Source organism: Bradyrhizobium sp. AZCC 1719, assembly GCF_036924525.1.
Lineage (GTDB): Bacteria > Pseudomonadota > Alphaproteobacteria > Rhizobiales > Xanthobacteraceae > Bradyrhizobium.
On the sequence record NZ_JAZHRU010000001.1, the window covers coordinates 5899491 to 6011615 of the forward strand.

General features: G+C 62.5%; 117 protein-coding genes and 1 pseudogene (2 of these 118 running past the window's edge). 56 read left to right on the forward strand and 62 right to left on the reverse strand.

What is annotated here, in order from left to right; genetic code table 11:
* Positions 1-322 carry the 3' portion of an alcohol dehydrogenase gene (locus V1292_RS27935; protein WP_334375809.1) on the forward strand. The gene continues 737 nt to the left of window position 1, outside the view, so only the last 322 of its 1059 coding nucleotides appear in the window; its start codon lies beyond the left edge, outside the window; it ends in the stop codon at positions 320-322.
* A 63-nt stretch (positions 323-385) separates the two neighbouring features.
* Here V1292_RS27935 and V1292_RS27940 read toward each other — a convergent pair whose 3' ends face one another.
* From V1292_RS27940 to V1292_RS27950, 3 genes are all read right to left on the reverse strand, one after another.
* A complete protein-coding gene (locus V1292_RS27940; RefSeq protein ID WP_334375810.1) occupies positions 386-565 on the reverse strand; it encodes a hypothetical protein in 180 nt (59 codons plus the stop codon).
* Positions 566-909: 344 nt separating this feature from the next.
* On the reverse strand, positions 910-1938 hold the full coding sequence (locus V1292_RS27945) for a fatty acid desaturase (protein WP_334377189.1): 1029 nt from the start codon (positions 1936-1938) through the stop codon (positions 910-912).
* A gap of 369 nt (positions 1939-2307) precedes the next feature.
* On the reverse strand, positions 2308-4104 hold the full coding sequence (locus tag V1292_RS27950) for a vanadium-dependent haloperoxidase (RefSeq protein ID WP_334375811.1): 1797 nt from the start codon (positions 4102-4104) through the stop codon (positions 2308-2310).
* Positions 4105-4543: 439 nt separating this feature from the next.
* Here V1292_RS27950 and V1292_RS27955 point away from each other — a divergent pair, with 439 nt between their 5' ends.
* On the forward strand, positions 4544-5482 hold the full coding sequence (locus tag V1292_RS27955; protein ID WP_334375812.1) for an AEC family transporter: 939 nt from the start codon (positions 4544-4546) through the stop codon (positions 5480-5482).
* 35 nt (positions 5483-5517) lie between these two features.
* On the opposite strand, the gene V1292_RS27960 is transcribed toward V1292_RS27955, so the two are convergent.
* Complete coding sequence (locus tag V1292_RS27960) at positions 5518-5721, reverse strand: hypothetical protein (protein WP_334375813.1); 204 nt, start codon at positions 5719-5721, stop codon at positions 5518-5520.
* 172 nt (positions 5722-5893) lie between these two features.
* On the opposite strand from V1292_RS27960, the gene V1292_RS27965 reads away from it, so the two are divergent.
* A complete protein-coding gene (locus tag V1292_RS27965; protein ID WP_213286105.1) occupies positions 5894-6115 on the forward strand; it encodes a hypothetical protein in 222 nt (73 codons plus the stop codon).
* Between the two features lie 382 nt (positions 6116-6497).
* Here the strand turns inward: V1292_RS27965 and V1292_RS27970 are convergent, their stop codons facing one another.
* Both V1292_RS27970 and V1292_RS27975 read right to left on the reverse strand, forming a co-directional pair.
* The gene (locus V1292_RS27970) at positions 6498-6644 is read right to left on the reverse strand and encodes a hypothetical protein (RefSeq protein ID WP_334375814.1); all 147 of its coding nucleotides are present in this window, start codon (positions 6642-6644) and stop codon (positions 6498-6500) included.
* Positions 6645-6934: 290 nt separating this feature from the next.
* A complete protein-coding gene (locus V1292_RS27975; RefSeq protein WP_334377190.1) occupies positions 6935-7426 on the reverse strand; it encodes a peptidoglycan-binding domain-containing protein in 492 nt (163 codons plus the stop codon).
* Between the two features lie 409 nt (positions 7427-7835).
* Here V1292_RS27975 and V1292_RS27980 point away from each other — a divergent pair, with 409 nt between their 5' ends.
* A complete protein-coding gene (locus tag V1292_RS27980) occupies positions 7836-8390 on the forward strand; it encodes a thioredoxin family protein (RefSeq protein ID WP_334375815.1) in 555 nt (184 codons plus the stop codon).
* 296 nt (positions 8391-8686) lie between these two features.
* Here V1292_RS27980 and V1292_RS27985 read toward each other — a convergent pair whose 3' ends face one another.
* A complete protein-coding gene (locus V1292_RS27985; RefSeq protein ID WP_334375816.1) occupies positions 8687-9232 on the reverse strand; it encodes a hypothetical protein in 546 nt (181 codons plus the stop codon).
* A 52-nt stretch (positions 9233-9284) separates the two neighbouring features.
* Positions 9285-11051 carry a caspase family protein gene (locus V1292_RS27990; RefSeq protein WP_334375817.1) on the reverse strand — a complete coding sequence of 589 codons (1767 nt, stop codon included), beginning with the start codon at positions 11049-11051 and terminating at the stop codon, positions 9285-9287.
* 253 nt (positions 11052-11304) lie between these two features.
* On the opposite strand from V1292_RS27990, the gene V1292_RS27995 reads away from it, so the two are divergent.
* Positions 11305-11658: a hypothetical protein gene (locus tag V1292_RS27995; RefSeq protein ID WP_334375819.1), complete on the forward strand. Its 354-nt coding sequence runs from the start codon at positions 11305-11307 to the stop codon at positions 11656-11658.
* A gap of 137 nt (positions 11659-11795) precedes the next feature.
* Here the strand turns inward: V1292_RS27995 and V1292_RS28000 are convergent, their stop codons facing one another.
* A complete protein-coding gene (locus V1292_RS28000; protein WP_334375820.1) occupies positions 11796-12539 on the reverse strand; it encodes a class I SAM-dependent methyltransferase in 744 nt (247 codons plus the stop codon).
* A 473-nt stretch (positions 12540-13012) separates the two neighbouring features.
* Here V1292_RS28000 and V1292_RS28005 point away from each other — a divergent pair, with 473 nt between their 5' ends.
* The 4 genes and pseudogenes from V1292_RS28005 (at position 13013) to V1292_RS28020 (ending at position 18132) form a co-directional block, all read left to right on the forward strand.
* Positions 13013-14809: an adenylate/guanylate cyclase domain-containing protein gene (locus tag V1292_RS28005; protein WP_334375821.1), complete on the forward strand. Its 1797-nt coding sequence runs from the start codon at positions 13013-13015 to the stop codon at positions 14807-14809.
* Between the two features lie 141 nt (positions 14810-14950).
* A pseudogene (locus V1292_RS28010) lies at positions 14951-15058 on the forward strand (IS5/IS1182 family transposase); the annotation flags it as partial.
* A gap of 1183 nt (positions 15059-16241) precedes the next feature.
* Complete coding sequence (locus V1292_RS28015) at positions 16242-17594, forward strand: caspase family protein (RefSeq protein WP_442895634.1); 1353 nt, start codon at positions 16242-16244, stop codon at positions 17592-17594.
* On the forward strand, positions 17521-18132 hold the full coding sequence (locus tag V1292_RS28020) for a hypothetical protein (protein WP_334375822.1): 612 nt from the start codon (positions 17521-17523) through the stop codon (positions 18130-18132). Before V1292_RS28015 ends, V1292_RS28020 begins: the two co-directional genes overlap by 74 nt.
* 126 nt (positions 18133-18258) lie before the next feature.
* Here the strand turns inward: V1292_RS28020 and V1292_RS28025 are convergent, their stop codons facing one another.
* The gene (locus V1292_RS28025; protein ID WP_334375823.1) at positions 18259-18717 is read right to left on the reverse strand and encodes a hypothetical protein; all 459 of its coding nucleotides are present in this window, start codon (positions 18715-18717) and stop codon (positions 18259-18261) included.
* 154 nt (positions 18718-18871) lie between these two features.
* On the opposite strand from V1292_RS28025, the gene V1292_RS28030 reads away from it, so the two are divergent.
* Positions 18872-20005: a hypothetical protein gene (locus V1292_RS28030; RefSeq protein ID WP_334375824.1), complete on the forward strand. Its 1134-nt coding sequence runs from the start codon at positions 18872-18874 to the stop codon at positions 20003-20005.
* Positions 20006-20023: 18 nt separating this feature from the next.
* On the opposite strand, the gene gmk is transcribed toward V1292_RS28030, so the two are convergent.
* The 10 genes from gmk to V1292_RS28080 all read right to left on the reverse strand — a co-directional run bounded on the left by gmk (position 20024) and on the right by V1292_RS28080 (position 29245).
* The gene (gene gmk / locus V1292_RS28035) at positions 20024-20677 is read right to left on the reverse strand and encodes a guanylate kinase (protein WP_028346493.1); all 654 of its coding nucleotides are present in this window, start codon (positions 20675-20677) and stop codon (positions 20024-20026) included.
* A gap of 3 nt (positions 20678-20680) precedes the next feature.
* Entirely contained in the window at positions 20681-21568 is an 888-nt protein-coding gene (locus V1292_RS28040) for a YicC/YloC family endoribonuclease (protein WP_334375825.1), read from the reverse strand.
* 127 nt (positions 21569-21695) lie between these two features.
* A complete protein-coding gene (gene mltG / locus V1292_RS28045; RefSeq protein WP_334375826.1) occupies positions 21696-22979 on the reverse strand; it encodes an endolytic transglycosylase MltG in 1284 nt (427 codons plus the stop codon).
* Between the two features lie 126 nt (positions 22980-23105).
* Complete coding sequence (fabF, locus tag V1292_RS28050) at positions 23106-24371, reverse strand: beta-ketoacyl-ACP synthase II (RefSeq protein ID WP_334375827.1); 1266 nt, start codon at positions 24369-24371, stop codon at positions 23106-23108.
* Between the two features lie 96 nt (positions 24372-24467).
* Entirely contained in the window at positions 24468-24707 is a 240-nt protein-coding gene (locus V1292_RS28055; protein ID WP_008969609.1) for an acyl carrier protein, read from the reverse strand.
* A gap of 303 nt (positions 24708-25010) precedes the next feature.
* The gene (fabG, locus tag V1292_RS28060) at positions 25011-25748 is read right to left on the reverse strand and encodes a 3-oxoacyl-[acyl-carrier-protein] reductase (RefSeq protein WP_334375828.1); all 738 of its coding nucleotides are present in this window, start codon (positions 25746-25748) and stop codon (positions 25011-25013) included.
* A 22-nt stretch (positions 25749-25770) separates the two neighbouring features.
* Complete coding sequence (gene fabD / locus V1292_RS28065; protein ID WP_334375829.1) at positions 25771-26724, reverse strand: ACP S-malonyltransferase; 954 nt, start codon at positions 26722-26724, stop codon at positions 25771-25773.
* A 111-nt stretch (positions 26725-26835) separates the two neighbouring features.
* A complete protein-coding gene (locus V1292_RS28070; protein WP_334375830.1) occupies positions 26836-27462 on the reverse strand; it encodes a LysE family translocator in 627 nt (208 codons plus the stop codon).
* Between the two features lie 53 nt (positions 27463-27515).
* The gene (locus V1292_RS28075; protein ID WP_334375831.1) at positions 27516-28541 is read right to left on the reverse strand and encodes a fatty acid desaturase family protein; all 1026 of its coding nucleotides are present in this window, start codon (positions 28539-28541) and stop codon (positions 27516-27518) included.
* Entirely contained in the window at positions 28538-29245 is a 708-nt protein-coding gene (locus V1292_RS28080; protein WP_334375832.1) for a TetR/AcrR family transcriptional regulator C-terminal domain-containing protein, read from the reverse strand. The genes V1292_RS28075 and V1292_RS28080 overlap by 4 nt, the downstream gene beginning before the upstream one ends.
* A 339-nt stretch (positions 29246-29584) precedes the next feature.
* On the opposite strand from V1292_RS28080, the gene rpsF reads away from it, so the two are divergent.
* The 6 genes from rpsF (at position 29585) to rplI (ending at position 35609) form a co-directional block, all read left to right on the forward strand.
* Positions 29585-30055, forward strand: a complete 471-nt coding sequence (rpsF, locus tag V1292_RS28085) for a 30S ribosomal protein S6 (protein WP_028346501.1) — start codon at positions 29585-29587, stop codon at positions 30053-30055.
* Positions 30056-30060: 5 nt separating this feature from the next.
* Complete coding sequence (gene rpsR, locus V1292_RS28090) at positions 30061-30300, forward strand: 30S ribosomal protein S18 (RefSeq protein WP_002711478.1); 240 nt, start codon at positions 30061-30063, stop codon at positions 30298-30300.
* 445 nt (positions 30301-30745) lie between these two features.
* Positions 30746-31732: a TAXI family TRAP transporter solute-binding subunit gene (locus V1292_RS28095; RefSeq protein ID WP_334375833.1), complete on the forward strand. Its 987-nt coding sequence runs from the start codon at positions 30746-30748 to the stop codon at positions 31730-31732.
* Between the two features lie 10 nt (positions 31733-31742).
* On the forward strand, positions 31743-33629 hold the full coding sequence (locus V1292_RS28100) for a TRAP transporter permease (protein ID WP_334375834.1): 1887 nt from the start codon (positions 31743-31745) through the stop codon (positions 33627-33629).
* A 354-nt stretch (positions 33630-33983) separates the two neighbouring features.
* Entirely contained in the window at positions 33984-34955 is a 972-nt protein-coding gene (locus V1292_RS28105) for a hypothetical protein (protein WP_334375835.1), read from the forward strand.
* Positions 34956-35009: 54 nt separating this feature from the next.
* The gene (gene rplI / locus V1292_RS28110; protein WP_334375836.1) at positions 35010-35609 is read left to right on the forward strand and encodes a 50S ribosomal protein L9; all 600 of its coding nucleotides are present in this window, start codon (positions 35010-35012) and stop codon (positions 35607-35609) included.
* A gap of 91 nt (positions 35610-35700) precedes the next feature.
* On the opposite strand, the gene V1292_RS28115 is transcribed toward rplI, so the two are convergent.
* The 3 genes from V1292_RS28115 to V1292_RS28125 all read right to left on the reverse strand — a co-directional run bounded on the left by V1292_RS28115 (position 35701) and on the right by V1292_RS28125 (position 38055).
* Positions 35701-36222 carry a PaaI family thioesterase gene (locus V1292_RS28115; RefSeq protein ID WP_334375837.1) on the reverse strand — a complete coding sequence of 174 codons (522 nt, stop codon included), beginning with the start codon at positions 36220-36222 and terminating at the stop codon, positions 35701-35703.
* Positions 36219-36824 (reverse strand): TetR/AcrR family transcriptional regulator, encoded by a 606-nt coding sequence (locus V1292_RS28120; RefSeq protein ID WP_334375838.1) that lies wholly within the window; start codon positions 36822-36824, stop codon positions 36219-36221. Before V1292_RS28120 ends, V1292_RS28115 begins: the two co-directional genes overlap by 4 nt.
* 94 nt (positions 36825-36918) lie before the next feature.
* Positions 36919-38055, reverse strand: a complete 1137-nt coding sequence (locus V1292_RS28125) for a hypothetical protein (RefSeq protein ID WP_334375839.1) — start codon at positions 38053-38055, stop codon at positions 36919-36921.
* Positions 38056-38310: 255 nt separating this feature from the next.
* Here V1292_RS28125 and V1292_RS28130 point away from each other — a divergent pair, with 255 nt between their 5' ends.
* Positions 38311-39561 (forward strand): cyclopropane-fatty-acyl-phospholipid synthase family protein, encoded by a 1251-nt coding sequence (locus V1292_RS28130; RefSeq protein ID WP_334375840.1) that lies wholly within the window; start codon positions 38311-38313, stop codon positions 39559-39561.
* A gap of 18 nt (positions 39562-39579) precedes the next feature.
* Here V1292_RS28130 and V1292_RS28135 read toward each other — a convergent pair whose 3' ends face one another.
* A complete protein-coding gene (locus V1292_RS28135) occupies positions 39580-39786 on the reverse strand; it encodes a transcriptional regulator (protein ID WP_334375841.1) in 207 nt (68 codons plus the stop codon).
* A 577-nt stretch (positions 39787-40363) separates the two neighbouring features.
* On the opposite strand from V1292_RS28135, the gene V1292_RS28140 reads away from it, so the two are divergent.
* The gene (locus tag V1292_RS28140) at positions 40364-41866 is read left to right on the forward strand and encodes a replicative DNA helicase (RefSeq protein WP_334375843.1); all 1503 of its coding nucleotides are present in this window, start codon (positions 40364-40366) and stop codon (positions 41864-41866) included.
* A 53-nt stretch (positions 41867-41919) separates the two neighbouring features.
* A complete protein-coding gene (gene alr, locus V1292_RS28145) occupies positions 41920-43155 on the forward strand; it encodes an alanine racemase (protein ID WP_334375844.1) in 1236 nt (411 codons plus the stop codon).
* A 94-nt stretch (positions 43156-43249) separates the two neighbouring features.
* On the opposite strand, the gene V1292_RS28150 is transcribed toward alr, so the two are convergent.
* The gene (locus tag V1292_RS28150; RefSeq protein ID WP_334375845.1) at positions 43250-43471 is read right to left on the reverse strand and encodes a cysteine rich repeat-containing protein; all 222 of its coding nucleotides are present in this window, start codon (positions 43469-43471) and stop codon (positions 43250-43252) included.
* A gap of 45 nt (positions 43472-43516) precedes the next feature.
* On the opposite strand from V1292_RS28150, the gene V1292_RS28155 reads away from it, so the two are divergent.
* Positions 43517-44284: an exodeoxyribonuclease III gene (locus tag V1292_RS28155; protein ID WP_334375846.1), complete on the forward strand. Its 768-nt coding sequence runs from the start codon at positions 43517-43519 to the stop codon at positions 44282-44284.
* Between the two features lie 16 nt (positions 44285-44300).
* Here V1292_RS28155 and V1292_RS28160 read toward each other — a convergent pair whose 3' ends face one another.
* Both V1292_RS28160 and V1292_RS28165 read right to left on the reverse strand, forming a co-directional pair.
* Positions 44301-46565 carry a spermidine synthase gene (locus V1292_RS28160; RefSeq protein WP_334375847.1) on the reverse strand — a complete coding sequence of 755 codons (2265 nt, stop codon included), beginning with the start codon at positions 46563-46565 and terminating at the stop codon, positions 44301-44303.
* Positions 46566-46690: 125 nt separating this feature from the next.
* Positions 46691-47140: a cupin domain-containing protein gene (locus tag V1292_RS28165; RefSeq protein WP_334375848.1), complete on the reverse strand. Its 450-nt coding sequence runs from the start codon at positions 47138-47140 to the stop codon at positions 46691-46693.
* A gap of 346 nt (positions 47141-47486) precedes the next feature.
* Here V1292_RS28165 and V1292_RS28170 point away from each other — a divergent pair, with 346 nt between their 5' ends.
* From V1292_RS28170 to V1292_RS28235, 14 genes are all read left to right on the forward strand, one after another.
* Entirely contained in the window at positions 47487-48221 is a 735-nt protein-coding gene (locus V1292_RS28170; RefSeq protein ID WP_334375849.1) for a sulfite exporter TauE/SafE family protein, read from the forward strand.
* Positions 48222-48313: 92 nt separating this feature from the next.
* Positions 48314-49708 (forward strand): adenylate/guanylate cyclase domain-containing protein, encoded by a 1395-nt coding sequence (locus V1292_RS28175; RefSeq protein WP_334377192.1) that lies wholly within the window; start codon positions 48314-48316, stop codon positions 49706-49708.
* A gap of 210 nt (positions 49709-49918) precedes the next feature.
* Positions 49919-50050 carry a hypothetical protein gene (locus tag V1292_RS28180; RefSeq protein ID WP_334375850.1) on the forward strand — a complete coding sequence of 44 codons (132 nt, stop codon included), beginning with the start codon at positions 49919-49921 and terminating at the stop codon, positions 50048-50050.
* A gap of 678 nt (positions 50051-50728) precedes the next feature.
* A complete protein-coding gene (locus V1292_RS28185) occupies positions 50729-52132 on the forward strand; it encodes an efflux RND transporter periplasmic adaptor subunit (protein ID WP_334375851.1) in 1404 nt (467 codons plus the stop codon).
* A 10-nt stretch (positions 52133-52142) separates the two neighbouring features.
* On the forward strand, positions 52143-52898 hold the full coding sequence (locus tag V1292_RS28190) for an ABC transporter ATP-binding protein (RefSeq protein ID WP_334375852.1): 756 nt from the start codon (positions 52143-52145) through the stop codon (positions 52896-52898).
* Complete coding sequence (locus tag V1292_RS28195) at positions 52895-54127, forward strand: ABC transporter permease (protein ID WP_334375853.1); 1233 nt, start codon at positions 52895-52897, stop codon at positions 54125-54127. The genes V1292_RS28190 and V1292_RS28195 overlap by 4 nt, the downstream gene beginning before the upstream one ends.
* A 318-nt stretch (positions 54128-54445) precedes the next feature.
* A complete protein-coding gene (locus tag V1292_RS28200; RefSeq protein ID WP_334375854.1) occupies positions 54446-55075 on the forward strand; it encodes an RNA polymerase sigma factor in 630 nt (209 codons plus the stop codon).
* Positions 55072-55875 carry an anti-sigma factor gene (locus V1292_RS28205; protein ID WP_334375855.1) on the forward strand — a complete coding sequence of 268 codons (804 nt, stop codon included), beginning with the start codon at positions 55072-55074 and terminating at the stop codon, positions 55873-55875. The genes V1292_RS28200 and V1292_RS28205 overlap by 4 nt, the downstream gene beginning before the upstream one ends.
* A gap of 123 nt (positions 55876-55998) precedes the next feature.
* Positions 55999-57474 carry a DNA repair protein RadA gene (radA, locus tag V1292_RS28210; RefSeq protein WP_334375856.1) on the forward strand — a complete coding sequence of 492 codons (1476 nt, stop codon included), beginning with the start codon at positions 55999-56001 and terminating at the stop codon, positions 57472-57474.
* Between the two features lie 166 nt (positions 57475-57640).
* Complete coding sequence (locus V1292_RS28215) at positions 57641-58270, forward strand: CvpA family protein (RefSeq protein WP_057846388.1); 630 nt, start codon at positions 57641-57643, stop codon at positions 58268-58270.
* Between the two features lie 31 nt (positions 58271-58301).
* Entirely contained in the window at positions 58302-59807 is a 1506-nt protein-coding gene (gene purF / locus V1292_RS28220) for an amidophosphoribosyltransferase (RefSeq protein ID WP_334377193.1), read from the forward strand.
* Between the two features lie 157 nt (positions 59808-59964).
* Positions 59965-60705: an SDR family NAD(P)-dependent oxidoreductase gene (locus V1292_RS28225; protein ID WP_334375857.1), complete on the forward strand. Its 741-nt coding sequence runs from the start codon at positions 59965-59967 to the stop codon at positions 60703-60705.
* A gap of 36 nt (positions 60706-60741) precedes the next feature.
* Positions 60742-60999, forward strand: a complete 258-nt coding sequence (locus tag V1292_RS28230; protein WP_334377244.1) for a hypothetical protein — start codon at positions 60742-60744, stop codon at positions 60997-60999.
* Positions 61000-61092: 93 nt separating this feature from the next.
* Positions 61093-62319: an ABC transporter substrate-binding protein gene (locus tag V1292_RS28235; protein ID WP_334375858.1), complete on the forward strand. Its 1227-nt coding sequence runs from the start codon at positions 61093-61095 to the stop codon at positions 62317-62319.
* Between the two features lie 112 nt (positions 62320-62431).
* Here V1292_RS28235 and V1292_RS28240 read toward each other — a convergent pair whose 3' ends face one another.
* The 4 genes from V1292_RS28240 to V1292_RS28255 are packed head-to-tail and all read right to left on the reverse strand — an operon-like array spanning position 62432 to position 66318.
* Positions 62432-63682, reverse strand: a complete 1251-nt coding sequence (locus tag V1292_RS28240) for a TCR/Tet family MFS transporter (protein ID WP_334375859.1) — start codon at positions 63680-63682, stop codon at positions 62432-62434.
* Positions 63679-65061 (reverse strand): ribosome biogenesis GTPase Der, encoded by a 1383-nt coding sequence (gene der / locus V1292_RS28245; RefSeq protein ID WP_334375860.1) that lies wholly within the window; start codon positions 65059-65061, stop codon positions 63679-63681. Before der ends, V1292_RS28240 begins: the two co-directional genes overlap by 4 nt.
* A 55-nt stretch (positions 65062-65116) precedes the next feature.
* Positions 65117-65635: a hypothetical protein gene (locus V1292_RS28250; RefSeq protein ID WP_334375861.1), complete on the reverse strand. Its 519-nt coding sequence runs from the start codon at positions 65633-65635 to the stop codon at positions 65117-65119.
* 29 nt (positions 65636-65664) lie between these two features.
* The gene (locus V1292_RS28255; protein ID WP_334375862.1) at positions 65665-66318 is read right to left on the reverse strand and encodes a tetratricopeptide repeat protein; all 654 of its coding nucleotides are present in this window, start codon (positions 66316-66318) and stop codon (positions 65665-65667) included.
* Positions 66319-66561: 243 nt separating this feature from the next.
* Here V1292_RS28255 and V1292_RS28260 point away from each other — a divergent pair, with 243 nt between their 5' ends.
* Together V1292_RS28260 and V1292_RS28265 are read left to right on the forward strand one after the other, a co-directional pair.
* The gene (locus tag V1292_RS28260) at positions 66562-67419 is read left to right on the forward strand and encodes a hypothetical protein (protein WP_334375863.1); all 858 of its coding nucleotides are present in this window, start codon (positions 66562-66564) and stop codon (positions 67417-67419) included.
* A 144-nt stretch (positions 67420-67563) separates the two neighbouring features.
* Entirely contained in the window at positions 67564-67863 is a 300-nt protein-coding gene (locus V1292_RS28265; RefSeq protein ID WP_334375864.1) for a hypothetical protein, read from the forward strand.
* Here the strand turns inward: V1292_RS28265 and V1292_RS28270 are convergent, their stop codons facing one another.
* From V1292_RS28270 to V1292_RS28300, 7 genes are all read right to left on the reverse strand, one after another.
* Positions 67864-69489, reverse strand: a complete 1626-nt coding sequence (locus tag V1292_RS28270) for a class I adenylate-forming enzyme family protein (protein WP_334375865.1) — start codon at positions 69487-69489, stop codon at positions 67864-67866.
* A 15-nt stretch (positions 69490-69504) separates the two neighbouring features.
* Positions 69505-70326 (reverse strand): 3-methyl-2-oxobutanoate hydroxymethyltransferase, encoded by an 822-nt coding sequence (panB, locus tag V1292_RS28275; RefSeq protein WP_334375866.1) that lies wholly within the window; start codon positions 70324-70326, stop codon positions 69505-69507.
* A gap of 1 nt (position 70327) precedes the next feature.
* The gene (locus V1292_RS28280) at positions 70328-70912 is read right to left on the reverse strand and encodes an NnrU family protein (protein WP_334375867.1); all 585 of its coding nucleotides are present in this window, start codon (positions 70910-70912) and stop codon (positions 70328-70330) included.
* A 172-nt stretch (positions 70913-71084) separates the two neighbouring features.
* Positions 71085-71687 (reverse strand): hypothetical protein, encoded by a 603-nt coding sequence (locus V1292_RS28285; RefSeq protein ID WP_334375868.1) that lies wholly within the window; start codon positions 71685-71687, stop codon positions 71085-71087.
* 72 nt (positions 71688-71759) lie between these two features.
* Entirely contained in the window at positions 71760-72317 is a 558-nt protein-coding gene (locus V1292_RS28290) for a TetR/AcrR family transcriptional regulator (protein ID WP_197427482.1), read from the reverse strand.
* A gap of 59 nt (positions 72318-72376) precedes the next feature.
* The gene (locus tag V1292_RS28295; RefSeq protein ID WP_334375869.1) at positions 72377-73102 is read right to left on the reverse strand and encodes a crotonase/enoyl-CoA hydratase family protein; all 726 of its coding nucleotides are present in this window, start codon (positions 73100-73102) and stop codon (positions 72377-72379) included.
* A 267-nt stretch (positions 73103-73369) separates the two neighbouring features.
* Positions 73370-74989 carry a peptide chain release factor 3 gene (locus V1292_RS28300; protein WP_334375870.1) on the reverse strand — a complete coding sequence of 540 codons (1620 nt, stop codon included), beginning with the start codon at positions 74987-74989 and terminating at the stop codon, positions 73370-73372.
* 157 nt (positions 74990-75146) lie between these two features.
* On the opposite strand from V1292_RS28300, the gene sugE reads away from it, so the two are divergent.
* Positions 75147-75461, forward strand: coding sequence for a quaternary ammonium compound efflux SMR transporter SugE (gene sugE / locus V1292_RS28305; protein WP_334375871.1), 315 nt, complete (start codon positions 75147-75149; stop codon positions 75459-75461).
* Here sugE and V1292_RS28310 read toward each other — a convergent pair whose 3' ends face one another.
* From V1292_RS28310 to V1292_RS28340, 7 genes are all read right to left on the reverse strand, one after another.
* The gene (locus V1292_RS28310) at positions 75462-76466 is read right to left on the reverse strand and encodes an inorganic phosphate transporter (protein WP_334375872.1); all 1005 of its coding nucleotides are present in this window, start codon (positions 76464-76466) and stop codon (positions 75462-75464) included.
* Between the two features lie 15 nt (positions 76467-76481).
* Positions 76482-77126, reverse strand: coding sequence for a DUF47 domain-containing protein (locus V1292_RS28315; protein WP_065745101.1), 645 nt, complete (start codon positions 77124-77126; stop codon positions 76482-76484).
* 152 nt (positions 77127-77278) lie between these two features.
* Positions 77279-78247, reverse strand: a complete 969-nt coding sequence (locus tag V1292_RS28320) for a branched-chain amino acid ABC transporter permease (protein ID WP_334375873.1) — start codon at positions 78245-78247, stop codon at positions 77279-77281.
* A 1-nt stretch (position 78248) separates the two neighbouring features.
* Positions 78249-79136 (reverse strand): branched-chain amino acid ABC transporter permease, encoded by an 888-nt coding sequence (locus V1292_RS28325; RefSeq protein ID WP_028346539.1) that lies wholly within the window; start codon positions 79134-79136, stop codon positions 78249-78251.
* A gap of 87 nt (positions 79137-79223) precedes the next feature.
* Positions 79224-80441: an ABC transporter substrate-binding protein gene (locus tag V1292_RS28330; RefSeq protein ID WP_334375874.1), complete on the reverse strand. Its 1218-nt coding sequence runs from the start codon at positions 80439-80441 to the stop codon at positions 79224-79226.
* Positions 80442-80478: 37 nt separating this feature from the next.
* Positions 80479-81222: an ABC transporter ATP-binding protein gene (locus tag V1292_RS28335; protein ID WP_334375875.1), complete on the reverse strand. Its 744-nt coding sequence runs from the start codon at positions 81220-81222 to the stop codon at positions 80479-80481.
* Positions 81215-81970 carry an ABC transporter ATP-binding protein gene (locus V1292_RS28340; RefSeq protein WP_213286054.1) on the reverse strand — a complete coding sequence of 252 codons (756 nt, stop codon included), beginning with the start codon at positions 81968-81970 and terminating at the stop codon, positions 81215-81217. Before V1292_RS28340 ends, V1292_RS28335 begins: the two co-directional genes overlap by 8 nt.
* A 372-nt stretch (positions 81971-82342) precedes the next feature.
* On the opposite strand from V1292_RS28340, the gene V1292_RS28345 reads away from it, so the two are divergent.
* Complete coding sequence (locus V1292_RS28345; protein ID WP_334375876.1) at positions 82343-82945, forward strand: PAS domain-containing protein; 603 nt, start codon at positions 82343-82345, stop codon at positions 82943-82945.
* Here the strand turns inward: V1292_RS28345 and V1292_RS28350 are convergent.
* Positions 82942-83313, reverse strand: coding sequence for an ArsC family reductase (locus V1292_RS28350; protein WP_334375877.1), 372 nt, complete (start codon positions 83311-83313; stop codon positions 82942-82944). The genes V1292_RS28345 and V1292_RS28350 overlap by 4 nt on opposite strands.
* Before the next feature lie 110 nt (positions 83314-83423).
* Here V1292_RS28350 and V1292_RS28355 point away from each other — a divergent pair, with 110 nt between their 5' ends.
* A complete protein-coding gene (locus V1292_RS28355; RefSeq protein WP_334375878.1) occupies positions 83424-83582 on the forward strand; it encodes a DUF5993 family protein in 159 nt (52 codons plus the stop codon).
* 7 nt (positions 83583-83589) lie between these two features.
* Positions 83590-84147: a disulfide bond formation protein B gene (locus tag V1292_RS28360; protein WP_334375879.1), complete on the forward strand. Its 558-nt coding sequence runs from the start codon at positions 83590-83592 to the stop codon at positions 84145-84147.
* On the opposite strand, the gene V1292_RS28365 is transcribed toward V1292_RS28360, so the two are convergent.
* Positions 84144-84848: a glutathione S-transferase family protein gene (locus V1292_RS28365; protein ID WP_334375880.1), complete on the reverse strand. Its 705-nt coding sequence runs from the start codon at positions 84846-84848 to the stop codon at positions 84144-84146. The genes V1292_RS28360 and V1292_RS28365 overlap by 4 nt on opposite strands.
* Positions 84849-84925: 77 nt before the next feature.
* Here V1292_RS28365 and V1292_RS28370 point away from each other — a divergent pair, with 77 nt between their 5' ends.
* A complete protein-coding gene (locus tag V1292_RS28370; protein ID WP_334375881.1) occupies positions 84926-85798 on the forward strand; it encodes an SDR family oxidoreductase in 873 nt (290 codons plus the stop codon).
* 21 nt (positions 85799-85819) lie between these two features.
* Entirely contained in the window at positions 85820-86455 is a 636-nt protein-coding gene (locus V1292_RS28375; protein WP_334375882.1) for an HAD-IA family hydrolase, read from the forward strand.
* Positions 86456-86496: 41 nt separating this feature from the next.
* Here the strand turns inward: V1292_RS28375 and V1292_RS28380 are convergent, their stop codons facing one another.
* The 3 genes from V1292_RS28380 to V1292_RS28390 form a co-directional block, all read right to left on the reverse strand.
* Positions 86497-87039 (reverse strand): 2'-5' RNA ligase family protein, encoded by a 543-nt coding sequence (locus tag V1292_RS28380; RefSeq protein WP_334375883.1) that lies wholly within the window; start codon positions 87037-87039, stop codon positions 86497-86499.
* A 77-nt stretch (positions 87040-87116) separates the two neighbouring features.
* The gene (locus V1292_RS28385) at positions 87117-88838 is read right to left on the reverse strand and encodes a dihydroxy-acid dehydratase domain-containing protein (protein WP_334375884.1); all 1722 of its coding nucleotides are present in this window, start codon (positions 88836-88838) and stop codon (positions 87117-87119) included.
* 70 nt (positions 88839-88908) lie between these two features.
* Positions 88909-89259, reverse strand: coding sequence for a Lin0512 family protein (locus tag V1292_RS28390; protein ID WP_334375885.1), 351 nt, complete (start codon positions 89257-89259; stop codon positions 88909-88911).
* Positions 89260-90095: 836 nt separating this feature from the next.
* Here V1292_RS28390 and V1292_RS28395 point away from each other — a divergent pair.
* From V1292_RS28395 to V1292_RS28405, 3 genes are all read left to right on the forward strand, one after another.
* Positions 90096-90677: a putative glycolipid-binding domain-containing protein gene (locus V1292_RS28395; protein WP_334375886.1), complete on the forward strand. Its 582-nt coding sequence runs from the start codon at positions 90096-90098 to the stop codon at positions 90675-90677.
* A gap of 221 nt (positions 90678-90898) precedes the next feature.
* Positions 90899-91552 carry a glycerophosphodiester phosphodiesterase gene (locus V1292_RS28400; RefSeq protein ID WP_334375887.1) on the forward strand — a complete coding sequence of 218 codons (654 nt, stop codon included), beginning with the start codon at positions 90899-90901 and terminating at the stop codon, positions 91550-91552.
* A 455-nt stretch (positions 91553-92007) separates the two neighbouring features.
* Positions 92008-92913 (forward strand): alpha/beta fold hydrolase, encoded by a 906-nt coding sequence (locus tag V1292_RS28405; protein ID WP_334375888.1) that lies wholly within the window; start codon positions 92008-92010, stop codon positions 92911-92913.
* Between the two features lie 165 nt (positions 92914-93078).
* On the opposite strand, the gene V1292_RS28410 is transcribed toward V1292_RS28405, so the two are convergent.
* From V1292_RS28410 to V1292_RS28430, 5 genes are all read right to left on the reverse strand, one after another.
* Complete coding sequence (locus V1292_RS28410; RefSeq protein ID WP_334375889.1) at positions 93079-93345, reverse strand: hypothetical protein; 267 nt, start codon at positions 93343-93345, stop codon at positions 93079-93081.
* The gene (locus V1292_RS28415; protein ID WP_334375890.1) at positions 93342-94091 is read right to left on the reverse strand and encodes a DUF899 domain-containing protein; all 750 of its coding nucleotides are present in this window, start codon (positions 94089-94091) and stop codon (positions 93342-93344) included. Before V1292_RS28415 ends, V1292_RS28410 begins: the two co-directional genes overlap by 4 nt.
* Positions 94092-94144: 53 nt before the next feature.
* Positions 94145-94678 (reverse strand): SRPBCC family protein, encoded by a 534-nt coding sequence (locus tag V1292_RS28420; protein WP_065745122.1) that lies wholly within the window; start codon positions 94676-94678, stop codon positions 94145-94147.
* Positions 94679-94682: 4 nt separating this feature from the next.
* Positions 94683-95048 (reverse strand): ArsR/SmtB family transcription factor, encoded by a 366-nt coding sequence (locus V1292_RS28425; protein WP_334375891.1) that lies wholly within the window; start codon positions 95046-95048, stop codon positions 94683-94685.
* Between the two features lie 71 nt (positions 95049-95119).
* Positions 95120-96208 (reverse strand): adenylate/guanylate cyclase domain-containing protein, encoded by a 1089-nt coding sequence (locus V1292_RS28430; RefSeq protein WP_334375892.1) that lies wholly within the window; start codon positions 96206-96208, stop codon positions 95120-95122.
* Positions 96209-96313: 105 nt separating this feature from the next.
* Between V1292_RS28430 and V1292_RS28435 the strand changes: the two genes are divergently transcribed.
* Positions 96314-96769 carry an SRPBCC family protein gene (locus V1292_RS28435; RefSeq protein ID WP_334375893.1) on the forward strand — a complete coding sequence of 152 codons (456 nt, stop codon included), beginning with the start codon at positions 96314-96316 and terminating at the stop codon, positions 96767-96769.
* A gap of 35 nt (positions 96770-96804) precedes the next feature.
* Here the strand turns inward: V1292_RS28435 and V1292_RS28440 are convergent, their stop codons facing one another.
* The 3 genes from V1292_RS28440 to V1292_RS28450 form a co-directional block, all read right to left on the reverse strand.
* Positions 96805-97503, reverse strand: coding sequence for a GNAT family N-acetyltransferase (locus tag V1292_RS28440; protein ID WP_334375894.1), 699 nt, complete (start codon positions 97501-97503; stop codon positions 96805-96807).
* 37 nt (positions 97504-97540) lie between these two features.
* Complete coding sequence (locus V1292_RS28445) at positions 97541-98512, reverse strand: SDR family oxidoreductase (protein ID WP_334375895.1); 972 nt, start codon at positions 98510-98512, stop codon at positions 97541-97543.
* Positions 98513-98575: 63 nt separating this feature from the next.
* Positions 98576-99100 (reverse strand): MarR family winged helix-turn-helix transcriptional regulator, encoded by a 525-nt coding sequence (locus tag V1292_RS28450; RefSeq protein ID WP_334375896.1) that lies wholly within the window; start codon positions 99098-99100, stop codon positions 98576-98578.
* 183 nt (positions 99101-99283) lie between these two features.
* On the opposite strand from V1292_RS28450, the gene V1292_RS28455 reads away from it, so the two are divergent.
* From V1292_RS28455 to V1292_RS28475, 5 genes are all read left to right on the forward strand, one after another.
* A complete protein-coding gene (locus V1292_RS28455) occupies positions 99284-99973 on the forward strand; it encodes a VOC family protein (protein ID WP_334375897.1) in 690 nt (229 codons plus the stop codon).
* A gap of 78 nt (positions 99974-100051) precedes the next feature.
* Positions 100052-100453: a cupin domain-containing protein gene (locus V1292_RS28460; protein WP_334377194.1), complete on the forward strand. Its 402-nt coding sequence runs from the start codon at positions 100052-100054 to the stop codon at positions 100451-100453.
* Positions 100454-100511: 58 nt separating this feature from the next.
* Entirely contained in the window at positions 100512-100976 is a 465-nt protein-coding gene (locus V1292_RS28465) for an Rrf2 family transcriptional regulator (RefSeq protein WP_334375898.1), read from the forward strand.
* Positions 100966-101667: a class I SAM-dependent methyltransferase gene (locus V1292_RS28470; protein WP_334375899.1), complete on the forward strand. Its 702-nt coding sequence runs from the start codon at positions 100966-100968 to the stop codon at positions 101665-101667. The genes V1292_RS28465 and V1292_RS28470 overlap by 11 nt, the downstream gene beginning before the upstream one ends.
* 44 nt (positions 101668-101711) lie before the next feature.
* Positions 101712-102209 carry a peptide deformylase gene (locus V1292_RS28475; RefSeq protein WP_334375900.1) on the forward strand — a complete coding sequence of 166 codons (498 nt, stop codon included), beginning with the start codon at positions 101712-101714 and terminating at the stop codon, positions 102207-102209.
* A gap of 127 nt (positions 102210-102336) precedes the next feature.
* On the opposite strand, the gene V1292_RS28480 is transcribed toward V1292_RS28475, so the two are convergent.
* Together V1292_RS28480 and V1292_RS28485 are read right to left on the reverse strand one after the other, a co-directional pair.
* Entirely contained in the window at positions 102337-103548 is a 1212-nt protein-coding gene (locus V1292_RS28480) for an MFS transporter (protein WP_334375901.1), read from the reverse strand.
* A 182-nt stretch (positions 103549-103730) separates the two neighbouring features.
* Entirely contained in the window at positions 103731-105179 is a 1449-nt protein-coding gene (locus V1292_RS28485) for a carotenoid oxygenase family protein (RefSeq protein ID WP_334375902.1), read from the reverse strand.
* Between the two features lie 158 nt (positions 105180-105337).
* Between V1292_RS28485 and V1292_RS28490 the strand changes: the two genes are divergently transcribed.
* From V1292_RS28490 to V1292_RS28500, 3 genes are all read left to right on the forward strand, one after another.
* Positions 105338-105772, forward strand: coding sequence for an antitoxin Xre/MbcA/ParS toxin-binding domain-containing protein (locus tag V1292_RS28490; protein WP_334375903.1), 435 nt, complete (start codon positions 105338-105340; stop codon positions 105770-105772).
* Between the two features lie 2 nt (positions 105773-105774).
* Complete coding sequence (locus V1292_RS28495) at positions 105775-106251, forward strand: RES family NAD+ phosphorylase (RefSeq protein WP_334375904.1); 477 nt, start codon at positions 105775-105777, stop codon at positions 106249-106251.
* Between the two features lie 138 nt (positions 106252-106389).
* Positions 106390-106782: a VOC family protein gene (locus V1292_RS28500; RefSeq protein ID WP_334375905.1), complete on the forward strand. Its 393-nt coding sequence runs from the start codon at positions 106390-106392 to the stop codon at positions 106780-106782.
* Positions 106783-106802: 20 nt separating this feature from the next.
* Here the strand turns inward: V1292_RS28500 and V1292_RS28505 are convergent, their stop codons facing one another.
* Both V1292_RS28505 and V1292_RS28510 read right to left on the reverse strand, forming a co-directional pair.
* Positions 106803-110108 carry a DEAD/DEAH box helicase gene (locus tag V1292_RS28505; protein ID WP_334375906.1) on the reverse strand — a complete coding sequence of 1102 codons (3306 nt, stop codon included), beginning with the start codon at positions 110106-110108 and terminating at the stop codon, positions 106803-106805.
* A gap of 227 nt (positions 110109-110335) precedes the next feature.
* Entirely contained in the window at positions 110336-110809 is a 474-nt protein-coding gene (locus tag V1292_RS28510) for a VOC family protein (protein WP_334375907.1), read from the reverse strand.
* A gap of 202 nt (positions 110810-111011) precedes the next feature.
* On the opposite strand from V1292_RS28510, the gene V1292_RS28515 reads away from it, so the two are divergent.
* Entirely contained in the window at positions 111012-111359 is a 348-nt protein-coding gene (locus V1292_RS28515; RefSeq protein ID WP_334375908.1) for a hypothetical protein, read from the forward strand.
* A 215-nt stretch (positions 111360-111574) separates the two neighbouring features.
* Positions 111575-112125 carry the 5' end (the start) of a trans-sulfuration enzyme family protein gene (locus tag V1292_RS28520; RefSeq protein ID WP_334375909.1) on the forward strand. The gene runs 622 nt beyond the window's last position, so the window shows 551 of its 1173 coding nt (coding positions 1-551); it begins with the start codon at positions 111575-111577; its stop codon lies off the right edge, out of view.

Consider the following 112125-nt stretch of genomic DNA (forward strand, 5'->3'; position numbering starts at 1 on the left):
CGACGGCGTCGTCGATTTTGCAGGCAATGAGAAATCGATGGCGTTCGCCGTTGCAACCGTCGCACGCGGCGGCAAGATCGTGGTGTCCGGCCTGATGGGCGGCAATTTCAGCCTGCCGATGGTGCAATGGGTCTACAAGCGCATGACCATCGAGGGCTTCATGGTCGGCACACTCGCCGAGGCCAAGGAATTGATGGCCCTCGCCCGCGCCGGCAAGATCAAGCCGACGCCGATGAAGGAAGAGCCGATGGCCGACGTCCAGAAATGGATCGACGAACTGCGCGCCGGCAAGGTGGTGGGACGTATCGTGCTGAAGAACTGAGGCAGCACGCGCGGCTATCGGCGGCATTGCTGCGTTGAGGCAGCACCGCTCGCGACGCGATCGTTATGCCGACTTTGGCTTCGACAGTTCTTGAACCGCCCGGTGCGCGACAACGTCCAATCCGCCCAAGGTGGTGTTTCCCTCCTCCGCACTCTGCATCAGCTTTCGGGCGACATACTTGCGGCTGTCATGATCGCCGCCGTTGGGAAAACGGCGGCAGGCTTTTTCCAGCGCAACTTCCATGTTTGCAATCGTGCGGTCATCCAATTTAGCCACGACGTCACCTCCCCGGGGTGAACAAAGCCAACCGACATCCCTTGCGCGTACAACGATCATTGAATGATAGCACTTTCGGGAAAAAGCGGAATAGAGGATGGCACCTCGCCTGGAGCGACGTGCCATACCCTTGCAAACTTCCCGGGACGATCACGGCCATGGCATGCCTAATGCCTACTTCCCGAGCGCCGTCTGCGGCGTGTTGCGAAAGCTGACCTCCCATCGATACTGGTACGCTCATGGCGGCGGCTGTCCGGATCGAGTAGCCGCGACCGCTATGGCGATGGTGCTGCGAGAGTTGGCGCTGCTTCCTAAAAGTCCCGGGCTCTGATTTCCCGGAACGACACCAAACGGCGCTGCGCCTCGTCCCACAACACAAGTCGTACACACCGAAAGCTCTGCAGGAGCGTTATATGGCCGACATCGCGCAGTTCTGGGTGGTCACGCAGCACGTGCGGCAGCCGGTAATAGGGAATTCGGCTCGAGAGGTGATGCACGTGGTGAATACCGATGTTGGCTGTGAACCAACGTAGCAGCGCCGGCAGTTCGTAATGCGAGCTGCCGTACAGAGCGGCTTGATGCAGGTTCCAGCTCTCGTCGCGATCCCACGTCGTGTGCTCAAACTGATGCTGCACGTAGAACAGCCATACGCCGGCCGTGGCGGCCAGCAGCGTAATCGGAAGATGCACGAGCAGGAACGCCTTGATCCCGATAAACCACGTGAGCACAGCGACGATGACGGCAATCGCGAGATTGGTTGCCATTGTGCTGGCCCAAGGCTGCCAACCATGGCGCATGAGGCCGACCGGAATCCTCTGTTGCAAAAGAAACAGATAGGCCGGTCCGAGCCCGAACATGATCAGCGGGTGGCGATAAAGACGGTATTTCAGACGACCCCACCAGGAAAGGGCCCGGTATTCGCGCACTGTCAGCGTATCGACATCGCCGATGCCGCGGCGATCGATGTTGCCGGTGGTGGCATGATGAATCGCATGCGTGCGGCGCCAATAGTCGTAAGGCGTGAGCGTGAGCACGCCAATGACGCGGCCGACCCAGTCATTCGCCAGGCGGCCGGCAAAAAAGGTGCCATGGCCGCAGTCGTGCTGGATCATGAACAGGCGTAAGAGAAAGCCAGCGGCCGGAACCGCGATAAGCAATGAAGCCCAGGCATAACCAAGGGAGAACGTGAACCAGGCCGCGGTCCAAAGCATGACGAGCGGCAAGGCCGTGATCGCCAACTCGGCCAGGCTCCGCGGCCGACTTGGGGTGCTGTAGTTGCCCAAAATGCGCTTCCAACGCCGAGCGTCGGGGACGTCATCGCTGCCAATGGGAGTCTGAATGGAGCCAAAGTCTTTTGGCCCATTAGACCCCTGCACAGTTCTCTTATGCACAGATGTTCCCTTCTGACAGTGCACGTAAGATCGAGGCACCGATGGATCGGCACCTACGTCCGTTGATCGATTTTTGGAGAAGGGTCTGAAACGTGCGTGCCTGTCAGCAGCGAGGCAAAGCGGGCCCAGTCGTTCGGCCAAGTGTCGATTACCCCGCATATGGACACAAATTGGGAGAACGTCAAGGACTGCAGCACCGCGTTACCGGTATCCCACGGGTCCATTCGCGCCAATTTGGTCGTCGGCCGACCGCTTTCGGTCTTCCGCCGGAAACGGACACGGGCCGACGCCCCACGGCGGGGCGTCGCCCGACTGCTGTCAGATCGTCACGCGGCTGCCGTCGAAGCGCGTGAAGGAGAAGCCGTCGAAGGGTTCGCGGAGAGTAATGCGCTCGTCCCGCAGCATGCCGATAGCCACTTCTTCGCCGATCGCCATTGAGGCAGAAGCGTCGGAACGCCAGTGGATGCCCGCCCAATTCCGTCCGAAACCGAAATTCACCGCGAGCTTGTTCAACTCTCCACCAACCGTGAGCGGCGGCCCGGTATAGGGCACGAGCCTCGTCGGGTCGGCCGGATCGGGCTGTACCGGGTTGATGATGACGCGGCTCTCGTCGAAAAACGCTTTCAAGATGGTAGCCGTGACGGCACCAACGCCTGTAGCGCCGCCGGGATAGGTGGAGTGAAGGGGCGCGGCCTCCGGATAGGTTTGCGACAAAAGATAGGTGCCATATTTGGCTTTACTGCGATCAAGCGCTTCCGATTTCAGGAAGCTATCATGCAGCGGGTAGTCGCTCACACCATTGGCGAGGCGATGGTGCACCAGACCGCCGTAGGCTTCAGGTCGCACAGCCCGGTGCACGAAATACTTCTGCCAGTAGGACGCGCGGACGGAGTTGCTGATCCCCGTGGTGAGTAGTGCCTGCACATAGGCCAATCCGAAGGTGGCACCCGCAGGCCCCTGTGTTTTCGATTTCCGATACGGGTTAGACGGGTAGGATATGGGCTCCGCCAGTGGATACATGCCGGAGTACCGTTGATCCGTTCCACCGCCGGGGGTTGCAAGCATCAGCGCTGCCGCCCACCCGAGTGCGGGACCAGCGCGGACATACTCCGCAAGATCTCTTCCTGTCGTGATGTATCGCGGTGTCGCGTCGAACTGCAACCGGCGTTTCGCTGCGGCGCCGTTCTGGATCGCCAGCCACTCCTCGTATTCGGTCAGGAATTCGCTCGCGGGCAACGCGGTGCGAATTTGGGCACTGATCGACTGTGAGGCGTAGGGCACGTCCCGGAGCAGGAATTGCGAGATCAGCGGGCCGTCCAGAACGCCTGGAGGCGTGACGGAGCGGCCCTTCGCGTCAGTCGGGTCGAAGTAAAGTGCATTGGCACGAAACAGCGTACCGGGTGTGACGCGCCCACCAGACTTCGGCCCCCGGAAATCGGCAAGCTTGTTGAGTTCCTCGGTTGCTGCAAGCACGTCGCGATTGGAGGTGTCGTCGCGCAACTCGGTAAGCGGAACATCACGAAGCAGGGATTGCCAATATACCTCGACCGCCTCGCCGGCGCGCTCCGCGCTTGCAAGGGCCGGTGCCGGCGGTATCGCAATCTGAGTAGCATTCAAGCCGCTGAGACTGACGGCTTGTGTGCCTATGGGATTGACCAATTTGCGCGTGCCGCCAAGCGGGATTTTCTCGAAATCAGCGGGATCGCTCGACTGGCAGGCGGTAGAGAAAGCCTGCCATGCAGCTTGTTCCACTTCGCCGCGTTTGTCGTGCGGCAGGCCCCGTGTATCGGAACCGATCTTGTTGGTGTAGCGCGCCTCGTCGCCATTCGCCGGGTGCGGCGGGATGGGAATTTTCTCGTTGTTGCTCGCGCAGGCCTGTCGGACTTCGAAGGCGCGGCGCTTGAACGCCGCGTCGAGCGGGCGCACGTCCACGCTCACGCCCACAGTCTGCGCCGCGGCCGGGGCTACTCCGGGCATGCCCGGCGGCGACGCAAGCACGGCGGCGCCAACTGCGATGCTGGCTCCGCCGAGCAGCGAGCGGCGCGTGACCGCGGTGGCCGGCAGGGCCGGCGATGCCAGATCAGATTCAGTCGAAATGGTGGGGTGGTCAGCCATGGAGATCTCCTCCCTCGCAGGCACCGCTCAGGGGCCCGCGCTTTCAGGATTCACAGGATTCAAATGGCATCCGGGCGCGCTTACGCGCACCCGCGTTGGAATGCGAATGCTGAAGGACCGGCGAAAAAGGGAGTCGGTGATTTGAGTGCAATGCTTGCCGATGGCACGACTGCTGTCCGTTCAGTCCCGCGAGGAATTCGGCATTTCCCGCCTGCGACGACAGCTATTCAAAGACTACACGATCTCGTGCGTCCTGAAAAGACGTCTGATCTTTGGACGATTTCCGCTTTGGGTCATTCGCGTCGGTTCGACGATGTCTCAAACGTGCCAGCCATTCGGTCAATTGGCTTCCGTGGCCAATCAGCTTAACTTGGCGCGACTCTGCCTTGCCATGTGTTCACAACGCGCCTGATCAAGGGACCGTCAAAGGGAAAGCAAGATGGCAGTCGCCGACCTGGTCCTTCCTGTGTTTGCGATTATCGTCACGGGTTGGCTGGCCGGTTGGCTCGGCTACATCTCGCGGTCGCTGGCCGACGGGCTTGTGCACTTCGCCTATAACGTCGCGATGCCGGCGCTGCTATTCGTCACCATCGCGCAGGAGCCGGCACGCAATCTTCTCGAATGGCGCTTTCTGCTGGCGTTCGGCGGTGGCTCCATTCTGTGCTTCGCTATGGTCTTTCTGACAGTCCACCTCCGGTGGGGACGCGACCGCGCCAGCAGCACGCTCTATGGAATGGCCGCGGCGATGACCAATACTGGATTCGTAGCGCTGCCAATCCTGCACTCCATCTACGGACAGCCTGCCGTTCTGCCCGCCGCCATCGCAACCTTGTTCGTGGCGGGGGTGATGTTCCCCGCGACGGTTATTCTCCTGGAAAGCGAGGGACGCGGCGCGCACGCGAGGACGGCAGGTTTGGTAATGCTGGTCAAGCAGATCGTGCTCAATCCGATGGTGCTATCGACTCTGATCGGTCTTGCGTGGTCGATCACAGGCCTGCCAATGCCGGCCTTACTCGCGGCCTATATGAACATCTTGGCGGCTGCTCTAACGCCGTGCGCGCTCTTCGCCATTGGACTAAGCCTGTCAGTTGAAGCTATACGCTCGAACGTCATGGCATCCGTCGCCCTCGCGGTCGTGAAGCTCGTAATCATGCCGCTGATCGTCTACGGGCTTTGTTTGGCGTCGGGCCTCAATCCGCTCTACACGATCGCCGCCGTCATCTGTGCCGCCGTGCCGACCGCCAAGACGGTGTATATCCTGGCAGGCGAGTACAAGGTGGAAGAGCCTCTGGTCGCGGCCACAGTCTCGATCACAACGCTGGTGTCGGTAGCGACGCTGATGGGCTGGCTCTACGCCCTCGCCGCACAGGCGGGCTAAACGCGCCAAGAGCACATGCGGTCGGGCGAACAAAATCAAGTCGGTTTCGAACGGCTGTCAGGATCCTCGGCCAAGTCTTCCTCGGCCATGTCGCCGAGCGCAGGCTCCAGCGAACTCAACGCTGCATCGACTTTCTCCAAAAGGCGTTCCAGTTCGGCGCGCTCGTTGGGCCCAGGGTTCTCCTCCAGCCTGCCTAGCAGTTGTTCCTTTTGAGCGAGAAGTTTCGCAAGTGAAGTCATGGTGTCCTCGTCCGCGTACGGAACCGGAGGAGCCGTAGAACAACTCGATCAACCATTCGGAAAGGCGTCAAGTTCCTGGCGGAACCCAAGATGAGCGCGCTATCAAAATCTCCGCCGAGCGGAACGAATGCCGTTCGAAGCCTTTGGTTTTGATCGACAAGAGGAGGTATCTATGAAGCTATCTGTCTTGGCGATTGCGACACTGCTTACGGTCGGAACCATCGCTTCGGCCAACGCGATCGAGTTCGGCGTCGGCCCTGGCGGCGTTTACGTTGGTCCCGGCTATGATCGCCCCTACTACCGTGATTACAGAGATGACTGCCGGATCGTGATCCGCGAACGCACCAACCGCTTTGGTGAACGCGTCAGGATTCGTGAGCGCATCTGCGACTAAACACGCAATCGACGGTTAGCGACGATCAGATCAGGGTCCGGCTGGGACGCTGGACCGATCGGTAACTGAGAAATTGGTGCGGTGTCGCATCTCCCTTGCGACACCGTTCCCGCAAAAGAAGGGCCTCAGCGCCGCTGGAGCCCTTCTTGCGTTTCTTGGATACGAGTAGTCGGAGTCAGCATCGCACCCTCTGCCGAAAATCTTCGTCATGACGTTGTGGCAGGACGGACGTCGACGGTAATTTTGTTCGGCTCCAGCGGCAAAAGCTGCGTCGGAGTGCGTCGTAAATCTAGCAATCGGCTCAACCCGATAGATGAGTGCTTGCCATCGTCTATCAAAGTTTTACGGAATCTGTCGTATCGGGCGGATCATCCTCATCCGGTCACGCGAGCGCCGGGCCCGGATCGCCAACCTTGCGAAACCGCGCAACCTTGATCTTCCCGGCACGTCGACGCGCCTGCGCAATGTCGTAGCTATTTTGCATGCGCATCTGTTCATGGCCCATCAGCGAAGTGGCCGCAGCTCTCATTGAGGTCTGCTCCGTGGGGGATAGCGGACTAGATTTGCTCAGGTTGAGTTCTTCGCCTGCTGGCCCTTTTGAGACATGCCAACCGGCCCTGGCGATGTCCGTTCACCGGGGTATACCGAAAGTCTTCGTCGGACGGTGAAACGACGCTTTCGACCCATCTCCGACATCACCCTCCGGCCTCTAGCCACGCGCATGCCCTGAGTTCGCCCGAGGCGATTCGATCGTCACAGCCGTCCAACAAAGTGCTAGGCTGCGCAGGCGCATTTCCAACTATCTTGAGGCTGGACGAGTCACCTGCGGAATAGTCCGCCCACCACACCCCCCACAACGCCGTGCACCGCGCCGCCGATCGCGCCGATTGGACCGCCCACACCACGCGAATGGCGAGTACGGCTCCCAGCGCGACGACGGTCTTGATGGCCAGATTTGCTAGCCTCTGCCGCGGCGTCCGTTAGTACCCTGTGCTGGGCGGCGTTGAGGAAGCCAGTCGTAGGGTAGCCGTGCTCCTCCTGCCAGCGCGCGATGACGGCGCGAGTCGATTCGTCGAACTTCCCATTGACCTTGGTCTTGAACCCGAGCTTGGTTAGCCCACGTTGCACTCCACGACGCTTTGCCTTGGTGAGGCCGATCTGTTCCTCGGTCTCCTGAGTCGCTTCGTCGGTAGCGATTGCCGTTTCGGCGGGTGCCAACGTTCCGCGAGGCGTGCTGCTCAGACCAGCCTTAGCAAAGTGCGCGCTGTCGACGATCGCTAGGACACACAATGCTAGGATCCAGGCGCGCATGGCCTTTCCTTCGCCCTCAAGTCTGCCGATGGTTCGGTCTAGAAAATAAAGATACACCGCGCCGTCCTGAACTATCAACGTCCGACGGCGCCACTCGCTTCGTCGCAGGGTAACTGTTGCCCGCGGCACACGGTTCCCTAGCCTCGCGCCGATTGTTACGCCGCATTGCACGCGGGGGCATGGGATCGGCGCATCGCCCTTGGAGCTTAGAGACGTCTAGAGCAAGCGCCGCCGAGGTCAGCTTCTGGCCCACACCGACGAAATCCCGCGCTCGTCCAAATGTCGGCTGTTAAGGGTCGACCGGAAATGCCTGACGTATGGCCAAAACGACGCAACTGGCGAGCAGGCTTTGGAAAATGTACCCCGGCAGGCCGTCGTCAGCATATATTTGGACACAAGGAGGTGCGATATGGCGACAACAGCTACCCAAGTCGTTCTTGATACGCCTGCGGCGGAGTTTCGACTCCCGGCCACCGACGGCAAGACTTACGCACTGGACGACGTTGCGGGCGAAAAAGGTACCGTCGTCGTCTTCATCTGCAACCATTGTCCCTATGTTAAAGCGGTGATCGACCGCATGGTTTCGGACGCCCGCGTGCTGATGTCGGAGAGCATAGGCTTTGCGGCGATTTGCTCGAACGATGCGGCGAGCTATCCCGAAGACTCATTTGAGAATATGAAGCGTTTCGCGAAGGCTCATGATTTCCCGTTTCCATATCTCCACGACGAGACCCAGACAGTCGCTCGGGCGTATGGGGCGGTCTGTACGCCGGACTTCTTCGGTTACAATGCCGACCGCAAGCTCAAGTATCGCGGCCGACTCGACGAAGGCCGCACAAATCCGCCTCGCGCGGGGGCGTCCCGAGAGCTTGTCGAGGCCATGCGTGCGATTGCGACTACCGGTGTGGCGCCGGCTGACCAAAAGGCGTCTATCGGCTGCTCGATCAAATGGAAGGACGCATAAGACCGAGCCGTTGTCCTAGCGCCCCACCAGCTACGCGGTTGGAAAGCCAGTCAAAAGCATTTCGCTCGCGCTTGGATTTGAAGGCGACAGTCGCAATGGCGACAGGCTCGGAAGCAACTGGTGCATACTTTGCAATCCATTCAGCGAGGAGGTTAGGTTGCTCGCACGCGCCGATCGCGTGATCGAATGAGGCTCTTTGCTGCAATGCATGAGTCCGGAACTGGACCCAAGGCGGACATCAAACAGATCGCCCCCCAAACAAACCGCGTGTGTAAGGCCGGAATGACCAATACTGATTATGTCGCGCCGGCCAGCACGTTGCCCGTCTTAACGGAGCAACTTGTACCGTTCACCGTTACCGATTTGATCTCGACGTATTTCTTGGTGATGGGGCTCAACGAGACGCTCGTTTTTCCTGATTGGAAAGCGAGGGCAACTCTCGCACTGCAGCTTGTGAAACTCGCGTCGAAGTCGATCAAGGTGCGGCGGGCTCCGCCTTTGGTTTCGCCGATCAGTGTCATGGTTTGAGCGCCAAACAGAGCCCCGCGCGTGGGATAAGCTCTGCCACCTTCGCCAGGTCCCTGTTCAATGGTGCCGGAGCCTGCGCGGGTTGACGTGGTTCGGCGGCTGAACACGCGACCGGCCGTGCTGACATAAACGGTCAGGTTGGCGCTGCGATTGACTGAATAAAAATTTGGTTCGCCGACATACCGCTGCTGACTTGTTTCGCTCCACGTCAAGATAACCGATTTTCCCTTGAGGGCATCGGGCGCGCCTGCTGAATGAGCCTGAGTTGCCAGCAACATTACGAGGAGTAAGATGGGGCAAGCCAACAGCATCATTGGCAACTCCATTCGGACAATCAGCAAGCATCCTTCGAGAAGGCAGAATGATTTACTCGCAGTAAGTCCTTCCATTAAACGCGAAACACTTTCCACTATCTGACGAACCGAATCGGCGTTGAGGCGTCGGTTGATGTTGCGTCGCGGTGCGCGCTTTTGGCGCGCGTTCCGGCCTTCTCTCGCATGATCCGCTCGAGTTCAGGAAAAAACCGATGCCGCAACTGGTCTGAATGCAACGATCACCTTCCGCTCGTTGCCCCTTTGCACAAATCAGCGGACACACGCGGTCCGTTTTGCCGCGGACGGCGTCAAGCGCATCCAGGCTGGCCAGCCTGATATCGAATTTGGCTTGGGCGTTCTTGTTGAAGAGGTCGAGCGCCTTTTTGGAGCCATCGTCCCAATTGCCGTTGGCGGCGCCGGGATTGCACCCCACGCGTTTCAGGTGAGCCTGCAGCAATCGCGCAATGTCGGCCGGGTCCATTGCCGGCGAGGCAGCAGGCGCGCTTGTCGGAGCTGGCTCCTTCGGCGTGAGCTCCGCCACCTTCGCGCGTTGCTCTTGGGCGTCGCGTTTGGCCTGCTCGACCTGCAGTTGGGCATCGGCCATCGCCTGGCGCTTCGTTTCCTCGACCTGGCGGCGCGCGGCTTCTGCCTGCTGTTGCGCCAGTTCGAGCTGACGCTTGGCGTCGTCCAGCTGCTTTTTAGCCTGTTCGGCAATCTGCTGCCGCGCTTCCTCGAGTTCTCGCTTAGCCTGATCGGAAAGCTTTTGCTTGGCCTCCGCGGTCTGGCGCGCGCTCTGCTCTTCCAGTTGCTTGCGGAATTCCGCGGCCTTCCGAGCCGCCTGCTCCTCGGCCTGGCGCCGCGCGTCATCCGCCGCGGCGCGGCTGTGCTGGGCAGCCGCCAGCTTGGTGTTCTGCCCGCGGGCAAGATTGGCAAAGAAGCCGGTGGGATGGTTTGCGAGAAATGCGTCCCATGCCTCCTTGGTTCCGACTTGCGCCGCAAGTTCGTAGTCGATGCGCGCTCCGGCCTCGGGATCGCTGGGTTTTGCCACTTGCGGAATCAGTGCCACGGTTTCACCGCCGAGCGATCCGTAAACGAACGGCTCCTGGCGTTTGCCGGTGCTCTTGAGCACGTCATCGCGCACGCGGCCGAATGCGAGCCGTAGATCCAGCCCGGGCTCGGCGATGTGCTTCAACAGGGCGACGGCGAACGGGCTGTTTTGTCCGTCTCCATCATTAGCTACTGCGCCTGCTTTTGCGGCGAAGGCGATTAGCGTATCCGGCATTGTGGGTTCGATTTGCGCAAGTCCTCGTCCGATCGAGCGACTGGCAACACTTCGCTTCATTGTCTTCACAAACGGATTGTCGCGGCAGGCGTCGAGAATGACGAGCTTGAGCCGCTTGACGGGGTCGAGTGCCCTAAGCACGCGATCGAGCGAAATAGTCTCGTCCTCGACATCGAAGTCGCTCAATAGCTTCGCGTCTGCTGGTACTAGATAGTTCCTACCATCAACCTCAATGCCATGACCTGCGTAGTAAATCACCGAGATATCAGCATCCCGTGAGGTCTCGGAGAATTCGCGAATGGCACGGCGCAGATCGGAGATGCCGAGGTCGCGCTCGCTATCGACAACATCGAAGCCAGCCTTCTTCAACAGAGAAGACATCGCTTCGGCGTCGCGCGTCGGATTGGTAAGCCGCGGAACCTGTTGATATTTGGATATGCCGATGACGAGGGCCACGCGCTTCTCTGCCATCGCAGGGGCAAAGGAAATGCAGAGCAAGAACAAAAATCCTAAGAAAATCAGGAGTGCGGACCGCATTATAGGCCCCGTCACCGTACGGATAAATACACCAATACACCCGCCCAATCTTTCGGGTCCGGCGTTCTTCGCATCTACGTCGGTATCAATTCCCAACAGGCCCTAAAACATACATCAGTTGCCGCGTGCGCGGAAGCGGCATTCCAATGTCTCTTCCTGGCCCTTCCGCAATTCCGCCGCTGTTGACAGTTGAGCGGACATCAGTCAGTCGCTTAATGAGTACACGCCCGAACTGGCCGTCTATGGTGTGCTTATGTTGCGCCTCGTTTCGATCGCTATCATCCTGTCGCTTCTGCCCGTCGTCGCGGCGGCTGCGCCACCTCTTAAACGGCCGGCGCCACGCTGGCATGGCTACGGCTTCCTGCCGGGCTATCAACAGCCGCCGAACAACAGCCTTCCAGCTTACACTCGGAAAGATTCGATTTCGCGCATGGCGCGTTCCAACCGGCGCCCTTGGTATATCGATCCTGTCCCGCGTTATTACGGGTACGATGGCGATTGGCACTATTTCGGCCGGCCCGGCTTTTACGGCGGTCGCTACAATGGCGGCAGCTTCGGCCCTTGCTGGACGCGCACGCCGATCGGGCCGATCTGGAATTGCGGCTGATAAGCTGGGGCGTGTACTCATTATGCGACTGACTGATGTCCGCTCAACCCTCAACAGCGGCGGAATAGCGGACATAGCCCGATGTCGCAGAAGGGCCACAACCGGACTCATGCACCGCAGCATTCAGCGCAAGCAAATCAGTCTTGCTTTCTGAACAAATGCAGTTCCGTTACATAGGGGAATTCGATCGTGTCACGGTCGCTCAGCAAGAGGTCGCTCTCGATGATGCTCTTGACCTTGGCACGCACAATGTTCTGCTCGTCTTCCGGCAGCACCCCAATGAAGCTCGTCGACAAAGCGCGGTCCACAATTCCAGTCGCTGGCATGGGCTGGCTGAAGGGATAGTTTTTGCTTGCCAGATGCCTGAAGCGGGCATCATCGAAGATGATACGCCACTTTCCGGTCGATTGCCGCGGCGTATCGCCGGCATAGGTGTCCATGATCGCAGAAAAAGCGGCGACCCAGGGCACACGATCGTCCCGCACATTCCAAATCAGGGCGAGTGCACCGTCTGGCTTCAGAACACGAAGAATTTCGCGCGTCGCCTTCTCATAGTCGAACCAATGGAAGGCGGTCGCGCAACAGACAAGCTCCGCCACTTGATCGGGAACTGGAATGAACTCGGCACTACCGATGAGCCTCTCAACCGTCGCCAGACGATCGACCGGGATGCGTGCAGCCATCTTCTCGATCGGTTCCACAGCCAAGATGCGGCTTCCGGTCAACGCCAAAAGCTCGGTGAACTTTCCCGTGCCGGCGCCAAGATCGATGATGGTGCCGGCGGGGGGAAGGTCGGCGAGCAATGCTCCGGGATATTCGGGCCGCCCCGCAACGTACTCGCTCACTTTGCTTGTATAGCCTGCGGAAACCGAAGAGGTCATGGTTCGATGTCACGAGCCCAAAGGGTCCGCAGGATATCGACTTGGCAAACATAAGTCAGCCAAATGTCAGACATTACTGCGGCCGATCGACCGATTGTCTGCCAGTTGGAATCTGCTGTGGGTGGTCATTCTCGACCGAAATTGGCTGTCCCCGCCATGTCCGGTCTAGCCCCATTAGCGACCGGCAGCCCCCGCTCAGCACAGGCAGGATCATGCACCTCAGATGAACGCTTTGATAGGGTTGAAAACGAGCTTCGCTACTGCAACATGAAGTTTGGACCGATGTCGCCTGTGGGTCAAACTCAAGGTAAGCAAATCTCGTCCGGCATGCCTCACTGAGCTGACCTCAACGAGGCGGGTCGCCACGTCGCTGATGGGCCAATGACCGACATTAGGTTGGGCATCTCGTCAAAACCCGTTGGCCCTCTTGTCTGATCCGTCGTAGGCTATGGCTGTGGGTCGGGTTGCGAGCCATGGTGCAGGAGCGGCCAGTCCGGGTCGAGCGCAGGTTGTCGGCGATATTGGCCGCCGACGTGGCTGGCTACTCGCGGCTCATGCATAGTGACGAAGAGGGCACCCATACCAAGCTGGCAGCGCTCCTGGCAGACACTGTCAACCCAGCAATCGCAGCGCACGGCGGCCGCACCGTGAAGAACACAGGGGACGGGTTCTTGGCGGAGTTTCCGAGCGCGGTCGAGGCGGTTCGGGCTGCCCTGCAGTTTCAGACCCGCATCAACGACATTACAATCGGCGATGCGGAAGACAGGCGCATTGCGTTCCGTGTGGGCATCAATATCGGTGATGTGATTGTTGAGCCTCATGACATCTTTGGGGACGGCGTAAATATTGCGGCGCGGCTTGAAAGCATCGCAGAACCCGGAGGCATCTGCATCTCGTCTTCTGCCTACGACTATGTCCGGGGCAAGGTCGGCGTCGAGTTCGTCGATCTGGGCGAGCAGAACCTCAAGAACATCGCCCACCCCGTCCGGGCCTATGCTGCGGTCCGTGATGGACCTGGCCCGGCGATACAGGCTGGGTGCGCAGGGCCGAGCCGGCTTTCACCGCCTCATCTTTCAATCGTCGTGCTGCCTTTCGCCAATCTCAACGGTGATCCCGAGCAGGAATACTTTGTGGATGGCGTCACAGAGAGCCTGACCACAGACTTATCGCGCATCAGTGGCGCGCTTGTGATTGCGTGTAACACAGCGTTCACGTTCAAGGGCAAAGCAATCGATGTCAAGAAGCTGGGACGTGAGCTGAACGTCCGCTATGTGCTCGAAGGCTCGGTACAACGTGGCGGCAACCGCCTCCGCGTGAACGTCCAGCTAATCGACGCCGAAACCGGCAACCACCTCTGGGCCGAGCGTTTCGACAAGCCCGTCGCTGACCTCTTCGACATGCAGGACGAAATCATATCGAGGCTGGCCAACACGCTCGATGCGCAACTCATTGCTGCCGAAGCAAGACGCGCGGAACGGTCGCCGCATCCAGACGTGATGGACTTGGTCTTCCAAGGTAGCAGTTGGTACTACAAGGGGCTAACCCCCGATTGCATGGTACGAGCACGCGGGTTTTGCGAGAAGGCCCTTGCGCTAGATCCTGAAAATGTCGAGGCCATGGTTGGTTTGGCGCGGGTCGATGCGATGACTGGATCTGCCCTTATGACCGACGACTGGTCAGCGCGGCTCGCCTCGGCCGAGACGACTTTAACCAAAGCGTTATCGCTCGCGCCGAACCATGCTGTGGCTCACATGTTGATGGGCATCGTGCAAGTGGTCACGAAGCGCGCGGCCCAAGCCATTGCTCAATGCGAGCACGCAACGGCTCTGGATCGCAATTTGGCCCCCGCTCATGCTGTCATCGGGGGCGCAAAGTTTTTTCTTGGTCGTGGCGAAGAAACTGAACCCCACATCAATGAGGCACTCCGCCTTTCTCCTCGCGACATTTTTGCCCATCGATGGATGGCAATCGTCGGCTTCGCCAAGGCTCAGCTCGGTGCCGATGCCGAAGCAATCGTCTGGCTGCGCCGGGCCCTCGACGCAAACCGAAACCATTCCACCGCGCATTTCGTTCTCGCGGCTGCGCTGGCGCGGCTCGGGGAGCTGGACGAAGCGCGGGCCACAGTGCAAGCGGGACTTGCGCTCGATCCGAGTTTCACCATTCGCCGCTTTCGTGATGCCACTAATGCACGGAGCGACAATCCGACCTTCCTTGCTTGGCGTGACCGGACGATTGAGGGCATGCGAATGGCCGGGGTGCCGGAGGGGTAGTGTCCGCAATGGGTCAAGAACGACAAAGCTCAGGGTGAGCATAATAGGTCCGCTTTCGGGTGCACAGCGTCCGACCCGCTCCTTGGCGGGCCACATTGCGCCGGACTGTCTTGCCGTGATTCAAGCCCCTTATCGTGGGGCGTGCGTTACGAACTCACCGACAAAGAGTGGGCTGCAATCAAGCCGATGCTACCGAACAAGCCGCGCGGCGTGCCGCGGGTGAATGATCGCCGTGTCCTCAATGGCATCTTCTGAGATGACAGTGCACTTAACGCCTGATGCTGGACAGGTCTGACGAGTCTTTTTTCGTGTCCCGGACGCGAAGCAGCGTGAAACGCTGCTTCGCTGAGCCGGGACCCAGCAGGTGGGCCCCGGCTCAGCAGCGCAGCACGTAGTGATGCGCTGCGTCCGGGGCACGAGATTTAACCGAGCAAGTCGCAAGTAGCCCGCTTGAGCGCATGCGATATGCGGGACTGCTGGATGTAAGAACCCGGATATCGCTTCGCTCGTCCGGCTACGCTCGCTAACTTCAGCACGGCAAATCGCCAATTGTCCGACAAGCAAATCACCCGCGCGGTTTTGGCACCCCGTGTCCAGGAAATTTTGCGCGACCAACCTGCGATCATCCGGCGCGACAGGCAAATCACTTCTGATTTTCCGAAATCGTGTCAAGCCCAGCAATCAAAAATATTCCGCTTCTCGCCGCACCCAAATCAGCCGTACAACTTCGCCCGTTCCGGCCCGCTAAGAGGGGCGTATCGCGAACGTCACGGACGTTGGGCATGGAATGCGGTGGACGCAGCAGCGTCAGGCGCGCGCGTGATTGCAGGGCGGGCTTTGCCTCGTGAGCGACCACACGGCGCGCAGACGACCGGCGCTTAAACGCCTCGGCCAAAACTTCTTCCGGCAGCATACGGGCTGGTTGAAGCGCCTCGGCCCGAGGAAGCTGCGGACGGCAAAACCGCGTGGTCCTGGCACCCGTTGCTGGTGTCAAGCCGATGGAGATTGTCGGGCCCAACCGGGCCTTCGATCAATCGCCAATCCGTCGGCGACGGAGGCCAGAGGAATTCGGCTCCGGGGAGATCGCGGCATAAGCCGTTAAAACCACTGCGCAGGGAAAGCCGGGTGTTCCGGCGCACCTGCGGTCCACCGTGTGCATTCTTGCGCACGACTGCGGGTGTCATTGGGCGCCCGGCTTTCCCTGCGCCCTCTATCTTAAGAGGGCATCGCAGATCGCATAACTTCGGGCGCTGCGCGCCGCGAGATCGCAATGTCACATCCAGCGTTGGCCGCCTCTGTCGAATACAACCATACGTATCCGAGCACCGGCGTAACCCGGCCCTCCCTGCCCCTGCTTGCGGCGCCGGACCGCTTTTCGCAGCGCGCGCTGCCTGATAATCTGCCGTCATTTCATTATGGGTTTTTATTAATGATGTGCGGGGCTTTGGGCGGGAAGATCTGGAAAATCGCAGCGCTGGCGTCATTGCTGGCGCTCACCCAGACCGCGCCTGCCGCCGCCGAAAAGCGCGTCGCGCTTGTGATCGGCAACTCCACCTATCAAAATGTCACCCGGCTCGAGAACCCGCGCAACGATGCGGCGCTGATGGCCGAGACGCTCGCAAGCCTCGGCTTCATGCTGATCGGTGGCCGCGCCCAACTCGACCTCGACAAGCCGGCGATGGATATCGCCGTGCAGAATTTCGGCCGCCAGGTGCAGGGCGCCGACGTCGCGCTGTTCTATTATGCGGGGCATGGCGTGCAGGTCTCCGGCTCGAACTATCTCGTTCCGGTCAGCGCCAATCCGACGCGCGAGGCCGACGTCGATTTCCAGATGGTGGACGTCAACCTCGTGCTGCGCCAGATGCAAGGCTCGGGCACGCGCCTCAACATGGTGATCCTCGATGCCTGCCGAAACAATCCGTTCGGCGCGCGCGGCTTGCGCGCCTCCGACGGCGGTCTCGCGCAGATGCGCGCGCCGGAGGGGACGCTGATCTCCTACGCGACGCAGCCCGGCAATGTTGCGCAGGACGGCACCGACGGCCACAGCCCCTACACCAAGGCGCTGGCCGCGACGATCAAGCAGGTCGGGCTCGACATCTTCCAGACCTTCAACCAGGTCGGCCTCGCCGTGAAACGCCAGACCGGAGGATCGCAACAGCCCTGGGTGTCGTCCTCGCCGATCGACGGCAATTTCTATTTCGTGCCCCCTGCCCCGGCACCGCAACAGGTCGCGGTCGCGCCTCAGCCCGAACCGCTGGCCTCGACGCTGCGCCGCGATCCCGATCGCATTCCGATCAAGGATCCCGTGCTGCTGCGCGAATTGAGCGACCGCCTGTTCGAGCTCAATTACGATCCGGAGCCGCTCGACAGCAAGAACGGCATGCGGCTTGCGATCAGCAAGTTTCAGGAGAAGGCCAGGATGACGCCGACCGGTGAAGCCACCGAAGGCGTGCTGACGCGGCTGCGCAAGATGGAAGATTTGAAGCCGTGGGGCTCGATCGTCTACGGGCCCGAGAGCGACAAATGGGGAATGTCCTGGAATCATTCTTCGCGACGGGCGGCGATCGACGACGCGCTCAAGAATTGCGGCAGCAGCAAATGTCCGATCGAGTTGAGCTTCTATGGCTCGCGCTGCGGCGCGTTTGCGATCTCGGGAAAATCCTGGTCGCTGGTCCAGCGCGATACCGTTCAGCGCGCCAGGGAGGCCGCGCTTGACGAGTGCGGCAAGACTGGCAAATCTTGCCGGATTATTGGTGCGGTCTGTGCCGACGGCTCGGGCCGCTGAAATTTGTTGTGCGCGATATTGGATTAACCTGCTGATGCTAGACGCTGCCCGACGTTTGAACCGGACCGTCCTCCTCGCGATATCGATCACGCTCGCGTTCGGGCATGGCCTCGCTCACGCGCAATCCGGTAGTGCCGGCGGCAGCATCGGCAACGATGAAAAATCGCTGTCCGGTTCGCGCGAAGCGCCGCGACAGGATGAATCCTCGCGACGTAACCAATCCGATACAGATGAGCCGCGCCGCGCCGGACGTAAGAGCGGCGGAGGCGGCGGCAACAGTTTTGATGGTGCCTGGGTCGTCCACTCCCGCGGCGTCACCTGTCAGGGTACCAGCAGCAACGCGGTCATCGTCACCAGCGGCAAGATCATCGGTCAGAACGCCCGAGGCACCGTCAGTCCCGAGGGCCGGGTGTACGGCACCTCGAGCGGCAACGGCATTACGGTGATCACCACGGGCCGCCTGTCCGGTCGCAGCGGCGGCGGGACGTTCCGGCAATCGGATGGCTGCACCGGGACATGGACGGCATCGAAGCAATAGCGCGGCTGCTCACCACAGCCGGGAAATATTGGAAGACTTGATTATGAAATACCCGGCTCAACATTCGATCGCAATTGGCCTCCTCTCGCTCGCGATCTCGGCCGTCACAAGCGGCGCGGCCGTGGCTCAGTCCGGCAGCGCCGGTGGCAGCATCGGCAATGACGAGAAGTCGCTGTCCGGTTCACGCGAGACGCCGCGCGCGGTCGAATCTTCAAAGCCTGCGCGACGCAACAAGCCTGAAGCTGAAGAGCCGCGCCGCGCGTCGCGAAAAAACGGCGGAGGTGGCGGCGGCGACTTCGATGGCTCATGGGTTGCCGTCGCCGTGGGCACGCCTTGCGGCAGCAGCACCGAGAGATTTGTCATCTCAGGCGGCAGGATTTCGGGCGACCTGAGTTCCGGGTCAGTCAGCCCCAATGGCTCCACGCGGAGCGGCGGATCGGTCCAGGGTTTGAGTTGGACCAGCACCGGCCGTTTTTCAGGCCGCAGCGGCTCCGGTTCATTCGTCCGATCTGACGGATGCACCGGACGCTGGACAGCTTCTAAACAATAACGCTTCCCGCCAGCAGAAAAGCCGCTGTTTTCCACCGCTTTTTCATGAGGTTAGCCCGCCACATGTGAGGCGGCGCGCGAGCCGCAATTATACCCCATCCGCTCCGAAATTGCGGCTCATTGCGACCCAAGTCTATGACCAGATTGGGGGCATCAAGCGTCGTGTAGCGTAGCGTTGCCGGGGATGTAGATGTCGTACCGTTCCGTGAAATTCGCCCCGGCTCTCCTTGCCAGCATTGTGGCAGGTACAAATCTGGCCGCCGTGACGGATCTCCGGGCGCGGTCGGCCGAGCAGGTAGCGGAAGCCGGCACGCGAGCGAACCAGGCCGCAGCAGACAACTGCCTGTCCGCGCCGAAGGGGGCCACCCCCTCGGGCAGCCATTGGTACTATCGCATCGACCGCACGACAAAACGTCAATGCTGGTATCTGCGCGAGGAGAACGAGAAGGCCGACGACAAGTTCGCGCGTGCCGCGCCGCCGCAGTCGGCGCCGGCGGGGTCTTCGGCCGAAGTGCCGCCGCAAACCGAGACGCGCAAGTCGTTCGACGACGCGCGCGCCGAATGGGTTGCCCAGCAAAACCGCGCCGAACCAAATCCGCCCGCCAAAGCCGAGCCGCGAACGGCTGGCGCAGGGCCTGCGTCCGCCGATCAGAACGGCCCACGCGCAACCATGCCGAACGTGCTGGCACCGGCGCCGCTGGCGACGATGCGGTGGAACGACGCGCCCGCCGCGAGCGCTTCGACCAATCCGGCCAATCTCCAAGTCGCTGCCGCCGCCACGCCCGCAAACCAGCCGCCGCAGGCTGATGAAGTGCAGCAGCCCGCAGCAGATCAGGTTGCGCCTCCCGCGGCAGAACCGGCGGCGGTAAAGCCGACGGCCTCACTGCAGAAGCTGCTTTTGGTGATGGCGGCCGCGCTCGCGCTGGCCGGCCTCACGGTCAGCGCGATCGTCAGGATCGGGCGCATGCGGGCGCGCCGCGCCATGCGCCGCAAACGGCGCGCGATGTGGGATGCCGCGCGCACCAAACGTCCCGCGCCGCCGGTATTCCACGATGAAGACGCCCGGCTGCGGCGCACCGGCGCTGTGCAGCATACCCGCGTGCCCAAGGAGCGTCCCCGCGTGCCGCAGGAGCGCGCCCGCGTACCGCAAGAGCGCGCCCGTGTACTACCCCAGGAACGCGTACGCGTGCCGCAAGAACGAGTGCGCGTACCCCAGGAGCGAGTGCGGGCACCGCAGGAACGAGCACGCATCCCTCAGGAGCGAGAGCGCGATCAGCAGGTTACGGAAATGCTGGCCCGGCTCGCCCGCAGCGCGCAGACGTAACCGAAGCCTACGCGGCAGTTATTTTTCCAACTGGCGCTGCAGCTTGCGAACGAACTCGGTCAGGCCGGTGCGGCGCTCGCGCTTGAGCCGCTCGGCCTTGAGGATCGACTGCACTTCGGCGAACGCGTCATCGACGTTCTGGTTGACGACGATATAGTCGTATTCCGCCCAGTGACTGAGTTCATGGGTGGCGCGGCTCATGCGACCGCGAATGACCTCGTCGGAATCCTGCGCACGCGTGTGCAGCCGTTTCTCGAGGTCGGCCGCCGAGGGCGGCAGGATAAATACGCTGACGACGTCGGCGCGGGCCTTTTCCCGCAATTGCTGCGTGCCCTGCCAGTCGATGTCGAACAGCACGTCCTGCCCTGCCGACAAGGCGGCCTCGACCGGCGCACGCGGCGTGCCATAGCGGTTGTCGAACACGGTCGCCCACTCCAGCAATTCGCCCTGCGCGACCATCGCTTCGAACCTGGGCTTGTCGACGAAGAAATAATCACGGCCATCGACTTCACCCGGCCGCATCGGCCGAGTGGTGGCGGATACCGACATTTTCAAACCCGGCATCCGCTCGATCAGAAGGCGCGACAGCGTGGTCTTGCCCGCGCCCGAGGGCGAGGAGAGCACGAACATCAGCCCGCGCCGTTCAACTCCGTCGAAACCACCAGCCGTCATCGGTCACTCCAGATTCTGGACCTGCTCGCGGAATTGCTCGACCACGTTTTTCATCTCGAGCCCGGTCTGGGTCAATTCCAGATCGTTCGATTTGGAGCAGCAGGTGTTGACCTCGCGGTTGAATTCCTGGGCGAGGAAGTCGAGCCGCCGCCCGACCGGTCCGCCCTTGCCGATCATCTCGCGCGCCTGCGCGACATGCGAGGCGATGCGGTCGAGCTCTTCGCGAATGTCGGCCTTGGTCGCAATCAGAATGGCTTCCTGATTGAGCCGGTCAGGATCGAAGCGTTCGGACGTTTCCAGCAGCGCTGTGATCTGTTCGGCCAGCCGCGCCCTGATCGCCTCCGGCTTGCGGCCGGGCGCGGCCTCGGCCTTTTTCGTTAACCTCTCGATTTCGTCCATGCGCTGGATCAGGATTTTCCCGAGCGTCACGCCCTCGCGGCGGCGCATCTCGACGAGATGGCCAAGCGCCTGCTCGAAGGCGGCCGCCGCCGCATCCTTTGCCGCCTTGTCCTCCGCCTCGTCGCTTTCGGGTTCGACCACCTCGATGACGCCCTTGATGCCGAGCAATCCGTCGATGCTGGGCGCCACCGCGTCGATCTTGCCGGCGAGCACGCCCGCGACCTTCACGATCGAGGCGAGCACGTCTTCATTGATGCGCACGGTCGAGACCGCGTTGGCGCGCTTGACGTTGAGGTTGGCGTACACCGTGCCCCGCGACAGCACCTCGCCGGCGCGTTTCTTGGCAAAGGCCTCGAGTTCGTCCCAACCGGGCGGCAGGCGCAGGCGCAGGTCAAAGCCCTTGGCGTTGACGGACTTCAGTTCCCATTCGAACGTGTAGGGGCCGCTGGCGCCGTGGCTCCGGGCAAAACCGGTCATGCTCGATAGCGCCATCGCGTAACACTCTCCAAAAGACAGGGATTTCGAGACTCGAAATGAACGGCGGGACCATAAGCCGATTTCCGCCAAAGTGGAATTGCGTTCCGGCTGCAGCCTGGAACGCCCTCTCGACCGGCGGGCGTCAGCGCTGAACCACCGGCGGCGTCGTGGTCGATTGCGCGGCGCCCTGGCGGGCCGGCGCGGTTGCAGGTGCCGGAGGACGGGCCGGCGGCTTTTTAGCCGGCGCTGCCGGGCGTGGCGTCGTCGCGGTTGGATTGGTATCGGCCGGTGCTCCGGCCGCCGTCGGCGGCGGCAGGTCCTCCGATGGTTCGACAGTGTCGTTCTGAATCTGCTTTTCGAGCGCCCGCAGCTTGGCGACGTTCTTCTGGTGCTGGTCGTAGGTCTCGGTAAAGGCGTGCCCACCCGTTCCATCAGCCACGAAGAACAGGTCGCGCGTGCGTGCCGGGTTGGCGGCAGCTTCGAGCGACGCACGGCCCGGATTAGCGATCGGCCCGGGCGGCAAACCATCGACCACATAGGTGTTGTAGGGCGACGGCTGCGTAATCTCGGAGCGCTTGATAGGTCGGCCCAGCGTTCCCTTGCCGCCGACCAGGCCGTAGATGATCGTCGGATCCGACTGCAGCTTGATCCTTTGCCGCAGGCGATTGGCGAATACCGCCGCCACGCGGCTGCGCTCGTCGGCCCGGCCGGTTTCCTTCTCGATGATCGAGGCCAGCGTGATGAGCTGATCCAGCGACCTGACCGGAACGTCCGGATTGCGGCGCTCCCAGATTTCCCCGAGCACCCGCTTCTGGGTCTGCTGCATGCGCTGGATCACCTGCTCGCGCGTGGTGCCGCGCGGAAACTTGTAGGTTTCGGGCAGCAACGTGCCTTCGCGGGGTATTTCCCGCACCGAGCCGGCGAAGATGTCGTTGTCGAGGAGTCGCGTCACGATTTGCTCCGAGGTCAGACCCTCCGGAATCGTGACGGCGTGCTGCACCACCTTGCCCTCGACGATGGTGGCGATGACGTCGCGCAGGCTGGCGCTCTTCTGGAAGGAATATTCGCCGGGCTTGAGGTCGGAGCTCGCCTTCAGCGCAAACACGCCGCCGATGAATATCCAGGGATTGACGTTGATCACACCTTCGCGCAGCAGCGCGTCGGCGATGTCGCGCTTTCCGGCACGCGAGGGAATGTTGACGATCTTGTCTTCCTTCAGCGGGCCGGGCGTCTCCAGGATTTGTCTGCCGTAATAGTACACCGCTCCCACCCCGATCATCAGAATGATCAGGATAGTGAAGATGGCATTGCCGACCACCACGAATGGATTGCGGGCGCGCTCCGACCGCTTCGGCGGCGGCGGCACCTGCTCGGGCTCCAACGCAGCGCGCGGGCTTCGTGGTGAAATGGGCGGCCTCTCACTCATCGATGCAACCTGAATCCTGTCGGTTCAATCGCGACTCGGCAATCCCTTGCCCAGCCGATAGCATACGCCCGCATGTAGAAATCATCGCCGAATACGGCAAAACGGTGGAGTCGTTCTAAACACTTGTTAGTCGGCCAGCCGCCGAACGATCACGGAGGCGTTGGTCCCCCCGAAACCGAAAGAATTCGACAGCGCGACGTTAATCTCGCGCTTGCGCGCGGTCTGCGGCACCAGATCGATCGCCGTTTGCACCGACGGATTTTCCAAATTGATGGTGGGTGGAGCAATGTTATCGCGAATCGCAAGAATACTGAAAATGGCCTCGATCGCACCGGCAGCGCCGAGCAGGTGCCCGGTCGACGACTTGGTCGACGACATCGACACCTTGGAGGCGGCGTTGCCGAGCAGCCGCTCCACCGCACCGAGTTCGATCTCGTCGCCGATCTGCGTCGAAGTTCCGTGGGCGTTGATGTAGTCGATATCCGAGACCGTGATGCCGGCGCGCTTGAGCGCCGCGCTCATACTGCGGAAGCCGCCATCGCCATCCGGCGACGGCGAGGTGATGTGATAGGCGTCGCCCGACAGGCCATAGCCGATCACTTCGCAATAGATTCGCGCACCGCGCTTTTTCGCGTGCTCATATTCCTCGAGCACCACGACGCCGGCGCCTTCGCCCATCACGAATCCGTCGCGGTCCTTGTCGTAGGGCCGCGAGGCCTTTTGCGGCGCGTCGTTGAAGCCGGTCGAGAGCGCGCGCGCCGCGCAGAATCCGGCCATCCCCAGCCGGCAGATCGGCGATTCCGTGCCGCCCGCGACCATCACGTCGGCGTCGCCGAGCGCAATGAGGCGGGCACCATCGCCGATCGCATGCGCGCCGGTCGAACAGGCCGTGACCACGGAATGATTGGGGCCCTTGAGGCCATGCTCGATCGATACATAACCGGAAGCGAGATTGATCAGCCGCCCCGGAATGAAGAACGGCGACACCCTGCGCGGCCCGCGTTCCTTTAACAGCAGCGACGTCTCGGCGATGCCGGACAGGCCGCCGATCCCCGAACCGATCAGGGTGCCGCTGGCGCATTTGTCTTCTTCGGTCGCCGGATGCCAGTTGGCGTCGTCGAGCGCCTGGCGTGCCGCAGCCATCGCAAAGATGATGAAGTCGTCGACCTTGCGCTGTTCCTTCGGCTCCATCCACTGGTCGGGATTGAAAGTACCATCAGAACCGTCGCCACGCGGAATCACACAGGCGATCTGGCTGGCGAGATCGGCGACTTCGAACGTGTCGATCTTCTTGGCGCCGCTCTGGCCGTTGATGATACGCGCCCACGTTGTGTCAACGCCGCAGCCGAGCGGCGTAACCATGCCCAGCCCCGTGACGACAACCCGTCTCATGTCAAAACTCCAGCCCGAAACCGATGGCCCAAAACAAGAAACCGGGGGACCGTTTGATGACGGCCCGTCCGGCTCTGCCTCTACCCGCCCGGGACGTCAGCTTTTAGCGTTCTTCTCAAGAAACTTCGTCGCGTCGCCGACGGTCAAAATCGTTTCAGCGGCGTCATCGGGGATTTCACAGCCGAACTCTTCTTCAAATGCCATCACAAGCTCGACGGTGTCGAGGCTGTCGGCGCCGAGGTCGTCGATGAAACTTGCGTTGTCGACAACCTTATCGGGTTCAACACCGAGGTGTTCGACCACAATCTTCTTAACCCGCTCGCCAATCTCACTCATCTTTAACCTCGTGCTTGTTCTATTGGACCCGACCCCAAGACGCTACAGAGACGCTACGAGCTATCGTGGTCGTTAAACTTCCTTCGCTATCGCGCATAGTCTTGATTCGGCCCGGTGGTAGCCGACAAAGCCCCGGCGAACGGCAGGCGTCGCCACGCCAATATACAGGGTTTCAAAATCCTGCAATGGCCTTGTTTGCCCATCCGTCGGGGGTTCGGTTACCATACTTCCCAAGCCTTGACTACAAGCCTCACCTGCCCCGGACAACGGCCTTTGGCCGCATAGATCGGGGCAATAACTCGCTCAAATCATGGCCATTCCACCGTTGACGTGAATCGTCTGGCCGGTGACGTAGGCCGCCTCGTTGGAGGCGAGATAGACAGCTGCCGCCGCGATGTCCTCCGGTGTCCCCAGCCGCGCCGCAGGAACCTTCGTCAGGATGGTCTCGCGCTGCTTGTCGTTGAGCGCGTCGGTCATCGGCGTCTTGATAAATCCCGGCGCGATGCAATTGGCGGTCACGTTCCGCTTGGCGTATTCCGCACCCAGCGTCTTGATCAGGCCAATGATTCCGGCCTTCGACGCGGTGTAGTTGGCCTGGCCGGGGTTGCCGGTCACGCCGACGATCGAGGTGATCGCAACGATTCGGCCGAAGCGCTTGCGCATCATCAGTTTGGTTGCGGCGCGGGCAAGACGGAAGGTCGCAGTCAGGTTGACGTTGATGACGTCGTCCCAATCCTCGTCACGCAACTGAACGAAAAGATTGTCGCGCGTAATGCCCGCATTGGCGATCAGGATATCGACCTGCCCCATCGCGGCTTCCGCCGCCGGTACCAACGCCTCGACCTCCGCGCTGTCGGAAAGGTTGCACGGCAGCACGTGGACGCGTTCGCCAAGCTTGCCGGCAAACGAATCCAGCACCTCTCGACGCGTGCCGGAAATTGCGACCGTGGCGCCCTGACCATGCAACGCCTGCGCGATCGCACCGCCGATGCCGCCGGTCGCGCCGGTCACCAGCGCCGTCCTGCCAGTTAAATCGAACATCAATGTCTCCTTCCGGGAGCTTTTAGGCCGACGCCGCCAATGCGTCCTTCGCGGCGGCAATATCGTTGGGTCCCCCGATCGCCACGCCGACCGCGCCGTCGGCGATCCGCTTGACCAGCCCGCTCAGCACCTTGCCGGCACCGATTTCGAAGAACCGCGTGACGCCGTGCGCTGCCATGTAGGCCACCGACTCGCGCCAGCGCACGGTGCCGGTGACCTGCTCGATCAGGCGGCGGCGAATCTCATCGGGATCGGTGATCGGCGCGGCCAGCACGTTCGCCACCAGCGGCGAGGCCGGCGTCTTGATCGTTACACCTGCAAGCGCCTCTGCCATCGCATCGGCGGCAGGCTGCATCAGCTTGCAATGGAATGGCGCAGACACCGGCAGCAGCATTGCGCGCTTGGCGCCCTTGGCTTTGGCGATTTCCACGGCGCGGTCGACAGCCGCCTTGTCGCCGGACACCACCACCTGCCCGCCGCCATTGTCGTTGGCGGCCTGACAGACTTGCCCTTGCGCGGCTTCGTTGGCGACGGCCATTGCCGCCTCATAGTCGAGCCCAAGCAGTGCCGCCATCGCGCCGGCGCCGACCGGCACCGCCTTTTGCATTGCAAGACCACGGGTGCGCAGCAGGCGGGCGGTATCGCTGATGCTGAGGCTGCCGGCCGCGGCCAGCGCAGAATATTCGCCGAGCGAATGGCCGGCGACAAAGGCCGCATCCCGCCCGACGGAAAAGCCCGCCTCGGTCTCCAGCACGCGCAGCGTGGCAATCGAAACCGCCATCAGGGCCGGCTGGGCATTTTCAGTGAGCTGGAGGGTTTCGGCCGGGCCATCCCAGATGATCGCGGTCAGCTTTTCGCCGAGCGCCGAATCAACCTCGTCGAACACCGCCCGCGCCGCCGGGAAGACCTCCGCAAGGGCCTTGCCCATGCCGACCGCCTGGGAACCCTGCCCCGGAAATGTAAATGCAGCCGTCATCCGGTGCTCCCTCGTAAGATTGGGGCCGTAAGACACTGACGCGGGCCGGGATGTCAAGCCGCGGTGCGATATCGCCGGGCCGTCGCCGGGGTCATCAATGGGCCGGAGGGGTCAGCGTTCCTGCAACGCCAGCCGGATACCCAGAGCGCAGTAGAGACCGCCGATTGCCTTCCCCTGCCATTTCAACACCGCAGGATTGCGGCGGAGGAAGGTCCCGAGACCTCCGGCGCCTGCTGCAAAAACCGCCGTACTGACGAACCCCAATAAAACAAAGATGATCCCCAGAATCGTGAGCTGGAGCATGACCGAACCATTTTCGGGCCGCACGAACTGGGGGAGAAACGCGAGGAAGAAAAGCGCCGTCTTCGGGTTTAACACCTCGGCCAAAATCGCTTGCCGAAATGCCTTTCCTGCTGAAATCGGCAGTGCGCCGGTCGCGAGATTTGCTGGCGTCCTTTCGAGGACGGCGCGGATGCCGAGGTAAACCAGATAGGCCGCGCCGAGGTACTTGATGATGCTGAACAGCATTGCCGAAGCGGCAATGATCGCCGAGATGCCGACGATCGCCATAAAGGTGTGAATCATGTCGCCGGCCGCGATCCCGGCACCCGTGGCGATGCCGACCGTCGTGCCCGAACTCGTAGCCCGCGCAACCGTGAGAAGCGTCGCGGGGCCCGGAATGAACACAAAGCCAAGCACGACCGCAACATACGTAATCAATGTGGCCGGATCGATCACTCGTTGGCTCCGCGTGGTCGCCGACGGAAGCTACACCACCGTCGATCACCGCACTAGAAGCCGCCCGCCGCCTGGTCGCCACCGACTTCGGCGCCGGCCCGCGCACGGCGTACGCTGCTGACAAGCTTGCCGGGCCGGTCCTCGTGGTCGGGCTTGGCGGTCGCGAGCCGCAGCACGGCGGCGTAGCTCGGCTGTACTTCCATCCGATCCGCATATCGGCTTTCAGAAAGGATGCGGTGGACGCGCGGCAGGTTGTAGCAGGGCACGTAGAACAATAGATGATGCTCGAGGTGGTAGTTGACGTAATACGGTGCAATGAACAACCGCTCGAGAAAACTCGCGCGCGTGGTGCGGGTGTTGCGTAAGGGATCGCTCGAATCGGGAACGACGGCGTGTTCAGCGATGTTGCGAATGCGGGTGATGACCATCTGCCAGGTGAGCAGCGGCAATAGCCACAATAGCGGATAGGCCCACCATATGCCGGCGGCGGCGAGGCCAGCAAACAACACGGCATTGGCCGCAAATTGCGGGCCGAGCTTTTCCCAGAAATGCGCGGCGCGTTGCGCAAGCGGCCATTCCTTTGGGCCAAGCGCGTTCAACAATTGCGCCTTGCGCTGCTGATAGCCGGTCTGCCCAGTGATATCGCGGAAGAATTTGCGGCGGTAGCTCATCTTGGTGATCGGGAACGGCGCCGACAAAATCAGATCGGGATCGTCGTCCTGCTGGGTGCGTGCATGATGCTGCAGATGGTAGCGCCGATAGGCACGGGTCTCGGCGAAGATTGGATAGGCGCAGAACCACTGGCTGAGCGTCAGGTTGATTTTCTCGTCGGCCGACAGGCATCCATGCGCCCCGTCATGCATCAGGATCGCAAGCCCGAGCTGGCGCGAGCCGATGATGCCGACCGCGATCAGAAAGGTCAGTGGATTGGGCCACCACGCCACCAGTCCAATCGAACCCAATATCAGCGCCCATGCATGTGCGATGAGGGCTACACCCTTCCATGTCACGCGCTGGCGCACGGCGACCAGTTGATCCTCGGTCAGAAAGTCGCGGGCACGCATGCGAAGCGCGGTCATGCTGATGTCTCCCCATCGGGTTCATCATTGTCGCCAACCAGGCGCAGCCTGGCGCCGTCGGCCGCGGATGTTGTCGTGGCCTGATCGCCCAGCACGCGCAGCATCTCGCTGCACAATTCCTCGGCTGAACGGCCCATGGCGTAGCCCTCCACCATCACGCCGATGGCCAGTGCCCAGAATCGCCGTGAGCTGGCGTCGGGATCGCGCAGGCTTTTCCAGCCGTGCCGCTCGATCTGGCCGGCATAGGCGCGCATCCCCTCGCCGTGCAGCCGCTCGATGGTGCGTTCCACCAGCGGCGCGAGATCCTGGCGGCGGCGGGTGAGCGTCAGGGCTTCGGTAAAGAAGGCGACCGAATCCGTCGCCGTGACGGTCTCGACCAGCGCGCGCGTGTAGTCTTGCGGCGTACGGGCCTGCAACGCGGCCTCCTCGGCCGCACGCGCCACGTACAGCACGTCGCGGCAGGCAGCTTCGACGAACAGAGCTTCCTTGGTGCGGAAGTAGTAGGTGATCTGGCTCGGAAAGGCGTCGGCCGCCGCCGCGATGTCCGAGATCGACGTTCCGGCGAGGCCCTGCTCCTTGAACAGCCGGCTGGCGCCGTCGAGCAGCCGCGAGCGCATCTGGCGCCCGGCCGTACGCGTGGCGCGGGCGGCGTGCTTGGGATCGCTGGGCGTTTTTGGCGCTGTCTGGACGGACTTTGGAGCCATCGCTTGCCTTCCGATCCGTTATTTGTATGACGTACAAACAAATACGTCAACCATTCATTGGGCCTACCGCCTCCCGTGCTGACGCCAGGACCCTTTCAGGCCTGCTCAAGAAGCCTTGCCAGCACGCTGAAAATCCTTATAAACCGCGCATCCGTGGATCCCGGCCGGGAGCTGAACGGACGGTCTCAGCAATCTCACCTTTGCAGGCGTTATTGATGTGGCAGGGCCAGTCGGCCCGTCGTCCCGTGCTTCCGCCTTCTGAGCTTATCCCCGAGTCCTTTCCGAAGGCCTCGAAGGGCTTGCCGCCGGGGACCGCGCCAACACTAGGAAAGGACACCCATGCCTCTTTACGAGCATGTTTTTCTCGCGCGTCAGGATGCGAGCACCCAGCAGGTCGAAGAGCTGACCACCCAGATGACGGGCATCGTCGAAGGGCTCGGCGGCAAGGTCACCAAGACCGAGAACTGGGGCGTACGCTCCCTCACCTATCGCATGAACAAGAATCGCAAAGCACATTTCGTGCTGATGAACATCGATGCGCCGTCTGCTGCGGTCACCGAGATCGAGCGGCAGGAGCGGATCTCTGAAGACGTCATCCGCTATCTCACCGTCCGCGTCGAAGAGCACGAGGAAGGTCCCTCGGCGATGATGCGCAAGGCCGATCGTGACCGCGAGCGCGACGATCGCGGCGGCGGTTTCCGCGGCGACCGCGAAGGCGGCTTCCGTGGCGATCGTGAAGGCGGCGGCTTCCGCGGCGACCGTGGCCCGCGCCGTCCGCGTGAAGACGAAGCTGCAGCGGTAGAGGAGTAAGAATTATGGCTGAAGCTGGTGCACGCCGTCCGTTTTTCCGTCGCCGCAAGACCTGCCCGTTCACGGGTCCGAATGCGCCGAAGATCGACTACAAGGATTCCAAGCTGTTGATGCGTTACGTCTCCGAGCGTGGCAAGATCGTGCCGAGCCGCATCACCGCCGTCTCCGCCAAGAAGCAGCGTGAACTCGCGCGCGCCATCAAGCGCTCGCGTTTCCTCGGCCTGCTGCCCTACGTCATTCGCTAATATCTTCGACCGGCGGCGTCCGCGCCGCCGGTCGTTATTCTTCACCGGTCGTTATTCTTCATAAGGCTCCGGTCGCCGATGGTTGGTCGAAACAACCTCTGGTCGCCCGTCGAGCCCCCAAGTTTTTTCTCCCATTTCAATGCGTCCGATGCCGCCTGTTCGCATCGTGTATGGCTTTCCGGTACGTCTTTAGTGCTGGCACGTAACCGGTGCGCCCTCCCCTGACAGGTCCTCGCCCGCGCCGGACCACCTAACCGCCGCTCCCTGCACATGAAGGGAGCACACCTCGTTGACAATCGCTGCGGCGGGCACGTACGCTGCCCGACAGCAGGACGGATGCCAAATTCCCGCATGCTACGGGTGTCGAAGTTGCCGCCGATTACGTGCGGACACGAGCCCCAATAAGCGGCGCCAACGAGCGCAACCGCCAAAGGGAGTGCAAACGATGTCCGTCCACATCCGTGGTCTACGGCGAATTGTACGTCTGGCCGTTATTTCAGCACTGACCGCCGCTGCAGCAGGCGCAGCCCATGCCCAGAAAACCGATGTCATCTTCAGCGCCGGCCCGACGGGCGGCAGTTGGACGCCGATGGCGGCAGCAGCGTCGCAGGTCGTGAACAAGCGATATCCCGAGCTGAACGTGCAGGTTGAGCCGGGTGCCGCCCTCGTCAACATGGAGAAGATCCGCAACGACAAGGCAGATATCGGCTGGTCGATGACGACCGTCATGGCCGATGCGCAGAAGGGCGAAGGTCAGTTCGCCGGCAAGGCGACCGACAAGGGCCTTTTCGTAGCCAACTTCTATCCCAACGTCTGGCAGTTGGTGGTGCCCGCGAACAGCGATATCAAAAGCGTCAAGGATCTGAAGGGACAGCCGGTGGCGCTGCCGGCGCGCGGCAACACCAGCCTGGCCGCCGGCTGGGAGTACCTGCTCAAGGTGAACGGCATGACGCTGAACGACCTGGGCGCGAAGAGCTACGGCCCGGTGTCGTCCAATGCAGAGGCGGTGAAGAACCGGCAGGCGATGGCGGCCGGATGGTTCACCGTGGTGCCGGCATCGTTCGTCCTGGATCTTGGCTCGGCGATGCCGCTGCGCGTGCTTCCGGTCTCCGAAGAGGAATTCGCCGCGCTGCGCAAGCTCAATGCGGGCTTTGTCCGCTACACCATCAAGGCCGGCACCTACAAGGATCAGGGCGTAACCGAGGCCGTTCAAACCTTCCAGTCGCCCACCGTGCTCATTGCATCCTCCAAGACGTCTCCCGACGTGATCTACAAGATCACCAAGGCCATTGTCGAAGGGCGCGAGGAGTTCGGTAACGTCACCAGCGACATGAAAGGCGTGAAGGCGTCCGACATGGCTGAAAGCCTGGGCATGCCGTATCACCCCGGCGCAGAAAAGTACTACCGCGAAGCTGGATTGCTCAAGCAGTAGAGGGCCTACCGTGCGCAAACTCTCCGGCTACGCGGGCCTGGTCGTCGGAGTGGTTGCAGTCGCAATGTCCGTGTACCACGTCTACGCGCGGCTGACGGTATACGCTCCCGATCAACAGGCCCTGCTCTACATAACACTGGCCTTCAGTCTGGTGCTGTCGTTCCTGTTGTGGCCTCGCAGCAAGAACGCGACACTCGGTCGCGTGCCGTGGGAAGATCTCGCGCTGGCAGGTCTTTCGCTCGCCTGCATTGGCTACATGTTCGCGAACTACGACTACATCGTAAACCGTTTTCCCACCGCCGATTCCCTGACCCGAATGGACATGGCGGTTGGAATTACCGCCACCCTGCTGGTTCTGGAGGCGACGCGACGCACAATCGGCGCGTCGCTGCCGATCGTGGCAATCGTCTTCCTTCTCTACGGGTTCGCGGGCCCCTGGCTGTACGGCTGGCTTTACCACAGAGGTCTCAGCCTCGAGCTCACCATCGACCAGACCTATTTCACCACGGAGGGCATTTTCGGAGTGCCGATGACGGTGGCCGCGACCTACGTCATTCTTTTCATCATTTTCGGCACGTTTCTCGAGAAGTCCGGTGCAGGTCAGTTCTTCATGAACTTCGCAAACGCGATCGCCGGCGGCGCGCGCGGCGGTCCCGGCAAGGTTTCGGTCGTCTCCTCCAGCCTGTTCGGCACGATCTCCGGCTCCGCGGTCGCCAACGTCATGGTCGACGGCTGGCTGACGATTCCGATGATGAAGAAGACCGGCTTCAAGCCGGAGGCGGCAGCGGCCATCGAGGCGGTTGCCTCCACGGGCGGGCAGATCATGCCGCCGATCATGGGCGCGGCGGCGTTCGTGATGGCCGAGTTTCAGGGCGTCAGCTACACGCAGGTGATGATCGCGGCGGCGATACCCGCGCTCTTCTACTATGGGGCGCTGTTCGCTGCGATCCACTTCAACGCCGTGCGCTCGGGGCTCAAGGGCTTGCCGCGCGAAGAGCTGCCCGTCCTGGGCCACATCATGCTGCGCCAGGGGCACCTGTTCCTGCCGGTCATCGTGCTTCTGGCGCTGCTTCTATTCGGCTTCACGCCGACCTATGGCGCGATCATCGCCACTTTCGCGCTGGTCGCCATCTCGTGGCTTCGTCCTTCCACGGCGTTGGGTTGGCGCGCGTGCCTTGAGGGCTTGCGCGACGGGGCGGTGCAAACCGTGCCGGTGGCGATGGCCTGTGCGTCCGCCGGTATCGTGATCGGAATCGTGCTGCAAACCGGGCTGGCGCTGCGGTTCACGGCCTTTCTCATCGACTTCACCTATGGCTCATTGCTGCCCGCACTGCTCATCACGATGGTCGCCGGCGTCATTCTCGGCATGGGCATGCCGACCACTCCCGCCTACATCATGCAGGCGGCGCTGCTCGTGCCCGCGATCATGAAGCTCGGTGTGGAGCCGATGGCGGCGCATATGTTCGCGTTCTACTTCTCCTGCCTGTCGGCAGTGACGCCGCCCGTGGCGCTGGCCGTGTATGCTGCGGCGTCAATCGGCGGGGCCGGCCTCTGGGCTTCGGGCGTGCAGGCGATGAAGTTTGCCGCCGCCGGCTTCATCGTGCCGTTCTTCTTTATCTACAACCCTGCGCTGCTGTTCGAGGGCCCATGGCCCGACATCCTTCGCGCGGTGCTGACCGGCACGATCGGAGTGATTGCGCTCGCAGCCAGTCTTGAAGGCTACTTCCTGCGTGTTGCTACGTGGTTCGAGCGGGCGCTGTTCTTTGTGGCCGCAATGCTGCTGATCGACCCCAATGCCATCACCGACGTCATCGGCTTGGGCCTGCTTGCCATCGGCCTGTTGGTGCAGAAGGTATGGACGATACGACCAACGATAGCGCCGGAAACCAGCACGTGACCCGCACACAGTTCGCCGCGTTGACGCTTATCGCTGCCGCCCTCCTCGTTGGTACGGTCGCCTTCGGTGTTCTGCGTATCTACGCCTAAGCCAGGCGGGGCGTCACATCACGCCCCTATGGCAGGAAACGCCGGGAACTTGTGCTGGCAGCTTCGGCCAAATACCCTTGATCGGGTGAGGCTCCTGATCTAAAAGGCCGCCAGTCATCACGGCCCCCGGCGGGGCCGTGAACGTTTGAGGGCCTAACTGCGCTCGGTACCTTGGTACCGATAAGCCCTCGGATCTCTAACTAGTTGGTAAAGGCGGCATTTTTGCTGACCTCTATCTAACCGCTCGAAAGGAGCGGGACAGCTTATGATCGCGATTATCCTCATTGGTCTTGCGGCCGGCTGCGCGTCGGCGCTGATGTTCGTCTCGATCGTCTCGGGCGCGCCAATCTCGTTGGTGCTGTCTCTGTTGGCGCCGCTACCGCTGATGGTGACGGCGCTCAGTTGGGGACCACTCAGCGCAACCATTGGCGGCATCGCGGCGGCTTCCGCCTTCGGTGCAATTTTCGGTCTGCGCTTCTGCCTCGCTTTTGCGGTTGCGGTAGCGCTGCCGGCCTGGTGGCTTGGCCATCTCGCGTTGCTGGGACGGTCAACGGCTACTGTCGAAACCGACAACAGCACGAATCCTACGGCAGAGAATCTCGAGTGGTATCCGACCGGACGGATCCTGCTTTGGATCGCCGGCTTTGCCATCCTGTCTTCCCTCGCGTCGTGGCTGGTGTTCGGCAAGGATGCCGACGCCATCGCTGCGGCCCTGCGAAGCGGGCTGACGAAGGTTCTTTCCGACCGTGAAGGGCTATCGTCGGGCGATATCGAGAGGTTGGCTGACGCGCTTGTAACGATCTTTCGCGGCTTGTCGGCAATGCTCGTCGTGACGACTCTTACGCTCAACCTCTGGCTTGCCGCGAAGATTTCAGCGATGTCGGGCCGGCTGCGCCGCCCCTGGCCAGACCTGAAGAGCACAGCGTTGCCGCCGATGACACTCGTAGCACTCTGCGGGACCTTGGCATTTTGTTTCGCTGGCGGAGCGTTTTCGATAGCGGCGCAGATCATGACAGCCGCGCTCTTCATGGCTTACGCTCTCGTCGGCCTTGCCGCCGTTCACACGCTGACACTGGCGTTGAAGAGCCGCGCGTTTTTGCTGAGTTGCACCTACGGGATCCTGGTGTTGTTGCCATGGACGGTCGTTCTGATGATCGCCCTCGGCCTTACGGACGCAATTTTCGGATTGCGCCAACGTTATCTGCGCGGAAAGCCACCGCCTTTGCCCGCAGCCTGAAAATCCAACCATTCACCTAAACTCGAGACCGAACACGAAACAAGGAGAACGAAAATGGAAGTCATCTTGCTGGAACGCGTTGCCAAGCTTGGTCAGATGGGCGAAGTCGTCCGCGTCAGGGACGGGTATGCCCGCAACTTTCTGCTCAAGCGCGGCAAGGCACTGCGCGCCACCGCCGACAACCGCGCCAAGTTCGACGGCATGAAGGCCGAGCTCGAGGCCAACAACCTCAAGGCCAAGGGCGAAGCAACCAAGGTCGCCGAGAAGATCAACGGCCGTAACGTGGTCGTGCTGCGCCAGGCGTCGGAATCCGGGCAGTTGTTCGGATCGGTAAGCGTGCGCGATATCATTGCCTCGTTCGAAGCCGATGGCGTCACCATCAGCCGCAGCCAGGTCATGCTGGACGCGCCGATCAAGACCATCGGCAAGCACGAGATCAACATCGCCGTGCACCCGGAAGTCGAAGTCAGCGTCAGCGTCACCGTCGCGCGCAGCGCCGATGAAGCCGAGCGCATCAACCGCGGCGAGGACATCTCGACCCGTCAGGAAGACCAGGACGCCGCCGCCGAGGCGCTCGCCGCCGCCGGCGAATTCTTCGATCCGGAAGCCCAGCACGAGGAAGCCGCGCCGGCGCCGGCTGCGAACGAAAAGTAAGGCGCTTCGTTCCAAACGCTTTGACGACCTTCAAGCCCGGCCTCAATCAGGCCGGGCTTGGGATTCTAGAGCCTTTTCGGTTCTGATTGAATCAGAACCGGGCTCTAGGTTTTTGTTTTGACGCGTTTTCTTGACGCGAACCGGTGTCCACTTCGCTGGAAAACGCTCTAGCGGCCGTCTTCTCGTCGAGCATTGCGATCGAGGCCAGCGCGGTTGCGGTATGCTTCTCGACGCCCTCGGTTACGCAAAACACGTCGGCCGCAACCACGGCGACCTGACGTCCGGGCTTGATCACGCGCGCCCGGCAGATCAATCGCTCACCGATCGCCGGCGACAGCAGATTCAATTTGTATTCCGCCGTCAGCGCCGGTTGCCCGCGCGATGTCGCGGCCGCGATCGTGGTGGCGTTGTCGACCAGGAAGGCCGTGACGCCGCCGTGAAACAAGCCATGTTGCTGCAACAGTTCCGGCCGGCGGTCGACCGCAAGCGTACACGTGCCGCGCGTCAACTCGGATAGTTCTGCACCGATATGGGTCATGAAGCCCTGGCGGCCGACATTGTCGCGGATACGGGTCGCGATCGGCGCGAAGTCGGCATCGTTGTTCGCACTCATATTGTTTCTCCGGGCTTGTGGATCATATCGGGCGCGACCACCGCGCGGATGGCACAGGCGATCAGGATTTCGGCCTGTTCTCGCGGATCGGCGCGGTCGCGGCCCGAAAGCCATGCGCGGCAAAAAATCTGCGCCGGTCCGATGATCTGGCTGAAGAAAACCGACGAAGTTATCGGCAGCAATTCGCCGCGCTCAACCAGCGGCGCGCGCCATCGTTCGACGGCTTCCGCAAGGCGCGAATTCTGAGCGCGCTGCGCGCCGCGGATCGCCTCGGTCCATTCACTGCGGGAAATCTCGAAGAGATAGCGCGCCTCGCGCCGGGAATTGACGACCCAGTCCAGATGCGCGCGGATCAGCCGCGCCACGCCTTCCCGGGCGCCGCAGGATTCATCGACCGCCGCTACGACGGCAGCGTGATAGCGGGCGAGGATTTCCAGGAACAGCGCGCCGGCCAGTTCCTTCTTCGATCCGAAGAAATGGAAGAAACTGCCGTTGGACGCTCGCGCGCGAGTTCTGATGGCGGCCACCGTGGCGCCCTCGAAACCGTCGCGATCGAACACCGCCAACCCCGCCGCCAGCAGATCGTCCCGTGCCGTAGCCACCTGCGCCACCCTTCGGTCCATTAGATCGTTACTCTAGAGTGTTACTCTAGAAACGGTCAAGCGCGTCACCGGCAGGCATTTGGAAATCTGCATCCTATCGCGAGATGGGTGGCGCGGGAGGGCCGACGGGCCCGGCCGGCGGCGTTGCGGGCGCCGCAGTAGCTGTCACCGGCGGAGACGTCGCGGGTGCCTCCGCCTGGGGGCTCGCGGCCGGCTCAGGGGCAGTCGCGGCGGGAGCTGGCGGCGCAGGCGTCACCGGGTCGGGCCGGGGCGCGGTCGGTTCGCTGTCGGCGCTCTCCTTGGGCGCATTGACCTTGGCGCTTTCGGAACCGCCCTCGCTGGCCGGCTTTTCCGACTCGCCGGCCGGCTTCGCGGCCTCCGTGGCCGGCTTGTCAGCCTCACCCTTGGCGGAGTCGGTCCGGTCGGTATCAGGCTTGGCGGGATCGGGCCCGCCAGAATCGGTTTTGGTGGGATCAGGCTTGGTAGGATCAGGCTTGGCAAGATCAGGCTTGGCAAGATCAGGCTTGGCAAGATCGGGTTTGGCAAGATCAGGCTCGGCAGTTCCGGGCTTCGCAGCTTCGGATTTGGCGGCATCCCGAGACGCATCTTCCTTTGCGGCGTCGCCGCGGGCCTGGTCGGCTTTCGGCGGTTCTTCGGCGGCGGGCCTGCCACGCCTGCCCTGCTTCTGCCTGACACCCGATTTGCTGTCGGTAGCGGCCTGCCCATCATCTGCCGGCTTAGCAGCCTCGGGCGCCGTGTGCGGCCGTGCGAGCCGCTTCGCGTCGCGGCCCGGGCGCGCGCCCTCGCCTTGCGACGGTGCGCCATCGACATCCGGCCGGGAAGCCTCCTGGGCCGGTGCGGCGGACGGCTGCCGGCGACCGAATCGGTCGGGCTGATCCGACCTTCCATCCTGCTTGGCGTCCTTCTGCTTGGACTGATCCTTAGCCTGATACCGGGGATCTGCAGCCCCATTGGATATCAAGTAGGAAGAAAGCACCGAGGCCATGGAGGAGCCGGTGGTATAATGCTGGCGCAGAAAGCCCGGCAACGATGAAGCCGGCGTGTTCTTCAACAGGCCACGCGGGCTCCTGTGGCAGGCGCTGCAGGTGCTCGAAAATATCTGGGAAGGGCTCTTGCCGGCGTCGAGATTTTCTACCGCCCACACCACGTCTGCTGTGAGGCAGCCGATCAGGAGCGTCACCGTCGCTAAACTGAGCGCTCGGCTCAACATTCCCTACTTCTCCACGTGGAATCTGCCTGCGACGCACAACGTCGCCGACGGAGGGGTCACCTTTTAGCCGATTATGACGCGAATGGAAGCGGGCTTACTACGCATCTGCGTGACTGTGACATTTGAGAATATCCGCTTTCACGCCAACGCAGTAGCACTGCGGCATCATCATACTTACGATGTTCCTGGTGCACATGGAACTCTCTGTTCCGAGGTGCATTGGTGTAACGGGCTGGTCGTTCCATTGGTGCTTCGATGGATCGTTTGTTGCGTTATTTCCTGGGTCAGTTCATTCGCCGCGGCACGATGAATTTCACGACCGCCAGTGGGGCGAGATTTATCTGCGGGGACGGAACCGGCCGCCCGGTGTCGGCGCGGTTCCTGAGTAAGCGGACGCAACTCCGGATTCTCCTCAACCCCGAACTGGCGCTTGGCGAAGCCTATATGGACGGCTCGTTCGTGGTCGAGGACGGCTCGATCGCCGACGCGCTGGAAATCCTGCTCGGCCAGCCCGAAATGCTGCCACGCTGGGCCAAGCTGCAATGGTGGCTGCGCTATTTCAGCAGGCACGCGAGACAATTCAATTGGCGGGGCCGGGCGAAAAACAATGTCGCCCACCACTATGATCTGGACAGTTGGCTCTATTCCCTCTTCCTCGACGCCGACCGGCAATATAGCTGCGCGTATTTCGAAGCACTGGATATGACGCTCGACGACGCCCAGCTCGCCAAAAAGCGTCACCTTGCTGCCAAGCTTCTCGTTGGGCCCGGCGACCGCGTGCTCGACATCGGCTCAGGCTGGGGTGGCCTTGGCCTCTACCTGGCCGAAATGACGGACGCCAATGTCACCGGAATCACGCTGTCGTCGGAACAATTGCAGGCCTCGAATGCCCGCGCCACCGAGAAGAACCTGACGGGTTCGGCAAGATTCCTGCTGAGCGACTACCGCGATATTGCCGGCCCGTTCGATCGGATCGTGTCCGTCGGCATGTTCGAGCATGTCGGCATCGACTTCTATGAAACCTACTTCCGGCGCTGCGCCGAACTCCTCAGCGACGACGGCATCATGGTGCTGCACTCGATCGGCCGTTCCACGGGGCCTGATGTGACGAGCCCATGGATCACGAAATACATCTTCCCGGGCGGCTATATCCCCGCCCTGTCAGAGGTCATCCCCGCGATCGAGAAAGCCGGCCTTCTGGTTTGCGACATCGAAATCCTGCGGCTGCATTATGCGGAAACGCTGAAGGCCTGGCGGGAGCGCTTCATGGCGCGGCGCGAAGAGGCGGTGCGCCTCTATGACGAGCGTTTTGCCCGGATGTGGGAATTTTATCTGGCGGCGTCGGAAATGTCGTTCCGGAAGCAGAACCTGATGAATTTCCAGATCCAGCTCACCAGGCGCCAGGGAATTGTGCCGATGACGCGCGATTACATCACCCGGGAAGAAGCAAGGCTGCGCGGGATGGAAATCGGAAAACAGCCGCGGCTGCAGTTGGCCGGCGAATAGGCCGCAAAGGCGGTGGAGTCAGTTTCTCAGGCTATAGGCCGAGGCGTAAGGCGTGCGGGCCGATGCCGGGCGGGCGAGTTGGGCTCGCAGCGCGGCAAGCAACTGGGCATCACAGGGTTCGTCACGCCGTTCCGGGCGCGAAATCTCTTCCATGGCGTCGATCAGCATCGACAGCCACAAACGCTGGGCGCTTGCCGATCGCCATCCCTGGAGTTGCTGACCCATCGCCTGTTCCTTTTGGTCGGTGCAACTGGCAACTCGAAAATCGCCGGCCCGTTCCCGATTTCGTAACCAATCCATCCTGAGCGAAGAAAATCGCATCCGATGTGATCTACTTCACAGAGCCGCTCGGCTGTCCGTCGTACATCTCCGCCCATGAGCCGGCAGACCTACCCAGCCCCGTTCGATTCCGACATCAGGATCGACTACGCCTTGATCGCAATCGGCGTAGCTGCCGCCCTGTTCGCGTTCGTCTATCTGATGCTGGTTTGATCAACGCTTAAGATCAGGGCCCGAAACGCCTCCTGCCTTCGGATATGTCGGCCGAAGTCGCGGCAAGGTTCAGATTCCCCTAAGTTCTTGCCTGGCATTTTCACAAAAGCCACTCCGGTACCGCCGGACGGCGGGCTGCTTTTTGGTCCAAATCCGTCAAGGGGCCAGCTCAGGATTCACACATGGCATTGTGTGAATCGGGCATAAGGCCTACTCGGACTTTCGGATCGCCTGCACGTGGCGCTTTATCGCTGCCCCACTTCCGCAAGCGATCTGACAAAAACCAAAAACCTAAAGAACATTACAAACTATGGCTCTGACTGATTCGAATGTCCTCAAGCTCGCCCCGGACCCGGGAACTCCGGCCTACCGGAGCGCGCCGCACAATATCGAGGCGGAACAGAGTTTGCTGGGCGCCATTCTAGTCAACAATGACGCGTTCTACCGGGTTTCCGACTTCCTGGAACCGAAGCACTTCTTCGAGCCGATCCACCAAACCATTTTCGAGACCGCCGGCAGCCTGATCCGGATGGGCAAGGTCGCAACGCCCGTGACGTTGAAGACCTTCCTGCCGGCCGATACCGATCTCGGCGGCATGACGGTTGGTCAGTACCTCGCGCGTCTCGCGGCCGAGGCCACCACGATCATCAACGCGCAGGACTATGGCCGCACGGTCTACGACATGTCGCTGCGCCGTGACCTGATCCGGATCGGCGAGGACATGGTCAACGTCGCCTTCGATGCGCCGGTGGATTTTGCCCCGCGAGCGCAGATCGAGGACGCCGAGCGCCAGCTCTATGAGCTCGCCGAATCCGGCCGCTATGACGGCGGCTTCCAGCGCTTTGCACAGGCGATGAAAATCGCTCTCGACATGGCTGCCAATGCGTACCAACGCGACGGTAAGCTGTCCGGTATCTCGACTGGCCTACGTGATCTGGACTCGAAGATGGGCGGCCTGCAGCGATCCGATTTGATCATCCTGGCCGGTCGTCCCGGTATGGGCAAGACCTCGCTTGCTACCAATATTGCTTACAATATTGCTAAAGCATACCAACCGGAAACCAAGGCCGACGGCACCACGACGGCCGTCAATGGCGGCGTTGTCGGCTTCTACTCTTGCGAAATGTCGGCAGAACAGCTCGCCACGCGAATTCTCGCAGAGCAAACCCGCATCGCCTCAAGCATGATCCGCCGCGGCGGCATCAACCAGGAAGAGTTCGACAAGATTCGCGACTACACGGTCGAGCTGGAGCACTTACCGCTATATGTTGACGAGACCGGTGGCCTTTCAATTTCGCAATTGACGGCGCGCGCCCGGCGGCTAAAGCGCCAGAAGGGCCTCGACGTCATTGTGGTCGACTACATCCAGCTGCTTCAAGGCTCGGGCAAGCGCGGCAACGACAACCGCGTCCAGGAAGTCACAGAAATCACCACCAGCCTGAAGGCGCTCGCGAAAGAGCTCAATGTTCCCGTGATCGCGCTTTCACAACTTTCACGTCAAGTCGAGAATCGCGACGATAAGCATCCGCAATTGTCGGACCTGCGTGAGTCTGGTTCGATCGAGCAGGACGCAGACGTCGTGCTGTTCGTGTACCGCGAAGAATATTATCTGCAGAACAAGGAACCCAAGCTCGGCACGCCCGAGCACGAGAAGTGGAAACTCGACATGGAGCTCGCGCACGGCAAGGCCGAGGTCATCATCGCCAAGCAGCGCCACGGACCAACGGGTACGGTGCCACTACAATTTGAAGGGCAATACACTCGATTCAGTGATTTCACGGAAGAGGACAACTTGCCCTACCGCGTGCCGTAATTCTGGCTTTCAGCGCAGTTGAACCGCGGCGTTCCGCCGCGTAGAACTGTGGCATGAACGTGGCCCCTGATCCCAAGTCCATCCCGCAAGGCACCCTGCTCTCGCCCGAGGCGAACAAGGCTGCCGCGCTCGCGACCGCAACCGGCGTGCTGACGGTCGATCTCGACGCCATTATCGCCAACTGGCGCAAGCTCGAGAAGACGGCCGTGCCGGCCGAATGCGCAGCCGTCGTCAAGGCAGACGGCTATGGCTGCGGCGCCGAACAGGTCTCGCGTGCCCTCGCGAGCGCCGGCTGCAAGACGTTCTTCGTCGCCACCCTCGACGAGGCCCGCGTGGTTCGCGCCGCGGCGCCTGCGGCCGCGATCTACGTGCTCGGCGGCTTCTTCCAGAACACCGGCGACGCCTACGCCAAGTTTGATTGCAAGCCCGTCATCGGCGACCTCAACGAACTCGCCGAATGGGACGTGTTCTGTCGCCGTTCCGGCTGGTCCGGCGGCGCCGCCATTCACATCGACACTGGCATGAACCGGCTCGGCCTCACCGTCACCGAGGCGCAGGGCATCATCCCGCGCATCAATGCCGGAGATCACGGCATCACGCTCGTGATGAGCCATCTCGCCTCCGCGGAAATGCTCAACAATCCCGCCAACGCCCGGCAGCTCGCGGCCTTCCGCGAGATCGCGAGCCTGTTCTCCGGCGTCCCGGCCTCGCTGGCAAACTCGTCCGGCATCTTCCTGGGCGCCCAGTTCCAGTTCGATCTGGTGCGGCCAGGCTGCGCCCTCTATGGCATCAACCCGACGCCCGAAGCCGACAACCCGATGCAGCCGGTCGTCGAGCTGAAGGCGCGCATCGTGCAGATCCGCAACGTCGAACGCGGCGATACCGTCGGCTATGGCGGCACCTGGACGGCGCGGCGTCCAACCAGAATAGCGGTCGTTTCCGCGGGCTATGCCGACGGCTATTTCCGCGCGGCCAGCGCCAATGACGGCACCCGAGGCGCCGAGGTGATAGTCGCCGGCAAGCGGTGCCCGATCGCAGGACGGATTTCGATGGACCTGACGGCGGTCGACGTCACCGATCTCGACAAGAATGCGGTGCGGCGCGGCCATTGGGCGACGCTGATGGGCGAAGGCATCACAGCCGACGAACTCGCCCATCATTTCGGCACCATCGGCTACGAAGTGCTGACCAGCCTCGGCAAGCGCTACGCGCGGGTTTACAAGGGCGGCAATGCCACTGCAGAGCCCTCTGCTCCGCCTCCAGCGGAGGTGGCCGCCACACCCACTTAAAGTCTTCGTTCCGAGTGTTCCTTCGCGGCGTTTCCTGTCGATGCCATCCGCGGCCTTTTTCAGGCGTCGCTGATCCGACCCGCGTTGCCCTGCCTCACTGTTTTTTCCGGCTAGCCAACACTTGCTTGCAGGCGTCGCTGAGTTGGTGTTGCTGCTTGTTCAGACATGCGACGACACGGCCACCGCCGGGCAGCGTGCCGGCGCAATATTTGTCATAGTCGGCCTTGCAGGCGCCGCGCCCATCGGCGGTTTGAGCAACTGCGGACCCTGAGCATCCGATGGCGAGCACGAGAAAGGCGAAGCGTAGTTTCGGCATGGATTCTCCAAGTGTCGGGCGCACAGTGATGCCAGCCAGCTCTACATGAAGATCGCGACCTTCAACATTAATAATGTCAACCGCCGCCTGCCGAACCTGCTGCGCTGGCTGCGCGCGGCGAAGCCCGACGTCGTTGCCTTGCAGGAATTGAAATCGACCGACGCCGAGTTCCCAATTCTGGCAATCGAGAAAGCCGGCTACGGCGCGGTGTGGCGCGGGCAAAAAACGTGGAATGGCGTCGCCATCCTGGCGCGGAATGCCGAGCCGGTATTGACCCGGACCGCGCTCCCCGGCGATGGGGATGTCGAGGCCCGCTATATTGAAGCCGCAATTAACGGCATCCTCGTCACCAGCATCTATCTCCCGAACGGCAATCCGCAGCCGGGACCCAAATTCGATTACAAGCTCGACTGGTTCAAACGACTGCGGTCCCACGCCGGCAAGCTGCTAAAGCAGGACATCCCCGTGGTGCTGGCCGGCGATTACAACGTCGCGCCGACCGAGTTCGACATCTACCCGACAAAGTCCTGGGACAAGGACGCGCTGATCCAGCCGAAGAGCCGCGCCGCGTTCAAGGCGCTGGTGGATCAAGGCTGGACCGACGCGATCCGGACGCTTTATCCGTCTAAACCGATGTTCACGTTCTGGGACTACAAGCGCAACCGCTGGCCACGCGATGCCGGGCTGCGGCTCGATCATCTGTTGCTCAGCCCCGCCATTGCGCCGCGCCTGATCAAGGCCGGCGTCGATCGAAAGATCCGTGGGGAAGAAGGCGCCAGCGATCATGCGCCGGCGTGGATCGTGCTGCGCTAGCGCGGCCGCAGGTCGCCTACCCGCCAAACTTCTTGCGCAACATGATGCCGAGAATGTTGGAATAGTCGTCGGTCCATAGCGCACTTGTCTGGTCAGGGGGTAAGGGCGTCCAGCTACCCGCGACACGTCCGGTATCGCCGGCGTCGCGCGCCATCACGACGACCCGGGCATTGGCCGCGAACGTCGTCATGAAATCTCCAGCGCGGTCATCCTCGCGAAGAAAGCTAACCAGCCCCTGGGACCGGGCGACATTGGCCACCACTGGCGCGAGATCGAGGTGGCGGTTGGAAATATGCGCGATGATCACGCCGCGGCCGGAAAGCTTCGAGAGATAACCTGCGAGCGCCTCGCGCGTCAGCAGATGCACCGGAATGCTGTCAGACGAAAAGGCGTCCAGAACGATCAAGTCATAGCGATCGGGTGACGCTTCCAGCGTCAGGCGCGCATCTCCGGCAACGACGGGTGCGTCCGGCGCGCATTTCGACAGGAACGTGAAGAGATTTGGATCCCGTGCCATGCGGATAACTTCCGGATCGATCTCGAAGAACGCCCAGCGCTCTCCGGCCTTGCGGTGGCAGGCCAACGATCCCGTGCCGAGCCCGACGATGGCGACGTGCTCGAAGCCGTCATGGGCGGCGCGCGCGGCTCGGATCGCGTCGGCCAACGCGCCCTCCGGATAATAATAGGTCAATGGCGTGGGCGCCCCGTCGACTGCCGCGCCATCCTCGTTGCGCAATCGTTGAGCGCCATGGATTGTGGTGCCATGATAGAGGGCGCGCGCCTTGCCGTCGGCGATTTCGGCTACCCTGTGAACGCCGAAGAAACTGCGCGCCGTCTCAATCGGCGCAATTCCCGGCCGCCAAAAAGCGGTAACGGCAAAACTCAGGACGACAAGCCCGAAGAGGCGCATCGGCTGCTGCCGTTGAAACAGCATCGCTGCCGCCATTAGCGCGAGCAGGACTTGAAATGGCAATTCCAGGGTCGCAGGCAGTTGTACGGCGGTGAGGCACGAGACGGCCGCCAGGACCGCGCTCAGCAGCAACCACGGCCAAAGTTCAGCCACCGCCTTGCTGATACTGCTCGTGAAGACGCCAGGCATGCACAACAGCGCCAGCGCAATCAGGATTGGGTACTCATAGTTGCCGCTGAATATCTGGGGCGCCAGCAGGCCCGCAAACACTCCACCGATGACGCCGCCGAACGAGGTGCAAAGGTAAAATTCTGTCAACCGTTGCGGGGCCGGACGCCGCGCGTAGAGCTCGCCGTGGCACGTCAGCGTCAGCAGTGCGAACGCGACGAGATTGAGGATGATCAGCGTCACCCAGAACACCTTATCGCCGCCGATCAGGCTCACGGCAAGCGGCGCCACTGCGAACGGAACGAGCCAGACGACATTGGCATGCGCGATCCACGGCCTTTCGCGGAACACGGCGACGAAAGTGAGCAGGTAGATCGCCAGCGGGACCACCCACAGGAACGGAGCGGCGGCGATGTCGGTCGTCAGATATGCGGTGACGGCGATGACGAGGCCGGAAGGCACCGCGGCCAGAGCGGCCCAACGCACTCGTTCGCCAGCGCTCGCGCAACCTTCATCAAGCGGACCGGCCTGCGCGTCGACCGCCGCCGCACGCGAAGCAAACAAGCCGGCGATAACCAAGAGCACGGCAAACAGTGCAAATCCGACGGACCAGGCCGTGGTCTGCGTCTTCAGCGTCAGGATCGGCTCGATAATAGCGGGATAGGCGAACAGCGCGGCAAACGAGCCGAGATTGGACGCTGCGTAAAGAACGTAGGGGTTGCTCGCCTGCCTGTGCTCGCTTGCAGCAAACCAGCTTTGCAGCAGCGGCGCACTGGCCGATAGCGTAAAGAACGGAAGCCCGATCGAGACCGCAAACAATCCGAACAGCCACAGCGCCGTTCCATCCGATGGCGGAGCTATCCAACCTGGCGCGACGGCGATCGGCAGGTTCGTCGCCGTTATCCCGACCAGCAGCAGATGGACCATCGCCGCCCGGCCGGGCCGCAGCAGGCGGTTCAGGAAATGGGCGTAGGCATATCCCGCCAGCAGCACGGTTTGAAAGAACACCATCGCAACCGACCACACGGCCGGCGCGCCGCCGAGCTTGGGCAGCACCATCTTTGCAAACATCGGCTGGATCGAGAAGAGAAGCAGCGCCGAGACGAACAGCGTCAGCCCGTAGAGCAACGGCATCAGCCGGACGCTAGTAGCCTGCGGATCGACGGCAGACGATACTCGGTCCGAAGCTTGGAAGAGCGACATCGATATCTCCGGCACCGGCAATTGCCTGCACGGTATCGAGCCGCCCCTAAACAAGGCTTAAAAGATGGCAAGGAATGGCGGACGCCATGGTAAATGTCGCCTTGATCCGGGCAGGATGGCCCCGCTCAGCCCTTTCGCGTGTGACCCCACGCCGCGTCCCAGTCTTCGCCCGCAGCATCGATGACGCGGCCATCGGCCTCGAAGAACTTGTTCGGCACCTGGAAGATTGCGAGCATCAGCCCGCCTTGTGGACACCACGCGACGTGGCGGCTACCCTCTTCGCGCCAGATGAACTCGCCGGCCTTGCATTCGATGCCCTGCGCCGGACCTTCCTTGTCGACGAGCGAGCCTTCGAGGACGTAGGTCTGCTCGATGTTGACGTGTTCGTGGTCGGGGAGCACCGCACCCGGCGCGAACCGCATCAGCGCGGTCATCAGGCCGGTCTTGCGATCGAACAGCAGCGTCTTTGCCTCGCAGCCGGGAAAGCGGGTCTTCTGCCATTCCATGCTGTCGGGTCGAACCAGATGGGAATGCGTGTCTGCAGTCTGCGTATTTGCCGGCGTCGCAGCGTCCATGGCGATCCTCCGTTCTGCATGTTTTGGCGCGATCCTAGCAGCTTTGCCTCTCGCCGCCAGCCGGCAGGTGTGCGCTGCGGCGTCCTTGTCCGCACCTGCGGCCGTCTTCGAGCGCGCCCAACCGGATATGAAAGACAGCCAATCAAAGACATTCCAGCTCAAGGGATTTGACGTCCCGATTGAGCTTTACGTCGCCTAGCGTGTGAGTGAGCTGGCGGCTCTGCTGTCATCGCATAGCAGCTTCCCTTCGGCACGATCGGCTCCCTTCCGAGTGATATTTAGGCCTCGTAACCCGAGGCTGCCGGCACCATGATGTCGGCATCAGGGAATCGCGAAAGACTGCAGCGTGGGCTTCCTTTTTGTCCTCATTGTCGGCCTGCTCGCCGGCACCATCTCAGGCATTGTCGGCACCGGCTCGTCGATCATGCTGATGCCGGTGTTGGTCTATCAATACGGGCCGAAAGAAGCGGTGCCGATCATGGCGGTCGCGGCGGTGATGGCGAACCTGTCGCGCATTCTCGCCTGGTGGCGCGAGGTCGACTGGCGCGCCTGCATCGCCTATTCGGTTACGGGCATCCCGGCCGCAGCCCTCGGCGCGCGGACGTTGCTCGCCCTGCCCTCACATGCCGTCGACATCGCGATCGGCCTGTTTCTCATCGCGATGGTGCCGGTTCGGCATTGGCTGGCCCGACATCAGCTAAAGGCACGCCTCTGGCATCTGGCGGTCGGCGGCGCCGTTATCGGCTTTCTCACCGGCATCGTGGTTTCGACCGGACCGCTCAGCGTGCCGCTGTTTCTGTTTTACGGACTGACGAAAGGTGCCTTCCTCGCCACCGAGGCCGCAAGCTCGCTCGGGCTCTATCTGAGCAAGTCGGTCACGTTCGAACGCTTCGGCGCGCTGACGCCGGATATTGCGCTGAAGGGCCTGATTGCGGGCTCCTCCCTCATGTTTGGCGCCTTCATCGCCAAAGGCTTCGTGCTGCGTCTTCAGCCCGATGTCTTTCGGCTGTTGATGGACGGCATCATGCTGGCCGCCGGTCTCACCCTGCTGTGGACGGCAATGCGCTCCGCATCCATGTAGCCGTTGGCCTTCAGGCGTGCCAATTTGGTCGGTAATCAGCGTGCACCTTGCGCGATCTGATTCTCGACATGGGAGAATGTGTCTTGAGTGTGATGACGGAAACGGCTGATCTCGCCGATGTCGGCGACCAACGAACCGGACGAACCGAAGCTCGACAAGACACCCTGAAATTTGCGGAAGCCGCCCTTGTCGAGAGCAAGCGTGAAGGCCTGCTGCTCGCCGTCCGGGCGCGCTGGGTCGCGCTGGCCGTCACTGCCGTTACCCTACCGATCATCAACCCGAACTGGGACGTGGTCTATTACGTGCTGATGCTGGGCTTATTTGCCCTGATCGGCTGGGCTCAGCTCAAAGTCGGCAAGGTCGGACGTTCCCCGCTAGAGGTTTTCCTGATCATTTGCGACCTCGCGCTGCTGACCTTCCTCAGCGTTGTTCCCAATCCATGGAGCACCGAGCACTGGCCAATCGGAATGCAATTCCGGTTCGACAGTTTCATCTACTTCTTCATCTTCCTTGCCACCGCCACCCTCGCCTATTCGTGGCGAACGGTTGTCGCGATGGGCGGATGGACCACTGCCCTGTGGGCCATTGCCGTCGGTTGGGCCTATCTGCAGCCCGAAACCCATGCCGCGCTGTCACAGCGCGTCAGGGAAGCTGTTGGCGCAGATATCCGCATGTTCGAGATCATCGATCCTTCGTCGATCGGCTTCGGCGCCCGTTTCCAGGAAGTGACGGTGTTCATCATCGTGGCCGCGATCCTGGCGTTGGCGGTACGCCGTTCGAATGCGCTTCTGATCAGCCACGCCGGGATCGAACGCGAGCGCGCCAATTTGGCGCGTTATTTTTCACCAAATGTCGTCAATGAACTCTCCGGCAACGACGAGCCGCTCACGCGGGTTCGCACGCAAGACGTCGCGGTGTTGTTCGCCGATATCGTGGGATTCACCGCCTACGCCGATGGACGAGACCCGAAAGAGGTCATCGACACGCTGCGGCAATTCCATGAACAAATGGAAAGACAAGTGTTCCAGCACGGCGGAACACTCGACAAATACCTCGGCGATGGCTTGATGGCGACGTTCGGCACGCCGTTCGCCGGCGATTCCGACGCGCTGAACGCCTTGCGTTGCGCGCGGGGAATGATCGTCTCGATCGCTGAGCTGAACAGAGAACGGAAGGGCCGCAACGAGCCGCCGATCCAGGTCAGCGTCGGCTTGCACTATGGCCAGGTCGTGCTGGGAGATATCGGCCTCAACCGGCTCGAATTCGCCGTGATCGGCACCACCGTGAACGCGGCGAGCCGCCTCGAGGCCCTCACCCGCGAATTCGGATGCGCCATCGTCGTCAGCGACGACCTGGTGCGCCAGGCCCGCTCGGAATCGAACCATTCGAGCGCCGACTTCGCGTCGCTTGTCGAGCGGCCCGCGCAGATCATTCGTGGTCTCGAGCAACCGGTGGGCATCTGGACGTGTGCCGACGTCACCTCATGATGCCTTGAAGCGCGCGATACAAGAGAACACCGAGCGCGAAAAGGTGCAGGCGCAGATCACCGTCACCAGGCGACCGCAGCCAGCTCACAAATGCGCGAGGCCCGCATCCGAACCGTACGCTGAATTCGTACTGGCAGACAGGAGCGACAATCACGCCGCTCCGATGACAGCAACCTACGTCGCTCGCATGAGCGAAAACAGGAGAGCATCATGCCGGATAAGTTCCGCATTGCACTCGCCGTGACTACCTTGGCGCTGGCGACCGTGTCGGCCGTCGATAGCGCGTCGGCGGGCATTAACTGGAGCTGGTTCGCAGTGCCTCTGTATGGCATACCGTACTGAGCGCTTGCAGCGAGACGCAGAGGCCGCCCGCCGCCGGGCGACCTCTGCAGGTTTCGCCAGGCGCGACCATCGCGAAGCTTGCGGCCGGACGAAGCCGTCGCGACGCCGTTCCAAAAATAGCAGCAATGGTGCGCGTGGTTACCGCGGCGAGGCGATCTTGCGTAGATCATGATGCGATTACATGGAATCGCATCATGATCTCATCGCATTGTTCGAGCATGATCTCCGCGCAAACGCTTCGCGTTTGTTAGCCAAGGGAAAACCGGTTTCCATTTTCCGGATCATGCTCTACCGCGCAACCAGCTCACGAATGCGCGAGGCCTGCATCCGAACCGTACCCTGAATTCGTACCGGCAGACAGGAGCGACAATCACGCCGCTCCGATGACAGCAACCTAACGTCGCTCACATGAGCGAAAACAGGAGAGCATCATGCCGGATAAGTTCCGCATTGCACTCGCCGTGGCCGTCCTGGCTCTGGCGACCGTGTCCGCCATCGATAGCGCGTCGGCGCACTGGTTTAGCTGGAGGGCAGTGCCTCTGTATTACATACCGCTCTGATTGCTTGCAGCAAGACGCAGAGGCCGTCCGCCGGCCGGCCTCTGCCGCCGTCGCCAAGCGCGCGTCCCATCACGCGTCACGCGTCACTCAACTGGAGCAATGGAGGGGATCGTCACAGATGCGCCGCCTGCTGATCACTCTGCTTGCCATCGCCGCTGCCACCGCGGGCACATTCCATTTCTTTCCGCACTGGAGCGGTGCGCCGGCCCAGCCGTCCTACCGACTCGCCAAGGCAAACGAAGGCGAAATCGTTGCCACGGTGAACGCGAGCGGCACCATCAATCCGACCACGACAGTCATCGTCGGCTCGCAGCTTTCGGGCCGGGTCGTCGAGCTCCTTGCCGACTACAATTCCAATGTGAAGGCAGGGCAAGTGGTAGCGCGGCTCAATTCGGACCAGATCCTCGCCAAGCTCGATGCGGCGCGCGCCGATCTCGAGCAGGCCCGCGCCAAGAAGCTGGTGCAGAAAGCGCAGATCGAGCGCGTGCGCGCGGACACGGAAAAGGCCCGAGCTGCCGAGGCAGAGATCGAAGCGCAGATCGCCCGCAACGGAGCGCTGCTCGCCGACGCCGAGCGCACTTACCAGCGCCAGAGCGAGCTGCGCGCGCGCGGCGTCTCCGCCGAGGCAACGCACGATGCGGCCCGGACGACACGCGATGCCCAGCGTGCGAGCCTCGACTCGGTGAAAGCGCAGCTCAAATCCGCCAAGGCGCAGCTCGTTGGCCTCGAGGCCGATCAGCGCGTGGCAGAGGCGCAGCTTGCAGCCGCGGCCGCGCAGGTCGCCGCGCGCGAGGCCACGGTCAGACAGATCGAGGTCGATCTCCGGAACACGGACATCCGCTCGCCGGTCTCCGGCGTCGTGGTTCAGCGTCAAGTCGAGCTTGGTCAGACGGTCGCGGCCGCGCTGCAGTCGCCGACCTTGTTCCTGGTAGCGGACGATCTTCGCCAAATGGAGATATCCGCCAATATAGACGAGGCCGACGTCGGCCGTATCAAGTCGGGCCAGCGCGCGACGTTCACGGTGGGCGCCTTTCCCGGGCGAACCTTCGAGGGAAGCGTCAAGCAGGTGCGGTTGGGGTCGCAGACCATACAGAACGTGGTGATCTACACGGCAATCGTCTCGATCGAGAATCCGCGTCTCGAGCTGCTGCCGGGAATGACCGCCACGCTGCGGATCGAAACCGACCGGCGCGACGGGGCCGTGCAGGTCCCGAGTGCCGCCTTGCGCTGGCGCCCCCCGCCGACCAGCGACGTTTCCGGCGCACAGGTTTCGCAGTCACAAGGAAGCAATCTTTCCGGCGAGCCGAATGCCGCCCTCGTCGAACGCAATCGGGCCACGCAGCCTGGGCGTGTCTTCGTGGTCGGGCCGGACGGCAAGCCGCAAGGGGTCACGGTCCGCATCGGCGCAACCGAAGGAGCCGCAACCGAGATCGTATCGGGCCTCGAGCCCGGCCGCGAGGTGATCATCGGCGGCGGACCGCGCACCGCCGAGGCGAAGACCACGCCACCCGGCAGCTTGTAGAGAGGACCCCATGTTCCTCATCGAGACCGAGCAGCTCACCCGCGTCTATCGGCTCGGCGACGAAGCCGTGCATGCGCTGCGCGAGGTGACGCTTTCGGTCGCGGCCGGCGAATTCACCGCCATCATGGGGCCGTCGGGCTCGGGAAAGTCAACATTCATGAACGTGATCGGCTGCCTCGACCGGCCGACCTCCGGCCGCTACCGCCTCGGCGGCGAGGAAGTGTCGGCGATGAGTCGCGATGCGCTCGCCGCCGTGCGCAACCGCAAGATCGGCTTCGTGTTTCAGCAGTTCAACCTGCTCGAGCGTCTTGATGCGCTTGGAAACGTGGAACTGGCGACGATTTACGCCGGGGAGGAGCGCAGGCGACGACGCGACAAAGCCGCGGCCGCACTCACCCGCGTTGGCCTCGCCGAGCGCCTGCATCATCAGCCGACACAGCTCTCGGGGGGCCAGCAACAGCGCGTCGCCATCGCCCGCGCACTCGTCAACACACCAAGGCTATTGCTCGCCGATGAGCCGACCGGTGCGCTCGACAGCCGCACCTCGCTCGAGCTGATGGCGCTGTTCCAGGAGCTGAACAATGAAGGAACGACCGTTGTCGTCGTCACCCACGAACCCGAGGTGGCGCGGTTTGCATCGCGCCTCGTGCGTTTCCGCGACGGTTGCGTACTGAGTGACATACTACAGCCCCCGGACGACGCTGCCGCCGAGCTGGTCGCAAGCCCGGTCGAGATCATGCCAGACTTCGTGGAGACGGCAGCATGACGTTTGCTGATGCAGGCATCTCTGCGTTCGACGCGCTGCGGCTGCACAAGCTGCGCAGCTCCCTGACGATACTTGGCATCATCATCGGCGTTGCAGCCGTGATAGCGATGGTGGCGGTTGGCAGCGGTGGACGCGAGCAGGTCGCGGCGCAGTTCCGCAGCCTCGGCACCAACCTGCTCGTGGTCATGCCGGGTAGCATCACCAAATTCGGCGTGGGCCTCGGCTCGGGCTCCGCTTCCTCATTGACCGACGAGGATGCAGCGGCGGCCGTGCGGGAAGTGCCGTTGCTGCAGGTAGCCGCGCCATTCATTCGCGAAAATGCCCAACTGATCGCTGCCGGCGTCAACTGGTCGAGTCTGGTCTACGGCGTCGATCTTGGCCTGTTCGAGGCGCGAGAATGGGACGTCGAATCGGGTCGACTGTTCGCGCCGGACGAGATCGCCCGCGGGGCGCAGGTGGCGTTGATTGGGCAGTCCGTGGCGCGCGCGCTCTATGGCGGGCTCGATCCGGTCGGGCAGGAGTTGCGGGTGCGCAACGTGCCGTTCCGCGTGATCGGCGTGATGGCAAGAAAGGGCCAATCCGCCTGGGGCCACGACCAGGATGATGTCGTGCTCCTGCCGCTCAACACGGCGCGCCAGCGGGTGATCGGCCGTAATGCAGCCAATTCGCGCTCGGTCGACTCTTTCTATCTCAAAGTGCGCGAGGGGGAGAGCCTCGCCGCGGCGGAGAGCGACGTGAAGATGCTGCTACGCCAGCGTCACCGTCTGCAGCCGATGCAGGACGACGACTTCACGGTCCGCAACCTCGCCGACATTGCGGCGACGCAGGAGGAAAGCGTGGGCACGCTTGCCTTGCTGCTCGCGATCGTCGCCGGGGTCTCGCTCGCGGTGGGCGGCATTGGCATCATGAACATCATGCTGGTGTCGGTGACCGAGCGCACGCGCGAGATCGGGCTGCGGCTCGCGATCGGCGCGCGTCCACGTGATATCCTGAAACAATTCTTGTTCGAGGCAATCGCGTTGTCGCTCATTGGCGGCGCCATCGGCATTCTGACCGGGATCCTCGCCGCCTGCGCAATCGCGAGCCTAGCCCAGTGGCCTCTGCTGATTGAGCCGGAATGGATCGTGCTCGCAGTGCTGTTTTCCGGATTCGTCGGCGTGTTCTTCGGCTGGTTTCCGGCGCTGCGCGCGTCGCGGCTCGATCCGATCGAAGCGTTGCGGCACGCGTGATTGCCGAGCCAGCCTCGTGCTGTCCGATAGTTTGGAGATGCGCGGGCCCAACTTTCACGCACGTCCGTGGAACCTGTCACGCACCTCCGTGGAACCGCGTCGTGTACGATCAACTTGTTGGCTTAAGTGTCCGTCGAGTTGGTGCTAAGGTTAAAGGCGATGAGAGCAGGCGCGCTCGCTACCTTACTGTCGACTTCGCACCGTACCCGCGCAGTCGTTGCCGATCGCCCGCTGCGGGCGCGGTGCGGTCTGGCGACAAGGGCGAGCAAGCAGATGCCGTCGCATGTGACTTCGCGCAGAAGAATCCGACGAGCCGAAATGCCGGAAATCAAGACGGTCAGCTTCGTGCCGAGCTCTGATGAGCGGGTGATCAGCCGATCCATCCGACCGGCAGCCCCAGATGCGGAGACGACGCAGAGTCCCGAGACCCTGCTGCAGGCCTGTGCCAGCGGCGATCAGACTGCGCTGCACAGCCTCTATAAGGGAACGGCACCGCAACTATTCGGACTCGCTCTGCGTATTCTCAGGAGTCGCGAAACGGCCGAGGAAATCATACAGGATTGCTTTGTTCTCGTTTGGCGCAATGCGCACACTTTCGATCCCAGTCGCGGTGCTGCGATGGCCTGGCTCGCCCGCATCGTCCGGAACCGGTGCATCGATGTCATACGACGGCGCGGGCGCGAGGCACCACTCGATGATGCACCGATTGAGGACCACGAGGACCCGGCATCGCGTCCGGCCGATCAGGCGGTGCTTAGTCGCGATGCCCGCCGCCTGCAGGACTGCCTTGACAAACTCGAGGAGGGGCCGCGCAATACACTCAAGCTGATATATTATGAGGGGATGACGTACCAGGAGGTGGCAGCCCATGTGGGCGTGCCACTCGGCACCGTGAAGAGTTGGGTTCGGCGAAGCCTGATCCGGCTCAGGGGGTGTTTGGAGCGATGAACTACGTCGATCCGGAAACGCGTGACCTTCTGGCGGCCGAATACGTACTCGGCACGCTGAGCGGCGCCGAGCGCCGCCGTTTCGAACGGCTGTTGTCCGGCGACCGCGACCTGCGCGATCTCGTGGAACGCTGGGAGCAGAGGCTCAATCCCCTCGCCGAATCGGTCCCGGCCGAGGAGCCGCCTGCGCATGTCTGGAACGAGATTGCCCGGCAGATCGCGCTGGCACGTGCACCGGCAGCACCGGTACGCGAAGGCTGGTTCGATCGGCTGTGGGACAGCGTCGGCTTCTGGCGTAGCGCGACGGCCCTGGCCGCGGCCACGGCGGCGGCCTTACTCCTCTACGTCGTTTCGCTCCCGCAGAGTGTTGCGCCGGAGCAGATTGCGGCGCTCGACGAGCGGCTTGCACGCATCGAGGACACAACGAAGGGCCTGGTGACCTCGCCACCCACGCACGTGGCAGTGCTGCTCGACAAGGATCAGCGTCCGATGATGACGGCGGATCTCGACGTTGCCGACGGACGTCTGGTGCTGCGGCTCAACCTCACGCCGCCCCGTGATTTCAACCGCAATGTGCTTGAGGTCTGGCTGGTGTCCCCGGATGGCACGCGCCGCTCGCTTGGCCTTTTCCCGAGCGAGCGCCCCGGCACAACGACGGCTCTCGTGCTGCCGCACGCCACTGCCGAAGCGCTGGCCCAAGCGGCGCTCGCCGTCACCCTGGAGCCAAGGGGCGGCTCGACGACAGGGCAGCCGTCAGGTCCGGTCCTGTTCAACGGCTCGCTCATGCCTGTCGCTCTATGACAAGGCAGTCCCACCGAAGCACGCTTTAAGGTCGGCGTCGCCGCGATCGATGCTGCGCGTTCGTGCTTCCGGGCCTAACCGTGTTATGCACGGTGCTCGACAGGAAGCAGCGACTCACATTCGATGGCCAAATCCACCCTCTCCTTCGTCTGCCAGAACTGCGGGGCGGCGTATAATCGCTGGCAGGGCAAATGCGATTCCTGCGGCGAGTGGAACACGCTTGCCGAGGAAGACACGACCGGCGCGACCTCGATGCCGGTCTCGGTCCGCTCCCGGCGCAAGGGCCGAACGTTTGCGCTGGAATCGCTGACAGGAAAAAGCAACGACGCCCCCCGCTTGCCTTCCGGGATGACTGAGCTCGATCGTGTCACCGGCGGCGGCTTTGTCCGCGGCTCGGTGCTGTTGGTCGGCGGCGATCCCGGCATCGGAAAATCAACACTGCTCACGCAGGCCACCAGCATGCTGGCGCGTGCGGGCCATCGCGCGGTCTATATTTCGGGCGAAGAGGCCGTGGCGCAGGTGCGGCTGCGTGCCGAGCGGCTCGGATTGGCGGACGCGCCGGTGCAGCTCGCCGCCGAAACCTCGGTGGAAGATATCGTCTCGACCCTGTCAGAAGGTGCGGTGCCACGCCTGATCGTGATCGATTCGATCCAGACCATGTGGACCGACACGGTAGAGTCGGCGCCGGGAACGGTGACGCAGGTCCGAGCCTCGGCGCAGGCGCTCATTCGTTTCGCCAAGAAAACCGGTGCTGCGATCATTCTGGTCGGGCACGTCACCAAAGATGGCCAGATCGCAGGCCCCCGCGTGGTCGAGCACATGGTCGACGCGGTACTGTCGTTCGAGGGCGAAGGCTCGCAACATTTCCGCATTTTGCGCGCGATGAAGAATCGTTTTGGCCCGACCGATGAAATCGGCGTGTTCGAGATGACGGGGCTAGGCCTTCGCGAGGTCTCCAACCCTTCGGAATTGTTCCTCTCGGAACGCGATCTGGGCAGCCCGGGAACCGCAGTTTTCGCCGGGATCGAAGGTACCCGCCCAGTGCTGGTGGAATTGCAGGCATTGGTCGCGCCGACCACGCTCGGCACCCCCCGGCGGGCCGTGGTGGGTTGGGATCCGAGCCGGCTGTCGATGGTGTTGGCGGTGCTGGAGGCCCATTGCGGGGTCAAACTGTCCGGCTACGACGTCTATCTGAACGTGGCGGGAGGCCTGCGGATCCAGGAGCCCGCGGCCGACCTCGCGGCGGCCGCCGCCCTGGTGTCCTCGTTGGTGAACGCGCCGTTACCGACAGACGCGGTCTATTTCGGCGAGATTTCGCTCTCGGGCGCGGTCCGGCCGGTGGCGCAGACCGCCGCCCGATTGAAGGAGGCCGCGAAACTGGGCTTTGGCCGCGCCGTTCTGCCCGAATCGGCGCGCGGCGAGGTCGGCGGCGATGGCGGGCTTGCGCTGAACAGCATCGGCGGACTAACCAGCCTGGTGGCCGAAATCGCGGCGCGCGGCAGCCCAAGAAACACCGGGGGCGGCAACCGCGACACCAGTCGCGAGGGTGCGGCAGAGAAAAATGCCACACCAGCGCGATTCCGTCGTGAAAACAGCTAAAGCGGCGTGACGCGCCCGCCCCTCGCCGCTATACAACGCGCGCGAAAGGCGGGCGGGATGGCACGATATCCGGCCTTGCGGGATACGCCGTCTGCCCCTCACTTGGGGGTGACCCTGAGCCGCCGATTCGCTGCCTAAAGGACTTACGAGCGGACCTGACCAGCCGATGCCGATAACGATACTCGATCTCGTCCTGCTCGGAGTGATGCTGATTTCGGGGCTGCTCGCCATGGTGCGCGGCTTCATGCGCGAGATCCTGTCGATCGCGGCCTGGGGCGCGGCGGCGCTGGTGACGCTGTATGCCTTCTCGAAGCTGCTGCCGACCGCCAAGGCCTATTTCAACAATGATACCGTGGCAGCCGTGGCGGTGGTGGCCGGCACCTTCATCGGCACACTGATCGTGGTCTCCGTGATCACGGTGCGGATTTCGGATATGATCCTGGATTCCCGGATCGGCGCGCTGGATCGCACGCTTGGATTCCTGTTTGGGTTGGGTCGCGGCCTTTTGATCGTGGTGGTCGCCTTCCTGTTCTTTAGCTGGCTGGTCCCGGACAAGCAGCGGCCGGACTGGATCACCGGTGCAAAATCGCGGGTAGTGCTGCAGGGAACCGGGGATTGGTTAATGTCGCTCTTGCCGGACGACCCCGAGAACACCATTTTAAAGAGATTCAAGAAGAATAAACCGGAAGACGATCAAACTGACGCCGACCAGGCAGCCCCTGCGTCCGGCGATGGCTACAGCAAACCTGCCCGCGACAGCCTTAAAAAGCTGATCGAAAAACCCGCGGGCCGCTAATTCTAGCCAAAATAGAGAGGCGATGGACGCGATGCAAAACCCTTCCGATCCCGCCGGGCAACTCGATCTAAACCGTGGCATCGAGTTGCAGGACGATCTCGAAGGCGACACGTTGCGCGAGGAGTGCGGCGTGTTCGGCATCTTCGGCCACCCCGAGGCCGCTGCCGTCACCGCGCTCGGGCTGCACGCTTTGCAGCACCGCGGCCAGGAGGCCGCCGGCATCGTCTCCTTCGACGGCTCGCGGTTTCACTCGGAGAAGCGGGTCGGCCTGGTCGGCGACACCTTCTCCCGCCGCGAGGTGATCGAGCGCCTCCCTGGCAACCTCGCGGTCGGCCATGTGCGCTATTCCACGACCGGCGCCAACATCCTGCGCAACGTGCAGCCGCTGTTCGCCGAACTCAATGCCGGCGGTTTCGCGGTCGGCCACAACGGCAACCTCACCAACGGGCTGAGCCTGCGCCGCGAACTGGTGCGCAACGGCGCCATGATGCAATCCACCAACGACACCGAAGTGATCCTGCATCTGGTGGCGCAGTCGAAGCGCGGCCGCTTCATCGATCGCTTCATCGAAGCACTGCGCACGATCGAGGGCGCCTATTCGCTGGTGTCGATGACCAACAAGAAGCTGGTCGGCGCGCGCGATCCGCTCGGCATCCGTCCGCTGGTACTCGGCGATCTCGAAGGCTGTCCGATCCTGACCTCGGAAACCTGCGCGCTCGATATGATCGGCGCCAAATATGTCCGCGACGTCGAGCCCGGCGAGATCGTCGTGTTCGACGAGGAAGGCGCCCACAGCCACAAGCCGTTTCCGCCGAAACCGCCGCGGCCCTGCATCTTCGAATACATCTACTTCTCACGGCCGGATTCGATCGTCGGCGGCCGTTCGGTCTATGAGGTCCGAAAGGCCTTCGGCGCGCAGCTCGCCCGCGAAAGCCATGTCGAGGTCGACGTCGTGGTGCCGGTGCCGGATTCCGGCGTGCCGGCGGCGGTCGGCTACAGCCAGCATTCCGGCGTGCCGTTCGAACTCGGCATCATCCGCAACCACTATGTCGGCCGCACCTTCATCCAGCCGACGCAGAGCGTGCGCGAGCTCGGCGTGCGCATGAAGCACTCGGCCAATCGCGCCGCGATCGAAGGCAAGCGGATCATCCTGATCGACGATTCACTGGTGCGCGGCACCACGTCGAAGAAGATCGTGCGCATGATGCGCGACGCCGGTGCGCGCGAGGTCCATTTCCGGCTCGCTTCGCCGCCGATCCTCTATCCCGACTATTACGGCATCGACCTGCCGGACCGCGGCGGACTTCTTGCGGCCACCCATTCGCTGGAAGAGATGCGCGACATCATCGGCGCGGATTCGCTGGCGTTCCTGTCGATCGACGGCCTGTACCGCGCGATGGGCGAACCGGGGCGCGACCCCGCCAATCCGAAATTCTCCGACCATTGCTTCACGGGTGCCTATCCGACGCACCTTACTGACCAGACTCAGGTCGAACCGCAGCCGCGCCAGCTCTCGCTCTTGGCGGAAGCGAGCTGAGAACACTCAACGGTGTCGTTCCTGCGAAAGCAGGGACTCATAACCACAGGCCTTCGTTTTTGCGGATGCCATCAGTTATTGACACCTCCTTACCTCATGAGCGCCGCGGCGTATGGGTTCCTGCTTTCGCGGGGACGACGATGATCGAGCTAGTTCAATGACCAAACCCCTCGCCTCCCGCATTGCGCTCGTCACTGGCGCCTCGCGCGGCATCGGCTATGCCACGGCGCTCGCGCTGGCAAAGGCCGGCGCGCACATCGTCGCCGTCGCGCGCACACAAGGCGGGTTGGAGGAACTCGACGACGAGATCAGGAAGGACGGCGGCAGCGCCACGCTGGTGCCGCTCAACCTCACCGATTTCGACGGCATCGCGCGGCTCGGCGCGGCGCTGCATGAACGCCACGGCAAGCTCGACATTCTCGTCGGCAATGCCGGGGTTGCCGGCCCCTCCTCGCCGCTCGGGCATATCGAGCTGAAGCCCTGGAACGACGTGATGGCAGTGAACGTCACCGCGAACTTCCAGCTCATCCGCTGCATGGATCCGCTCCTCAAGGTCTCGGACGCCGGCCGGGCCGTGTTCGTCACTTCGGGCGCTGCCAGCAAGGCGAACGCCTATCAGGGCCCCTACGCGGCCTCGAAGGCGGCGCTGGACACGCTGGTGCGTTCCTGGGCCAACGAGACCGTGAGCACGAAATTGCGCGTCAACCTGTTCAGCCCCGGCCCGATCCGCACCCGCATGCGCGCCAGCGTCTTTCCCGGCGAAGACCCGATGACGCTGGATACGCCGGAACAGGCCGCGCAATTCATCGTGCCGATGTGCGCGCCGGAATGGACCGAGACCGGCAAGCTTTATGACTACAAGACTCGCACACTGATGAGTTTTCATCCGCCGGCTTGAGCATCTTACGAGCTCTCTCATTGTAAGCGCAGCGACTTGTCCGCCGAAGCTTTAGCGAAGGCGGAAAGCAATCCATTTCGTCGCTTGTTGAGACATGAATTCGCCAATCCCGTGCATTGCGTGAAACTCGCCAATGACGGGTTGCTCTATGTCTGCGATCGCGCGAACAACCGCGTGTTCAGAAAAAGTGGAACCTTCGTTAAGGAACGGTCTTACGAAAAGAATACCCGGGGCAACGGTGCGGTGTGGGACATCGCGATCTGGCCCGAGCTGACGTCGAGCGCGCGACGATAGGTGCATTGCCCGCGGTTTCGAGAAGGACTATCGCAGGACCGCTGGCAGGTTCCGAAAAGAGAGCCGGCGAACAACATTTCTGGAGGAATACCCATGACGACGAGAATTGCGCGGCGCTTCGCCGCTTCCGTGGCGCTTGCCGCATTCGGGCTGGCGACGCCAGCACTGGCCCAGGACAAGACCGTCAAGATCGGCGTGCTGAACGACATGTCGAGCCTCTATGCCGACATTGGCGGTCCCAATTCGGTGGCTGCAGCGAAGATGGCGATTGAAGATTCCGGCCTCGCCGCCAAGGGTTGGAAGATCGATCTGGTCAGTGGCGATCACCAAAACAAGCCTGACGTTGGCGTCAACATCGCCAGGCAGTGGATCGACAACGACAAGGTCGACGTCATCGCCGACACGCCGAACTCCGGCGTCGCGCTCGCGGTGAGCAACCTCGTCAAGGACAAGAACGTCGTCCTGCTCAATTCGGGCGCAGCCACAGCCGATCTCACCGGCAAGGCCTGCACGCCGAACACGATTTCCTTCACCTACGACACCTACATGCTGGCCAACGGAACCGGCAAGGCGCTGACCAAGGCCGGTGGCGATAGCTGGTTCTTCCTGACCGCAGACTACGCGTTCGGACATGCGCTGGAGCGCGATACCTCGGCGGTCGTCGCCACCAGCGGCGGCAAGGTGCTGGGCGGAGTCAGGCATCCGCTGAATACGTCGGACTTCTCGTCGTTCCTGTTGCAGGCGCAGTCCTCGAAGGCAAAGGTGGTTGGCCTTGCCAACGCTGGCGGCGACACCACCAATGCGATCAAGCAGGCGTCCGAATTCGGCATCGTTGCGGGCGGTCAGAAGCTTGCGGCGCTCCTGCTCTTCATTAACGACGTTCACTCGTTGGGCTTGAAGACCGCGCAAGGTCTGACGTTCACGGAATCGTTTTACTGGGACCTGAACGACAAGACGCGCGAATGGTCCAAGCGCTTCCAGAAAGTGTCACCGAAAGGCACGATGCCCTCGATGACGGTGGCCGGCGTTTATGCAGTGGTGCTGCACTATCTCAAGACGCTCGACACGATGGGCGGCAATCCGCATGACGGCGCCAAGGTCGTCGCCAAGATGAAGGAATTGCCGACCGATGATCCGCTGTTCGGCAAGGGCCCACTGCGTGCCGATGGCCGCCGTCTCATTCCGGCTTATCTGTTCGAAGTGAAGAAGCCGGAAGAGTCGAAGGGACCGTGGGACTATTACAAGCAGATCGCCACGATCTCGGCGGAAGACGCCGCCAAGCCGCTCGAAGCCAGCGAGTGTCCGCTGGTGAAGAAGTGACGGCGTAGCGGATCGCGTAGGGTGGGCAAAGGTGCGCAAGCGCCGTGCCCACCATCTCTCCGGTTCAACATCGCGAATGGTGGGCACGCTAGCGCTTTGCCCACCCTACAATTCAGTGTTTCTTGCTAGCCAGCGTGCGCCACGCAATCAGCAGCGCGAGCCCCAACAGCGCCGCCGCCAGCAGGAACGGCGCGCCCGGCAATTTCGCCGGCGCCTGATCGCTGATGAAATAGGCAAAGGTCAGCGTGAACAGGAACGGCCCCGCCATCTGGGCGATGCTGTTGACGCTGTTGGTCGCGCCCTGCAACTGGCCCTGCTGATCCGGCGCAACGAGCTGCGTCGTCAAGGCCTGGATCGCCGCACCTGCCACGCCCCACAGCGCCATGACCGGAATGCCAGTCCAGAACAGTGATCCGGTCGGCGCCGCGCCATAGATGAAAAATCCCAGCGCGCCGCAAGCGAGCCCGAGCAGCAGCGCACGGCGTTCGCCGAGACGCGTGACGATCGGCCCGACGCCCAAGCCCTGCACCACCATGGCGCAGACGCCCACCAACGCCAGCGTGAGCCCCACCGTTGTCGTGTCCCAGCCATACCGATAGGTGGCGTAGAGCACGAAGGTGGAAGGCAGCACCACATGCGCGACCTGGCCAAAGAAATTCGCCAGCGACAGGCCAGCGAGAATCCGGTTCGAGCGCAACAGATGCAATGCGCCGAGCGGACTGGCGCTCTTCCAGTGGAACGGCGCGCGCCGATCCTTCGGCAGCGACTCGGGGAGGATCAGCCAGCCGTAGAGCGCGTTCGCAAAGCTCAGGCCCGCCGCGACCCAGAACGGCAGACGCGGATCCATGCCGCCGAGCAGGCCGCCGATGGCGGGGCCGAGAATGAATCCGGCGCCAAAGGCCGCGCCGATCTTGCCGAACACCGCGGCCCGCCGTTCCGGCGGCGTCACATCGGCGATATAGGCAAAGGCCGTGGAAATGCTGGCCGAGGTGATGCCTGAGATCACCCGGCCGATGAACAGCCAGGTCAGCGACGGCGCCAGCGCCATCAGCACGTAATCCAGCGCCAGTCCGAAATTCGACAGCAACACCACCGGCCGGCGGCCGAAGCGGTCCGAGAGCGCGCCATGGATCGGCGAGAACAGGAACTGCATCAGCGCCCAGGCCGTGCCGAACAGGCCGAAGATCCGCGCCGCCGTCGCGGTGTCGTTGTCGACAAAACTCTCCACGATCTTGGGCAGGATCGGCAGGATCAGGCCGAGCGCGAGCATGTCGAGCAGGATGGTGACGAAGATAAAGGCCGCCGCGCCGCTGCGCACCGGCGGCCTATCGTCGGCAGCAGCGGTGGACGCCTGTTCGCTCATGAGGGCCGCTTGCGCTTATGCGCGAACGGATTGGCCTTTTCGCGCAGCGTGATGCGGATCGGCGTGCCCGGCAGGTCAAAAGCCTCGCGCAGGCTGTTGGTGAGATAGCGCAAGTAGGATTGCGGCACGGCGTCCGCGCGCGAGCAGAACAGCACGAAGCTCGGCGGACGTCCCTTGGTCTGCGTGATATAGTTCAGCTTCAGCCGGCGGCCCGATACTGCGGGCGGCGGGTTGGCATCGACTGCCTGCTCGAACCAGCGATTGAGCGCGGCCGTGGGCACGCGCTTGTTCCAGACCGCGTAAGCATCCTGGATTGCGGTCATCAGGCGGTCGATGCCCTCGCCCAGCAAGCCGGATACGGCGACGATGGGGGCACCTTTCACCTGCGGCAACCAGTGATCGGCATCGCTGCGAAGCGCCGAAATCAGATGCGGCTTGCGCTCCATCAAATCCCATTTGTTGACAGCGAGCACGATCGCCCGCCCCTCGCGCTCGATCAGATCGGCGATGCGCAAATCCTGTTCCTCGAACCGGTTCTGCGCATCCATCATCATCACGACGACTTCGGCAAAGCGCACGGCGCGCAGCGCGTCGGCCACCGACAATTTTTCCAGCTTCTCCTCGATCCGCGATCGCCGCCTTAAGCCCGCAGTATCGAACACGCGGAAATCGCGTCCCTGCCAGGTGATCTCCACCGAAATGGAATCGCGCGTGGTGCCGGCTTCGGCGCTGGTCAACAGCCGCTCCTCGCCGAGCAGATGATTGATCAGCGTCGACTTGCCGGCATTGGGACGGCCGACGATGGCGACGCGGATCGGACGCTGGGCGATATCCTCGTCCGATACGATATCGTCGTCGTCGAACTCTTCCCGCTCTTCAGCCGGCTCCGGCATCAGTGCGGCGAGCGCGTCGTAGAGATCGCTCAAGCCCTCGCCATGCTCGGCCGAAATCTGCACGGGATCGCCGAGCCCCAGCGCGTAGGATTCCATCGCGCCGATTTCGCCGTGCTTGCCCTCGCTCTTGTTGGCGACCAGCACCACCGGCTTGTTGGCGCGGCGCGCGAAATCGGCAAAGGCGCGATCGTTCGGCATCAGGCCCGCACGGGCGTCGATCACGAACATCAGCGCATCGGCCAGGCCGATCGCGGCTTCGGTCTGCTCCTGCATTCGTGCCGTGAGCGAGCCCTTGGCGCCCTCGTCGAGGCCTGCGGTGTCGATCACAGTGAATTCGAGATCGCCGAGACGTGCGCTTCCCTCGCGGCGATCGCGGGTGACGCCGGGCTCGTCGTCCACCAGCGCGAGCTTCTGCCCGACCAGCCGGTTGAACAGCGTCGACTTGCCGACGTTGGGCCGGCCGATGATGGCGATCGTAAAGGACATAAATGACCCAAACGCCCTTTTTTGAAGGGCGTGTCAATCGAACGAAAACAACAAATTAGCGCGAGAAACTGCCGCTCGGCATCGGAGCCGGGAAAGCCGATTGTTGCGAGGATTGCGCGGGCGCGGCCGATTGATCGGGCGGTGGAGCCGTGGTGCGCTTGCGCACGATCTTGGCCGGCTTGGGCGCAGGCGGCGCAGCGGCTGTGCTGCCCTCCTCCTCGGGAGCGACGTCGGGGTCCGCAGCGGCGGGTGCGGCGGCCTGCTTGCCCTTGGATTTCGCGCCACGCTTCGACTTGGGCTCTTCGGGCGGAGGTGCTGCAGCCGCGACCGCGTTAGGATCATCAACTTGCTGATTGGCGCCCCTGTAGAGATCCTTCGGCACGCCCTGCTCAAGGCCCGGCACACCTTCGGGGAACACCGGCTTGCGCTCACCGGGCAATTTCTTCTTGGTGTCGAGGAAGTCGAGCATGTCGGTGGGATCGAAATTGCCCAAGCCGCCACCGCCGCAGCCTGCCAGCGCGCCCGAAAGCGCGATGAGGACGGTGGTTGCGATCAAACGTTGCGGGCGGCGCATATCGGGTTTCCCAACTCGTTTTGCTGGCGTCAGCTCTTGGCGACCGGCGGCAGCAAGGCCTGCAGCGCTTCGGCACGCGAGCGCAGGCTCGGCGGCGTCTCGCCGTCATTGGCGATCGTATCCAGCCATTGCCGCGTCGCCGCGGCATCATTGGCACGCCAGGCCGACAGCGCCAGCAATTCGCGCGCGCTATGGCGGAACGTGGCGCCCGGCGCAGCAGCGGCTTCGAGGCGTTCTTTCATGTTGGGATAGCTGGTGCTTTCCAGCAGCAACTGGGCCGCGCGAATCCGCGCGAGATCCTGCTCGGCGACACCGACGCTGCGGTCAGCGGCAATCTCGTCGAACAGCTTTGCCGCAGCCTGCGGATCGCGGTTGGCGACTTCGGCCGCCATGCGCAACCGTGCCAGCACGCGGTAGCCGAACGGCGCCTTCGCAACGAGATCGGCGAACGCCGCTTCGGCCTCGGCGTGCTTGTTGGCTTCCGAAAGCTCGACCGCCTTGTCGAACGCCGCCCCCGCCTCGGCCGCCTTCTTGGACTCCAGATACTGGTAGCCGCGCCAGCCACCCACGGCGGCGATGATTAAAATCAGGCCGGCGATGATCAGAAGCGAATACCGGTCCCACAGCCTTTTGAGCTGCTCGCGACGGACCTCCTCGTCTACTTCATCAAATAATTCAGACACTTAAAGATATCCCATCCCCGGGGAACCGCAGCTTCGGCGGCAGTATCGCGCGCCCAATCCCGCATGGCCGGGGCGTAGCCTATCGATATGGCGGTGGCAAGGCAAAGCGAGGCGGATCAAAGCGTTAACAGTGGCCCCCAACCGCCTCCGAAATCGGCTGGCAATGTTGACATCGCGGTTCAAAGTTTGGCGTAATCCCGGCCGCTTCCATTGTCGATCCATACCCAATTTTTCAGGTGTTTCATGCCTCGCCACGCGCTGGTTTCGATGCTGCTTGCCCTCGGCCTGGTATCCCTGGCCGCAGCGTCACTGGCCGACGACTTCAAGCCGAAGGCGCCCGAGACGGCATTCTCGGGCAAGCTGCGCCCCGACATTTTGGGTATCTCGACCGAATCGAACGCCGAATCCGCGCGCGCCATTTTTGATTCGCTGTTCAAGGGCCGGACCGACACCAAGACCGACATCCAGCAGCTCAAGTTCGGCGGTGCCAGCTACGTCGCCGCCTTGAACTTCAGCCTTCCTGCCGGTTCGAAACAGAACGGCGAGATGCTCTCGACCAGCTTCTCCTCGCCCGCGAGCGCCAACCGCGCCTATTTCGTCGCCCGCAACCTGACCTTCGCACCGGACCAGCAGCCATCGAAGGCGGACATGATCAAGGAGATCATGGGCAAATACGGCGTGCCGACCATCGTTGGCGACCAGCATCTGTACTACATCTACCGCAAGGGCTCGATCATGTCGGTCGGCGGCAAGTACAAGGAAGCGACTGCGCTCGAGGCAATCGGCAAGCCGCTCGACCCGAGGGCCGCCGTCAAGCTCAACGGCGACACCGTGCGCGGCAGTTGCGTGGCGGTCGTCAAGCGCGCCCAGACCAAGGCGAAGGAACCGAGCGCCATGCTGACCGAGGCCAAGGGCGCGAACTGCGATGGCGTATTGAGTGTGCAGCTCGTTCCGGGCACGCTGGCCGACCGTGTCGGCATCGCGCAATTCACGCTGCTTGATGTCAAGCAGCTCGTCAGCGCCGCCGCGATCGACAGCGCCGCACTCGCGGCCGGGCTGAGCGAGAGCGCGATGCCCAAGGGCAGCGCGCCGAAACTCTAGCCCTGTCGCGGCGCCAGCGAGCGGCGATTTGGGACGGCACGGCGCTCATCGTTGCCGTCGGCCAGGCCTCTTTGAAACGTCGCCGCGTAGCAGGAACCTTTCCCCTGCGCTGTAATTGAATCTCTGTTACGTGGAGATCAGGCAATGCGCGGATTTCCGCCGATTGTGCCGTATGGTGCCGATCAGACCATCTATTTGGTCCTCGAAGCGGGGCCGGACGCCATCGTCCGGAAGGTCGAACGGACTGATTTCGAAACGATCGTTACCGACCTTTTGTCGGGCCAATTCCGCGACCCGATCGAGGTCGTCGCCTTCGACACGCTCGAACATTGGAGCGAAGACTTATCGAAAGATGTCGCACGCGAAATCCAGTGCCGCTGCGATATCGAAGGGCAGAAAGTCCCGGATTATCTGGAAGACTTTGTGGGCAGCCGTGTCGGTTGATTAGCGGTTAGCCGATGCCTGCGCCGCAGCCGAGTCCGTGGCGGAAGCCTCGCGCAACTGCCGCTTCATCACCTTGCCGTTGGCATTTCGCGGCAGCGGGTCCGTGCGCACATCCATGGTTTCCGGCACCTTGTAGTCCGACAGCCGCTCGGCGCACCAGGCGCGCAGCACCTCGCCGCTGACGGCATTCCGCGTCACGATGACGGCATGCACGCGCTCGCCGAGCACCGGGCACGGCTTTGCGATGATCGCGCTCTCGACCACGTCGGGATGGCCTGAAAGCACCGACTCGACCTCGGCGGAATAGATCTTGAGCCCGCCACGGTTGATCATGTCCTTCTGACGATCGAACACGCGCACGAAATTCTCTTCGTCGATCGAGCCGAGATCGCCGGAATGCCAGAAGCCGGCGGTAAAACTCTCCGCCGTCGCCTTCGGATTGTTCCAGTAGCCTTTGATGACGGACCCGCCGTGAATCCAGATTTCGCCAATCTCGCCGCGCGGCAGTTCGCGGCCCTCGGTATCGACGACGATGATGTTGGCGCCCGGGCACGGCAGGCCGACACTGTCGATATGGCTCACGACGAATTCTGCAGGCATCATGGTCGACGGCGAAGTGGTCTCGGTCGCGCCGTAGCAATTGGCGAGTCTCAGCCCCGGAATTTTCGCTGCCAACTTCTCGATGGTGGCGATTGGCATCGGCGCGCCGCCAAAGCCGCCGATCCGCCAGCTCGACAGATCGTAGCTGTCGAAATCCGGCTGCAGCAGGCAGAGATTGTACATCGCCGGCACCATCACGGTGTAGGTGACCCGCTCGCGCGCCGCCAACTTCAAATATTCCGCCGCCTTGAACTCCGCCATGATGATCAGCGCGCCTGCGCAACGGACCATGGTCATGACGTTGGCGACCACGCCGGTGACATGCCCGAGCGGCACCGCGGCGATCGATCGATCCACGGCAGTGAGCTTCAGGCACGAGACGAACACCATGGCCGAATGAATGATCGTGCAATGGGCGAGCATCGCGCCCTTTGGCCGCCCCGTGGTGCCCGACGTATAGAGGATCATGGCAGTGTCCTCTTCGCCGACCTCGATTGGTGCGGCCAGCGGCGCGTTTTCCGAGAGCTCGGTAAAGCGCGAGAGCCGCGGATCGTCGTCGACTACGATCCGATGCGTGACTTCAGGGATATCGCCCGCATCGGGCACGCGGTCGGCCAGCGTGGCCTCGTGGATCAGGAGCTTTGCGCCGCAATCGGTGAGCACATAGGCGATCTCGGGCTTTTGCTGGCGGATCGAAAGCAGCACCGTCACCAGCCCGGCATGGGCCGCACCCAGCATCGTCAGCACGAATTCGATTCTGTTGCCGACCAGTAGCGCGACACGGTCACCGCGCTGCAGACCGAGTTTTTGAAATCCTGCTGCGATTTGCGCCGATTGTTGCGCGACCTCGCGCCATGTCATTCGCGTGGCGCCGCAGACCAGCGCCTCGCCGTCCGGGTTGGTCGCAACCGCTTCGGCCACCATCGCTGGAATGCTCTTGGGCCGTTCACAAAAGACCGGAACGATTCGGTCGCCAAAGCGCGGCTCGAGCCGCATCGCCGGGATAGAGTGTTGCGACCAGTCCATGGATGGCGCGCCCCGTTAGCTCTTCTTCATCTCGTAGACGTGCTCGGGTCCCGGGAAAGCGCGCGAGCGCACGTCGCTGGCGTAGCCGTGGATCGCCGCTTCGATCGCAGGGCCGAGATTGCCATAGCGGCGCACGAATTTCGGCGTCCGCGGCGACAGGCCCAGCATGTCTTCGAGCACCAGCACCTGGCCGTCGCAGGCCGCACTGGCGCCGATGCCAATGGTCGGAATGGCGATGGTCTCCGTGATCTTGCGCGCCAGCGGCTCGGCGACCGCCTCGACCACGACCGAAAACGCACCGGCATCCGAGATCGCCTGGGCGTCTTTCAGGATCGGATCCCAACTGCCCTCGTCGCGGCCCTGCGCGCGAAACGAGCCGAGCGTGTTGATCGATTGCGGCGTCAGTCCGATGTGGCCCATGACCGGCACGCCGCGCTCGGACAGGAACGCGACGGTTTCCGCCATCCGGGCGCCGCCTTCGAGCTTCACCGCGCCGCAATGGGTTTCCTTCAATATCCGCACCGCGGAATGAAATGCCTGCTCCTTCGAGGCCTCATAGGAGCCGAACGGCATGTCCACCACGACGAGGGCATGTTTCGAGCCGCGCATCACCGCATGGCCCTGCAGGATCATCATATCGAGCGTCACCGGCACCGTGGTCTCGAAACCGTGCATGACGTTACCGAGGGAATCGCCGACCAGAATGACGTCGCAGTGGCGATCGACCAGCGCCGCGGTATGCGCATGGTAGGACGTCAGCATCACGATCGGCTCGCCGTTCTTGCGCGCACGGATATCCGGCGCCGTTTTGCGCTTGATGGAAGATTGCACGGACATATTAGGCTCCAACCACGGGGACGCCGATCACGACCGGATGGAACGCGAAGGCGAGCGCCAGATAGGCGACGAGACCGACCGCGATCGCGATCAAATCGTTGCCGGGACCGCCGACGGGAATCGGCGGGGCGCCGGCGTCGGAACGATATTTCAGCGAAATGCGATCATACACCGCCCATGCGAGAAACGAGCCGAACAGGAGGATCGAGCCGAGATCGCCATTGGCGAGCAGATGCGCCGCCGCCCACAGCTTGATGCCCGTCAGCATCGGATGTTTCAGCGTCGTATAGATCCGGCCGCGGATGTAGGACGCGACAACCATGATGACCGCGGGCAGCATCAGCGCCGTGGTGATGTGCTTGAGCGCCACTGGCGGGTTCCAGACGTTGTACCAGCCCGTCGCGCGATAAAGCGCAAAGCCCCAGACGATCAGCGCCAGACCAGCGATCGAAGCCAGCGCATAGCCGATCATGTAGCCGCTCTCGCCCGTCGCGGAGATCACTTGCGCGCGCAGCTTGCGCTGCGTGGTGAGCGTGTGGACGCCGAAGAACAGGATCAGGCCCAGGATCAACACCAGCAGTCCCATGACGTGCCTCCCGTTGCGCGGCTGGTTTTCCGGATTATCCGGGTATCATTTTAAGGGCCCGAACTGCAATGCGCATATACGACGTCATTCCGGGATGGTCCGAAGGACCAGACCCGGAATCTCGAGATTCCGGGTTCGATGCTTCGCATCGCCCCGGAATGACGTACTCGGCTCACGGCTTCTCCGCCTGCCTGCCTAGATCGCGGTTGTCGACGTAGCGGATCGCAATCGGCCGCCCGGCAAGCGCGCCGCCAAGCCCGGACGTGAACTTGAGCGGAGTGCAGCCTGCAAGCGACGCGTTGATCGCTTTCAAATAGGTAGCGCGGGTGTCGGCCGGGACGCCTGCCGTGGCATAGGTCAGGCGGGGCGTAGCGATGATCTCGCCCGAGCGCGTGAAGCTGAACCGAACCGACATCTGCATGCCCTGGCGCGCGATGTCGGAAGGCGGCGGCGACCAACAGGAGCGCAACGCCGCAAAGAGGTCGCCGATCGTATCCAGATCATGATCGGGCTTCCGGTATTTCGCGGCCTGATCCTGTGGCGGCACGCTTTCGATCGTGAGTTGCAGATTCTGGCCGTACGGATAATCGATCTCGGGAATACAGGGACCTTCGTTGAACACGCTGCAAAATGACGGCGTGCACGGCTGGCCGTCGAGCACGCTGCAGGGCGCGTGCGAAAACGGCGTGGCGTCGATCTGGCGCCTCGACTGGGCGTCGGCGGCGCTCATCCCGACGAATGTGGTGATCAGGCAGACGATGATGCTCCGGAACATGCGGCCCTAAGTCCTAAAAGGCGACCCAACTAAGCTGATGCGCGCTTCGTCCCGTAGCAAGGCGGACGGTGTTCACATCCCTGCGTTCATGGCGGACAGTTCCGCAATCAGGGCCTTCTCGCTGGGCTGGTCGAGGACGCCGGCCGTATAGAGCGAGATGCCGCCATAGAGCGTGATGTAGACCTTCATCACCGCGCGGCGACGCTCGGCCGGGCTCTCGATATCCTGGCAGAATATCCGCATGGCCTGGGCGATGACCTTATGAACCGCGGCCTGCAGCGGCGGATTGTGCTTCATGGTGGCGTGCGGGCGGCTGGTCATCAGGGCGTACAGCGCGCGGTTGGCGAGCGCGAAGCGGACATATTTCGCGGTGTAGTCCTGTGGCGTCTCTGCCTTGACGAGGATGGCGGCGAGCCGCGTGTAGGCCTCGGCCGCGACCGCGTCGAGCAGCGCTTCGCGGTCAGCGAAATGATTGTACAGCGATCGATGCGCGACGCCGACGGCCTCCGCGACCTCGCGCAGGCTCAATTGCTCATGGCCGGCCGCGGCCACCAGGCGGGTGGCGGCCTTCAGCGCTTCGGATTTCAGATTGCCATGGCGATAGGTCGCCCGGCGCGGCTTTGCGGTCATGTCCCCTTCATACAAAGGCATGAGACGCAACGCCACTGCCGGGCGACCGAAGCTTTCCGTCAGGCCGATACTCGTTTGGCAACGCGGTCCTCGCCATACTGTGGCGTAATGTCCTCGTCGATCATGGCGCGGATCATCTTGATCACATCTCCGCGCGCCCGCGCCTTGGTGGCGGCATGGGCGGCCATGTTGAGCGTGGCGAGCGCCTGTGCGGTCTCCTCGGCGCTGCGCTCCAGCGCATCCGCCGGGACGATGCGGTCAAAGAAGCCGGCGGTGACGGCCTCCGTTGGGCCGAACATTTCCGCGGTCATTACCGCCCTGCTGAAATAGGCCGGTGTCAGCCGCTGCCGTGCGATCTCGATCGCAAAACGCGGCACGGTGAGCCCGATCGCGACCTCGTTCATGCCGATCCGGTAGTCGCCCTCGGCGGCAATGCGGTGGTCGCTGGACATGATGAGGAAGGCCCCCATCGGGTAGGCGTTGCCCTGGCAGGCCGCCACCACCGGCGTCGGGAACGAAAGGATGCGCAAGGCCAGTTCCGCGCCCGCTTTCACCATCAGATATTGGTCCTGGGCGCTGCCCTTGGCGAAGACGTTGAGGTCGAATCCCCCTGAAAAATGCTTTCCCCGCGCCTTCAGGATCACCACCGTCTTGTCCTTTTCCGCCTGATCGAAGGCCGCATGCAGGGCGTTGAGCATGGCAAGCGACATCACATTGGCCTTGCCATCGTCGATCACGATGGTGCCAACCGGGCCGGAACGGGAATAGGTTGCGAGATCAGTCATGGGCGGTCTCCCTTTTTAAAAAGCATCCAATGGATACTTCCTGACGCGGCAGAGCGGGCGCAAGGGACTTATCGAGGCTGCATGCAGGCATCCACTGGATGCATGAGTGGGTGAGCAACCAGCCTCACCCCAACTGTCATCGTCCGGCTCGACCGGACGATCCAGTATTCCAGAGACGTCAGTGATTTACGGATAAGCCGCGGCGTACTGGGTCCCCCGCTTTCGCGGAGGACGACAGCGGAGGGTGGCGCAAAAAGCGAACCCCGCTTACGCCTTCTTCTTCACGTCCTTGACGTTGGAGAAGGTGACCCCTTCGGCGCGCTCCCTGGTATAACCCAGGTAAAACTCGTTCTTGGCCATGAACACGGGATCGCCGTCGACGTCGTCGGCGATGCCCGAACCGTTGGCCGCGATGAAGGCCTCTAACTTCTTGCGGTCGTCGGACGAGACCCAGCGGGCGAGCTGGAATTCCGAAACCTCGAATTCCACCGGCAGCGAGTATTCCGCGTCTAACCGCGCCTTCAACACGTCGAGTTGCAGCGGACCGACGACGCCGACCAGCGCCGGTGCGCCGTCGCGGGGCCGGAACACCTGCACCACGCCCTCTTCCGACATCTGCTGCAGCGCCTCTTTCAGCTTCTTGGCCTTCATCGCGTCGGTGAGCCGAACGCGGCGGACGATTTCCGGCGCAAAACTCGGGACGCCGACGAAGGTGATGTCCTCACCTTCCGTCAGCGTATCGCCGATCCGCAAGGTACCGTGGTTCGGAATGCCAACGACGTCGCCGGCAAAGGCTTCATCGGCCACCGAGCGGTCCTGCGCGAAGAAGAACTGCGGCGACGACAGCGACATGTTCTTGCCGGTCCGCACCAGCTTCGCTTTCATGCCGCGGCTGAGCTTGCCGGAACACAGCCGCGCGAACGCGATGCGGTCGCGGTGGTTCGGATCCATATTGGCCTGGATCTTGAACACGAAGGCGCTCATGCGCGGCTCGGCTGCTTCGACCTTGCGCAAATTGCTGTCCTGCGCCCGCGGCGCCGGCGCGAACTTGCCAAGACCTTCCAGCAAGTCGCCGACACCGAAATTGCGCAGCGCGCTGCCGAAATAGACCGGCGTCAGGTGGCCCTCGCGAAACGCGTCCAGCTCGAACGGCTTGCAGGCTTCCGACACCAGCGCGAGTTCGTCCTTGATCTCAGCGACGTCGAGATTGGGATTGCGGCCGGCAAGATCGGCGATATCGATCTGCTCGGTCGCGCCGGTCTTGGCGCCACCGCCTTCGAGCAGGCGCACGCCGCCGTTCACGACGTCGTAGGTGCCGAGGAAGTCGCGGCCGCGGCCGACCGGCCAGGTCATCGGCGTGGTGTCGAGCGCCAGCGTCTTTTCGATCTCGTCTAGCAGTTCGAACGTGTCGCGGCTCTCGCGGTCCATCTTGTTGATGAAGGTGATGATCGGAATGTCGCGCAGCCGGCACACCTCGAACAGCTTTCGCGTCCGGGCCTCGATGCCCTTGGCGGCGTCGATCACCATGACGGCGGAATCGACCGCGGTCAGCGTCCGGTAGGTGTCTTCCGAGAAGTCTTCGTGGCCCGGCGTGTCCAGCAGGTTGAAGACGAGGCCTTCGAATTCAAACGTCATCACCGAGGTCACGACCGAGATGCCGCGCTCGCGCTCGATCTTCATCCAGTCGGAACGGGTATTGCGCCGCTCGCCCTTAGCCTTGACCTGGCCCGCCAAGTTGATGGCGCCGCCGAACAGCAGCAGCTTTTCCGTCAGCGTGGTCTTGCCGGCGTCCGGGTGGGAGATGATCGCAAACGTGCGCCGCCGCGCCACTTCATCTGAGAGCGGCGAGCGGGACGGCGATTCGGCAGTGACGGCAATGTCGGACATGAGGCTGGAGCGTTTGGCAGGGAAAACGGGGCTAATCAAGCCTCATTTGGTGATTGCGGACGCTGCTGGCCAGTCCCATATCCGTCGCGGAAGGACGGCCTTCCAATTCGCAGGGCTCATCCGCGGGGACGACCCTGCCAGGTTTTGGAGGGTTGTCATGGCGTGGATCGTATTGTTCGTCGCCGGGCTCATGGAAATAGGCTGGGCGATCGGCCTCAAATATACCGAGGGTTTCACGCGACTTGTTCCATCCGTCCTGACGCTCGCCTGCATGGCAGGCAGCATCGTCCTGCTCGGCCTTGCCTTGAAAGCGCTGCCGATCGGAACCGCCTATGCCATATGGACCGGCATCGGTGCGGTCGGAACGGCAATCCTTGGTATCGCCCTGTTCGGCGAACCTGCGACCGCGGCTCGCCTCGCCTGCATCGGACTGATCGTGGCCGGCATTGTCGGGCTCAAGCTGGTCACCTGATCAGCGCAGCAACAGCACCGCCCAATAGGTCAGCGCCGCGACGAACCCTGAAGCCGGAATGGTGATTACCCAGGCGTAGACGATCGAGCTCGCCACGTTCCAGCGCACCGCAGAGACCCGCCGCGCCGCGCCGACGCCGACAATGGAGCCGGTAATGGTGTGGGTCGTGGATACGGGAACCCCGAGATAGGTCGCCATGAACAGGGTCGCAGCTCCACCGGTTTCGGCGCAAAAGCCCTGCATCGGCGTCAATTTCGTGATCCGCAATCCCATGGTGCGGACGATCCGCCAGCCTCCCATCAATGTGCCGAGCCCCATCGCCGCCTGGCAGGAAATCACGACCCAGAAGGGAATCGCGAAATCTGCCCCGAGGTGGCCCTGCGAATACAAAAGCACCGCGATGATGCCCATGGTCTTTTGCGCGTCGTTGCCGCCATGGCCGAGCGAATAGAGCGAGGCCGAGACGAATTGCAGGATGCGGAACGCGCGATCGACCGCAAACGGCGTCGAGCGCACCGACAGCCAGGACACGATCGCGACCAGCACCAGCGCCAGCAGGAATCCGACCAGCGGCGACAACACGATCGCCAGGAGCGTCTTGGACAGCCCGCTCCAGACCGCGGCCGAAATCCCGGCCTTCGCCACGCCGGCGCCGACCAGTCCGCCGATCAACGCGTGCGAACTCGACGATGGAATGCCGAGCCCCCAGGTGATCAGGTTCCAGACAATCGCGCCGACCAGCGCAGCGAAGATGACGGTCGCGTCCACGACATCGGGCTCGATGATCCCCTTGCCGATGGTATTGGCAACGTGCAGGCCAAAGACCAGGAAGGCAATGAAATTGAAGAACGCCGCCCAAGCCACCGCATAATGCGGCCGCAGCACGCGGGTCGATACGATCGTGGCGATCGAGTTGGCGGCGTCGTGCAGACCGTTGAGGAAATCGAACAACAGCGCGACGCCAATCAAGAAGACCAGAATTGGAAAAGCCAGGGTGGCGTCCACTGAATTGGCCCTGCCCTATACCTGTTCGATCACGATCGAGTTGATCTCGTTGGCGACGTCGTCGAAGCGATCGGACACCTTTTCGAGATGCTTGTAGATCTCGGCGCCGACGACGAAATCCATCGAATTGCCGTTGCGATGCTTGAGAAACAGCTCCTTCAACCCGATGTCGTGGAGATCGTCGATACGACCCTCCAGCTTTCCGATTTCCTCGGTAATGGCGGTCAGCATCGCGACGTTACTCCCGATCGACTTCATCAGGGGAAGCGCGCGGCTGACCAGATTGGCGCACTCGACCAACAGCGTGGCTATTTCGCGCATCGGAGGCTCGAACGTTCGGACCTCGAACAGCACCACCGCCTTCGCGGTCTGCTGCATCTGGTCGATCGCGTCGTCCATCGACGTGATCAGATTCTTGATGTCGCCGCGGTCGAACGGGGTAATGAAGGTGCGGCGGACCGCGGTCAGGACCTCGCGGGTGATGCCGTCGGCGTCGTGTTCGAACTGATTGACTCGCTGGCAGAATACCGGCGTCTCCTCGCCGCCGCGCATCATGTCCTGCAACGCCAGCGCGCCCTGCACGACCGTCTGGGCGTGGCGGGCAAATAAGTCAAAAAACCGCTCCTCCTTGGGCAAAAAGGCACGAAACCAGCGCAGCATGGGCATTTTTCCGTCGTACAGAAACAGCCGCGGAGCGGGCTGTCACAAAACTGTCATAGACCATTCGAGGGAAAAGCGCGCGACGTCGGGCCCCGGGAACCGGATCATCCACCGCTTTGTGGCACCGAAAACTGCGCCAAAACCCGCCGTTTTTACAGGGATCGGCGGAAATAACGCGCGATCTCGCCGATGATGCCCCGGCGGAACGTCAACACGCAGGCCACGAAGATGACGCCCTGGATCACCGTCACCCATTGGCCGAAGCCGGCCAGATATTGCTGCATGGCGATGATAACGAAGGCCCCGACGACCGGACCAAACACCGTGCCGAGGCCGCCGACCAGCGTCATCAGCACGATTTCACCCGACATCGTCCAGTGCACGTCGGTGAGCGAAGCGTTCTGCGCCACGAACACCTTCAGCGAGCCGGCAAAGCCCGCAATCGTTCCAGAGAGGATGAAAGCGACCAGCTTGTACTGGTCAGTCTTGTAGCCCAGCGAGATCGCGCGCTGCTCGTTCTCCCGGATCGACTTCAGCACCTCTCCGAATGGCGAGTTGATGGTGCGGTAGATCAGGAGGAAGCCGCCGAGGAACCCGGCGAGCACCACGTAGTAAAGCACCGTCGGCCTGGAGAGATCGAATATTCCAAACAGGTAGCCCTGCGGAATGCCCTGGATGCCGTCCTCGCCATGCGTGAACGGCGCCTGCAGATAGATAAAATACAGGAGCTGCGAGAGCGCCAGCGTGATCATCGAAAAGTAGATGCCCTGGCGGCGGATCGAGATGAAGCCGGTGACGACTGAAAGCGCGGCGGCGCCGGCGACGCCGACCAGAATTCCGACTTCCGGCGTTACACCCCAGACCTTGAGCGCATGCGCCGAGCAGTAGCCCGCGGTCCCCAGGAACATGGCGTGGCCGAACGACAGCAGGCCGCCATAGCCGATCAGGAGGTTGAAAGCGCAAGCAAGCAGCGCGAAGCACAGCGCCTGCATCACGAAGAACGGATAGATGCCCGTCATGGGTACGAGCCCCAGCAGCACCGCCATCCCGGCGAACACAATCATTTCGTCGCGCATCGCTTGCGGCGTTACCGGCAGTGTGTCGTCAGTCAATGCGCTCATGTCAGGCAGCCCGTCCAGTCAGTCCCGTTGGCTTCACCAGCAACACCAGCACCATCAGGACGAACACCACGGTGTTGGAAGCTTCGGGATAAAAATACTTGGTCAGTCCCTCGATCACGCCGAGCGCAAATCCGGTGATGATCGATCCCATGATCGATCCCATGCCGCCGATCACCACCACCGCGAACACGACGATGATCAGGTCCGCGCCCATCAACGGCCGCACCTGGTTGATCGGCGCGGACAATACGCCGGCCAGCGCCGCCAAGCCGACGCCGAGGCCGTAGGTCAGCGTGATCATCCTGGGCACGTTGATGCCGAATGCGCGCACCAGGGTCGGGTTTTCAGTCGCCGCGCGCAGATTGGCGCCGAGCCGGGTCTTCTCGATCAGGAACCAGGTGGCAAGGCACACCACGAGCGAGAACACGACGACCCAGCCGCGGTAGATCGGCAGGAACATGAATCCGAGGTTCATGCCGCCCTGTAATCCGCGGAACCCGCCGACCTCCGGATAATCAGGAATCGCGTACGGCAGGCCGGACGAGCCGAAGTAGTTCTGGAACACTCCCTGCACGATCAGCGCGATGCCGAACGTCAACAACAGCCCGTAGAGGTGGTCGAGACCGGCCAGCCATTGCAGCATGGTCCGTTCGAGGATCATGCCGAAGATGCCGACGACAATCGGCGCGATGATCAGAGCCCACCAGTATCCAATCCCCGTGAGATGCAGCAGAAAATATGCGCAGAACGCGCCCATCATGTAGAGCGCACCATGGGCGAAATTGATGATGTTGAGCATGCCGAAGATCACGGCGAGCCCGAGACTGAGCAGCGCGTAGAACGATCCGTTGATCAATCCCACCAAAAGCTGGGCGTAGAGAGCTTGCATCGGTTTCGCACTCAATCTCGTTATGATGCGGGTTAGCTTGGGCCGCGAGAGAAGGCCCGCCGGCATGACGCCGACGGGCCATGGTTGTTACTTCTTTACCAGCGGACAGGCGCTTTCCGAAAGCGGCCGGAAGGCCTGCTCGCCCGGCGTGGTGCCGATCAGCTTGTAATAGTCCCACGGTCCCTTGGATTCGGAAGGCTTCTTGACCTCGAACAGGTAGGCCGGATGAAGCTTGCGCCCGTCGGCACGGATCGTGCCCTTGCCAAACAGCGGATCATCGGTGGGCGTTTCCTTCATTTTCGCCACCACCTTGACGCCATCGTGCGGATTGCCGCCCATTGCATCGATCGTCTTGAAATAGTGGATCAGGCCCGAATACACGCCGGCCTGCACCATCGACGGCATCGCCTTGTTCTTCATGCGCTCGGAGAAACGCTTCGAAAACGCGCGGGTGCCGTCGTTCAGATCCCAGTAGAAGGTTTCCGTGAAGTTCAGGCCCTGCGCCACCTTGAGGCCGAGGGAGTGGACGTCGTTGATGAACAGCAGCAGTCCTGCGAGTTTCTGGCCGCCCGAGACGATGCCGAACTCCGCAGCCTGCTTGATGGTATTGGTGGTGTCGCCGCCGGCGTTCGCCATGCCGATGATCTTGGCCTTGGACGCCTGTGCCTGCAGCAGGAACGAAGAGAAGTCCGAGGAATTCAGGGGATGCCTGACGGTGCCGATAACCTTGCCGCCCGACTTCGTCACCACCGCGGACGTGTCGCGCTCCAGCGCGTGGCCGAACGCGTAGTCCGCGGTCAGGAAGTACCAGGTGTCGCCGCCGGCCTTCACCAGCGCCTGGCCGGTAGAGTTGGCGAGCATGTAGGTGTCGTAAACCCAGTGAATGGTGTTCGGCGAACACTGCGTATTGGTGAGATCCGACGTCGCCGCGCCGGTATTGATCATGATGGCGTTCTTTTCCTTCACCAGATTGTTGACCGCCAGCGCCACGCCGGAGTTCAGCACATCCACGAAGATATCGACCTTGTCGACGTCGATCCATTGACGGGCGACGGTGGTGCCGATGTCGGGCTTGTTCTGGTGGTCGGCGGAGACGATGTCGATCTTCCAGCCCTTGGCCGCAAGCCCGGAATCCTCCACTGCCATCTGGGCGGCGACCGTCGAACCGGCGCCGCCAAGGTCGGAGTAAAGTCCGGAATTGTCGGTGAGCACACCGATCTTGACCGTCTTGTCTTGCGCCGCGGCGCTGCCTGCGGCAAGTGCCAGAGCGGTGCCGAGGAAGAGCGCTGAAATCCGATGTTTCATAGTATCTCCATTATTCCAGAGTGCAGCAAAGTACCGATTAAACGCCGAGATAGGTGTGGAGCTTGTCCATATTGGCCGACAACTCCGAATTCGCAAAACCGTCGATGACCTTACCGTGCTCGACGATGTAGTAGCGGTCGGCCACCGTGGAGGCGAAGCGGAAATTCTGTTCGACGAGCAGGATGGTAAAGCCTTCCGACTTCAGCCGCGCGATGGTGTGACCGATCTGCTGGATGATGACGGGCGCCAAACCTTCGGTCGGCTCGTCCAGCATCAGAAACCGCGCGCCGGTGCGCAGGATTCTTGCGATCGCGAGCATTTGCTGCTCGCCGCCCGAGAGCTTGGTGCCCTGGCTGTTGAGGCGCTCCTTCAGGTTCGGAAACAATTCGAAGATCTGCTCGAGCGACAGCCCGCCACTGCGCACGATCGGCGGCAGCAGCAGGTTTTCGCGCACGTCGAGGCTTGCGAAAATGCCCCGCTCCTCGGGACAGAATGCGATGCCCAGGCGCGCGATCCTGTCCGACGAGGCGCGCGTGATGTCCTGACCGTTAAAGCGGATCGAACCAGTACGCTTGCCGATAATTCCCATCACCGACTTCAGCGTCGTGGTCTTGCCGGCGCCGTTGCGGCCGAGCAGCGTGACCACCTCGCCCGCCTTCACATTGAAGTTGACGCCGTGAAGGATATGCGATTCGCCGTACCAGGCCTGCAGGTCGGAAACGGAAAGAATCTCCCCGCCCGCCGGTTTGGCGGTGGCTTCGGCCATTTTCAACTCAGGCATGACCGGCCCCCAGATAGGCTTCCTTGACGCGCTCGTCCCTGGACAATTCGGCGTAATTGCCTTGCGCCAGCACCTGACCGCGCGTCAGCACCGTGATGATGTCGGACAGGTTGGCGACCACGGAGAGATTATGTTCGACCATCAGGATGGTGTGCCTCGCCGAGATACGCTTGATCAGGGCCGCGATCTTGTCGATGTCTTCATGACCCATGCCCGCCATCGGCTCGTCGAGCAGCATCATTTCCGGGTCGAGCGCCAGCGTCGTCGCAATCTCCAGCGCGCGCTTGCGTCCATAGGGCATCTCGACCGCCGGTGTATTGGCGAACTCGCTCAAGCCCACGTCGTTCAGCAAGTCGAGGGCGCGGCCGTTAAATCGGTCGAGCACGCGCTTGGAGCGCCAGAAATCGAACGAGCTTCCATGCTGGCGCTGTAGCGCGACACGAACGTTTTCCAGCGCCGTCAGGTGCGGAAACACTGCCGAAATCTGGAACGAACGCACCAGGCCGAGGCGGGCCACATCGGCCGGCGCCATCGCGGTGATGTCCTGCCCCTTGTACAGGATCTGCCCTGCAGACGGCCTCAGAAACTTGGTCAACAAGTTGAAGCAGGTCGTCTTGCCGGCGCCATTCGGCCCGATCAACGCATGAATGCTGCCGCGCCGTACCTTGAGGGCGACATCGCGAACGGCGAAGAAACCCGCGAATTCCTTGGTCAATCCGTGGGTTTCGAGAATGAACTCATCAGCCAAACAAATTTCCCCCTCAGCCGTCTCCGCGAGTTCGCCCGCGCGCGGCCAGTTTTTCCCTGTTCGGGCAGGTTCTCCTGGACGTCCTGGAAACCGTCCCGAGCCCGCCGCCTCCGGCCGGAATATGCCGTCAACGCGATGGATTAGGCAAGGCGGAATGCTGCCACGCCCGACCGCGCGCTTGCGGTTCCGGATGCGCCATAAGTCGAATGGTCCCGGCGGCGCGGCTCGGCCGGGCCACGAGCCACGCTCAACCGCAAATCGCGCCGGCAAGCCATCGTTAACGGTGTTTTGCTGCAATCGGGCGCGCTTTCACACAATATTTGCCCCTCGGGCGCATCATCTCGCGATTTAGATCGCGTAGGAATTGCCACCTTGAAATTTGAAAGCGCCGGACCGTCGGTCATCAAATCTATCAAGCAGCGCGATCTGCTGAACACCTGGCTGCGGCTATACACCCGCGACCAATCGATGCCGCGCACGGCGGAATACCAGCCGGCGCGGATCGAGGACGAACTTCCCGACCTGGTACTCTACACCGTCGATACCAGCACCCAGCCGCCGCGCCTGACCATCCAGAGCGACGGCACGCGGATGTCGACAGCTTATGGGAATACCGGCAAGGGCCGCTATCTCGACGAGTATCTAGGCGCAAGGCTCGCTCCGATCGTGATGCCCGTCTATTATGAATGCATCGCGCGCCGCCTTCCTGCCTATACCATCGCCAATATCGACGACCTCTACGGGCGGATCGTCGCCTATGAGCGGCTGTTGCTGCCGTTCTCGGATGACGGCAGCGTCACCCATATCATCGCTTCGCTGAAAACCATCAGCGAGGATGGCGGCTTCGAGATCAGGAATCTGATGCGCGGAAACGACCAACTGCCGGTGCCGAAGCTTCGCGCCATCATCGACCGCGATCTCTTCCATCGCGCGCCCGGCCGCATTCCATCCGGCGATGAACTCGAATTCGATTAGGCCTTCCGCCCGCGCGACTTCGACGCGACCTCGCTCGCGTAGATATCCGGCTTGAAACCGACCAGCAATTTGCCGCCGAGATCGAGCACCGGCCGCTTGATCATCGAGGGCTGCGCCAGCATCAGCGCCAACGCCTTGCGCTCGTTGAGGCCTTCCTTGTCGCCGTCGGGCAGCTTCTTGAACGTCGTGCCGGCGCGGTTGAGCAGCGTTTCCCAGCCAACATCGTCGGACCATTGCTTGAGCTTGTCCTTGCCGATGCCGGCAAGCTTGTAGTCGTGAAAGCCGTAGGCCACGCCGTGATCGTCGAGCCAGGCGCGCGCCTTCTTCATCGTTTCGCAGTTCTTGATACCGTAGATGGTGATGGGCATTGTCGTTGCATTCCGAAATGTCGTTATTGGTCCTGCCGGACCGGATTAGAGTTAAGCAGATCGGCGAATCTATCATAGATTGATGCATCATTCCGTGCCGGGACCAGCCGATGGAATTCACCGTATTGTTTCTGTCCATAGTCATTGTGATGCTGATCGCCTGGCGCGGTCGGCGTCCGCTGGCGCTCGGCCTGTTCGGGGCCGTGCTGATCGCGTGCATCGCCACCTATCTGCACCACGCGACCGATACGCTGAAATTGTCGTTCTGAGGGACGCATGACCCAGGCGCGTGCCATTACGTTGAATGCACTCAGCCTCTACGCGGTGGCGCTGGTGCTGGCGGCGGCCTATGCGGCGCAGTTCATTCTTCATGAGCTGCCCTGCCCGCTCTGCCTGCTGCAGCGCATCCTGTTCGCGGCTCTCGCCGTCGGCCCGATTCTCAATATCCGCTTCGGGCCCCGTCCCAGCCATTATGCGATCTCGCTGCTGGCGGCGATGGCAGGCGCTGTCGCGTCGACCCGGCAGGTACTGCTGCATATCATGCCCGGCGACGCCGGCTACGGTTCGGCGTTGCTCGGCTATCACTATTATACCTGGGCGCTGATCGGCTTCGTTACGGCCATCGTCCTGCTTGCGGCGATCCTGCTGTTCGACCGCCAGTTCGAGGAAGACCGCGCCGTGCTGCCGCCCACCGGCGGCGCCTTCGCGCAAACCGCGGTATGGCTCGTGATCGCGCTCACGGCAGCCAATGTGGTGACCACGCTGCTCGAATGCGGCTTCGGCGCTTGCGCCGATAACCCGGTGGTGTACGAACTGCTCAAGCACGCCGCTTAAGGCCGCTTGGGTATGTCGAGCCCGCGCTGCACCGCCGGCCGAGCGAGCCCGCGTTCCAGCCATGCCGGCACCTGCTTCAGCATATCGAACGCAACGAGACCGCGCGCACCGTAGAAGCCGATCAGGTTGCGCACCCAGCCGAGCATGGAAATGTCGGCGATGGTATATTCGTCGTCCATGATCCATTGCCGTCCGGCCAGATGCGTCTCCACTACCTCAAGGAGGCGCCTCGACTCGGCGACGTAACGCTCGAGCGGCCGCTTGTCCTCATATTCCTTGCCGGCGAACTTATGGAAGAATCCGACTTGGCCAAACATCGGCCCGATCCCACCCATCTGGAAGTGCACCCACTGGATGGTCTGGTATCGCCGCGCCGGATCGGCCGGCAGAAGCTTGCCGGTCTTCTCGGCCAGATATTGCAGGATTGCGCCGGACTCGAACAGCGGCAGGGGCTTTCCTCCCGGCCCATCGGGATCGAGAATTGCAGGAATCTTGCCGTTCGGATTCAGCGACAGGAATTCCGGGGTCTTCTGGTCGTCCTTGTTGAGGTCGACCAGATGCACCTCGTAGGGCAAGCCGATCTCTTCAAGCATGATCGAAACCTTCACGCCGTTCGGAGTCGGCAGCGAATAGAGCTGAAGGCGGTCGGGATGTTTGGCGGGCCAGCGTTTGGTGATCGGGAAGGCGGAAAGATCGGACATCAAACTCGTTTTGCATGGTTGTTGCTGCGCGGCTAATGTACGGCTGATGCCGCATATCACAAGGGTCCGCGCCGTTCATGACCGATCAACCGTCTCCGGCGAAGCTTGGCCTGACTGATGAGGAGCTTGCGGGTCATCCGACCCTGTTCGCGGCCGATGCGCTGAAGGATCAGGTCGTCGTCGTAACGGGCGGCGCCGGCGGCATCGGGCGGGCGATCGCCTGGCTGTTCGCGCGGCTGGGCGCGCATGTCGCCGTGGTCGGGCGCGATGGCGGCAAGCTCGACGCGCTCGTCGCCCAATTGACGGGCCGAGGCCTCAAGGCATCCGCGCATATCGCCGACATCAGGGAGCCCGACGCGGTCAACGCCCTGTTCGACACGATCTGGGCCGCGCAAGGCCGCCTCGACTGCCTCATCAACAGCGCCGGAGGGCAATTTCCCCAAGCCGCGATCGATTTTTCGGTGAAGGGCTGGAATGCCGTCATCAACACCAATTTGAACGGCACCTGGTACATGATGCAGGCCGCCGCGCAACGCTGGCGCGACCACAAGCATCCCGGCAGCATCGTCAACATCGTGGTCGTGACGACGCATGGGCTCTACGGCATCGCGCACACGATTGCTGCACGGAGCGGCGTCATCGGGCTCTCGCGCGCCGTCGCAGTCGAATGGGCGCCGCTGAACATCCGGGTCAATTGCGTGGCGCCCGGCGCAATCGAAACCGAAGGCTGGAACGTGTATTCGCCGGAGGCTCGCGCCGCCTACCCGCGCTCGAACCCGATGATGCGCACAGGCTCGCCCTGGGACGTCGCCGAAGCCACTGTCTTTCTCGCTGGTCCTTCGGCCAAATTCGTCACCGGCGAAACGCTGACCGTTGACGGCGGCGGTCAGCTCTGGGGCGAAACCTGGACCACCGGCAAGCCGGCGTATTTCGGCGGCGATGACAAGTGACACGCTGAAAGCCGGATTCTCATGACACGCTATCGCCTCGCCATCTTCGACTTTGACGGCACGCTTGCCGATACGATCGACTGGTTTCGCGCCTCCTTTCAGGACGTGATCGCGCGTTTCAATCTCAAACCGGTCACCCCGGAAGAGCTGGAAGGAATGCGCGGGCTGTCCGCGCGCGAAATCATGGCCCGGCTTGGCGTGTCCACGTGGCAGCTTCCGGCCATTGTGAACGACGTGCGAAAGCGCAAGCTTACGGCGGCGAACGAAACATCGCTGTTTGCCGGCATCCCCGAAATGCTCGCCGACCTTCAGCGCCTTGGTGTCAAGACCGCGATCGTCAGCTCCGATAGCGAGGCATCCGTCCGGCAGGTGCTCGGTCCCGCCACCGCACTGATCAGCCGATTTGACTGTGGCGCCGCCGTGTTCGGAAAGCACTGGAAGTTTCGACGGGTTGCGCGACGGCTGGAAGCAAGGCCCGAGGAAACGATCTGCATCGGCGACGAGATCCGCGACATCGAAGCCGCCAAGGCGGCCGGCATGGATTCGGGCGCGGTGGCGTGGGGCTATGCCATCCCCGCCGCGCTGCAAGCGGCGGGGCCAACGCATTTGTTCAACTCGATCGAGGAGATGGTGCAGCGGCTTGCGGCGGCGAAATAACGCCGCTCGGAGCTTCTGCTGTATTGCGCTGCCCGTGGCCATCATCCGCACAGGCACCATCGCGCAAGATGCCGATGGCCCCTCTGGCTGTGCACGAGCACGAACTCTGTCACAGTCCAGACAACCGGTTCGATCGGATACTCATCCACGCTGCGCGCGTCATACAGCAACGTTACGTGCGGCGTGAAATTCATATTGGCGAGCCGCCTTAATCCTCTGCGCGCCATCGCGACACCAAGCATTTGCCGAAACGACTGCAACCGGCACAATCCCTTCTCGCCAATCAGGACAAACGGACGATTGCCCGGCCCCCCGCGGAAACTTAACGTGCGATCGAACGAGACCTCGAACGGTTCGGTCCGCAATTCCGTAGCCGCCTCGCACGCAGCACAAAGCTGGCGGTCCGGCAGACCATCCAGCGAAAATAGCGAAACGTGCAGCCGATCTGGCGCGATGAGCTTGCCATTGAAGCAATGGGCGCGCTTGAGCACGCCCGCCAGCCGGTGAATTCGCGCTGCTGTGTCCGCATCGGGAAAAGCCGCGAGGAATGTTCGGCCACTACTGGAGCTTGCAAAGCCGTCCATGATAGCGCGGAACAAATCATAAACATAAGATTGTGGCAAGGCTCCAATGCAACTCGTTCAGGCAAGTTCCCGCAGCCTCACAACACACACCCGTAATGCGCCGAGGACACCAGACGGATGTACTTGTCGTGCACCGATCCCGGTCGCACCGCGGCCAACGAAGCCGGCGCGCGCCAGTCGGCCATGCGGCGGATGATCTCTTCCGCTGACACTTCGAGATTCACGGTGCGGGCGCCTGGGTCGATGACTATCGTGTCACCGTCGCGCACCGCAGCGATCGGGCCGCCGCGCGCGGCTTCCGGCGAGACGTGGCCGATCAGGATGCCATGCGAGACGCCGGAAAAGCGCCCGTCGGTGATCAGGGCTACGTCCTCACCGAGACCCTGTCCCTGCAACTGAATGGTCAGCATGACCATTTCCGGCATACCGGGACCGCCCACCGGGCCGACATTGCGCACGACGATGACGTTGCCCGGCACGATCTCGCCGGCGCGGATCGCGGCCATCGTATCGGCCTCGGACTCGAACACGCGCGCGGTGCCGCGAAATTGCCCCTTCTCGAGGGTCTTGCCCGATAATTTGAGCAGGCAGCTCTCCGGTGCGAGATTGCCCTTCAGGACGCTGATGTGATTGTTCGCCGGCGCGATCGGTTTCGACACCGGAAAAACGATCTCCTGCGGCGGCATCTGCTCCAGCGTCGGAACATCGGCGAGATTTTCGGCCAGCGTCTTGCCGGTCACCGTCATGACGTCGCCATGCAAAAGGCCCGCGCTAAGCAGCTCCTTCATGACGACTGGCACGCCGCCGATTGCATGCAGGCTGCCCATCGCGAACGGGCCGTGCGGCTGCAAATTGGCGAGCAGCGGGACGCGCTCGCCGACTTGCTGGATGCGTTCGATCGTGATCGGCACCTGGGCCTCGCGCGCGACCGCGAGCAGATGCAGGTACATGTTGGTCGAGCCGCCCATCGCATAGATGGTCGTGATCGCATTTTCGAAGGCGCGCTCGGTCATGATGTCGCGTGGCCGGATGCCCGCTTGCATCAGCCGGTACAGGGCGTCGACCGAGGCGCGGGCCTGCACGCGAACATCGGCGTGAATATCGCTGCCGGCGTTATAGTCAGCGGAATGCGAGGCGCCGCGCGGCAGCATCATGCCGATCGATTCCGCGATCGTGCTCATGGTGTTGGCCGTAAACATCGCGCCACAGGTGCCGCTGCCCGGCATCACGTTGCGCTCGACTTCCAGCAGCTCCTCGCCGGAGAGGCGGCCGGACTCATTGGCGGCGCGCGCCTCGGCGTAATCCATGATCGTCAGATTGTTACCTTTGCTCGCCCATGCACCGAACGAAACGCGGCCCGGCGTGCTGGTGCCGGGATAGAGCACGAGGCCGAAAGCATTCGTCCGCGCCAGCGGCATCAGCGCGGCAGCTCCCGTCTTGTCGCAGCCGGAGATCACGATCATCGCATCGCCGTGGTGCGCGTAATGACCGATCTCGAAACAGTCGGCAACGACATCGCGCGATGCGAGGCTATAGCCCGCCGTCGGCGTGCCCTGCGTCAACGCATCCGACACCGCCGGCGCGCCGACGACCAGCCCCTGCCCGACGCGCTCGGCAAGAATTTCCACCAGGAGATCGGTGATGGCGCGAACGCGGTTGTTGCAGCGATGGGCATTGGTCCAGGCGCTGGCGATGGTCACCACCGCGCTGGTCTGCGCGGCGCGGTCCGGGTCGAATCCGGCGGCGCGCAGTTCGACACGCGATCGCTTCCAATAGGTGCTGCTGTCCTGCGTTGTCATCGGGTGCTCCAGGTCTTCTGATTGATCGCACGGACGTCGGCGTCCGGCCTGATTGGCACTGAAACAAATTTCAGCCGGTCTTGCCGTCGTCAAAACTGACAATCACCGCAGCATTGGCGATGATGATGGAGTCGCTTCCGCTCTCAGCAGGAATTTCCAGCCCGCCCCTCACCGCCGTCACATTCACCGCGCCGTAAGGCAGCTCCTTTGCAACGGCTGCAGTATCGACCCCGCTCGGGTCTGGAACCGCGACGGTAACCTCCACGAACATATCGTTGGCGGTCTTTCCCAGCATCCGGAAAAAGCCGAGGCTGGAGTGGCGGATGGCGTCCGAGACGGCGCGCTTGGCGGCTTTGGTCGCATCGCGTCCGTGAACGTCGACGCCCATGCCCATTTCGGTGATACAGCGAACGCGTGCCATCGGGTTTCCTCTTGTCGTTTGTCGCGTGATCGTTTTCGGTGAAGCCTTCTGTCAATCCTCGCTTACGGCCACGGCGTCAAGCCGCGGCGCAGAAATGCGCGACGGACATGCGCATGCATCTCGCGGCGCGATTTCGCCCGAGATATACGGAAATCTCGGCGCCCTGAAATGAGAGGGCGCAGGGAATGCCGGGTGCTTTGCTGCACCCGCGGTCTCGTGTGCAAATGCACTTAAGAAATGCGCACACGAGCATACAGGTACAGCCGGAGCAGCCCGGCATTCCCTGCGCGATGGGTTGACGGCTTATGCCGCGCTCTCCCTGGAGACGAATTCCTCTTGCCTCCATCGCCGACAAATTAGCGATTCATCGAACCCGGTCGGGTTTCGAAGAACCTCCGCCGACTTGACACCAGCCACGGGTGCCAGGACCACACGGTTTTGCCGTACGCAGCTTCCTCTGCCAGAGACTTCGACCAGCCAAGTGCGTGCCAGCCGAAGACCTAACGGAGGCGTTTAAGCGCCGTACGTCCTGCGCGCTGTGTTCGCTCACGGCAAAACCGCCCTGCGATCACATCCACGCGCCCGACGCTGCCGCGTCCACCGCAACCCGCCCCAACGTTCGTGACGATGGCCAACGCCCCTCTTCTCGGGACGGGATGGCCAGAGTTTTACCGGTGATTTGGGTCTGGCGCGAAGCGGAATATTTTTGATTCCAGGGCTTGACGTGATTTCTGAAAATCAGAAGTGATTTGCCGCATCGGATGTCAGCATAATTCGTGCAGGAACCGATATCGGTCAAAATCGTTTTCGGTCGGGGTCCAATTCGAGGATCAGTCTTGCAAGGCGATTCCGAAATTCTGTTCTGGCGCCGAACGGACGTCGCCGGGCTGGAGCGATTGACGCTCCATACTTCCGCTGACGCGGTCTTGGCAGAATCGACCGTGATCTGCGTGGAGGACGGCGGCTTTCGCCTCGACCACCGATGGAGACTGACGCCTGATTGGCGAGCTCAATCGCTGGACGTAGTCCGATGGGGCGGCCCGGGCGGCCACGCTCACCTCACACTTGAGCGGACCGATGGCGGGTGGTGCGTTAACGGCCAACGACGTCCCGATCTCGATGGTGCGGAAGAGCCCGACCTTTCGGTCACCCCCTTCTGCAACACCTTCCCTATCCGCCGGACACCTGCCGGGGCCCGGCAGAGTCTCACGCTCGATACCTGTTTCGTGGACGGTGCGGCCATGACGATACAGCGCTCCCGTCAACGATACGACCGGCTCGGTCCGGATCGGGTGCGTTACGTGGATCTCGGCGTCTCGGCAGGCTTTGAGGCCGAGCTTGAGGTGGATGATCGGGGTCTGGTGCTTCGCTATCAGCACCTTTTCGAACGCGTGCACCCTGAGCTTTGTCGTTCTTGACCCGAATGCGAAGTCCGGTGCGCTCTGAGATTGTCGGCTTGTAGGGGTAGGCTGGAAGCGACTGTCCGACTTTCCGGACGGCGCCTTCCCCAAAGCCGGCTGTCGGTGACGTCGCCTCTTGGCCCGACGCCAATCATGGGTCAACGTCGGGGCTGCGGATTGACATTTCTCTCTGCGGGGAGATTGCATGGCGCGCGCAGCTTGGCTGTACGGACCTCGTCATGAAGCTTATTGCGCACCGTGGATGGTCCGCGGGTCCGGGTGAAAACTCGCTCGCCGCATTCGCACGTGCCGCCCGAGACAGCAGAATATCTGGCGTCGAATTCGACGTCTGCCTTGCAGCGGATTCCGACACATTGGTGGTGTCACACGAGCCGCCGCGTCATGTCGAGAATGCGCTTACCCTCGATGCGGCACTGTCGCTTCTTTCACCAACTGACCTTGACCTGTTTGTGGAGGTGAAGGAGACGGGACTTGCCTCTAGAGTCATCGAGAGGCTGGTTGCCAGCAACGTGGCCCGTCGCTCGGTCGTATTTGCCTTTGCCGCCGTCGCAAGATCCTTTCCGTGGGAGGGTGCGCGACCGGTGCGCCTGGGCATCATCGTCATGTACCCGTGGAACCTGAATCGTGCGGTGCGCAGGTATGCGCCGGATGTCCTCCTGCTCGGCTGGGACGCGCGCGCTTGGACGCGAGTCGCTTTTCGCGCCTGGTGGTCCGTTTTCTCACTTGAGCAGCTTGCGCGACGCCACCACGTGCCGGTTGTGGTAGGAATCGTGCAACGCATGGACGACCTTCATTGGCTCTCGCGGCAGCGCCTCTACGGGGTGGTTGCCGACATCGGTCGCACTATTGGCCGCAGCGCCAGACCTGATTAGGCCGGCGCAAACCCGTTCGTCGCCCGTGAACTATTCGAAAGCAGCTGACAAATCGGCCCGATCTGGCGTGGGAAACCGGTTCTTTCGGTGACGTCGCCTTCTGGCCCCCTTTGAGACATGCCGACGGACGACCAGAATGTCTGTTTATCAGGGTAGACCGGAAGTGATGCGCCGGCGGTGAGGATGACGCGAATGACCCCAATCTGACATAGGTCGGAATGAAATCCCGTAGCGCAGCAGTTCCCTCCGGCTCTTCGGGTCCGGCCGCGCTGGCATCTAGGTGGCAAGTTGATATTGTCGAATTAGCTGCTCAATAAGACGAGATGGCCGACATCTCGAACCAACAGGCAGCGTAATCTCGTCGGCAGGCATTCACTCGACAGCACACGACGTCCTTTTGGCCGGTGCGAGCGTGGATTTCGCGCGTGCCCACGCGCGTCCGAAGGAGCATCATCATGAAACACAAGCATCTGACCGCAGTCATGCCTTTGCTGGTTTCTCTTCTGATCCCTATCACCGCGATATCGGCGTCAGCGGCCAAAGAAGTCGAGGTCAACGGGGTCCGCCTGCAGTACGTCGATCACGGGTCGGGTGAGCCGATCGTCTTCGTGCATGGGGTGCCCTCCGACCTTCGCTCGTGGGAGCCGGTCAGAGAGGGGTTCGCTAAGAAGTATCGGTTCATCGCCTACACCCAGCGATATTTCGGGACGAGGCCGTGGCCCGACGATGGGAAAAACTTGACCGTCGCGACCCTGGCGGACGACCTTGCCAAGTTTATCGCGACGCTCAATGTGGGACCTGTTCATCTCGTCGGCTGGTCCTACGGCGGTCAGGTTACCACGACCGCAGCAGTGAAGAATCCCTCGTTGGTCCGCAGCCTCATTCTGTATGAGGCGAGTGTCGCTTCGATGCTGCCGACAGACAGCGCGGAGGGGAAAGCGGCGCGCGAGGACCGCGCCAAGTTGCTTGCCCCGGCTATCGCAGCGGCCAAGGCAGGTGACGCTGTTCAGGCTGCCAAGCGACTACAGGAGGCTGTGTTCCAACTCCCGCCCGGCGAGTTCGACCGCTTGCCGCAGGACTGGCAAACTCGCGTGCTGGACAATGCGAGGACCCTGCCGCTGGTATTTTCAGCTTCGCCACCGCCGGTCATCACCTGTGACATGCTGAAAAGTTTCGCCCGGCCGACGCTGGTCATGCATGGGGAGAAGACTCAAGCCTTCTACGCATTGATCGCTGAGGCGATAGGCAAGTGCGTGCCGAGTGCCCAGTTGGTCGTTCTTCCGAATGTCGGCCATGACGGGCCGCGTCGTGATCCGGCAGCGTTCACCGCTGCCGTTGTCGAGTTCTTATCGAGCCGTTGAGTAAGCACTCCGCAGCGTCTTGAGCTGGTCCGCTCGTGGCCCTTCTGCGACTTCGGGCTATGTCCGCTGTTCCGCCGCTGTTGAGGGTTGAGCGGACATCAGTCAGTCGCGTAAATGAGTGCACGCCCTAATTTCGCACACCCGATGACGTCGCGCTGCCCGGCTTCATCGGCGCGAGATCAGCTTCAGCCAGGGCACCGAATGGAAGGCGCTCATCAGCAAGTACATCGGGACCATACCGCCCACCGGCGATGCGTTTGCAGCCGAGCAAAGCGGATCCAGCGGACCACCGCCCACCACGGCGGTAAGCAGCGCCATGATTGCGAAGGTCGGCGCGGCCGCAAGCGATAGCCATCTGACTATGCCGGCCGCGGCGCCTTCGTCATCACAGCTCGCCGCGCAGGGCGCATTGCTGTGAGAGGCCTCGCTCATCCCTTCGTGCCTGCGCCCTGCTTGCGGAACGCGGCCTCTCCGGCGTCCGACACCTCGACCCACCTCTTGTCGGGCGCTGCGCCTTCGACGTAGCTGTCGTGCCAATTCCACCATTTGTAGGTCGGAGTCTGAGGATATCCTTCGGGCGAGTCCTCCCAGACCTCCTGGCGGCCGAGCGGCGTGATGTCGAGGTAATTCCAGGTGCCTCCCATCTGCTCGTCGCCGCGGCTCTTGATGAAGTAGGTGCGGTAGATCTTGTTGCCGTCGCGGAAGAACACGTTGGTGCCGTGCCATTCGCCGACATCGAAGTCGGTATCGAAGCTGTCGGTGATGGTGTACCAGGGGATCAACTCCCATCCCATTCGCTTCTTCAGGCGCGCGATGTCCGGCTGCGGCGCGCGCGAGGCAAACACGAGCGTGGTATCGCGGGCGTTGAGATGGGCGACGTGGGCGACCTGGTCGGCCACCATCGAACAGCCGCGGCAGGCATGGTCGGGCCAGCCGAACACGCCGGGCTCGAAGAAGGCGCGGTAGAGAATCAACTGATGACGGCCCTCGAACAAGTCGAGCAAGCTCGCCTGGTCGTTAGGTCCCTCGAACCTGTACTCCTTCTCGACGGCCAGCCACGGCATTCGACGGCGTTCGGCGGCGAGCGCGTCACGGGCGCGGGTCGCGGCCTTTTCCTTCACGAGCAATTGCTGGCGGGCTGCTTCCCATTCCTGTGCCGAAACGGTGTGAATCTGCATGGCTAACCTCCTGTTTGTTGGGACGTTCGTTACTTGAGCTTCGACTTGCAGCGTCAGGCCGGCAGACGCGCGTCGTATTCCTTCATGAGGCCGCTCCAGCCATCCCAGAACGGCGCCGGCTCCTCTCCGCTCGCACGGGCGACCAGAACATCGAGATGCATGTGCCAACCGGCCATGTGCTTGAGCAGCGTGGCGCGGTCGGGGAAGCGCCGATGGATGACCGTGAGCAGCACGCCCTTACCTTTGGGCTCCAGTTCGAACGTGACGTCACCGGTACTGTTCCAGGTGATCGACAATTTTCGGGGCGGATCGAATTCGGTAATCCGGCTCTGCATGCGATGCTCGCCGCCGAAGCCGGCCGGGCGCTCGCCCGGCGGGTCCGTCAATTCGTCGTTGCGCCAGACGAGTTCGAAGGGCGCGCCGACCTTCGTGTCCATGTCGCCTGCCGCCATCCATTTGCGGCGCAACTCGCTGTCGGTGAGATAGGCCCAGATGCGCTCGATCGGGCCGGGCAGCAACCGCTGGATTTTCAGCGTCGTGGGCTCCGGCAGGCTGCCGTACGCGTCGGGCTTTGTCGTTGAATTCATCGCTCTACTCCGTCACCGATTTTGATCTGGATTTTGATTTCGCCCGATCCTCTTCGCGCAGCAGGGCTTCCAGCCTGTCGAGCTTTGCGGTCCAGAAACGCTCGTAACGCTTCAGCCATGCATCGGCTTCTGCGAGCCGCGCCGCCTCGAGGCGGCAGAGATGGGAGCGACCGTGGATCGTGCGTTTGACGAGACCGGCGTTCTCCAGCACCCGCACGTGTTTCGAGGCGCCGGCGAAGCTCATGTGAAACGGCGTCGCCAGTTCCCCGATCGTCAGTTCCCGTTCCGCCAGACGACCAAGCATCGCCCGCCGCGTTGGATCCGCAAGCGCGTGAAAAACCGCGTCGAGATGGGCACTACGTTCAACCATGTGGTTTAACATAGTCGCATGACGCCAATTGTCAACCAATCGGTTTAACGTTTTCGTGATGAGATTTGGGCCTAGCCGTCCGGCACGGTGTACACGGCGCAGGGCGACGCAATGCCGCGCAGCGCATGCGTTCCCAGCGGGATCAGTTTTGTGGTGGTTTCGGCGGCGAGTGCGCCTGATATCAGCACCGTTCGGCCGAGCGGCCGACAAAGCCCTTCCAGCCGGCTCACCAGATTGACCGCGGGACCGATCGCCGTGAAATCCAGCCGGTCGGCCGCACCGACGTTGCCCCACAGAATTTCTCCGAGATGCAATGCCACGCCGAACGACAGCGGCGGCAGCCCCTGCTCTCTCCGTGCGGCGCCGAGATGCGCCATTCCGGCCTGAGCGGAAGCTGTGGCCCGAAGCGCAGCGTCGCAGGCATCGCGGGGAGATGGGCCGGTGACCGGAAAGATCGCCAGCACACCGTCGCCGATGAACTTCAACACCTCGCCGCCGAAGGCATGGACAGCGCCGGCAATGCAATCGAACCAGGCGCCGAGCGCGGCAATCACCGCTGCGGGAGGCTCGGCCTCGGACAGTGCCGTGAAGCCGCGTAGATCGGCAAACAGCAGCGCGGCCCGGATCGTCTCGCCGACCTCGCGCCGCAGTGGCCCCATCAGCACGCGCGCGGCGCTCCGCTTGCCGAGATAGGCTTCGAGCGCAGCGGTCACGGTCGCGCGCGCCGAAAGCGCGGCGAGCGGCGCTGCAGCGAAGCGGGCGGCATCGCGCAGGCGATCAGCCTCCGCTTGCGTGAACGGCCGCGGTCCGATCCAGCCAAGCATCGGCCCGTCCGATCCCGGGCTGACATTATCTTCATGCACCGCTCCGCCTGCGAGCCCGGCCAACCAGCTCCGGCCGGCGTCGCCGGACAAATTCCCCGCCGCTCCGAATCCCGCCGGAGCAAACCCCACGGCCTCGATCACCGCACCATTCTCGGCCCGCCATAGCCAGGTCCGGCGCGCGACGATCGGATGCGGCACGGCGAGCGTCAGCGCTCCGCCGGCGAGCAGCACGCCGTCCTCGATCAGGCGCGTGCCGAGTTCGGCGAGGAACCGGTCGGCGCCCGGCGAAGCGCTGGCTGCATCGACCAGCCATGTCAGCGTCGAACTCAGTTGCATGGATCGATCATGCGGCAGCGATGTTGCATTGTCACCCACGGCGCTTAACTTAGGCACTCGCTGGTTGTATCAGCGTGTCCTGCCCAACGACCCACGAGGCTTTCGATGACTGAATCGTTTGTGCTCCAGCGCGAGACCCACATCGCCGCACCCCGCGCCAGCGTGTTCGCCTTCCTGACGGACCCTGAGAAGATCGTGCAATGGATGGGCAGCGAGGCCGTGACGGAGATGCATCCAGGCGGCATGTACCTCCTGAAAGGCGTCGGCAGCTCCACGGCGCGCGGCGCGTTCCGCGAGGTCGTGCCGGTTCACCGTCTCGCCTACAGCTTTGGCTGGGAAGGCAACGAGGAAGTGCCGCCGGGATCGAGCCTGATCGAGATCGATCTGATCGAACGGGACGGCGGCACGCTATTGCGCATGACCCATAGCGGCCTGCCCACCGAGGCAACCCGCGACGCCCATTCCAAGGGGTGGGCGCATTATCTCGACAGGCTGACCAAGGTAGCCGCCGGCCAGGACCCTGGACCGGACCGCGGACCGAGTGGCACACGCAACGCGTAAGAATGGTGTCGGTCAAGGCGTGCATCGCTGGACGATCAGTCCTGTTTCTTCAACACCGTCACGTGAAGACGGCGGCGGATTTCCATCCCCTGCCGCCGATAGAGCGCGATGGCCGAATGATTGTTGGTGAAGACGTGCAGGAACGGAATTTCGCCACGCGATACAATCTGGCGCGAGATGGCGGATAGCAGCATCTGTCCGTAGCCGCGGCCGCGATGGGACGGATGCACGCAGACGGCGGTAATCTCGGTGTATTGAGCCGGCTTCATCCGCTCACCGGCCATCGCGACAAGCTGGCCGTCGACGCGGATGCCGAGAAAGGTGCCGAGCTCATGGGTCCGCGCGCTGAACGGGCCCGGCTTGGTGAGCTCGGTGAGTTCGACCATCGCGGGAACGTCGTCGACGCCGAGCGTAACGATATCGACGCCGTTGGCCGGTGTTTCAACCGGCGTTCCAATCATCTGTTCACCGGTGTCCGCCAGCGCAATTCTGAATTCGGCAGGCGGGTTCACGGGATCCGGCGTGAACAGCACGGCGATGTCCTGCGACGACATCAGCCCGGCGAGCACAGCAAAGCTTTCAGGCGACATGTCCGCCATCGCTGCGAAGGGCGTGATCTCGGTCGGATAGCGCCGCGCGCGGGCATCGCCTTCGGCCAATGCCTGATGCGTAGTCGTGAGCGCCGTCCAGATCGGATAATCGAGGGGATGGCTGGACCTGTCGTGAACGGACATCGGACTACCTTCGTTCTCACTCAATGGCGCGACAACTTTAGCGATAATCACTGACGTCGGCTACCTTGCCGCCCTCCCGGACCTCGGCGGTGTAGCGCCAGATGTCCGGTCGCGAGCCGTCAATATCGGTAAAGCCATAGTGACGGGCGAGTTCGCCGGAGCTGACCGATTTCTGATTCCACCTGCCGCGATCGGGATCTGTGGCGAGCGCAGCCACGGCGCGGCCGACATAGCGCGGCGATTCCGACAGCGCGAAATCGGGCGGCGCCTGGTGCCTGCCGCCTCCCCGCTCCGCCAGCGCCTCGCGCCAGTTCGTTTCGGTAACGCCGAAATTCTCCAGCATCATCTCGGAGCGCAGCCATCCCGGCGTGATCGCCACCGCCGTGGCCCCGTGCGGTGCGAGTTCGTGGCCTTGCGAGTAGGCGAGACGGTTCACGCTCTGCTTGACGAGGTCGTAGAACACCGAGATCCGGTAATGCTGTGCATTGTAGTCGGCGGTGCCGTCGGTGACTTCGACGAGCAGGCCGCCAGCTTTCGCGACCAGCAGCGGCAGCAGATAATGCGATGTCACCAGATGCGTCTCGATGCCAAGCCGCAGAATCCGCAATCCCTTTTGCAGGTCGAGCTTCCAGATCGGCGTATTCCATTCGGCGGGCCCGCCCTTCAGCCGTTCGGCGCCCCAGATGTCGTTCACCAGCACGTCGATGTGGCCATGCTCGGCGCGGATACGCTCGGCCAGCGCCGCGACCTGCAAAGGTTCGAGATGATCAATGGCGATGGCGACGCCTTTGCCGCCGAGGCTGGTCACGAGTTCGGCCGTCTCCTCGATCGTCTCCGGCCGGTCATAATCCGATCGCGTTGGAGCATCGGTGCGAGCGCTGCTGCGGCCCGTGCAGATCACCGTCGCACCCGCCTCTCCCAGCGCGGCGGCAATGCCGCGGCCGGCGCCGCGCGTCGCGCCCGCCACCACGGCGATACGTCCGGCAAGCGCGCCTTCTTGTGAGACCACGCTCATCCTCCCCTCACCTTCACGCGCCGCTGCAGTCCGATCGCATCGAAGCGCCAGCGCGCATCATTCCGCTTTCTCTGCCGTCGCCTTGATAAGATTGTCGCGGAGCGTGACGACGTTTTCCTGCAGCCGCACGAACTCGTCGGGCTTCAGTCCGGTTGAGGCCACGAGATTCATATGCATGCCCTTCTCGCGCAGCCGGCGGCCAGCCTCGGTCAGGCTGATGCGCACCTGCCGCTCGTCCGCGGGATCGCGCTGGCGGCGCAGATAGCCCATCTGCTCCAGCTTTTTCAGGATCGGCGTCAGCGTGTTGGATTCCAGGAACATCTTCTCGCCAAGCTCACTCACGGTCTGGCCCTCCTGCTCCCACAACGCCACGATCGCGATCCATTGCGGGTAGGTCAGGCCGAGTTCATCGAGGCCCTTTTTGTAGGCCCGCCCGAAGGCAAGGTTGGCCGAATAGATCGCAAAACACAGGAAATCGCCAAGCCGCCGGTCGCCTGCAGCCGGCTTCGGCTTCTGACTGGCCTTTGAATTATCTCTCGAATTGTCCCTGGAACCGGTCCGGGACCCGTCGCTCAGTTTCATGGAGGTCGTCCTTTTCGACACGAACATGTGAAGTCTCGCATCCATATATATCGCATCCGATTAAATCGGAAGGGTTGACACTGCGGACTTGAAGCGCTTTATATCGCATACGATCTTTTCGCACACGATACAAACCCGGTGCGCCGGAAACATTCCCGCCACCACAACATCGAGGAGAGAACCATGTCAGACCTCAAGGAACGCACCACTTCCACTGAGACCAAGGCCGCTTCGGCGGTCGACCTGAAGCTCGAAGTCATCGTCATCCCGGTTTCCGACGTTGAACGCGCCAAGCAGTTTTATGCAAACCTCGGCTGGCGGCTCGACGCCGATTTTGCCGGCCCTGACGACTACCGCGTGATCCAGTTCACGCCGCCCGGCTCCAACGCCTCGGTCATCTTCGGCAAGAACGTCACCCCTGCCACGCCCGGCTCCGCGCAGGGCCTCTATCTGATCGTCTCGGACATCGAGGCCGCTCGCAACGAGTTGCTCGGCCGCGGTGTTGCGATCAGTGAAGCGTTTCACGCCGGCGGCAACGTGCATGTCGGTTCGGATGAGCCCTATCTGTTCGGGCGGGTCCGGCTGAGCGGCCCGGATCCGGAACGCGGCAGCTACCGCTCCTATGCCTCGTTCAGCGATCCCGACGGCAATGGCTGGCTGCTGCAGGAAGTCACCGCGCGATTGCCCGGGCGCGTCGACGCTAACGCGACGGCCTTCAATTCGTCGGCTGATCTCGCGAGCGCGCTGCGCCGTGCGGCGGCTGCCCATGGCGAGTACGAGAAGCGCAATGGCGGCCAGCATGATGCGAACTGGCCAGACTGGTACGCCGAATACATCGTCCGCGAGCAGGCCGGCCAGCAGCAGGCGGCATGAGCAGGCGAAGCGATCACCGTCATCGGCGGCGAGCCCGCCGGCAACAGATCTCAAATTAAGGAGCTTAGCATGACCAGGATGAAGAACTTTCAAGTTGCGGCAATGGCGGCGCTTGTCGCCGGCGCCGTTCTGGCACCGTTCGGCGCGCAGGCGCAGCAGAATGGAGTCACGCGGACCGACCTGCAGCGGCACGATCTCAGCGCGCAGGGGCGCGAGGCCATCCAGGTCCGCGTCGACCTCGCCCCCGGCGTGGCCTTTGGCAAGCACACGCATCCGGGCGAGGAAGTGATCTATGTCCTCGAAGGCCAACTCGAATATCAGATCGAGGACAAGCCGCCCGTCACGCTGAAGGCCGGCGACGTGCTTTTCATTCCGGCCGGAACGGTGCATTCGGCCAGGAATCCCGGGAACGTCAAAGGCAGTGAACTCGCCACTTACATTGTCGAAAAGGGCAAACCTCTCCTCACGCTGGTGAAGTGACGGCTGCGGTCGTGAATGGACTTGACCTGCTCCCACATCATGCAATATCAGTTGTTACATGAAACGAGACAGTAGACTATCAGGCGTTCTCCACGTGCTGCTGCATATGGCCGAGCGGAAGGAGCCGGTGACTTCCGAAGTGCTTGCACGGGCCATGGACACCAATCCCGTGGTGATCCGGCGGATCATGTCCGGACTTCGCGATCGGGGCTATGTGCGGTCGGAGAAGGGCCATGGCGGCGGATGGACCCTCGCCCGCGATCTCGCGACGATATCGCTGCGGGATATCTATCAGGCGCTCGGCCAACCTTCGCTGTTCGCCGTGGGCAACAGAACCGAAGCACCCGGCTGTCTTGTCGAGCAGGCCGTGAATGCGGCGCTCGACCGGGCGTTCGACGAGGCGGAGGCGCTGTTGCTCTCCCGTCTTGCGGATGTGACGCTTGCGATGTTGAGCACCGATTTTCAGAAGCGCCTGGGCGATCGGCGCAACCGTCATCGTCTGGAGACCGCCCATGCATCATGACGCGGCCGCCAACGGCATGTTGGCTCACTTCTCCGATCCAGAGGCGGTCAGGCGATATGCGGATGGGCCGCCGCGCTTCGTGCCCGGCTTTGCGGACCTTCATCGCATGACCCGTATCCTGCTGACGGAGCAGGCTGCGCCAGACGCGCGGGTGCTGGTGCTCGGTGCAGGTGGCGGCCTGGAGTTGAAGGCATTGGCGGAGGCAGAGTTGCGCTGGAGGTTCGTTGGCGTCGACCCCGCCTCCGAGATGCTGAAGCTGGCCGAGCAGACGCTTGGGCCATTCAATGCGCGTGTGCAGTTGCAGCAGGGTTATATCGACGATGCGCCCGATGGGCCGTTCGATGCCGCCACCTGTCTGCTCACGCTGCATTTCCTGGATGTCGACGAACGGCGGCGGACGGCCAGGGAAATCCACCGCCGGCTCAGACCCGGAGCGCCGTTCGTGGCGGCCCATTCCAGTTTTCCGCAGCAGGACAGCCAGCGGGCGCGATGGCTATCGCGCTATGCCGCCTATGCAATCGCCTCCGGCGCCGATCCGAACCAGGCCAACACTGCACGTGCGGCTGTCGAGGCACGCTTGAACCTGCTCAGCCCGGAGCAGGATGCACAAATTCTGCGTGAGGCCGGATTCCGGGATGTGGAGTTGTTCTACGCCGCCTTTACCTGGCGCGGCTGGATTGCGTATGCGTGAAGCGTGGTAGTCGGTAAACTGATTCAGTTGTCCAACAACCAATCATGACCATCCGTCCGATTGTCCGATACCCCGATCCTCGGCTTGCGCTCCCGGCGCAGCCGGTGACGGTGTTTGACGACGCGCTGAGCGAGCTGGCGAGAGACCTGCTCGAGACGATGCACGCCGCGCCCGGCATCGGCATCACCGCATCCCATGTCGGCGTCTCCCTGCGGGTCGTGGTGCTCGACCTCGACCCCATCGACGGTGCACGGACCTACGTCAATCCCGAGATCATTTGGGCCTCGCCCGAAATGATCGTGCATCAGGAAGGCAGCGTCTCGATGCCGGGAGTTAGTGACGAAGTTCGGCGTCATGCGCGCGTTCGGATCAGCTATCACGACGTCGACGGCAATTCACACACCGAGGAATCCGATGGGCTCCGCGCCGTCTGCCATCAGCATGAGATCGATCAGCTCAATGGCCTGTTCTGGATTCAGCGCCTATCCCGCCTGAAGCGCGAGCGGTTGATCAAGCGTTTCGAGAAGATCTCGCGGGGCTGAGACTGTAAGAAACGCCGTCATTCCGGGGCTCGCGAAGCGAGAACCCGGAATCCATTTCTCGGCAGACCGTGCGGCCTAATGGATTCCGGGTTCGATGCTTCGCATCACCCCGGAATGACAAGGAGGTTTACGCCGGCACCGGCGCAGCGCGTGCCACCGGCATCGGCCGGAATGTAAGGATGATCAAGAACGCGCCGAGCCCCATGATCCACGAGCCGATATAAAGCCAGGCGTAGCTGGCAAACGTGTCGTAGATCAAACCGCCGGCCAAGGGTCCCGTCGCCATGCCGAGGCTGCCGGCCATCGCGGTGCCGCCGATCACGGTACCCATCATGCGCAGCGGAAAGTTTTCGCGCACGAGCACGGCATAGAGCGGCATGGTGCCGGCATAGATGAAGCCGAACAGCGCGGCCACCGTGTAGAACGCGGCGAGATCGCGCACGAAGACATAACCGAGTGCGCCGAACGCCTGCGCCAGCAAGCCAAAGACGAGCACGCGCTTGGCGCCAAAGCGATCGCCGAGCAGGCCGAAGGCGATACGGCCGCCCATCCCCGCCAGGCCTTCGATGCTGTAGATGGTGACGGCGGCGATCATCGGGATGCCGCAACTGATGGCGTAGCTCACGGTATGGATGATCGGGCCCGAATGCGTGGCGCAGCAGAAGAAATTCGTCAGCAGCAGGATGATGAATTGCGGCGAGCGCAGCGCTTGCGCCAGCGTCATGTCCGGTTCTGCCGGCGCGCTGGATGGCGCGGACGCCCCGCTCTCGAGCGCCGGCGCGCGGCGCACCAAAAGCGAAACCGGGATCATGATCGCGGCGACGACGAGCGCCACGATCTGCATCGAGGTGCGCCAGTCATGGTTCGAGACCAGCCAGGCGGCGAGCGGCGACATCGTCATCGGCGCCATCCCCATGCCGGCTGAGACCAGGGACACCGCAAGACTGCGATGGGTATCGAACCAGCCGGTCACGCAAGCCATCATCGGCGCGAAGATCGCAGCCGTGGCGCCGCCGACCATCAGCCCGAAGATGAACTGAAACACGACCAGCGAGGTCGCAAGGCTCGCCAGCCCCAGGCTCGCCGCGAGTACGACCGAGCCGGTCAGCACCACCGGCAGCGGCCCCAGCCGGTCGGACAAGGTGCCCCAGATCATGCTGGTGAAGGCCATTGCGAGAAAGCCGATCGTCATCGCGCTGGATACGCCGGTCACCGACCAGCCGGTATCCCGCGCGATCGGCTGCAAAAACACCGGCAGCGAAAACATGCCCCCGATCGCGACACAGCCAAGCAGGCCCCCGGCCGCGACGATCACCCAGCGATAGTGAGAATTGGTCATTCCTGATCTCCTGACAGCCTCTTCGGCTGAAAGACGAACGGAATGGGCCGGAGCCGACAGGCCGAGAGCCGCCGCAGCTCACTTTTTTGCGAGCAAGATGGATTCGTTCTGCGGATAGACGACGCCAACCAGCCTGTGGAGCCACCGGTCCCAGTACAAGGACTTATCGGGCCCCAAGCTTCTCAGCGGTGAGCATTTCGCAAGGTCAACCCGCCATTGCTGGACGGAAAGAAATTGCCGTGGAAGCCAAAGGGAATTTGGTGGGGGCACTCCGCTCGAGCGATCTCGGTCATGCGAGACGCATCGAGAACGAGGAGAAACGACCTGTCGTTCCGCCCGTCCAGAACGACCGAAAGCAACACGCCCTCAGCTTCGTTGCCCGCATCCGGCGCGGCGACGAAGACGGGCTCTCCCGGATAGCATCCGGGCTCCGCCCACACAGCGCACTCGCCCGTCTCCACGTCGATCCGGACAAGGCTGTCGAGGAAATTGCCCGGCTGTCGATTCCCCGTGCCCCAGACCACGCGGTAGGACTCTCCAGCGACCCTGCCATAGTCGACCCGCGGGAGTTCGATGGCGGTGGTGGTGATCTGATGCTTCTGCGCGGTGCGATCTGCGGCGCCGAGCGGGATGACATAGCGAGAGAGGGAGCCCACGGCATCGACCGGCTTGCCGGCGCGCAGACGCGAGAGGTAGAGCTGATCGATGATGCCGGGGTCGGGGTACGTGACGAGGTCGAGCACGAGCTCGCCGCCTCGCTCATAGGCGTTGACATGATGAAAGGCGAAGACCGCTTCGGCTTCCGCCGTGGCGATCCGTTGGCCACTGTCCTTCTCGACGACCTGGAAGCGCAGCCCGCGCTCCGGTTGCCACCGATAATTCTTGATGAAGGGCTCGCCTCTCAGGAGCAACCGCAAAGGGTTGACCACCAGCGGAAACTCCGCCAGGACGAGATAGCGCCTGGTCATCGCGAAACTATGCATGTACGCGGGCCGATCCACCGGCAAATCGGCGATCGTGGTTTCAGCGCCGTCCTCATCCGCCACGCGAAACAGCCGGTACCGACTTCGCCGGCCAAATTCCACCACATAACTGAACTGGCAGCGGCGGGTTGCGTCATGGTGCGGATGAGCAATCGAGATCTGGCCGCCGAGCTGCTTGCCGTATTCGTAATGTCCCAATGTTTGGAGAGTTTCGGAATCGAACCGCACCGGCAAGGTCGTTTCCGTGAGCGCCACCAACGATCCACCAAGAGCGTTGACGCTGACATTGCAATTGTCGGTCGACTTATCGAAGAATCTGGAGAGCACTCTGCCGAACAGCGTCCGACAGGGGTCGCTCGCGAACTCGCCGCGGCTCAAGCGGCCGGATCGTTGCTGTTCCCGATAGTTCGCCGAACGAATGAACCGGTTCGCATAGGAGACCTTGCCGTCGACGAAGGCAAACCGGTGCAGCATGGCGAGCCCGTCGAACCAGTGGTTCACGGTTTGCCTGCCGAGATCGAATTTCGCCGGCGCAGTGCGGAGCAACGCGCCCGACAGCCATGTCGGTACGGTGCCGACGACGGGAAGACTCTCGGCCGCAACCTCGCGGTCGAGATCAGCAAAGCCTTTGGCAAACATGGCGGTCATGACGTTATCCGGATCTACCGGCTAACGCACAGGCGCGCGATTTGGTCCCAGCCGGTTGTTGGCGAACACCTGGCGCTATTGGCGCGCCTCGCCTATGCGAGGCTTGACTAAGTCTCATCTGAGGCATACTTTTGTCTCATCTGATTTTGAGGTTCCCCGTGAGCCATCAAGCCGCGATCCTGGCCGGTCTGCTCGGCGTCAAGCCGAAGAACACAGAGACGACGCTTACCCTCGCCCGTTCCGTGGAGAAGGGCCTGCCGGTATCGGCGTTGGACAAATTCGCCGGCCGCGTATCCCCGCAGGACGTCCGTCACTTCACCTATCGTGTGGTGCCGAAGCCGACGCTGGAACGGCGCCGCAAGGAAAAGCAGCATCTGACGACCGAAGAGAGCGACCGGCTCGCGCGCGTCGCAAAAGTGTTCGCCTTCGGCCTCGAAGTGTTTCGCGACGAGGCCAAGGTGCGCGATTTTCTCAACCGGCCGCATCCGATGCTTGAAGGCAAGACCCCGCTCGAACTGGCCTTGGCGACCGGCCCCGGGGCGGACGCCGTCGTCAACCTGCTGGGGCGTACAGCCTATAGCGGCGGCGTCTAGGCGTGCCGAAGAGCAATCGTGTCCTGACATGCTATCGCCTCGGGGACCCGGACGGCGCTTACCCCGTGTACGATGCCGAGGGATCGCGCCTCTACCCTGGCCGGTGGAATACGCGTACCAGCCCGATGATCTACGCATCCGAGCACTATTCCACCGCCATGCTCGAGAAGCTGGTGCATGCCAATCTGGTGATGCCCGCCAACCAGCACTTCATCGAGATCACGATACCAAACGGCGTGTCGTATGAAGTTTTCCAAACTGCGGCGCATCCCGGCTGGGATTCGCGAAACGAGACTATCTGCAAGAGCTTCGGCCAGAAATGGTGCGAGGAGAAGCGTTCGGCGCTCCTGATCGTCCCCTCAATCCCGGCGCGGCTGGAGCGCAACTTTCTGATCAACCCGGCTCACCCCGATGCCAAGAACATCGCGCACACCCTGCCCGAGCCGGTGTGGTGGGATCAGCGGCTTTATGGGCGGTAACTAGTCCGATCGGCGAATACGCTACGCTATTTCACCCTGCTTGCTATCGTTTCATCGATGGAACGATACAACCTGCGCCCCAGTTAACCAGCTCCACGTCGCGAGAGCGATGAAGCTGTTCCAGCCTGGGAGATCGCCATGGCCATCCACTTCAATCATACGATTCTTTCGACCCACGATAGCAAGGCATCGGCAACATTCCTGGCCGAGATGCTGGGTCTGCCCGCCCCACGGAAGTGGGGGCCGTTTTATATGGTCACCACTGAAAACGGCGCCAACCTCGACTACATGGATGTCGACGGCGACATTGCTCCGCAGCACTATGCATTTCTGACCAGCGAAAGCGAGTTTGACGAGATCCTCGGCCGCGTCCGGGAACGGCAGCTTCCCTACTGGGCCGACCCCGGACGGACGCAACCGGGCAAGATCAACCACCACGACGGCGGGCGTGGCATCTACTTCAAGGAGAAGAACGGGCATCTTCTTGAAATTATTACCCGCGAGTACGGTAGCGGCGGCTGGAATCCCTGACGCGCCCTTCGCCTACGTGCTCAATCCTCGAACAATGCCCGCACGTCCTCTTCCGTGAGGGCTGATGCGATCCGTCCGTCGCGATCGAACAGGCTGTCGGCCAAGGCACGCTTCCGTTCCTTGAGCTCTTCCATTTTCTCTTCGACGGTGCCGGCCGCCACCAGCCGGTAGACAAAAACCGCCTTGTCCTGCCCGATGCGGTGGGCACGATCGATCGCCTGTTCCTCGACGGCGGGATTCCACCAGGGGTCAAAGATGATCACCGTATCCGCCGCCGTCAAGTTGAGGCCGACGCCGCCGGCCTTCAGGCTGACCAGGAAGACGTCGTTCGTCCCGTTCTGAAAACCGTCGATCGCGCGCTTGCGATCCTTGGTCTCTCCAGTCAACACGCCATAGCGCACGCGTTCCGCGTCCAGGCGCTTTCGAACCAGGTCGAGCATGGAGGTAAATTGCGAGAAGACGATGATCTTCCGGCCCTCGCTCAGCAGCTCCAGCACCATTTCCATCAATCGGTCGAGCTTGGCCGACGGCCGCGCGACACTGTCGTCGAGCTTCAGCAGGGAGGGATCGCAACAGACCTGCCGCATTCTCAGCAACGCTTCGAGCACGACGATGTGGCTTTTGGCCAGACCGCGCTGCTGGATTGCCTTGCGAACCTTTTCTGACATCGACAGGCGGATCGCATCGTAGAGATCGCGCTGGCTCCCCTCCAGGACGATCCGCTCAACGATTTCGCTCTTGGCAGGCAGCTCCGCCGCCACCTCCGCCTTGGTCCGGCGCAGCAGAAACGGCCTGACCCGCCGGGCCAGCGCGGCCGCACGGACCTTGTCGGCGCGCTTCTCGATCGGAGTCCGCCACTGACGGGAAAAGCCGGCCTTGTCGCCGAGAAAGCCGGGGTTGGCGAAACTCATAATCGACCAGAGTTCGCCAAGATGATTTTCCATCGGCGTCCCCGTCAGACAGAAGCGGTGCCGCGCCTTGACGTCGCGCAGCCATCGGGTGGTCGCAGCGTCAGGATTCTTGATCGTTTGCGCTTCGTCCAGCACCACCATGTGCCAATCGCGAGACAACAGGACCTCCCGGTCGCGCGCGATCAGCGGATAGGTGGTCAGCACCACATCATGCTCGGGAATGGCCGCAAAGCTGTGCTTGCGATCGGAACCATGCAGCACCAGGACTTTCAGGTCAGGCGCGAATTTCTGCGCTTCGTTGAACCAGTTGGTCATCAGGCTGGTCGGTGCGACGATCAGCGCCGGTTGTGTGAGAGCCCCGCGCGCCTTTTCCAGCGCAAGAAGGGCCAGGATCTGCACGGTCTTGCCGAGCCCCATATCGTCGGCCAGCACGCCGCCGAGATCGCTTTCGCGGAGCAGATCGAGCCAGGCCACGCCTTGCGCCTGATAGGGCCGAAGTCCGGCGCGAAAGCTCTCCGGCAGGCGCGGATCGCTCAAGCCATGGGCTTGAACCAGACCGGCGAGACGACGAAGATTGTCAGCGCCCCGGAAGACGAATTTGTCGTTCTCAACCCCGAGCAGCGGCACGACGTCTGCTCGTGACAGCTTCAGCTTCCCCGAACCGTCTGGGGAAATCCCGCTCAGGTTCAGACCATGTAGCGCCAATATCAGCGGAAGGAAGCGATCGGCAGCCAACGAAACATGGCGACCGTCCGCAAGCGGCAGATAGAAATGATCGCCGCTTTCGGCGAGCTGTTTGATCAGATCGGGAGTGAAGTCCGACCTCGACACCAGCGCGGCCAGCATCGGCGCAAGATCGCGCCGCTCCCCGTCAATTTCGATTCCGAGCGCGAGTTCGAACCAGTCGATGCTGCTGGATTCCAGTTCCGCATCGAAGTCGCCCGATGCTGCCAGCCGATGGGGAAAGTCGTCATCGATATGGATCTCGAAACCCTGCGCCCGCAGTTCAGCCGCCTCAAGGTTGAGAAAATCGAGCCAGTCATAGGGCTCGTCGAGCGTCAGGTCACGGGCATGGCGGGAATCGAGAAAGGGAAACTTCGCCCTCGCCTCGACGAAACCGAGATCGGTCAGGCGTCTGCGTGCCTCTTTCTCCTTCGGCTGACGGCGCTTGATCGCGTAGACCTGTCCGGCGTGGAATGCCTCCACCCGGCTCGCCCGTTCCGACAGGTCGATCTCGATCGGGCCGTAGCGGAAGCCGAGATGAGCGACCGCGACCTGGCCACTGTTTGCTCGCGCCTCGCGGTAGTAGAAGGAGATCTCGCTCATCCGACCCTGTTGCAGGCGCAATACCGGGACCGGTTGCTCGTCGATCTGCACCGCGGCCGCAGGCGTCGCCGGCAACAGGCCGTGATGACGTTCCGGCAGACGCTGGCCGAGACGCCGCGACACTTCCATGACCTGGGCGCGCGGAATCTCCGGCGCCGACAAGAGCTGGCGGGCAAGCCGTGGCGGCAAGCTCAGTTCCACCGGTCCTATGGTCGCGGCGGACTCATCCACATAGACTGGCGGCTCGGCATTGAGCGCAATCGTTCCCGGCACGAGAAGGCAGGGAGCAACACCGCGCTTGCTGGCCTGGCGCCATTCGATCCGACCCTCGCGCTTGTCTCCCCATCGCAGCGGCAGTCGCTTATGGTCGAGCCAATAGGCGCGACCCGTCGCGACGATCCGCTGCAATAGCTCGCCCGAAAGCGGCCGTTGGCCGTAGTAAACTCCTCGAGACGTAGCCGAAATCTGACTTAAGATATCGATGTCGCTGTCGCGGTAATATTTCGGTGCCCGCTCGGGTGCAAAATCGGACACGCTGGGTTGGGAGTAGTTGCCGCCGAAATCACCGCCTTTCAGCACCCTGACCGAGAGCAGCGATACGGCCAGAAGCGGGGTCTGTACGCCCTCGCGGGAGGGATGCAGACGATAAAGCAGCCGCTGGTTCAGTTCGGCGGGATAATCGTCGCCGCGCACCGCGTTGCCGACATTCTCAAGCCAGCTATTGACTTCGTAGCCCAGCACGGGCGGCAGGGTTGCCGCAGCTTGCTCGATCGCCGTGGAACCGACCGATAACGGCTTCCCGCTGGTGGCTTCGAGCAGGGTTGCTGCCACATGCTTGCAATTGAAGGACATCGGACAGCTACATTCGCCGTCGAGGTCAGTGAGCCGGTCGCCGCTGAATTCAAGTTGAATATCGACGCGATACTCGTTTGATGCGCTTCCACGCACCTTGGCACGAAGGTGCGTCAGGTCTTCGCTGACCTCCAGTTCCTTGACGCGCCCTTGCGCTTGATAGACGTGCGCCTTCTCAAAAGCCGAACGGCTGAAGTAGTCATACAAGTCCTTGCGCTTCAGCAGATTCGAAAGCACGCAATGAAATTCCACGTCATGAGCAATTGGCTAGATAAGAGGATGGTTCGACGTGAGCAAGCTCATAAGCCCTAATCGCACTCGATCGTCCCCGGCGGTTCAACGTCATACACGGCCGGGCTCACAACCCCTGGTTGAGTTGTCAATCCTACCAGAAGAACCACCAGTCGGTCGGTTTGCCGGGCCGCCGTCCAGAGTTTGAAAGTGCTCACGATTTCTTGAAGCCATCACCCCGCCGCCGCCCGTTCGATCTCCGCGATATCGATCTTCTTCATCGTCATCATACTGTCCATCGCGCGCCTGGCGGCATCGCGATCGGGTCCGTTGAAAATCTCGAGCATCCGCTTGGGAATGATCTGCCAGGAAAAACCCCAACGGTCCTTGCACCAACCGCACGGCCCTTCCTGGCCCCCATTGGTGATGATCGCATTCCAATAGCGGTCGGTATCCTCCTGGCTGTCGGTCTGGACCATAAAGCTCACCGCCTCGTTCGGCTTGTAGTTGGGTCCGCCGTTGAGCCCCAGGAAGCGCCGGCCGAGCACGGCGAACTCGACCGTCAGTTCCTCGCCCTGCCCTACGCCCGGCTTGGCGGATGCATGGCCTGCGCCGACACGGCTATCGGGAAAGGTCGCGGCGTAAAACTCCGCCGCCTCACGTGCTCTGCCCTGATCGAACCACAGGCATGTTACAAGCTCGGCCATCGCAATCTCCTATCAAGAACTCGCGCCGTCGACTGGCTTCGAGGGTAGCGCCCTGGCCTCCACGCCATCGCCACCGGCGAAGCGAGCGTCCCCCGCATTAAGCTTACGCCTTAACCAATAATTAATTATGGCTTTGCGGGCACGAAAGGCTCAGCTTAGCGTTTTGGCAATGCTGCTCAGTAACCTACGATGGGTGAGTGCCATGACCTATAAAACGACGTTGATCGCGTCTCTCAGTGCCGTCGCGCTTGTCCTTGCCGCGGGCGAGGCATCTGCCGATCCGGGCGTCGCGCGGGGCGCAGGTGTTGCGCCGTCGCGTCCGGCTTTCCCGGCATTCCCCAAATCGGGGCACCATCACCATCATCGGGGCGTAAGCGGTTTCTGGCCGGCCGGCGGCGTCGTCTATGGTCTGTCGGATGAGGTCGACCGACCGGTCGTCGTGGAGACTCCGCCTCTCAAAACATCGGACGATATCCGCTTCACGTGCGTGTACGATATTCCCTGGGATTACGTCCATCGATGTCCGCAGTTCACCACGCCTCGGCAATAGTTTGAGAGCATCTGTGTGGACGCTGCTCCGCAATGCAGCCTAGGGCTGACGGCGGCGCGCAAACTACAAATGTTGTGTGTACCAATGAGACCAGCGCCCGGTTCTGATCGAATCAGAGCCGGGCTTTAGATTCTGGTTCAGGCTTTCGCTGCATGTCCGGGCCTGCTCCGGCCGTGCGCCCTCGTCGCATGCCCCGCCACTACGGAGAAATTCCCATGAATGACCAGACCCTCGTAGTCCAGTCCATGAAGGCCAGTACACACGGCTTTGCGAGTCTCGCCGTGCCGACGTATCGCGCTTCCACCATCGTCTTCGATTCCGCCGAAGAGTACCAGAATCGCGGCAAGCGACCGCCGGACGGCTACAGCTACGGCCTGTATGGCACCCCGACGACGCGAGAACTCGAGCAGAAACTGACGGCGCTCGAGAACGGTGTCCGCACCTTCCTCACCCCCTCCGGTCAGGCGTCAAACGCCTTCGCGTTGCTCGCACTGTTGTCTGCCGGCGACCGCCTGCTTATGGCCGACAACGTGTACCCTGCCACGCGCGCCTTTGCTGACCACGACCTCAGAAAGCTCGGCATCGACACCATCTTCTTCGATCCGACGTCATCGGAGGACCTTGCCGGCAAGCTCCACGGCGGTGCGAAAATGGTCTGGTGCGAACAGCCGGGGTCAACGACCATGGAGGTGACCGACCTGCCGCGCCTTGCCGAACTGAGCCATGCAGCGGGTGCGCTGGTCGGATGCGACAATACCTGGGCAAC

Coding starts and splice junctions, on each gene's coding strand:
- radA (WP_334375856.1), top strand. CDS start 55,999: ATGGCCAAATCCACCCTCTCCTTCGTCTGCCAGAACTGCGGGGCGGCG.
- V1292_RS28015 (WP_442895634.1), top strand. CDS start 16,242: ATGTGCGGGGCTTTGGGCGGGAAGATCTGGAAAATCGCAGCGCTGGCG.
- V1292_RS28510 (WP_334375907.1), bottom strand. CDS start 110,809: ATGGCCGAGCTTGTAACATGCCTGTGGTTCGATCAGGGCAGAGCACGT.
- V1292_RS28465 (WP_334375898.1), top strand. CDS start 100,512: ATGAAACGAGACAGTAGACTATCAGGCGTTCTCCACGTGCTGCTGCAT.
- V1292_RS28195 (WP_334375853.1), top strand. CDS start 52,895: ATGACGTTTGCTGATGCAGGCATCTCTGCGTTCGACGCGCTGCGGCTG.
- V1292_RS28000 (WP_334375820.1), bottom strand. CDS start 12,539: ATGACCTCTTCGGTTTCCGCAGGCTATACAAGCAAAGTGAGCGAGTAC.
- V1292_RS27980 (WP_334375815.1), top strand. CDS start 7,836: ATGGCGACAACAGCTACCCAAGTCGTTCTTGATACGCCTGCGGCGGAG.
- V1292_RS28475 (WP_334375900.1), top strand. CDS start 101,712: ATGACCATCCGTCCGATTGTCCGATACCCCGATCCTCGGCTTGCGCTC.
- V1292_RS28335 (WP_334375875.1), bottom strand. CDS start 81,222: ATGCCTGAGTTGAAAATGGCCGAAGCCACCGCCAAACCGGCGGGCGGG.
- V1292_RS28235 (WP_334375858.1), top strand. CDS start 61,093: ATGACGACGAGAATTGCGCGGCGCTTCGCCGCTTCCGTGGCGCTTGCC.
- V1292_RS28270 (WP_334375865.1), bottom strand. CDS start 69,489: ATGGACTGGTCGCAACACTCTATCCCGGCGATGCGGCTCGAGCCGCGC.
- V1292_RS28470 (WP_334375899.1), top strand. CDS start 100,966: ATGCATCATGACGCGGCCGCCAACGGCATGTTGGCTCACTTCTCCGAT.
- V1292_RS28150 (WP_334375845.1), bottom strand. CDS start 43,471: ATGCCGAAACTACGCTTCGCCTTTCTCGTGCTCGCCATCGGATGCTCA.
- V1292_RS28440 (WP_334375894.1), bottom strand. CDS start 97,503: ATGTCCGTTCACGACAGGTCCAGCCATCCCCTCGATTATCCGATCTGG.
- V1292_RS28105 (WP_334375835.1), top strand. CDS start 33,984: ATGATCGCGATTATCCTCATTGGTCTTGCGGCCGGCTGCGCGTCGGCG.
- V1292_RS28005 (WP_334375821.1), top strand. CDS start 13,013: ATGGTGCAGGAGCGGCCAGTCCGGGTCGAGCGCAGGTTGTCGGCGATA.
- V1292_RS28055 (WP_008969609.1), bottom strand. CDS start 24,707: ATGAGTGAGATTGGCGAGCGGGTTAAGAAGATTGTGGTCGAACACCTC.
- V1292_RS27990 (WP_334375817.1), bottom strand. CDS start 11,051: ATGCGGTCCGCACTCCTGATTTTCTTAGGATTTTTGTTCTTGCTCTGC.
- V1292_RS28485 (WP_334375902.1), bottom strand. CDS start 105,179: ATGACCGCCATGTTTGCCAAAGGCTTTGCTGATCTCGACCGCGAGGTT.
- sugE (WP_334375871.1), top strand. CDS start 75,147: ATGGCGTGGATCGTATTGTTCGTCGCCGGGCTCATGGAAATAGGCTGG.
- V1292_RS28350 (WP_334375877.1), bottom strand. CDS start 83,313: ATGCCCATCACCATCTACGGTATCAAGAACTGCGAAACGATGAAGAAG.
- V1292_RS28360 (WP_334375879.1), top strand. CDS start 83,590: ATGACCCAGGCGCGTGCCATTACGTTGAATGCACTCAGCCTCTACGCG.
- V1292_RS27955 (WP_334375812.1), top strand. CDS start 4,544: ATGGCAGTCGCCGACCTGGTCCTTCCTGTGTTTGCGATTATCGTCACG.
- V1292_RS28250 (WP_334375861.1), bottom strand. CDS start 65,635: ATGCGCCGCCCGCAACGTTTGATCGCAACCACCGTCCTCATCGCGCTT.
- V1292_RS28325 (WP_028346539.1), bottom strand. CDS start 79,136: ATGCAAGCTCTCTACGCCCAGCTTTTGGTGGGATTGATCAACGGATCG.
- V1292_RS28095 (WP_334375833.1), top strand. CDS start 30,746: ATGTCCGTCCACATCCGTGGTCTACGGCGAATTGTACGTCTGGCCGTT.
- V1292_RS28385 (WP_334375884.1), bottom strand. CDS start 88,838: ATGACAACGCAGGACAGCAGCACCTATTGGAAGCGATCGCGTGTCGAA.
- V1292_RS28460 (WP_334377194.1), top strand. CDS start 100,052: ATGAAGAACTTTCAAGTTGCGGCAATGGCGGCGCTTGTCGCCGGCGCC.
- V1292_RS28040 (WP_334375825.1), bottom strand. CDS start 21,568: ATGGCGCTATCGAGCATGACCGGTTTTGCCCGGAGCCACGGCGCCAGC.
- V1292_RS27940 (WP_334375810.1), bottom strand. CDS start 565: ATGGAAGTTGCGCTGGAAAAAGCCTGCCGCCGTTTTCCCAACGGCGGC.
- V1292_RS27985 (WP_334375816.1), bottom strand. CDS start 9,232: ATGATGCTGTTGGCTTGCCCCATCTTACTCCTCGTAATGTTGCTGGCA.
- V1292_RS28390 (WP_334375885.1), bottom strand. CDS start 89,259: ATGGCACGCGTTCGCTGTATCACCGAAATGGGCATGGGCGTCGACGTT.
- V1292_RS28405 (WP_334375888.1), top strand. CDS start 92,008: ATGAAACACAAGCATCTGACCGCAGTCATGCCTTTGCTGGTTTCTCTT.
- panB (WP_334375866.1), bottom strand. CDS start 70,326: ATGTCCGTGCAATCTTCCATCAAGCGCAAAACGGCGCCGGATATCCGT.
- rplI (WP_334375836.1), top strand. CDS start 35,010: ATGGAAGTCATCTTGCTGGAACGCGTTGCCAAGCTTGGTCAGATGGGC.
- V1292_RS28215 (WP_057846388.1), top strand. CDS start 57,641: ATGCCGATAACGATACTCGATCTCGTCCTGCTCGGAGTGATGCTGATT.
- V1292_RS28450 (WP_334375896.1), bottom strand. CDS start 99,100: ATGAAACTGAGCGACGGGTCCCGGACCGGTTCCAGGGACAATTCGAGA.
- V1292_RS28330 (WP_334375874.1), bottom strand. CDS start 80,441: ATGAAACATCGGATTTCAGCGCTCTTCCTCGGCACCGCTCTGGCACTT.
- V1292_RS28155 (WP_334375846.1), top strand. CDS start 43,517: ATGAAGATCGCGACCTTCAACATTAATAATGTCAACCGCCGCCTGCCG.
- V1292_RS28030 (WP_334375824.1), top strand. CDS start 18,872: ATGTCGTACCGTTCCGTGAAATTCGCCCCGGCTCTCCTTGCCAGCATT.
- V1292_RS28365 (WP_334375880.1), bottom strand. CDS start 84,848: ATGTCCGATCTTTCCGCCTTCCCGATCACCAAACGCTGGCCCGCCAAA.
- V1292_RS28410 (WP_334375889.1), bottom strand. CDS start 93,345: ATGAGCGAGGCCTCTCACAGCAATGCGCCCTGCGCGGCGAGCTGTGAT.
- V1292_RS28125 (WP_334375839.1), bottom strand. CDS start 38,055: ATGTTGAGCCGAGCGCTCAGTTTAGCGACGGTGACGCTCCTGATCGGC.
- V1292_RS28425 (WP_334375891.1), bottom strand. CDS start 95,048: ATGGTTGAACGTAGTGCCCATCTCGACGCGGTTTTTCACGCGCTTGCG.
- V1292_RS28315 (WP_065745101.1), bottom strand. CDS start 77,126: ATGCTGCGCTGGTTTCGTGCCTTTTTGCCCAAGGAGGAGCGGTTTTTT.
- V1292_RS28420 (WP_065745122.1), bottom strand. CDS start 94,678: ATGAATTCAACGACAAAGCCCGACGCGTACGGCAGCCTGCCGGAGCCC.
- V1292_RS28290 (WP_197427482.1), bottom strand. CDS start 72,317: ATGACCGCAAAGCCGCGCCGGGCGACCTATCGCCATGGCAATCTGAAA.
- V1292_RS27960 (WP_334375813.1), bottom strand. CDS start 5,721: ATGACTTCACTTGCGAAACTTCTCGCTCAAAAGGAACAACTGCTAGGC.
- V1292_RS28480 (WP_334375901.1), bottom strand. CDS start 103,548: ATGACCAATTCTCACTATCGCTGGGTGATCGTCGCGGCCGGGGGCCTG.
- V1292_RS28140 (WP_334375843.1), top strand. CDS start 40,364: ATGGCTCTGACTGATTCGAATGTCCTCAAGCTCGCCCCGGACCCGGGA.
- mltG (WP_334375826.1), bottom strand. CDS start 22,979: ATGAGTGAGAGGCCGCCCATTTCACCACGAAGCCCGCGCGCTGCGTTG.
- V1292_RS28165 (WP_334375848.1), bottom strand. CDS start 47,140: ATGGACGCTGCGACGCCGGCAAATACGCAGACTGCAGACACGCATTCC.
- fabD (WP_334375829.1), bottom strand. CDS start 26,724: ATGACGGCTGCATTTACATTTCCGGGGCAGGGTTCCCAGGCGGTCGGC.
- V1292_RS27975 (WP_334377190.1), bottom strand. CDS start 7,426: ATGCGCGCCTGGATCCTAGCATTGTGTGTCCTAGCGATCGTCGACAGC.
- V1292_RS28455 (WP_334375897.1), top strand. CDS start 99,284: ATGTCAGACCTCAAGGAACGCACCACTTCCACTGAGACCAAGGCCGCT.
- purF (WP_334377193.1), top strand. CDS start 58,302: ATGCAAAACCCTTCCGATCCCGCCGGGCAACTCGATCTAAACCGTGGC.
- V1292_RS28380 (WP_334375883.1), bottom strand. CDS start 87,039: ATGGACGGCTTTGCAAGCTCCAGTAGTGGCCGAACATTCCTCGCGGCT.
- V1292_RS28515 (WP_334375908.1), top strand. CDS start 111,012: ATGACCTATAAAACGACGTTGATCGCGTCTCTCAGTGCCGTCGCGCTT.
- V1292_RS28200 (WP_334375854.1), top strand. CDS start 54,446: ATGCCGGAAATCAAGACGGTCAGCTTCGTGCCGAGCTCTGATGAGCGG.
- V1292_RS28075 (WP_334375831.1), bottom strand. CDS start 28,541: ATGACCGCGCTTCGCATGCGTGCCCGCGACTTTCTGACCGAGGATCAA.
- V1292_RS28280 (WP_334375867.1), bottom strand. CDS start 70,912: ATGGGACTGCTGGTGTTGATCCTGGGCCTGATCCTGTTCTTCGGCGTC.
- V1292_RS28375 (WP_334375882.1), top strand. CDS start 85,820: ATGACACGCTATCGCCTCGCCATCTTCGACTTTGACGGCACGCTTGCC.
- V1292_RS28260 (WP_334375863.1), top strand. CDS start 66,562: ATGCCTCGCCACGCGCTGGTTTCGATGCTGCTTGCCCTCGGCCTGGTA.
- V1292_RS27995 (WP_334375819.1), top strand. CDS start 11,305: ATGTTGCGCCTCGTTTCGATCGCTATCATCCTGTCGCTTCTGCCCGTC.
- V1292_RS28115 (WP_334375837.1), bottom strand. CDS start 36,222: ATGAGTGCGAACAACGATGCCGACTTCGCGCCGATCGCGACCCGTATC.
- V1292_RS28135 (WP_334375841.1), bottom strand. CDS start 39,786: ATGGGTCAGCAACTCCAGGGATGGCGATCGGCAAGCGCCCAGCGTTTG.
- V1292_RS28130 (WP_334375840.1), top strand. CDS start 38,311: ATGGATCGTTTGTTGCGTTATTTCCTGGGTCAGTTCATTCGCCGCGGC.
- rpsF (WP_028346501.1), top strand. CDS start 29,585: ATGCCTCTTTACGAGCATGTTTTTCTCGCGCGTCAGGATGCGAGCACC.
- V1292_RS28240 (WP_334375859.1), bottom strand. CDS start 63,682: ATGAGCGAACAGGCGTCCACCGCTGCTGCCGACGATAGGCCGCCGGTG.
- V1292_RS28400 (WP_334375887.1), top strand. CDS start 90,899: ATGAAGCTTATTGCGCACCGTGGATGGTCCGCGGGTCCGGGTGAAAAC.
- V1292_RS28265 (WP_334375864.1), top strand. CDS start 67,564: ATGCGCGGATTTCCGCCGATTGTGCCGTATGGTGCCGATCAGACCATC.
- V1292_RS28205 (WP_334375855.1), top strand. CDS start 55,072: ATGAACTACGTCGATCCGGAAACGCGTGACCTTCTGGCGGCCGAATAC.
- V1292_RS28370 (WP_334375881.1), top strand. CDS start 84,926: ATGACCGATCAACCGTCTCCGGCGAAGCTTGGCCTGACTGATGAGGAG.
- gmk (WP_028346493.1), bottom strand. CDS start 20,677: ATGACGGCTGGTGGTTTCGACGGAGTTGAACGGCGCGGGCTGATGTTC.
- V1292_RS28355 (WP_334375878.1), top strand. CDS start 83,424: ATGGAATTCACCGTATTGTTTCTGTCCATAGTCATTGTGATGCTGATC.
- V1292_RS28415 (WP_334375890.1), bottom strand. CDS start 94,091: ATGCAGATTCACACCGTTTCGGCACAGGAATGGGAAGCAGCCCGCCAG.
- V1292_RS28500 (WP_334375905.1), top strand. CDS start 106,390: ATGGCCATCCACTTCAATCATACGATTCTTTCGACCCACGATAGCAAG.
- V1292_RS27965 (WP_213286105.1), top strand. CDS start 5,894: ATGAAGCTATCTGTCTTGGCGATTGCGACACTGCTTACGGTCGGAACC.
- V1292_RS28430 (WP_334375892.1), bottom strand. CDS start 96,208: ATGCAACTGAGTTCGACGCTGACATGGCTGGTCGATGCAGCCAGCGCT.
- V1292_RS27950 (WP_334375811.1), bottom strand. CDS start 4,104: ATGGCTGACCACCCCACCATTTCGACTGAATCTGATCTGGCATCGCCG.
- V1292_RS28300 (WP_334375870.1), bottom strand. CDS start 74,989: ATGTCCGACATTGCCGTCACTGCCGAATCGCCGTCCCGCTCGCCGCTC.
- der (WP_334375860.1), bottom strand. CDS start 65,061: ATGTCCTTTACGATCGCCATCATCGGCCGGCCCAACGTCGGCAAGTCG.
- alr (WP_334375844.1), top strand. CDS start 41,920: ATGAACGTGGCCCCTGATCCCAAGTCCATCCCGCAAGGCACCCTGCTC.
- V1292_RS28285 (WP_334375868.1), bottom strand. CDS start 71,687: ATGTTCCGGAGCATCATCGTCTGCCTGATCACCACATTCGTCGGGATG.
- V1292_RS28185 (WP_334375851.1), top strand. CDS start 50,729: ATGCGCCGCCTGCTGATCACTCTGCTTGCCATCGCCGCTGCCACCGCG.
- fabG (WP_334375828.1), bottom strand. CDS start 25,748: ATGTTCGATTTAACTGGCAGGACGGCGCTGGTGACCGGCGCGACCGGC.
- rpsR (WP_002711478.1), top strand. CDS start 30,061: ATGGCTGAAGCTGGTGCACGCCGTCCGTTTTTCCGTCGCCGCAAGACC.
- V1292_RS28225 (WP_334375857.1), top strand. CDS start 59,965: ATGACCAAACCCCTCGCCTCCCGCATTGCGCTCGTCACTGGCGCCTCG.
- V1292_RS28080 (WP_334375832.1), bottom strand. CDS start 29,245: ATGGCTCCAAAGTCCGTCCAGACAGCGCCAAAAACGCCCAGCGATCCC.
- V1292_RS27970 (WP_334375814.1), bottom strand. CDS start 6,644: ATGAGAGCTGCGGCCACTTCGCTGATGGGCCATGAACAGATGCGCATG.
- V1292_RS28320 (WP_334375873.1), bottom strand. CDS start 78,247: ATGAGCGCATTGACTGACGACACACTGCCGGTAACGCCGCAAGCGATG.
- V1292_RS28160 (WP_334375847.1), bottom strand. CDS start 46,565: ATGTCGCTCTTCCAAGCTTCGGACCGAGTATCGTCTGCCGTCGATCCG.
- fabF (WP_334375827.1), bottom strand. CDS start 24,371: ATGAGACGGGTTGTCGTCACGGGGCTGGGCATGGTTACGCCGCTCGGC.
- V1292_RS28180 (WP_334375850.1), top strand. CDS start 49,919: ATGCCGGATAAGTTCCGCATTGCACTCGCCGTGACTACCTTGGCGCTG.
- V1292_RS28295 (WP_334375869.1), bottom strand. CDS start 73,102: ATGACTGATCTCGCAACCTATTCCCGTTCCGGCCCGGTTGGCACCATC.
- V1292_RS28435 (WP_334375893.1), top strand. CDS start 96,314: ATGACTGAATCGTTTGTGCTCCAGCGCGAGACCCACATCGCCGCACCC.
- V1292_RS28190 (WP_334375852.1), top strand. CDS start 52,143: ATGTTCCTCATCGAGACCGAGCAGCTCACCCGCGTCTATCGGCTCGGC.
- V1292_RS28175 (WP_334377192.1), top strand. CDS start 48,314: ATGACGGAAACGGCTGATCTCGCCGATGTCGGCGACCAACGAACCGGA.